At 44.9% G+C, this 96409-nt stretch carries 83 protein-coding genes, 6 tRNA genes, 3 rRNA genes and 1 riboswitch (1 of these 93 running past the window's edge); of the genes, 20 read left to right on the forward strand and 72 right to left on the reverse strand.

Features of this window, described 5'->3' with window-relative positions; all coding sequences use genetic code 11:
- The 3 genes from polA to hemB all read right to left on the reverse strand — a co-directional run.
- On the reverse strand, nucleotides 1–1807 hold the 5' portion of the coding sequence (gene polA / locus G5S32_RS14425) for a DNA polymerase I (RefSeq protein WP_165312611.1). The gene continues 992 nt to the left of window position 1, outside the view; the window shows 1807 of its 2799 coding nt (coding positions 1–1807); the start codon lies at nucleotides 1805–1807; the stop codon falls past the left edge of the window.
- Nucleotides 1808–2634: 827 nt separating this feature from the next.
- Entirely contained in the window at nucleotides 2635–3072 is a 438-nt protein-coding gene (locus tag G5S32_RS14430; RefSeq protein ID WP_165312612.1) for a GNAT family N-acetyltransferase, read from the reverse strand.
- Nucleotides 3073–3374: 302 nt separating this feature from the next.
- The gene (hemB, locus tag G5S32_RS14435) at nucleotides 3375–4412 is read right to left on the reverse strand and encodes a porphobilinogen synthase (protein WP_165312613.1); all 1038 of its coding nucleotides are present in this window, start codon (nucleotides 4410–4412) and stop codon (nucleotides 3375–3377) included.
- Between the two features lie 237 nt (nucleotides 4413–4649).
- Here hemB and G5S32_RS14440 point away from each other — a divergent pair, with 237 nt between their 5' ends.
- Nucleotides 4650–5411: a TatD family hydrolase gene (locus G5S32_RS14440; RefSeq protein WP_165312817.1), complete on the forward strand. Its 762-nt coding sequence runs from the start codon at nucleotides 4650–4652 to the stop codon at nucleotides 5409–5411.
- Between the two features lie 172 nt (nucleotides 5412–5583).
- Here G5S32_RS14440 and G5S32_RS14445 read toward each other — a convergent pair whose 3' ends face one another.
- The 9 genes from G5S32_RS14445 to rmuC all read right to left on the reverse strand — a co-directional run bounded on the left by G5S32_RS14445 (nucleotide 5584) and on the right by rmuC (nucleotide 14386).
- The gene (locus tag G5S32_RS14445) at nucleotides 5584–6162 is read right to left on the reverse strand and encodes a cytochrome b/b6 domain-containing protein (RefSeq protein ID WP_165312614.1); all 579 of its coding nucleotides are present in this window, start codon (nucleotides 6160–6162) and stop codon (nucleotides 5584–5586) included.
- 3 nt (nucleotides 6163–6165) lie between these two features.
- Nucleotides 6166–7743, reverse strand: a complete 1578-nt coding sequence (locus G5S32_RS14450; RefSeq protein WP_165312615.1) for a tetrathionate reductase family octaheme c-type cytochrome — start codon at nucleotides 7741–7743, stop codon at nucleotides 6166–6168.
- Between the two features lie 318 nt (nucleotides 7744–8061).
- On the reverse strand, nucleotides 8062–8811 hold the full coding sequence (gene tatC, locus G5S32_RS14455; protein ID WP_165312616.1) for a twin-arginine translocase subunit TatC: 750 nt from the start codon (nucleotides 8809–8811) through the stop codon (nucleotides 8062–8064).
- An 80-nt stretch (nucleotides 8812–8891) separates the two neighbouring features.
- On the reverse strand, nucleotides 8892–9329 hold the full coding sequence (gene tatB, locus G5S32_RS14460) for a Sec-independent protein translocase protein TatB (protein WP_165312617.1): 438 nt from the start codon (nucleotides 9327–9329) through the stop codon (nucleotides 8892–8894).
- A 3-nt stretch (nucleotides 9330–9332) separates the two neighbouring features.
- Nucleotides 9333–9572, reverse strand: a complete 240-nt coding sequence (tatA, locus tag G5S32_RS14465; protein ID WP_165312618.1) for a Sec-independent protein translocase subunit TatA — start codon at nucleotides 9570–9572, stop codon at nucleotides 9333–9335.
- Between the two features lie 50 nt (nucleotides 9573–9622).
- The gene (gene ubiB / locus G5S32_RS14470) at nucleotides 9623–11257 is read right to left on the reverse strand and encodes a ubiquinone biosynthesis regulatory protein kinase UbiB (RefSeq protein ID WP_165312619.1); all 1635 of its coding nucleotides are present in this window, start codon (nucleotides 11255–11257) and stop codon (nucleotides 9623–9625) included.
- Between the two features lie 3 nt (nucleotides 11258–11260).
- The gene (locus tag G5S32_RS14475; protein ID WP_165312620.1) at nucleotides 11261–11893 is read right to left on the reverse strand and encodes a ubiquinone biosynthesis accessory factor UbiJ; all 633 of its coding nucleotides are present in this window, start codon (nucleotides 11891–11893) and stop codon (nucleotides 11261–11263) included.
- Between the two features lie 9 nt (nucleotides 11894–11902).
- Entirely contained in the window at nucleotides 11903–12688 is a 786-nt protein-coding gene (gene ubiE / locus G5S32_RS14480; protein WP_165312621.1) for a bifunctional demethylmenaquinone methyltransferase/2-methoxy-6-polyprenyl-1,4-benzoquinol methylase UbiE, read from the reverse strand.
- A 144-nt stretch (nucleotides 12689–12832) separates the two neighbouring features.
- Nucleotides 12833–14386 carry a DNA recombination protein RmuC gene (rmuC, locus tag G5S32_RS14485; RefSeq protein ID WP_165312818.1) on the reverse strand — a complete coding sequence of 518 codons (1554 nt, stop codon included), beginning with the start codon at nucleotides 14384–14386 and terminating at the stop codon, nucleotides 12833–12835.
- A gap of 142 nt (nucleotides 14387–14528) precedes the next feature.
- On the opposite strand from rmuC, the gene G5S32_RS14490 reads away from it, so the two are divergent.
- Nucleotides 14529–15437, forward strand: a complete 909-nt coding sequence (locus G5S32_RS14490) for a DMT family transporter (RefSeq protein WP_165312622.1) — start codon at nucleotides 14529–14531, stop codon at nucleotides 15435–15437.
- Between the two features lie 225 nt (nucleotides 15438–15662).
- Here G5S32_RS14490 and G5S32_RS14495 read toward each other — a convergent pair whose 3' ends face one another.
- The 6 genes from G5S32_RS14495 to G5S32_RS14520 all read right to left on the reverse strand — a co-directional run bounded on the left by G5S32_RS14495 (nucleotide 15663) and on the right by G5S32_RS14520 (nucleotide 22345).
- Nucleotides 15663–16487: an HDOD domain-containing protein gene (locus G5S32_RS14495; protein WP_165312623.1), complete on the reverse strand. Its 825-nt coding sequence runs from the start codon at nucleotides 16485–16487 to the stop codon at nucleotides 15663–15665.
- 388 nt (nucleotides 16488–16875) lie between these two features.
- Complete coding sequence (araC, locus tag G5S32_RS14500) at nucleotides 16876–17715, reverse strand: arabinose operon transcriptional regulator AraC (RefSeq protein ID WP_165312624.1); 840 nt, start codon at nucleotides 17713–17715, stop codon at nucleotides 16876–16878.
- A 65-nt stretch (nucleotides 17716–17780) separates the two neighbouring features.
- Nucleotides 17781–18350: a hypothetical protein gene (locus G5S32_RS14505; RefSeq protein ID WP_246201023.1), complete on the reverse strand. Its 570-nt coding sequence runs from the start codon at nucleotides 18348–18350 to the stop codon at nucleotides 17781–17783.
- Between the two features lie 46 nt (nucleotides 18351–18396).
- Nucleotides 18397–19899 (reverse strand): L-arabinose isomerase, encoded by a 1503-nt coding sequence (gene araA / locus G5S32_RS14510; RefSeq protein WP_165312625.1) that lies wholly within the window; start codon nucleotides 19897–19899, stop codon nucleotides 18397–18399.
- A gap of 3 nt (nucleotides 19900–19902) precedes the next feature.
- Entirely contained in the window at nucleotides 19903–20655 is a 753-nt protein-coding gene (locus G5S32_RS14515) for an L-ribulose-5-phosphate 4-epimerase (RefSeq protein ID WP_281347257.1), read from the reverse strand.
- Nucleotides 20648–22345 carry a ribulokinase gene (locus G5S32_RS14520; protein ID WP_165312626.1) on the reverse strand — a complete coding sequence of 566 codons (1698 nt, stop codon included), beginning with the start codon at nucleotides 22343–22345 and terminating at the stop codon, nucleotides 20648–20650. The genes G5S32_RS14515 and G5S32_RS14520 overlap by 8 nt, the downstream gene beginning before the upstream one ends.
- A gap of 375 nt (nucleotides 22346–22720) precedes the next feature.
- Here G5S32_RS14520 and G5S32_RS14525 point away from each other — a divergent pair, with 375 nt between their 5' ends.
- The 7 genes from G5S32_RS14525 to yjfF all read left to right on the forward strand — a co-directional run bounded on the left by G5S32_RS14525 (nucleotide 22721) and on the right by yjfF (nucleotide 31688).
- Complete coding sequence (locus G5S32_RS14525) at nucleotides 22721–23719, forward strand: arabinose ABC transporter substrate-binding protein (RefSeq protein WP_165312627.1); 999 nt, start codon at nucleotides 22721–22723, stop codon at nucleotides 23717–23719.
- A 76-nt stretch (nucleotides 23720–23795) separates the two neighbouring features.
- Nucleotides 23796–25310, forward strand: a complete 1515-nt coding sequence (gene araG, locus G5S32_RS14530; protein WP_165312628.1) for an L-arabinose ABC transporter ATP-binding protein AraG — start codon at nucleotides 23796–23798, stop codon at nucleotides 25308–25310.
- A gap of 17 nt (nucleotides 25311–25327) precedes the next feature.
- Nucleotides 25328–26314, forward strand: a complete 987-nt coding sequence (gene araH / locus G5S32_RS14535) for an L-arabinose ABC transporter permease AraH (RefSeq protein ID WP_165312629.1) — start codon at nucleotides 25328–25330, stop codon at nucleotides 26312–26314.
- Nucleotides 26315–26860: 546 nt separating this feature from the next.
- Nucleotides 26861–27820: a galactofuranose ABC transporter, galactofuranose-binding protein YtfQ gene (ytfQ, locus tag G5S32_RS14540; protein ID WP_165312630.1), complete on the forward strand. Its 960-nt coding sequence runs from the start codon at nucleotides 26861–26863 to the stop codon at nucleotides 27818–27820.
- Nucleotides 27821–28075: 255 nt separating this feature from the next.
- On the forward strand, nucleotides 28076–29581 hold the full coding sequence (ytfR, locus tag G5S32_RS14545; protein ID WP_165312631.1) for a galactofuranose ABC transporter, ATP-binding protein YtfR: 1506 nt from the start codon (nucleotides 28076–28078) through the stop codon (nucleotides 29579–29581).
- A 7-nt stretch (nucleotides 29582–29588) separates the two neighbouring features.
- A complete protein-coding gene (ytfT, locus tag G5S32_RS14550) occupies nucleotides 29589–30680 on the forward strand; it encodes a galactofuranose ABC transporter, ATP-binding protein YtfT (RefSeq protein ID WP_246201025.1) in 1092 nt (363 codons plus the stop codon).
- A 3-nt stretch (nucleotides 30681–30683) separates the two neighbouring features.
- On the forward strand, nucleotides 30684–31688 hold the full coding sequence (gene yjfF / locus G5S32_RS14555) for a galactofuranose ABC transporter, permease protein YjfF (protein WP_165312632.1): 1005 nt from the start codon (nucleotides 30684–30686) through the stop codon (nucleotides 31686–31688).
- 119 nt (nucleotides 31689–31807) lie between these two features.
- On the opposite strand, the gene G5S32_RS14560 is transcribed toward yjfF, so the two are convergent.
- Entirely contained in the window at nucleotides 31808–34165 is a 2358-nt protein-coding gene (locus G5S32_RS14560) for a fatty acid cis/trans isomerase (protein ID WP_165312633.1), read from the reverse strand.
- A gap of 312 nt (nucleotides 34166–34477) precedes the next feature.
- Here G5S32_RS14560 and G5S32_RS14565 point away from each other — a divergent pair, with 312 nt between their 5' ends.
- Nucleotides 34478–34849, forward strand: coding sequence for a PilZ domain-containing protein (locus tag G5S32_RS14565; protein ID WP_165312634.1), 372 nt, complete (start codon nucleotides 34478–34480; stop codon nucleotides 34847–34849).
- A 257-nt stretch (nucleotides 34850–35106) separates the two neighbouring features.
- Here the strand turns inward: G5S32_RS14565 and G5S32_RS14570 are convergent, their stop codons facing one another.
- The 5 genes from G5S32_RS14570 to G5S32_RS14590 all read right to left on the reverse strand — a co-directional run bounded on the left by G5S32_RS14570 (nucleotide 35107) and on the right by G5S32_RS14590 (nucleotide 40150).
- Nucleotides 35107–35913 (reverse strand): helix-turn-helix domain-containing protein, encoded by an 807-nt coding sequence (locus G5S32_RS14570; RefSeq protein ID WP_165312635.1) that lies wholly within the window; start codon nucleotides 35911–35913, stop codon nucleotides 35107–35109.
- A 194-nt stretch (nucleotides 35914–36107) separates the two neighbouring features.
- Nucleotides 36108–37250, reverse strand: coding sequence for a beta-galactosidase BglB (bglB, locus tag G5S32_RS14575; RefSeq protein ID WP_165312636.1), 1143 nt, complete (start codon nucleotides 37248–37250; stop codon nucleotides 36108–36110).
- Nucleotides 37251–37274: 24 nt separating this feature from the next.
- On the reverse strand, nucleotides 37275–38582 hold the full coding sequence (locus G5S32_RS14580; protein ID WP_165312637.1) for a TRAP transporter large permease: 1308 nt from the start codon (nucleotides 38580–38582) through the stop codon (nucleotides 37275–37277).
- Nucleotides 38575–39099 (reverse strand): TRAP transporter small permease, encoded by a 525-nt coding sequence (locus tag G5S32_RS14585; RefSeq protein WP_165312638.1) that lies wholly within the window; start codon nucleotides 39097–39099, stop codon nucleotides 38575–38577. Before G5S32_RS14585 ends, G5S32_RS14580 begins: the two co-directional genes overlap by 8 nt.
- 58 nt (nucleotides 39100–39157) lie before the next feature.
- Nucleotides 39158–40150 carry a TRAP transporter substrate-binding protein gene (locus G5S32_RS14590; protein ID WP_165312639.1) on the reverse strand — a complete coding sequence of 331 codons (993 nt, stop codon included), beginning with the start codon at nucleotides 40148–40150 and terminating at the stop codon, nucleotides 39158–39160.
- Nucleotides 40151–40584: 434 nt separating this feature from the next.
- Here G5S32_RS14590 and rhaB point away from each other — a divergent pair, with 434 nt between their 5' ends.
- From rhaB to rhaD, 3 genes are all read left to right on the forward strand, one after another.
- On the forward strand, nucleotides 40585–42027 hold the full coding sequence (gene rhaB / locus G5S32_RS14595; protein ID WP_246201027.1) for a rhamnulokinase: 1443 nt from the start codon (nucleotides 40585–40587) through the stop codon (nucleotides 42025–42027).
- Nucleotides 42028–42037: 10 nt separating this feature from the next.
- Nucleotides 42038–43297 carry an L-rhamnose isomerase gene (locus G5S32_RS14600; protein WP_165312640.1) on the forward strand — a complete coding sequence of 420 codons (1260 nt, stop codon included), beginning with the start codon at nucleotides 42038–42040 and terminating at the stop codon, nucleotides 43295–43297.
- Nucleotides 43298–43494: 197 nt separating this feature from the next.
- The gene (rhaD, locus tag G5S32_RS14605) at nucleotides 43495–44295 is read left to right on the forward strand and encodes a rhamnulose-1-phosphate aldolase (RefSeq protein ID WP_165312641.1); all 801 of its coding nucleotides are present in this window, start codon (nucleotides 43495–43497) and stop codon (nucleotides 44293–44295) included.
- Nucleotides 44296–44471: 176 nt separating this feature from the next.
- On the opposite strand, the gene G5S32_RS14610 is transcribed toward rhaD, so the two are convergent.
- From G5S32_RS14610 to ftnA, 3 genes are all read right to left on the reverse strand, one after another.
- Nucleotides 44472–45659 (reverse strand): BaiN/RdsA family NAD(P)/FAD-dependent oxidoreductase, encoded by a 1188-nt coding sequence (locus tag G5S32_RS14610; RefSeq protein WP_165312642.1) that lies wholly within the window; start codon nucleotides 45657–45659, stop codon nucleotides 44472–44474.
- Nucleotides 45660–46028: 369 nt separating this feature from the next.
- On the reverse strand, nucleotides 46029–46352 hold the full coding sequence (gene uspB, locus G5S32_RS14615; RefSeq protein WP_165312643.1) for a universal stress protein UspB: 324 nt from the start codon (nucleotides 46350–46352) through the stop codon (nucleotides 46029–46031).
- Nucleotides 46353–46428: 76 nt separating this feature from the next.
- Entirely contained in the window at nucleotides 46429–46956 is a 528-nt protein-coding gene (gene ftnA, locus G5S32_RS14620) for a non-heme ferritin (RefSeq protein ID WP_165312644.1), read from the reverse strand.
- 178 nt (nucleotides 46957–47134) lie between these two features.
- Between ftnA and uspA the strand changes: the two genes are divergently transcribed.
- Entirely contained in the window at nucleotides 47135–47560 is a 426-nt protein-coding gene (uspA, locus tag G5S32_RS14625; RefSeq protein WP_165312645.1) for a universal stress protein UspA, read from the forward strand.
- Nucleotides 47561–47627: 67 nt separating this feature from the next.
- On the forward strand, nucleotides 47628–48515 hold the full coding sequence (locus tag G5S32_RS14630; protein WP_165312646.1) for a carboxylate/amino acid/amine transporter: 888 nt from the start codon (nucleotides 47628–47630) through the stop codon (nucleotides 48513–48515).
- A 128-nt stretch (nucleotides 48516–48643) separates the two neighbouring features.
- On the opposite strand, the gene G5S32_RS14635 is transcribed toward G5S32_RS14630, so the two are convergent.
- Together G5S32_RS14635 and G5S32_RS14640 are read right to left on the reverse strand one after the other, a co-directional pair.
- Nucleotides 48644–49042, reverse strand: a complete 399-nt coding sequence (locus G5S32_RS14635) for a hypothetical protein (protein ID WP_165312647.1) — start codon at nucleotides 49040–49042, stop codon at nucleotides 48644–48646.
- A 98-nt stretch (nucleotides 49043–49140) separates the two neighbouring features.
- Complete coding sequence (locus tag G5S32_RS14640; RefSeq protein WP_165312823.1) at nucleotides 49141–49929, reverse strand: class I SAM-dependent methyltransferase; 789 nt, start codon at nucleotides 49927–49929, stop codon at nucleotides 49141–49143.
- 124 nt (nucleotides 49930–50053) lie between these two features.
- On the opposite strand from G5S32_RS14640, the gene asnC reads away from it, so the two are divergent.
- Nucleotides 50054–50518, forward strand: a complete 465-nt coding sequence (asnC, locus tag G5S32_RS14645; RefSeq protein WP_042490084.1) for a transcriptional regulator AsnC — start codon at nucleotides 50054–50056, stop codon at nucleotides 50516–50518.
- A 53-nt stretch (nucleotides 50519–50571) separates the two neighbouring features.
- On the opposite strand, the gene tsrA is transcribed toward asnC, so the two are convergent.
- Together tsrA and G5S32_RS14655 are read right to left on the reverse strand one after the other, a co-directional pair.
- Nucleotides 50572–50853, reverse strand: coding sequence for an H-NS-like global regulator TsrA (gene tsrA, locus G5S32_RS14650; RefSeq protein ID WP_165312648.1), 282 nt, complete (start codon nucleotides 50851–50853; stop codon nucleotides 50572–50574).
- Nucleotides 50854–51005: 152 nt separating this feature from the next.
- The gene (locus G5S32_RS14655; RefSeq protein ID WP_165312649.1) at nucleotides 51006–52211 is read right to left on the reverse strand and encodes a multidrug effflux MFS transporter; all 1206 of its coding nucleotides are present in this window, start codon (nucleotides 52209–52211) and stop codon (nucleotides 51006–51008) included.
- Between the two features lie 110 nt (nucleotides 52212–52321).
- On the opposite strand from G5S32_RS14655, the gene G5S32_RS14660 reads away from it, so the two are divergent.
- Both G5S32_RS14660 and G5S32_RS14665 read left to right on the forward strand, forming a co-directional pair.
- Nucleotides 52322–53263: a LysR substrate-binding domain-containing protein gene (locus G5S32_RS14660; protein ID WP_165312650.1), complete on the forward strand. Its 942-nt coding sequence runs from the start codon at nucleotides 52322–52324 to the stop codon at nucleotides 53261–53263.
- A 178-nt stretch (nucleotides 53264–53441) separates the two neighbouring features.
- A complete protein-coding gene (locus tag G5S32_RS14665) occupies nucleotides 53442–55232 on the forward strand; it encodes an aminopeptidase P family protein (RefSeq protein WP_165312651.1) in 1791 nt (596 codons plus the stop codon).
- A 298-nt stretch (nucleotides 55233–55530) separates the two neighbouring features.
- On the opposite strand, the gene thiH is transcribed toward G5S32_RS14665, so the two are convergent.
- From thiH to G5S32_RS14770, 21 genes are all read right to left on the reverse strand, one after another.
- Complete coding sequence (gene thiH / locus G5S32_RS14670; protein ID WP_165312652.1) at nucleotides 55531–56649, reverse strand: 2-iminoacetate synthase ThiH; 1119 nt, start codon at nucleotides 56647–56649, stop codon at nucleotides 55531–55533.
- Nucleotides 56649–57416, reverse strand: a complete 768-nt coding sequence (locus G5S32_RS14675; RefSeq protein WP_165312824.1) for a thiazole synthase — start codon at nucleotides 57414–57416, stop codon at nucleotides 56649–56651. Before G5S32_RS14675 ends, thiH begins: the two co-directional genes overlap by 1 nt.
- A 34-nt stretch (nucleotides 57417–57450) precedes the next feature.
- Nucleotides 57451–57657, reverse strand: coding sequence for a sulfur carrier protein ThiS (gene thiS / locus G5S32_RS14680; RefSeq protein WP_165312653.1), 207 nt, complete (start codon nucleotides 57655–57657; stop codon nucleotides 57451–57453).
- Entirely contained in the window at nucleotides 57651–58454 is an 804-nt protein-coding gene (locus G5S32_RS14685) for a HesA/MoeB/ThiF family protein (RefSeq protein WP_165312654.1), read from the reverse strand. Before G5S32_RS14685 ends, thiS begins: the two co-directional genes overlap by 7 nt.
- On the reverse strand, nucleotides 58441–59664 hold the full coding sequence (locus G5S32_RS14690) for a thiamine phosphate synthase (RefSeq protein WP_165312655.1): 1224 nt from the start codon (nucleotides 59662–59664) through the stop codon (nucleotides 58441–58443). Before G5S32_RS14690 ends, G5S32_RS14685 begins: the two co-directional genes overlap by 14 nt.
- Before the next feature lie 3 nt (nucleotides 59665–59667).
- On the reverse strand, nucleotides 59668–61635 hold the full coding sequence (gene thiC, locus G5S32_RS14695) for a phosphomethylpyrimidine synthase ThiC (RefSeq protein ID WP_165312656.1): 1968 nt from the start codon (nucleotides 61633–61635) through the stop codon (nucleotides 59668–59670).
- 109 nt (nucleotides 61636–61744) lie between these two features.
- Nucleotides 61745–61843: riboswitch (TPP riboswitch) on the reverse strand.
- 52 nt (nucleotides 61844–61895) lie between these two features.
- Nucleotides 61896–62279, reverse strand: a complete 384-nt coding sequence (gene crcB / locus G5S32_RS14700; RefSeq protein WP_165312657.1) for a fluoride efflux transporter CrcB — start codon at nucleotides 62277–62279, stop codon at nucleotides 61896–61898.
- Nucleotides 62280–62415: 136 nt separating this feature from the next.
- On the reverse strand, nucleotides 62416–63792 hold the full coding sequence (locus G5S32_RS14705; protein ID WP_165312658.1) for a multicopper oxidase family protein: 1377 nt from the start codon (nucleotides 63790–63792) through the stop codon (nucleotides 62416–62418).
- An 82-nt stretch (nucleotides 63793–63874) separates the two neighbouring features.
- Nucleotides 63875–64546, reverse strand: a complete 672-nt coding sequence (locus G5S32_RS21520; protein WP_246201028.1) for a GGDEF domain-containing protein — start codon at nucleotides 64544–64546, stop codon at nucleotides 63875–63877.
- A 993-nt stretch (nucleotides 64547–65539) separates the two neighbouring features.
- Nucleotides 65540–65616, reverse strand: a tRNA-Trp gene (locus G5S32_RS14715).
- A gap of 71 nt (nucleotides 65617–65687) precedes the next feature.
- A tRNA-Asp gene (locus tag G5S32_RS14720) sits at nucleotides 65688–65764 on the reverse strand.
- Between the two features lie 70 nt (nucleotides 65765–65834).
- Nucleotides 65835–65950 (reverse strand): 5S ribosomal RNA (gene rrf / locus G5S32_RS14725).
- Nucleotides 65951–66040: 90 nt separating this feature from the next.
- Nucleotides 66041–68931: ribosomal RNA gene (locus tag G5S32_RS14730) — 23S ribosomal RNA — on the reverse strand.
- Between the two features lie 323 nt (nucleotides 68932–69254).
- Nucleotides 69255–69330, reverse strand: a tRNA-Val gene (locus G5S32_RS14735).
- Between the two features lie 18 nt (nucleotides 69331–69348).
- Nucleotides 69349–69424: transfer RNA gene (locus G5S32_RS14740), tRNA-Ala, on the reverse strand.
- Nucleotides 69425–69441: 17 nt separating this feature from the next.
- Nucleotides 69442–69517, reverse strand: a tRNA-Lys gene (locus G5S32_RS14745).
- 37 nt (nucleotides 69518–69554) lie between these two features.
- Nucleotides 69555–69630, reverse strand: a tRNA-Glu gene (locus G5S32_RS14750).
- A gap of 66 nt (nucleotides 69631–69696) precedes the next feature.
- Nucleotides 69697–71239: ribosomal RNA gene (locus G5S32_RS14755) — 16S ribosomal RNA — on the reverse strand.
- The 16S, 23S and 5S rRNA genes sit together here with 6 tRNA genes alongside, the layout of an rRNA operon.
- Before the next feature lie 453 nt (nucleotides 71240–71692).
- On the reverse strand, nucleotides 71693–72217 hold the full coding sequence (gene hemG, locus G5S32_RS14760) for a menaquinone-dependent protoporphyrinogen IX dehydrogenase (RefSeq protein ID WP_165312660.1): 525 nt from the start codon (nucleotides 72215–72217) through the stop codon (nucleotides 71693–71695).
- Between the two features lie 23 nt (nucleotides 72218–72240).
- Nucleotides 72241–73698 (reverse strand): TrkH family potassium uptake protein, encoded by a 1458-nt coding sequence (locus tag G5S32_RS14765; protein ID WP_165312661.1) that lies wholly within the window; start codon nucleotides 73696–73698, stop codon nucleotides 72241–72243.
- 33 nt (nucleotides 73699–73731) lie between these two features.
- The gene (locus G5S32_RS14770) at nucleotides 73732–74355 is read right to left on the reverse strand and encodes a YigZ family protein (RefSeq protein ID WP_165312662.1); all 624 of its coding nucleotides are present in this window, start codon (nucleotides 74353–74355) and stop codon (nucleotides 73732–73734) included.
- A gap of 215 nt (nucleotides 74356–74570) precedes the next feature.
- On the opposite strand from G5S32_RS14770, the gene fadB reads away from it, so the two are divergent.
- Both fadB and fadA read left to right on the forward strand, forming a co-directional pair.
- A complete protein-coding gene (fadB, locus tag G5S32_RS14775; RefSeq protein ID WP_165312663.1) occupies nucleotides 74571–76760 on the forward strand; it encodes a fatty acid oxidation complex subunit alpha FadB in 2190 nt (729 codons plus the stop codon).
- Nucleotides 76761–76784: 24 nt separating this feature from the next.
- Nucleotides 76785–77948: an acetyl-CoA C-acyltransferase FadA gene (gene fadA / locus G5S32_RS14780; protein WP_165312664.1), complete on the forward strand. Its 1164-nt coding sequence runs from the start codon at nucleotides 76785–76787 to the stop codon at nucleotides 77946–77948.
- Between the two features lie 63 nt (nucleotides 77949–78011).
- On the opposite strand, the gene glmU is transcribed toward fadA, so the two are convergent.
- From glmU to rpmH, 20 genes are all read right to left on the reverse strand, one after another.
- Nucleotides 78012–79373, reverse strand: coding sequence for a bifunctional UDP-N-acetylglucosamine diphosphorylase/glucosamine-1-phosphate N-acetyltransferase GlmU (gene glmU, locus G5S32_RS14785; protein WP_165312665.1), 1362 nt, complete (start codon nucleotides 79371–79373; stop codon nucleotides 78012–78014).
- Between the two features lie 141 nt (nucleotides 79374–79514).
- A complete protein-coding gene (locus tag G5S32_RS14790; protein WP_042489563.1) occupies nucleotides 79515–79937 on the reverse strand; it encodes a F0F1 ATP synthase subunit epsilon in 423 nt (140 codons plus the stop codon).
- Nucleotides 79938–79955: 18 nt separating this feature from the next.
- Nucleotides 79956–81359, reverse strand: a complete 1404-nt coding sequence (gene atpD / locus G5S32_RS14795) for a F0F1 ATP synthase subunit beta (RefSeq protein ID WP_165312666.1) — start codon at nucleotides 81357–81359, stop codon at nucleotides 79956–79958.
- A gap of 34 nt (nucleotides 81360–81393) precedes the next feature.
- Nucleotides 81394–82260, reverse strand: coding sequence for a F0F1 ATP synthase subunit gamma (gene atpG, locus G5S32_RS14800; protein WP_165312667.1), 867 nt, complete (start codon nucleotides 82258–82260; stop codon nucleotides 81394–81396).
- Between the two features lie 43 nt (nucleotides 82261–82303).
- Nucleotides 82304–83845, reverse strand: coding sequence for a F0F1 ATP synthase subunit alpha (gene atpA / locus G5S32_RS14805; protein WP_165312668.1), 1542 nt, complete (start codon nucleotides 83843–83845; stop codon nucleotides 82304–82306).
- Nucleotides 83846–83858: 13 nt separating this feature from the next.
- Nucleotides 83859–84392, reverse strand: coding sequence for a F0F1 ATP synthase subunit delta (gene atpH, locus G5S32_RS14810; protein ID WP_165312669.1), 534 nt, complete (start codon nucleotides 84390–84392; stop codon nucleotides 83859–83861).
- Between the two features lie 14 nt (nucleotides 84393–84406).
- Entirely contained in the window at nucleotides 84407–84877 is a 471-nt protein-coding gene (gene atpF, locus G5S32_RS14815; RefSeq protein ID WP_165312670.1) for a F0F1 ATP synthase subunit B, read from the reverse strand.
- A 75-nt stretch (nucleotides 84878–84952) separates the two neighbouring features.
- Entirely contained in the window at nucleotides 84953–85207 is a 255-nt protein-coding gene (gene atpE, locus G5S32_RS14820; protein WP_002540812.1) for a F0F1 ATP synthase subunit C, read from the reverse strand.
- A 54-nt stretch (nucleotides 85208–85261) separates the two neighbouring features.
- Nucleotides 85262–86074, reverse strand: a complete 813-nt coding sequence (gene atpB, locus G5S32_RS14825; protein WP_165312671.1) for a F0F1 ATP synthase subunit A — start codon at nucleotides 86072–86074, stop codon at nucleotides 85262–85264.
- Between the two features lie 8 nt (nucleotides 86075–86082).
- Nucleotides 86083–86472 carry a F0F1 ATP synthase subunit I gene (locus tag G5S32_RS14830; RefSeq protein ID WP_165312672.1) on the reverse strand — a complete coding sequence of 130 codons (390 nt, stop codon included), beginning with the start codon at nucleotides 86470–86472 and terminating at the stop codon, nucleotides 86083–86085.
- A 191-nt stretch (nucleotides 86473–86663) separates the two neighbouring features.
- Nucleotides 86664–87548 (reverse strand): ParB/RepB/Spo0J family partition protein, encoded by an 885-nt coding sequence (locus tag G5S32_RS14835; protein WP_165312673.1) that lies wholly within the window; start codon nucleotides 87546–87548, stop codon nucleotides 86664–86666.
- Nucleotides 87549–87572: 24 nt separating this feature from the next.
- Nucleotides 87573–88346, reverse strand: coding sequence for a ParA family protein (locus G5S32_RS14840; RefSeq protein WP_165312674.1), 774 nt, complete (start codon nucleotides 88344–88346; stop codon nucleotides 87573–87575).
- A 14-nt stretch (nucleotides 88347–88360) separates the two neighbouring features.
- Nucleotides 88361–88990 (reverse strand): 16S rRNA (guanine(527)-N(7))-methyltransferase RsmG, encoded by a 630-nt coding sequence (rsmG, locus tag G5S32_RS14845; RefSeq protein WP_165312675.1) that lies wholly within the window; start codon nucleotides 88988–88990, stop codon nucleotides 88361–88363.
- On the reverse strand, nucleotides 88990–90885 hold the full coding sequence (gene mnmG / locus G5S32_RS14850; protein WP_165312676.1) for a tRNA uridine-5-carboxymethylaminomethyl(34) synthesis enzyme MnmG: 1896 nt from the start codon (nucleotides 90883–90885) through the stop codon (nucleotides 88990–88992). The genes rsmG and mnmG overlap by 1 nt, the downstream gene beginning before the upstream one ends.
- Before the next feature lie 488 nt (nucleotides 90886–91373).
- Nucleotides 91374–91808 carry an FMN-binding protein MioC gene (mioC, locus tag G5S32_RS14855; RefSeq protein WP_165312677.1) on the reverse strand — a complete coding sequence of 145 codons (435 nt, stop codon included), beginning with the start codon at nucleotides 91806–91808 and terminating at the stop codon, nucleotides 91374–91376.
- A gap of 28 nt (nucleotides 91809–91836) precedes the next feature.
- The gene (mnmE, locus tag G5S32_RS14860) at nucleotides 91837–93234 is read right to left on the reverse strand and encodes a tRNA uridine-5-carboxymethylaminomethyl(34) synthesis GTPase MnmE (protein WP_165312678.1); all 1398 of its coding nucleotides are present in this window, start codon (nucleotides 93232–93234) and stop codon (nucleotides 91837–91839) included.
- Nucleotides 93235–93333: 99 nt separating this feature from the next.
- Nucleotides 93334–94956, reverse strand: coding sequence for a membrane protein insertase YidC (yidC, locus tag G5S32_RS14865; protein WP_165312679.1), 1623 nt, complete (start codon nucleotides 94954–94956; stop codon nucleotides 93334–93336).
- 2 nt (nucleotides 94957–94958) lie between these two features.
- Nucleotides 94959–95216, reverse strand: a complete 258-nt coding sequence (gene yidD, locus G5S32_RS14870) for a membrane protein insertion efficiency factor YidD (RefSeq protein WP_165312680.1) — start codon at nucleotides 95214–95216, stop codon at nucleotides 94959–94961.
- On the reverse strand, nucleotides 95183–95506 hold the full coding sequence (gene rnpA / locus G5S32_RS14875) for a ribonuclease P protein component (RefSeq protein WP_246201029.1): 324 nt from the start codon (nucleotides 95504–95506) through the stop codon (nucleotides 95183–95185). Before rnpA ends, yidD begins: the two co-directional genes overlap by 34 nt.
- A 46-nt stretch (nucleotides 95507–95552) precedes the next feature.
- Nucleotides 95553–95690, reverse strand: coding sequence for a 50S ribosomal protein L34 (gene rpmH / locus G5S32_RS14880; protein WP_004728723.1), 138 nt, complete (start codon nucleotides 95688–95690; stop codon nucleotides 95553–95555).
- Nucleotides 95691–96409 lie beyond the last annotated feature (719 nt).

Below are 96409 nucleotides of genomic sequence, written 5' to 3' on the forward strand. Positions count from 1 at the left end.
TCACAACCGGCAATTTCATTTGCTCGAAAAAAATAGTTTGTAGCTGTTTTGGCGAACTGAGGTTGAACTCTTGACCTGCAATTTCAAACGCTTTCTTCTCTAGCTCATCAAGGCGTAGAGCGATTTCTTGTGACTGAGAACCAAGCAGCATGTCATTAATCAACACGCCCGTACGTTCAATACGTGAAATCACAGGCACCAGTGGCATCTCGATATCACGGTAGATAGGAAGCAGCTTTTCATCTTGCTCAATCAGTTTCCATAAACGATTGTGTAGACGCAGAGTGACATCCGCATCTTCAGCGGCATAGGGTGCCGCTTGCTCTAAATCGATCTGGTTGAACGTTAGTTGATTTTTGCCTTTGCCCGCCACTTGTTCAAACGAGATACAGCTATGCTGCATAAAGCGCAGTGCCAGGCTGTCCATATCGTGCTTTCCGCCCACGCTGTTATAAACGTAAGACGCCAGCATAGTGTCATGCGCAATTCCGCGCATTTCAATACCATAACGAGCAAGTACGCTCGCATCGTATTTTAGGTTCTGGCCAACTTTATGTTTCGACTCATCTTCTAAAATCGGTTTTAGTTGTTCTAGTACCCAGTCACGGCTTAGCTGCTGTGGTGCATCCAGATAATCGTGAGCAACAGGAACATATGCCGCCTCGCCTTCTGCTACCGCAAAAGAGACGCCGACTAAGTTTGCCACCATGTAATCTAGGCTGTCGGTTTCTGTATCAAAAGCAAACAGCTCTGAAGATTGCAGCTTATCCAGCCACACATTGAAAGTGTCTTGGTCAAGAATGGTTTGATATTGGCTACGGTCGATTTTCACCGCAGAGGTATCAGCTTCAGGAGCAGAAGCAGTTGCAGAACCAACAGATGCGGTATCACCGCTTTTCTCTACCGCTTCAACGACACCTGTACCACCTTCTAGCAGCTCAGATAACCAAGATTTGAATGCCATTTTGCCGTACAGTTCAATCAGAGCATCGCGATCTGGAGTTTGCTTGTGTAGCGATTCAGGTGTGTTTTCTAACTCAACATCGAGCTTAATGGTTGCCAGCTTATAAGACATATACGCATTGTCGCGGTTGTCTTCGAGTTTTTGTGCCATGGTCTTAGAGCCACGGAAACCCAAGTCTGCAATCTTATCTAAGTTCTCATAGAGAGCATCCAGACCACCGATGCCTTGCAACAACGCCGTCGCCGTTTTATCACCGACACCCGGTACACCCGGAATGTTATCGACTTTATCGCCCATCAGCGCGAGGTAGTCGATAATCAGTTCCGGCGGAATACCAAACTTTTCAATCACGCCATCTCTGTCCATCACCACATTAGTCATGGTGTTGATGAGCGTAACGTTATCATCCACCAACTGAGCCATATCTTTATCACCAGTACTAATAAGTACCGGCATGCCTGCTTGTGAAGCCTGATACGCCAATGTGCCGATAACGTCATCCGCTTCTACACCTTCAATAGAAAGAAGTGGTAAACCCATCGCTCGGATAATGTTGTGTAGTGGTTCAATCTGGCAGCGCAAATCATCCGGCATTGGCGGACGATGCGCTTTATATTCAGGGAACATTTCATCACGGAACGTTTTGCCTTTGGCATCAAAAATAACGGCAATACGATCAGAAGCAAATTGACGCATCATAGAACGAACCATATTCACTACGCCGTAAACAGCGTTAGTTGGAATATCTCCATTACTCATGGTGCCTGGATAAGCGTGGAATGCGCGATATAAATAAGAAGAACCGTCGATCAAAATTAACGGGTTATCAGGAATGCGAGCCATAGTGTTGCTAGTCCAATGAGAAACAATTGGCGACTAGGATGCCACGACTGTGTTCAGGATTCTATGCTACCTTGCAAGCTCAACTTCACTCTTTCGTTTAATTACTCATCAACATGCAAATAATTCTGTGGATAACTCTGTTCATAGATTTTATCCACTGGTTATTAACCATTAAAAAACAGTTACCAAACAACAATTAACATATTGTTTTATAATTAAAAAATAAAAGATCTAACTTTTAAAACACGATCATTCCCCGATCATCAATTGTGGAAAAGACACTCGGTGTCCTTTTAGTCACCTTGGGATCTAGATCCAAAATGAATGATGAATTTTCATACACTGACACAGAAATCTTACATTTGAGGATTTTTCTGACGGTGGAAAATCTCGTTCATTACCGGATTGAAAAACTTGTCGCTATACATCATCAGCAAAACAGAAAAATATAGGATCGCAAAGCCACCCGTGAATAACGGTGGATAACACCAGCCTAGATAAAAATATGGTCAGACTGAGCATCGGCATCGGTAGAACAGCGAATGGGCATAAAAAAAGCGACATCGTTTGATGTCGCCTAGCGATATAAGGTCAGCCTGAATTACAACGTTCAGCACTACCATAAAGCTTAAAAATTACACTGGAAGCAATGTGAGCAATGTCGTGTCAAAAAGAACAGGTTCGTTCGTTTGGTTGCTCATTCACTGCTTATCCAAAAATTCAAAAAAGCAGGTCGTTCACATCCTTATGAAATTCACTCATTCCCTAAGACAAAGTTAATAATAATGATTCTCATTTAACTGTCAACACCCAAATGAGAAAAAATCTCATTTATTTTTTAACTGCTTCACAAAGTGAATACGACTTTCCAATAAAGGCTCATAGGGTTCAAAGCTTTCAATCAGGTAATGATTTCTCAATAGCAGCCTCAACATAGCAGGAAACTGATTACGAGATTTCACTTTAAGCTGTTGATATTTCTTATCAATCACCCACTTTTCCTGTTCGTCGAGTAACTTTTGAGCCAATCCCATATTGCGTGCTTTAGGGGAAACGCCACCAAACCAGCTGTAGAAGGTCTCAGAATCCAACTCATAGCCGATTTTAAATCCCAAAATTTTGCCTTGCTGCTCCGCGACCAAAATTAAATGACGCTTACCATCCAATCGCTGTGCCAAACTTTGTTCGTTTTCCTTAACAATGAACTCTTCAATTTCAGTCACAACCTTAACGACTTCAGACAAACTGCCTTCGCGTATCTTCATTAATGTTTCCTTAAATTGAGTTCAAAAAGAAAAGGCTGGTCAAATGCCAGCCTTTAGTCACAAATCTTTACAGCTTCCCTTTTGAACGGGAAATATTCTCCTCCCCTTTTCAAGGGGAGGCTGGGTGGGGTTGCTTTCACCGCACTTAATTAACACTGCAATGATGAATAAGTTCAGTGGACTTCAACCCCCTCTAACTCCCCCTCATCTGAGGGGGAGAACCAAAAGAACAATGCTTTATCTATTTGTGGCGAAGAGACAGGGTTAATGGTCCACCTTTAGTGACTTGTTCGTCTTCTGGTTTATTTTAGAAACTGAGCGGCTTGCGCATTTTCTTCTGCTAACCACTGAGCTACATCTTTTGCAAAGTAAGTCAAAATACCGTCTGCTCCTGCGCGCTTGAAGCACAGTAGTGATTCCATCACTGTGTCTTTCTCTGATAACCAGCCATTGAGAATCGCGGCTTTGTGCATCGCGTATTCGCCAGATACTTGGTAAGCAAAAGTCGGAACTTGCAGCTCGGTCTTCACGCGGCGAACGATATCCAAATATGGCATACCCGGTTTAACCATCACCATATCTGCGCCTTCATTAACGTCCATCGCCACTTCGTGAATCGCTTCATCGCTATTAGCTGGGTCCATTTGGTAGTTTTTCTTGTTGCCACCTTTTAGGTTGCTCGCAGAGCCGACCGCATCACGGAAAGGACCGTAGTAACAAGAAGCGTATTTCGCAGAGTACGCCATGATTTGAGTATGGATGTAACCCGCTTCTTCCAGAGCTTCGCGAATTTTGCCAATTCGGCCGTCCATCATATCTGATGGCGCAACCACATCCGCGCCCGCTTGTGCGTGTGATAGAGCTTGCTTGATAAGAACTTCAGTAGTCTCATCGTTCATCACATAACCAGTGTCATCAATAATGCCGTCTTGACCGTGAGTGGTATATGGGTCGAGCGCCACATCAGTGATCACACCCATTTGCGGAACGTGTTCTTTGAGCAAGCGAACCGCACGCTGCACTAAACCGTCAGGATTGTATGCTTCCGCTGCGTCTAAACTTTTTGCATCTTGGTTAACCACTGGGAACAGAGCGATAGCAGGAACCCCAAGGTTTGCTAGATACTGTGCCTCTTCCAATAATAGATCGATAGACAGACGTTCAATTCCCGGCATAGATTCAATCGCTTCACGACGATCTTTGCCCATCAAAACAAACATTGGGTAAATCAGGTCATTTACCGAAAGCTTGTTTTCTGCCACTAGGCGACGAGAAAAATCGTGTTTACGTAAGCGGCGTAGACGACGACCAGGGAACTGGCCTTGGATGGATACTGACACTCTACTCTCCTTCTTGGTCTGTCTGATTCATAGGTTCAGACTTTATTTAATGTGTAGATGCCCCATTCACTAACATAGAAGGCGCTTATAAAAAAAGCACTGCGAGTGGAACAGGTTCTGGCGAAATCATATCACTCTCAAACTCTGGTGCTAGAGCCTTTAAGTAAAAATACAAAAAATGACCCGATGCTCACACTCACGTATACTGCCGACAAACAGAATTTACGAGACAACACCATGATTGATACCCATGCCCATATCTATGCCAGCGAATTTGACCAAGACAGAGATGACGTCGTTCAACGCGCTTTAGCACAAGGTATCAAGCAAATTTTGCTGCCAAACATCGATTTGGAATCCATTGAGCCTATGCTGGCAACAGAAGCCGCCTATCCTGAGATTTGCCGTTCTATGATGGGGCTTCATCCGTGCTATGTGGACGCCAACGTAAATCAGACTCTGGAAACCATTCGTGCATGGTTCGATAAACACAATTTCATCGCGGTTGGTGAAATAGGTATCGATCTTTACTGGGATAAAACCTACCGAGCAGAGCAAGAGATGGCATTTGTCACTCAGCTGAACTGGGCAAAAGAGATGGATCTACCAGTAGTGATTCATACTCGCGATTCAATTGAAGAAACCTTAACTCTGTTGCGTCAGGAGCAAGATGGTTCTCTGCGCGGCGTATTCCACTGTTTCGGTGGCAGTGTAGAAGAAGCCAAAGCGATCAACGATTTGGGCTTTCATCTTGGTTTAGGTGGTGTTTCTACCTTTAAAAACGGTGGTATGGATAAGGTAATTCCTTATTTGGATCTCAACTACGCAATTTTGGAAACCGACTGTCCTTACCTAGCACCGGCTCCCCATCGTGGTAAACGCAATGAACCTGCGTATACCCAACTCGTTGCTAAACGAGTCGCAGAACTTCGCGATATGACAATTGAAGAAGTCGACACTCTCACCACATTGAACGCCCAAAAGCTGTTCAATCTTTAGATAAAAATATGATCAGACTGAGCATAGGTAGAACAACGAATAGGCGTCAAACGCAAACGCGCTTTCATTCGTCCCTGAAGTTCCGCCGAGCCATCCATGGCTCGGAGGGTTTGCTTATCGACGCCTATTCACTGATCAGGAAATTATCCAGAATGGTATTAATCACCTTAAATTAATGTTCCTCCTCATAGCCGGTAATCATGGTTTTGATATGACTGGTGGGGGTTGGGCCTGTGGTAGTCATATAGACATGCCCAATCAGGAACACCACAAATAAGAACGCCACCAACAAATGCAATCCAGACAAAGCGCCCAATGGAATAACTTCAATTCCAAATGGATGAAGTAATAACAGCGCACCAGTTACCCAAATCAACGGTGCTAATATCAGCTTAAAGCCCAGATAGAAAAAGCGCTGCAATGGGTTGTGTTTACGTTCTGGGGTTGCTCTATACGGATGAGTTTGCCCGAGAAAAATACCGCGAATATAAAAACTGACCACGTCTGAAAGCTTGTCAGTGGTTGGAATATACTGCCGCCATTCACCCGTTGTGAAATGCCAGAAAATGGCAAACAACCACAGTACGATCAGTGTGACGGCGCACCATTCATGCCAGAACAACGCATCTTCGAAACCTAACCACTGGTAAGAGCCATGAATCTCAAATCCGGTCGCTATCATCGCGATAATGAGTAAGCTTTGCGCCCAATGCCAGAAGCGTTCGAAGCGTTTATAGACCATATGACGCATAACCTACTCCTTACCTTGTGGACGAGCAAAGAACCTTAGCAAACCGTGTAACGCAACACCGAGCACAGTCAAGGCGACCAACCACCACAAATACTGGCTGTTACCACCAAGAGCATCATCACGTCCGGGAATATAGAAACCAGCAATCTTCGCCATTCGTCCATCTTTACTGTGGCAGTCTTGGCACTCTAGTGCTTTTTCTGCAGGTGCAACCATATGGGTGATCGGGAAATGGTAGTCAGTGTCAACGAACGCCATCTCTCCACCAAACTCTAATCCTGTTGCTGCCATACCCGCCGTAGCAGCGGCTACCCAGTCATAAGACTTCCAATAAGCTGCGTCATCTTTGCCAAACAAGTGCGGCGTTATCATGAGCTGATTTTTCACATCGTAAGGCTGTTTACCTTTCATCACTTTAAACGGCCAAATACGTGTGCCCTCCTCACCACAAACGCCTTGTACTTTAGTCAGCTCAATTACACCATCAGCATTAGGCACAACCTTTTCACCGACAGTGGTGTAATCAATTTCGCCATTAAAGCAGGCATACTCAGGAATGACGTTTTTTTGCCAGACAAAGTCGCCTTTTTTCGGATCATAAAGTGGATTACCCCATTCATCCTTGGTCATTGGACGTTTCTTATCGCCCGCCGTTGACCAGTCCCAGAAGGTTTTCGTCGCTTTCTCACGGGCAAACTCAGGTATATGGCAAGTCTGGCAAGCGACATTTTCTGCATGCTGATTGAGGCGAACGGCTTCACGTGAACCTTGGTGAGGCGCTGCACTATGACAAGACTCACAAGTGGCACGGCTCATGTCAGTATGTCCGGGAATGTCGATACCAGAGGTATCTTTTGCATTCATCGAGTAGCGAGAACCCTGAGTAATGTGCGCACTGGTGGTATGGCAATCCTGACATTTCAAGTTTGCGCCATCTTTGGCGAGGTGGACATCGAGTTCAGGTGAAGCAGTGTTCAGGCTTGAATCCATATCGCCATGTTTTACGGCATCGCCACCACCACCGAAGAAATGGCAGCTACCACAGTTTTTCACCTCTGGCGTCGCCACGCTTTGGGCTGATTTCGCTAAATCCACCGCAGGTAATATTTTTCCAGAGCCCACAGGCCATTCAGTGTCGACGTAATTGGGATGACCCGCTGCAGTGGGAAACTTACGGTATTGACCAGATTGATCGTGGCAAACCAAACAGTCGATACTCTCTTGTTTAGTGAAGTCAAATTGATTGTCTTTCCAACCATACCCCGTGTGGCAACTGGTACAGCGAGGCTCGTTGGAAGCGGTTGAAATACAGAAGTTATTGACGACGTTTTTCTTGCCGTAAATCTCATCAGAACTGGTTTGTTTGTGCTCCCAAGTCCAATGCGTAGAAGCTTGAATTTGCTCACCCGCCTGAGTGTGGCATTCCAAACACGCTTTGGTGACTTCCTGAGCCTTGTGGAAAGGCCCATTCAACTGCTCAAAGGTTTTGTGATCTGCCGTTGACGCATGAACAAGTGATGTCATTGCCGCCAACAGCAGCAATAACCAATTCGAGAGGTGTCTAATATTTATAGTTTTCATTCCGAACATACCTTCCTGGTAGATTAGGATTCGCTTATATAATTAGACGAAAGTAATTTAATTGCGAAGGCAGATCGCAGCACAATTGTTTTAAATCAACTTATTGTTCAAAAAACAACCGACAAGCAACAAGATCGTAAAACTGTGATATTCACTGACTTTTGCTCAGACAAGGCTTATACCATCCTAGATAAAAATATGATCAGACTGAGCATCGGCGAGCAGCGAATGGTATTACAAAGGCAGAAAGCAGAAAGCAGAAAGCAGAAAAGGAGCCTAAGCTCCTTTTTTAAAATCATATCGAGAATGGATTGAAGGCTACTCTTCCAGCTCCTCTTCTTCCGCTTCTTTCTTGGTATAGAAACGAGCAAAGACCAATCCTACTTCAAACAGCAAGCACATAGGTACTGCCAGCAATGTCTGAGAAATCATATCTGGCGGTGTCAGTAGCATACCAACGATAAACGCTGCCACTATGATATACGGGCGCTTAGCTGCCAGAGACTTAGGAGTGGTTGCCCCCGTCCAACAAAGCAAACAAATAGCAACCGGCACTTCAAACGCGATACCAAACGCTAAAAACAGCGCTAAGACGAAATCAAGATAGCTGGCAATGTCGGTTGCAATTTCCACCCCACCTAATGCGATAGCGGTAAAGAAGCCAAATACCAGTGGGAAAACCACGAAATAAGCAAAGGCAACACCGCAATAAAACAGTAGCGAGCTAGAAAAGAGCAAAGGGAAAATTAAACGACGCTCGTGTTTATATAAGCCCGGAGCGACAAACGCCCATACCTGATACAGGATATAAGGGACAGACAGAAACACAGCAACAATCAACGTCAGCTTTAACGGCGTAAAGAATGGCGATGCAACATCCGTTGCGATCATCGTCGCACCTTCCGGCAGGCGATCGACCAATGGTTTGGAGACAAATTCGTAAATGTCACCGGAGAAATAGATCAAAGCGAGAAACACAACCAGTACGCCCGCAATGCTGTGCAATAAGCGGTTACGTAGCTCAAGAAGGTGGCTAATTAAAGGCTGTGTCTGTTCGACAGAAGACATTGGAACCTCATGTGACAGCTCATATAACTGAGATCATATAACAGAAAGTGAAGAGCCACAGGTGCTCTTCACTTGATCATTTACTCGGCTTTGTTGTCTGCCGATTTACGCTCTTCCTCAGTTGGCAGAGGCTGAGCTTGCGCAGTAGCATTGATTGATTGCGATGTATCTACCGCTTCTGCGACCGTTGCGGCTGGATTATCCGCTGTTTGCGTATGGTTCGATGCAGCATAAGGACGCTGAACATCTTGCGCCGCCTGCTTTAGCTTGTTGACGGATTCTTGCAACTCCGGGGAAAGATTCTTCATGCCCATTTGCTCTGCTTTGCGCAAGTTGTCTTGTAACTCTTGCACTTTCAGCTCATGAGCCAGTTCATCTTTCACACTGTTTGCCATGCTTTTCGCTGCACCAATAAACTTGGTCACACTACGAATAGCATGTGGCAAACGTTCAGGACCCAATACAACTAAAGCAACAACAGAAATTAATACCAGCTCCCAAAAACCGATATCGAACACTCTTTACGCCTGCTCTTTGTCTTTTTTGGTTTCAGTTGAAGCAGTTGTTTTTTGTTGCTCCAAGTTCTTTGGTTCAAAGTCAGCGTCTTTCTCTTCTGGCTTTTCATCTTCAGCCATCGCCTTTTTGAAACCTTTTACTGCACCACCTAAATCACCACCGATGCCACGTAATTTCTTTGTACCAAACAACAGAATTACGATCACAGCAATGATAAGAAGTTGCCAAATACTGATACCACCCATTATTTATCCCTCGGGGTTATTTACTAATAATGCTTTCAATAGTTTAACGTCTATTGACGATAAGCCCGCCAACTAAACAGCCAAAATGTGAAGCCTGCTATCGCACTCCCCACCGCTAGCTGCTCTAAGTGACTGGCGACCAGTATTGCCGAGCATACGACTAATGTGGCGCCAATACCAAATAAAAACTTGCCTGTAGACTGCTGACGCTTAGTTTCTCTATAGCCTTGGTAAAGCTTTTCAATGCGCTGATTCATCACTTTACCTTGACGCAAGCTATCGTAAAGCAGCTCTGGTAGTTCTGGCAATTTTTCTGCCCAAAATGGCGCTCGCTCTTTGACGGCGTTAATCACCGCCTGCGGTCCCACTTGGTTCATCATCCATTTTTCTAAGAATGGCTTCGCTGTCTGCCACAGGTCAAGCTGTGGATAAAGTTGGCGACCCAGCCCTTCAACATAAAGCAGGGTTTTCTGCAGCAATACTAACTGTGGCTGCACTTCCATATTAAATCGACGCGCGGTGTTGAACAGGTTCAACAGTACATGACCAAAAGAAATTTCGCACAGCGGTTTGGCAAAAATTGGCTCACAGACAATACGAATCGCAACTTCAAACTCGTCAATATTAGTGTCGTGAGGAACCCAGCCAGAATCAACATGTAGCTCAGCAACCTTGCGGTAGTCTCGGTTAAAGAAAGCCAAGAAGTTTTCCGCTAAGTAACGTTTATCTTCGCTGTTAAGCGTGCCGACGATGCCACAGTCCAAGCCAATCCACTGTGGATTTTCTGGATGTTCAGGGTTCACAAACACGTTGCCCGGATGCATGTCAGCATGGAAGAAGCTGTCGCGAAATACCTGAGTAAAAAATACGCTTACACCACGCTCAGCCAGCAACTTCATATTGGTGCCGTTGTCTCGCAGACGTTCTACATCAGAAACCTGAATGCCGTATATTCGCTCAGAAACCATGACAGTTTCATTACTCAAATCGCTAATAATTTCAGGAACGTACAGTTCATCACTGCCTTCAAAATTGCGACGCAGACGAATCGCGTTAGCCGCTTCTCTGCGCAGATCTAATTCATCAATCAGTGTTTTTTCGTATTCGCGCACCACTTCAACAGGCTTAAGACGCTTAGTCTCTGGAGTGGCTTTAGCAACAATACGCGCCATGCGATACATCAGCTTCAGATCGGCATCAATCACAGGGCGAATATCAGGGCGAATCACTTTTAGAACGATATCACGACCGTTCTCTTTCAGTTTGGCGGTATGCACCTGCGCAATCGAAGCCGATGCGAGCGGTTCGATAGCAAAATCGTCAAACCAAGTATCTAAACTTCCGCCTAACGCTTTTTCCATTTGCTGCTTAGCAAGATTGCCATCAAATGGCGCGACCTTATCTTGTAACAGCGCAAGTTGATCGGCGATATGTGGCGGGAACAGATCACGACGGGTCGACATCATCTGACCGAATTTAATCCACACTGGCCCTAGCTCTTGCAGCGCAAGACGCAGACGTTCACCTAGCGGTTTATCGCTATGCTTATTGCGAAGCCAAAACAGAGATTTGCGTAGCAGACGCGGCACTTTGGTAAGCTGATGATCAGGTAAAAATTCATCCAGCCCGTATTCGAGCTGAACTTTGATAATTCGATATAGGCGCTTAATTTCTGAAGGCGTCATACGTTATTTGGCAACCTCAGCATTTTTCTGACTCACTTTGTCAAGCAGAGCGGATAGCTTAGCTTCTAAGCGTGAAGCGTGACTTTTCACCTCATCCACTTGGTCACAGAAATACGCGATTTCTAACGGTGCAGGTGCAATACGCCACTCTTCCGTCAACACCTGTGCAAGATGATTCTGATGCTTGGTAAACTGAGAGGTCAACAGCGAACCCACATTTTTTGCGCCCTGCACTACGGTGTGAGCCACCACATCACCAGTGACGCGCGACAACCACTCTTCAATATCAGGCTTACAGTCTGTCATCAGTTGAGAAAACTTTTGCGCCAGTTGGATGTCACCCTCTAGCACTAACTTGTCTTGCTTGATGAGCTTAGTGATATTGGCTTGTTCACGTAGTTCAGGCAGTACCGAAAGATGCAGTGACAAGTAGCAGTCTGGTTTACCTTCATAATTTGCCAACACGTCGATCTGTTGGCTGAAGACGAACGTCAGTGTCTTGTTCAGTTCTTTGAGGTGTACCTGAATAACCTGCCCTTTAAGCCGAGCAAGACGACGCCCCAAGTTAGGGTCGTCTTTAATCAGAGTATTGAGAGAGGTTTCAATCACCGCAGTGACAAGAGGTTCAAACGGCATAGGCGGTCCTTAGAATTTGTAACCGCGGTGCAGTGCGACGATGCCACCAGTCAGGTTGTAGTAGCTCGCTTGCTCGAAACCTGCGTCAACCATCATACCTTTTAACGTTTCTTGGTCTGGGTGCATACGGATCGATTCTGCTAAATAACGATAGCTGTCTGCATCGTTGGCAATCAGTTCACCCATTTTTGGCAAAATATGGAAAGAGTACGCGTCATAGATTTTTGAAAGTGGTTCGATGATCGGCTTAGAAAACTCCAAAACTAACAGACGGCCACCTGGTTTTAATACGCGGTACATAGAACGCAGTGCTTTATCTTTGTCTGTTACGTTACGCAGACAGAAACTGATGGTGATGCAGTCAAAATGGTTATCTGGGAATGGCAGCTCTTCCGCGTTCGCTTGAACAAAGTCGATGTTACCCACAATGCCACGGTCACGCAGTTTGTCACGACCGACGTTAAGCATTGAGTTATTGATGTCTGCCAGAATAACGTGACCTTTATCGCCAACAATGCGAGAGAACTTCGCCGCTAAGTCCCCCGTACCACCGCCAAGATCGAGAATATTTTGTCCCGGACGAGCGCCAGAGCAATCAATCGTAAATCGTTTCCATAGTCGATGGACACCACCCGACATTAAGTCGTTCATGATGTCGTATTTCGCTGCTACTGAGTGAAATACCTGAGCAACTTTGGTTGCTTTTTCTTCTTTACGAACGGTTTCGAAACCGAAATGCGTTGTTTCTTGGTCTGTCATTGCTGTATTCGTTTGCACGCTACTACTGTCCGTCATCGTTACTATCCGTCATCAAGGTCGCTATTGCGCCCGCCATCATTCGTTTTTTTCATTTCGTTGCTGTACAGCGCACTTTTTTGTGGCGAACTTTTCTGTTGAGAAAACAGGTGTTCAAAAAGGTGTCTAAACTGCTGCGGGCAATCAGTTTACTTTATCCTCTCCTTGATGTCTTTCTACTTCTCCCTGATGTGTTTCAACCGGAGGAGCAATTTCATAATCTTCGCCAATTTGCGCCTTTTCAGCCCACTGCGAATGAATGGAACGTTTTACTTCAACACCAAGCTGTTTAAAGCTTTCCGCCTGACTGATTGCATTACCTCGACCAGAAACAAGTTTGTTCATCGCCCCCTGATAATTTTGGTTTGCTCTGTCTAACGCTGAGCCTAACCCTTCCATATCATCAACAAATAGACGTAGCTTGTCGTAGAGTTTGCTGGCTCGCTCGGCGATTAGTCGTGCGTTCTGGTTCTGGCGGTCATTACGCCATAGGTTATCAATGGTGCGCAGTGCCACCAGCAACGTGGTTGGACTCACCAGAATAATGTTTTGCTCCATCGCATCTTTCACCAAGCTAGGATCCGCTTGAATAGCGACTTGGAAGGCAGGCTCAACCGGAATAAACATCAGCACATAATCTAAGCTCTCAATACCACGCAACTGATGGTAATCTTTTTGGCTTAACCCTTTGATGTGGTTGCGTAATGCAAGCAAGTGATCACGCAGTGCGATATCGCGCTCTTCATCAGTTTCGGCATGGAAGTAGCGTTCATAAGCCACCAGAGCCATTTTCGAATCCACTACCACTTGTTTATCTTGTGGCAGATGCACAATCACATCTGGCTGATAACGTTTGCCCATGTCATTTTGCAAGCTGACCTGAGTTTCGTACTCGTGACCTTCACGCAAACCCGATTCTGCCAGCACACGAGCCAGTACGACTTCTCCCCAATTACCTTGCTGCTTGTTGTCGCCTTTTAGTGCCTGAGTAAGGTTCAACGCCTCTTTGGCCATCTGCTCATTGAGGTTTTGCAGATTGCGTAGCTCGTGAACTAAGGTGTGACGTTCTTTGGCTTCGTTATTGAAGTTGTCGTTCACTTGTTTACGGAAACCTTCTAACTGCTCTTTAAGCGGACTTAGCAAACCATCCAAACTCTGTTTGTTTTGCTGATCCACTTTTGCCGCTTTCTCTTCAAATACTTGGTTCGCCAAATGTTCAAATTGCTGTTTCAAGCGCTCTTCTGCACTTTCAAGCAGACGCAATTTTTCTGCACTGGATTCTAGTTGCTGCTGATGACGCACTTCCTGTTCACGCAATTGCACATCCAGCTGCGCCTTTTGCTCGCGCAACTGGTTGAGATCTTCATTGTACTGGTCACGCTCAAGCTTTACGGCATCGAAATAGCGAAGCTTTTCCATCGCTGCCATAAGTTTGCCGTGCAGTTGCTTGAGTTCGTACTCGGCTTTGTCACGATCTTGATCGAGCTCTTCCAGCTCCCCTAAACTGTTGTTCAACGATACTTTTAACTGCTCAATTTGCTGTTGATACCAGCGAGCATCATTGATAATTTGCTGATCAAGCAGTTGGGTTCTGACCGCCATTCTTTGCTTCACCCAAAGGCCAATCACGCTCCCCGATATAATCGCACTGGCAAGTGCAGGAGCCCAAAGCAGTATGTTGTTGATAATCCATTGCATCATAAAGGTGTACTTCGTCTAGTCATGACTTAAGTCTGTTGACAAAAATGGTATTTCTATACTGGATAAATGTCCAGTTTGTGGCGCATTTATTCCACCGTTAGACTAGCCAAATAACATTAAGTAAAGTTAGGAAAAACAAATGAACGAGCGTCGTGCATTAGCGCTGGGACTGTCCGCAGTTCTGTTTTGGTCCACCGTTGCTACAGCTTTCAAAATCACGTTGGCAGAGTTCACGCCAATTCAAATGCTCACTATTGCAAGTATTGTCTCTGCACTGGCTTTATTCATTATTTGTGCCCTTCGGGGTCATTTAAATCTGATCACCAGCACTTTTTTTGCCAATCCTTGGTATTACTTGCTGTTAGGGCTAATTAACCCTCTGGCTTACTATCTCATTATATTTAAAGCGTACTCCTTGCTCCCAGCCTCGCAAGCTCAATCCATTAATTATAGCTGGGCAATCACCTTAACGTTTATGGCTGCCATTTTCTTGGGTCAGACTATCAGAAAACAAGATTGGTTAGCCTGTGTACTCAGTTACTTAGGCGTGATTGTGATAGCCACCAAAGGCGATGTTCTCAGTTTGAAATTCGACAGCCCTTTGGGTGTCGGTTTAGCGCTGCTTTCTACCTTACTATGGGCGGGATACTGGATACTCAACACCAAAAACCAAGCCGAACCGGTTGTAGTGGTATTGTTAGGCTTTCTTGTTGCAATACCATTTGCTATCGGATTGAACGTTTATGAAGGTGCGCCATGGGGTCAAATCAGTTTTAAAGGCTGGGCCGCAGTGACCTACGTCGGATTGTTTGAAATGGGGATAACCTTTGTGCTGTGGCTGAGCGCGCTGAAAAACACCAACAATACCGCACGCATCAGTAACCTGATCTTTGCTGCGCCCTTTATCTCACTGATTTTACTTGCCACCATCATAGGTGAAGATATTCACCCTTCGACCTTAGTTGGCCTGGTGATGATCATTATTGGTCTAGTGGTGCAGCAACTGAAATTTTCAAGCAAGCAAACACGCTCAGTTTCATCTTCATGACTATGTTTTAGCATTTGTCTTTTGGTTCTCCCCCTCAGATGAGGGGGAGTTAGAGGGGGTTGAAGTCCACTGAACTTATTATATTGCAATCTTAATTCAGTGTGGTGAAAGCAACCCCACCCAGCCTCCCCTTCGAAAGGGGAGGAGTAAAGACTTGTGACTAAGAGACAGTCTCCTGAGGGGGAGAAACCAAGAGCGAGATGCGGGAAGGTTCTTACTGTGGATTTAAAACAGCTGATGAGCTAACACCACGCCTTGGCCACGTACTTTGTCGATTTCCACATACACATCCGCTGATAACGACAACGCTTTTGCGGCGGGATGACGAGTGAGAAACGTGCGTTTTTCTCGTTCATCGAACAATGAATCCCAGCGCTTATGGATTTCTCGAGCCAGAAATAAAACGCACGCTAAGCGCTTAGCTTCTGTCGCCCTTCCCGGATGGTTCACATTTTCTATCGCGTCCGCCATATCCGAGGGAAATTGCCACTCACGAGCCAATCTTGCTCCAAGCTCCTGAGCATCGGTATCGAGCAGCTCTTTTTGCACCGCAACCAACTCTTCACCATGCTCTACCCGATATTTAATTTTCGCAGCAATTTCTGGCTCTAAGGCGTGAATCATCAGTTCGCCAATGTTGTGCAGTACACCTGTGGTAAAGGCTTCGTTCGGGTCTATACGCGCTGCTCTTGCGAGCTTGCTGGCGATCATGGCGATTTCGAAAGTGTTCGCCCAATAGTCTTTGATATTGAGCGTCTCCAGTTTCGGAAAAACACCGGAGACGACAGAGGAAGCAACAAGCGTTCGTACCGCACCACTGCCAACACGAATAATGGCTTCGTTGATGGTTGATACGCCTTGCGTACCGCCAAACTGTGCTGAGTTCGCCATCCGCAAAACACGAGCACTGAGCACTTGATCCATCGACATCTTGCGCGACAACTCGCTAAAGTTAAGGTTGTCGCTGTTCACCATATTCAGTAACTCTTGTTGGATACTTTCAATTCGAGGTAATTCATTAAAACGAGAGAGCAAGGCTTCTTGATTCATTCAGGCTACTCCTTTTGCCAACTAACCCTTTTACCAACTAATACCATCCTAGATAAAAAGATGACCAGACTGAGCATCGGTAGAACAGAGAATGGACGTCAAATGCAAACTCGCATTCAATCGTCCCTGAAGCTCCGCCGATCCATCCATGGCTCGGAGGGTTTGCTTATCGACACCATTCACTAATCAGGAAATTTTCCAGAATGGTATAACTCTTTTACTAACTAACAACTCAACTATAGTTTAGAAATGTTGATAGTTGAAAAGCCCATTCGTTTTGCGATTGCCTTTGCAACCAAAGCTGGAATCTAGCTCAAGATACTCACATTTATTGGCAAAAATTGTTAACGGATAAAGAAAAACCGGAGCTGTGCTCCGGCTTCATTTATCAGGTGATTTTCTCTCGATACAGTTTCGGGCTAACACCCGCTTTGCGCTTGAATACGCGAGAGAAATAAAGAGGATCGGAGTAGCCAACTATTCGTCCAATGTGGTTAACCGAATAGTGAGTCGTTACCAACAACTGCTTGGCTCGGCTAATACGCTGGTCATCCCGCCATTGAGTAATAGTCATCTTCATCTCGTCACGGAACAGATGACCCAAACGAGAGGGCGATAAACAAGTATGCGCAGCAATATCTTCCAGAGTGAAATCCTGATTGAGGTTTTGCGTCATGTAGTTAATCGCTTGAATGATTCGAGGATCAAGCGGCTTACTGACCACGTCTGGTTGCACCGATTTACAACGAATCAGCAGTTGCTCCAGCAAGTTGATCGCTAAATCGTCGCGGTATGGCAGATCGGATTTGGCGGTGTATTCAATATCGACAAATAAGCTTTCAATGTGCTCAATATCCTGCGTCGACAAACCACTGGTCACATAAACGCCGTTGCGCTCTTCCTGCCAACTTAACCAATCGTTCCAGAAAGCACGTGGACGGAAATAGACCCAACGGTGAAACCATGAAGCATTGTCGTCTTTGCGACGGTAATAATGAGCTGCACTGGGCGGGAATAAGAGCAAGTCTCCAGCTTTAACATGAAACTCATGTTCACCGGAGAAAATGGTACCTTCACCTTTGCTAGTGATATTGATGATGTACCCTTTCATACCGTTTTGACGGTCGATGGTATAGTCGAGCTCATCACCTTCGATGATTGGTGTAAGGCCCGCGACTAAATGCGCATCAAAGTCATACCCTGGCTTGAGTGGATCAGTATTCTGCATAGACCAACAATCATTAGAATTTTGTCTAGTGTATGTTGAGCCCGGAAGTATTGCGATTTTCGACATCACATTTTATCTAAAACGATCCATTGAGTGGCGGAAAAAGCCTCACGAAACAGATCCGGTTTAATCGAGTGACGAATGGAATCACTGGGAAGATCATGACGACTCAGCTGCCAATCGGGCTGTTCGGATTGTGGCGGCTCACTCTTATTATCATGGGTTTCGACGGGAACAATCGCATGTCGGATATCCAATCGTGTAGGAATACTATTGCGCGCCAAATACTCAATCACCACCGCTTTCTCATGGAAGTAGTAGTTCATATTGACCGATAGCTTGTCAGAATGGTGCAACTGACACCACTGCTCAATACGATCATGGCGATGACGAAACTTCCACTGAGCCTGCGAGACATCCAGCAATTCACCATTATTGATAAGTTCGAGCTTGCCTTGGTACAGCACTTTGTCAGCATACAGAAGCTCAAACTTAGTTGCACACTGACCAGCAACTCGCAACGTCCAACGGTTATAGTGAATATCAAATCCCTGCTCTAGTTTTGATTCGTCAATCGCCATAATTACCTCTACAACTTTTTCTGATCTGACTCTTAGCCATGCGTTCTTTTTCATCTCCCCCCTCCGTAGAGGGAGAGAACGAAGAACATGGCTAAGGCGATTAAACGCCTGACGCTAGACGGTAGTACAAGCTGTTGGTTTTCAGCTCTTGCTTGAACGTACGAGTCTCAGTGTTTTCGTCGATAACAACCATTTCCATACCTAGGATATCAGCGTAATCCGCTAGGGTATCAACACTCACCTGTTGGCTGTATGCACTATGGTGTGCGCCGCCCGCATGAATCCAACTTGCCGCAGCAATTTGTAGGTTTGGCATTGGCTCCCAAAGTGCATGTGCCACAGGTAGGTGTGGCATACCTTGCGGTGGAGCCACAGTCTTCACTGTGTTCACGACCATGCGGAAGCGGTTACCAAGGTCAATGACAGACACGTTTAGTGCATCACCCTCTTTACCGCTAAATAGCAGACGAGGAACATCGCACTTCAGACCAATCGTATGACGGTGAATTTCTAGACGTGGTTTTGCCGCAGCAATCGATGGACACACTTCAAGCATGTGCGCACCTAAAGCTTGGTCAGTTGCGCCGAAGTTATAGGTGTAATCTTCCATGAATGAAGTACCACCTTGGCGACCTTTACCCATCTGCTTCATGATGTGAACCATAGCCGATGTTTTCCAGTCACCTTCACCGCCGTAACCGAAACCTTTCGCCATCAAACGTTGAGTTGCAAGACCTGGCAGAGAACCTAAACCGGTTAAGTTTTCAAAAGTGTTGGTAAATGCATTAGCACCAACATCGGTTAAGAAACGTTCCATACCCATTTCTAGGCGTGCTTCGTGTTGCATCAATGTAAGTAGAGAAGCATCGGTTAGCAACTCTGATTTCATTTCATAAGTTGATGCGTATTCATCCAGCATGCGAGCCACATCAGCATCCGATACGGATTGAACCGCTTCAGTCAGTTCACCCAAGCCGTAAGCGTTCACTTCATAGCCGAACTGGATTTGCGCAGAAACTTTGTTACCTTCGGTTACTGCTACTTGACGCATGTTGTCACCAAAACGCGCCACTCTTAGGTTTTGACCTGCGTGGATACCCACAGCCGCACGGCACCAGTCATCCATTTCTTTATGAACTTGTGGGTTTTGCCAGTGACCAACCACCACTTTACGGTCGATACCCATACGAGTGCCGATAAAACCAAACTCACGACAACCATGAGCACTTTGGTGTGTGTTCATGTAGTTCATGTCGATGCTGTCCCAAGGAAGCGCTGCATTGAACTGGGTGTGAAGATGCATGAATGGTTTGTTGAGCTGAGACAGACCAGCAATCCACATTTTGGCTGGAGAGAAGGTATGCATCCAAAGCACCAAACCGATACAGTCAGGATCGTTGTTCGCTGCGCGACATACGTTAAGAATCTCTTCAGGAGACTTCACTGTACCTTTGTCGACCATAGGTACAGAGATTGCGCTGCTTTCGTTAAAACTCGCTACCATCTGACCGCTTTCAAGCGCAACTTGCTCAAGCACTTTTGGTCCGTATAGCGTTTGTGAACCAGTGACAAACCAAACTTGTTTTTCATTAAATACTTTCATGACTTACCCTTTATTCTTAGCTGACTGACCGTAATAAGCATTGGCTCCGTGTTTACGTAGGTAGTGCTTATCGAGCAACGCTTGATTGATATATTCCACCGCAGGATTGATCTGTAGAGTTTGCAGCGCCATTCCGGCAACAACCTCTGTCACTACTGCGTTGTGCACCGCTTGATGAGCATCTTTGCCCCAGCAGAACGGTGCATGTTCTTTGACTAAAATTCCGGGAATCGCAATTGGGTCGTTATCGCCAATGGTTTCTACGATCACCAGACCAGTATTCAATTCGTAATCGGTGGCGATCTCTTTATTTGAGAGAGCACGAGTACATGGAATGCTGCCGTAGAAGTAATCCGCATGAGTGGTACCCAAAGCTGGGATCGCTTTACCTGCTTGCGCCCAAGCCGTTGCTTGAGGTGAATGGGTGTGAACCACGCCACCAATTTTGGCGTAGGTGCGGTACAACACTAGGTGAGTCGCAGTATCCGAAGACGGGTTCAAATCACCTTCTACGATGTTGCCTTCCAGATCGACCACCACCATGTTTTCAGCGCTTAAATCTTCGTAAGCAACACCGCTTGGTTTAATGACAACCAAGCCAGATTCACGGTCGATAGCCGACACGTTGCCCCAAGTGAACGTCACTAGCTTGTGACGTTCGAGATCTAAATTAGCTTGCCACACATCATGACGAAGCTTTTTCAGGCGCTCGGCTTGATCAACCGTTCTTTGATCAACCATTCTTTGATCAACCATGGTGGTGCTCCCGTTCCATCTCAGAAATCTGCTCTAGATGTTGACCAAGCTCGCGATAGTCTGCGTAACGCTGTTCTCGCAGTACTTTCGCTGCTGCATTCGGCTGGTAAACTTGGCTGATTGGGCTGGCCATCGCTTTTTGTGCTTGTTGAGCATCTTCATACACACCGGCTGCAACCGCCGCGAAAATAGCAGCACCCAAAGCACAACATTGCTCAGAGCTAGCAACGGCAATATCACGACCGATTACGTCTGCACACATCTGCATCACGTAAGGGGATTTTTGCGAGATACCGCCGATGGCGATAACGCGTTCAACATCCATACCTTGGTCAACAAAGCAATCGACAATCGCTTTTGCGCCGTGAGCGGTTGACTCAACCAGAGCTGCAAACATTGCAGGCGCAGTCGAACCCAAATTCAGATCGGTAACCGCGCCTTTGAGGCGTTGGTTGGCGTAAGGAGTACGGCGACCGTTATGCCAGTCCATCGCCAGTGGTGAGTTATCGTTGAAAGCGTATTGCTGCGCAGCCTCGGCAAGCATTGGCACAATCGACTTATCCAATTGCTCCATCACTTTTGCCGCGTCGGTATTGGTTTTCGCTAGAGCTTGAATTGGCCACATCAGTACGCGCTTATACCAAGCATAAACATCACCGAATGCCGACTGACCCGCTTCCAAAGCCATCAAGCTTGGCAGCGCGCTGCCTTTCACCTGACCACAAATGCCGTGAATGGTGCGATCGCCCACTTTGTCTGCGTCCACCATCAGGATGTCACAGGTCGACGTGCCGATAACTTTGACGAGATCATGCTCGCCTGCCCCTGCGCCAACAGCGCCCATGTGACAGTCGAACTCACCCACAGCAACCGCTAAACCCGCTGGTAAACCGAGTTTTTCTGCCCACTCTTGCGTTAGGAAACCCGCAACATCTTCAGAGGTATAAACCTCATCAAACATACGTTCACGAATACCATCAAGAGTTGGCGAAATCGCAGAAAGGAATTTTTGATCCGGCAAGCCGCCCCAGCTGTCATGCCACATCGCTTTATGGCCAGCCGCACAGATGCCGTGACGGAATTTGCTTGGGTGCTCATTGCCAGACAATAACGCAGGGATCCAGTCACACAGTTCCACCCAACTATGAGCTGCTTTCGCTACTTGATCGTCTTGCTCACTCACCCAAGCCGCTTTTGCCCAGAACCATTCTGATGAGTAAATACCACCAATGTACTTGGTGTAGTCGATGAACTCGCCGCCATGGGCCAGTTCATTAATCAATTCTGCTTTGGATACTGATGTGTGGTCTTTCCACAAAATGAACATCGCGTTCGGGTTTTGTGCAAATTCTGGTAACAGTGCTAATACATTACCTTGTGCATCAACCGGAGCTGGCGTCGAACCCGTAGTGTCAACTCCAATACCCACTACCGATTGGGCGATTTCCACAGGCACTTGCTCAAGCGCCTCGCGAACAGCTTGAGTCATCGCATCAATGTAGTCTTGTGGGTGGTGACGAAACTGAGATTGTTCAGGCTCGTTGTACAGGCCTTCCATCCAACGCGGGTAGTAAGTGACGCCGGATGCCACTTCCTCACCACTAACAGCGTTAACCAATAATGCACGTACCGAATCTGAACCAAAATCCAGACCGATGACATGTGCAGGGTGTGTCGCTAAATGATTCATAACAACTCCGTATAGGGGGTCCATGTAGGGTGATATTTTTTTGTTGTTATACCCCTGCATGGATGATTCAGCCATGACATTGCCTGCTAGATGTATGGACAAATTCGCCATAAGCATATTTCTGTGCATTTGATTAAAAAACACTCACAGCCTTGGTGTATAAGGCTAAAAGCACTATTAAAACCATTTCACATGCACCACAAACTGTCAGAAATGCACTAAAACGTAACATTTGAGATCCGCTTCATGTTCAGCCTCGCTAAATGAATGGACAAAATTGCTACATTTTTTTGATGTGATTTTCATCACTTCAACTTGAAATGAAATCTTCAAATATGTCCGTGAAACAACCCCTACCCAGCGGATGGAATAACAATGAAACTAAAAAAATTATTAGTAGCAACTGCCTTAACCGGGGCAACAATGTTAAGCGCTTCTGCCAATGCGTTCTTTGGTTCAAGTGATGACATGCGACTAGGCTACCTAGTTAAACAGCCAGAAGAGCCTTGGTTCCAAACTGAATGGTCATTTGCAGAAAAAGCCGGTAAAGACCTTGGCTTTGAAGTAGTAAAAATGGCTGTGCCAGATGGTGAAAAAACTCTGAATGCTATCGATACCTTAGCAGCTCAAGGCGCGAAAGGTTTCGTTATCTGTACTCCGGACCCTAAATTAGGTCCAGCAATCATGGCGAAAGCAAAAAGCTATGATCTCAAAGTTGTGACCGTAGATGACCAGTTCCTAAATGCTAAAGGCGAACCTATGGTTGACGTACCTCTGGTCATGATGGCAGCAACCGCTATCGGTGAACGCCAAGGTTCAGAACTTTATAAAGAAATGACTAAACGTAAATGGGACGTAGCAACAACAGGTGTTATGGCAATCACTGCTGACGAGCTAGACACAGCACGTCGTCGTGTTGACGGTTCGATCTCAGCTCTAAAACAAGCGGGTTTCCCATCGGGTCAAATCTACCGTGTACCAACCAAAACTAACGACATCCCAGGAGCATTGGACGCGGCAAACTCACTGCTTGTTCAATACCCAAATGTTAAACAATGGCTTGTTGTTGGCATGAACGACAACACCGTTCTTGGTGGTATCCGTGCGACTGAAGGTCAAGGCTTCGGCGCTGGCAACGTCATCGGTATCGGTATCAACGGCGTAGACGCAGTGAACGAGCTTGCGAAAGCTAACGCAACTGGCTTCTACGGTTCTCTACTTCCAAGCCCAGACGTACACGGCTACAGAAGTATCGAATCTCTTTACAAATGGGTTAAAGAAGACGTTGAACCAAACAAATTCGTTGAAGTTACTGACGTCGTTCTTATCACTCGTGACAACTTCAAAGACGAACTAGCGAAGAAAGGGCTATAAGCTCAATTTTGGTGACGGCTACCTTGGCCGTCACCCTCTTGATTTTACGGTTACCTTGAACCAACGGAGAGAAGTTATGGCGAAGTCCCCTTCTTACATAGAGTTTTGTAATATTTCCAAGCACTTCCCTGGGGTAAAAGCACTCAACAACGTTAGCTTTCGCGCAAGCGCAGGCAGCATTCACGCTTTGATGGGAGAAAACGGTGCAGGTAAATCAACTCTGCTTAAAACCTTGAGTGGGTTCCACCAGCCAACAGACGGTCATATCGCGATTGATGGTAAAGAGATCACTCTTACTTCAACCAACGATGCACTTGATCACGGTATCGCTATCATCTACCAAGAACTGAACTTGGTTCCTGAGCTCACCGTTGCTGAAAACATTTATCTTGGGCAACTTCCAACCAAAGGTGGTCGAGTTGATACTGAAATGCTAAACAAAAATGCCCGTGTGCAGTTAGAGCGTCTCGGCGAAACGTTTGACCCAGCTTGCCAGTTAAAAGAATTATCTATCGGCCAATGGCAAATGGTGGAAATTGCCAAAGCCCTTAGTCGCAACGCACAGATCATCGCTTTTGATGAACCAACCAGTAGCTTGTCTCAACGTGAGATTCAAAACCTGTTCAAGGTTATTCGTGAGCTTAGAGATGCTGGCAAAATCATCATGTATGTCTCTCACCGTATGGAAGAGATTTTCAATCTGTGTGACGCCATTACTATCTTCAAAGATGGTCAACACGTTCAGTCTTTTGAAGACATGTCTGAACTGACCAACGACCGCCTAGTGGAATTGATGGTGGGGCGTGAAATTAACGACATCTACAACTACCGCTCGCGCGAATTAGGTACAAGCGGCTTACGCCTAGAGAACATTCAAGGGCCTGGGCTTAGCGCTCCTGTTTCACTGGATATCCAACAGGGTGAAATTCTCGGATTGTTTGGTCTGGTTGGCGCAGGTCGAACAGAGCTAACTCGTTTAGTGTTTGGCGCTGAACGTAAAACCGGCGGTGATATTTACCTTCACGATGTAAAAATCGGCATTAAAACCCCACAAGATGCGATTCGCGCAGGCATTACCCTCTGTTCTGAAGACCGTAAAGCGCATGGCATAGTGCCAATCATGTCGGTGCAAGAAAACACCAACATCAGTGCGCGACCATGGCATCTCAAATTTAACAGTCTGATCGACTTCGTGTGGGAAAAAGACAACGCAACTAAGCAAAAACAAGCACTCAACGTTAAAGCGTCTTCACTTGAACAGCCTATAGGTAAGCTCTCTGGTGGTAACCAACAAAAAGTGATTCTCGGTCGTTGGTTGTCGACAGCAATGAGCGTGATCTTACTGGATGAACCTACTCGCGGTATCGACGTAGGTGCGAAATCTGAAATTTACGAATTAATTTTTAAGCTGGCGGAAAACGGAGTCACCGTATTGGTCGTTTCCAGCGATTTACCAGAAGTGTTGGGTATCTCTGACCGCGTTCTTGTGATGAAAGACGGCGCGGTAACAGGTGAACTTCAACGCGATGAATTTAACGAACAAACTGCTCTTCGTCTTGCGATGCTCGACAAAGAGTCAGCAGCAGCTTAAACCTGAGGAATATCATTATGTCTTTATCTAGCCCTACTAAAGCGATGACGTCTGAGGCGAAATCCGGCGGATTTAACTTCTCTAAAATTTGGGACAAGTTTGGAATGCTCATGGTGTTTGCGGGTCTGTTTATACTCTGCTGCCTGTTCGTTCCTTACTTCGCGACCTTCATCAACATGAAAGGTTTGGGTCTTGCCATTTCAATGAGCGGAATGGTGGCGTGTGCCATGTTGTTCTGTCTGGCTTGTGGTGACTTAGACCTTTCTGTTGCATCTATCATTGCCTGTTCAGGTGTGGTGACTGCAGTGGCAATTAACGCCACCAGCAGCGTAGTACTAGGCATCGGAGCTGGCTTGCTTTCCGGTGTGGTGTTTGGCCTACTCAATGGATTTGTTATCGCAAAACTGCAAATCAACGCTCTGATCACAACGCTAGCAACCATGCAGATTGCTCGCGGTCTTGGCTACATTATCTCTGATGGTAAAGCGGTCGGTATCACTGAAGAGAGCTTCTTCACTTTGGGTAACTCTTCAATTCTCGGTATCCCTACTCCAATTTGGTTAACGCTAATCACCTTCGCTGTATTTGCTTTCCTGCTCAACCGTACCGTTTACGGCCGCAATACTCTAGCAATCGGTGGTAACGAAGAAGCCGCACGTCTTGCGGGTGTAAATGTAGTCAAAACCAAGATGATGATCTTCACCATTTCTGGTTTTATCTCCGCACTGGCTGGCGTTATCCTAGCGGCGCGTATGACATCAGGTCAGCCAATGACCTCTGTGGGGTTCGAACTGGTGGTTATCTCTGCGTGTGTACTGGGTGGTGTGTCACTGAAAGGTGGTATTGGTAAAGTTTCTTATGTAATCGCCGGTGTGCTTATCCTTGGTACAGTAGAAAACGCAATGAACCTATTGAACATGTCTCCGTTTGCTCAATATGTGGTACGTGGTGCCATCCTACTCGCAGCCGTTATTTTTGACCGCTACAAACAGAAAACCCAATAAGTTATACACCCCCGCATATATTTCTCATGTTGATATTTGCTCCTCTTTTCAGGGGAGCTTTTTTATTATCGATAACGCAAACTCGCACCTCTGCATTTTATAAGAAAGCGTCCGTAAAACTCCGCCGAGCCCTCCTTGGATTGGAAGGTTTACTTACCAATATCCAATCACTGAACACTACATTTTTCAGACACTCTATATTCCAATCAGCGATAACCGTTCTCGTTTACAACAATAACTTTAGAACCCATTCCACTTTATTGATAAAACCGCAATAAGTTTAAATCGAGAGCAAATTTACTTATCACTTAAGTATTAGTTCGTTGGGAGTAAGTTGCTAATAAAATGGATTATTTAGCTACCAAAAATTTTATGTGATTAAAATCGAACCAATATTTCATTTCGAGACTTACTATTTTACTGCTCATCAATATTTCTATAAATTTTAATAATGAGCATCACAGTGAAACAAAATAAACTTAAGTATCAAGATATTGCTTAGGTAAAGGTGAAATAAAAGGTTTAAAACAAGATAGGGATTTAATCATGTTAAAAAAACTTACTTTAGCTACCGCTGTCAGTACCATTTTAATGTCTGGTTCACTCATGGCTGCCTCATTAACGGTTGGTTTCTCTCAAATTGGATCAGAATCAGGCTGGCGAGCAGCTGAAACTGCGGTATCCAAAGTTGAAGCAGAAAAACGCGGTGTGACACTGAAAATTTCTGATGCACAACAAAAGCAAGAGAACCAAATCAAAGCTGTACGCTCGTTCATTGCTCAGGGTGTAGACGCCATCTTTATCGCGCCTGTGGTACAAACTGGCTGGGGGCCTGTGCTTGAAGAAGCCAAAGACTACGGCATCCCGGTATTCCTACTCGACCGTGGTATCACAGTAGAAGACGACTCACTTTATATGACCGCGGTTACCGCTGATAACGTACTGGAAGGCGCTGTAGCTGGTAAATGGTTGATCGACAAAGTGGGCAGCAAAAAATGTAACGTTGTAGAGCTACAAGGAACTGTCGGTGCGAGTGTGGCTATCGACCGTAAAAAAGGCTTTAGCGACGCTGTAGACAAAGTCGACAATATTCAAATTGTTCGTACTCAGTCAGGCGAATTCACCCGTAGTAAAGGTAAAGAAGTTATGGAAAGCTTTATTAAAGCTGAAAATAACGGCAAGAATATCTGTGCGGTATTCGCACATAACGATGATATGGCCATCGGTGCTATTCAAGCAATTAAAGAAGCAGGTTTAAAACCAGGCAGCGATATTTTAATTGTCTCTATTGATGCGGTTCCAGACATATTTAAAGCGATGATGAGTGGTGAAGCAAACGCGACCGTTGAGCTGACTCCAAATATGGCTGGCCCTGCTCTTGACGCGCTTATTGCTTATAAAAATAAAGGCACAACTCCACCGAAGAAAATTGTTACTGAGTCTAATTTATATTTACCCGCTGATGCCAAAGCTCAGTTAGAAATGAAAAAAGACTTAGGTTACTAATTTTATTGTCATCACCCCTCCCGCAAGGGCTGTCTCTTAGTCACAAATTATGGAGTATTGTTCTTTTGGTTCTCCCCCTCAGATGAGGGGGAGTTAGAGGGGGTTGAAGTCCACTGAACTTATTGATAATTGAAATCTTTATTAAGTTCTGAGGAAGTAACCCCACCCAGCCTCCCCTTGAAAAGGGGAGGAGTAAAGACTTATGACGAAGAGATAACCCTAACGGGAAGGATCGTTTCGGTTGTTGGAGTTATTATGCCGTTAAACAATCAGCAAGATATCGTGTTAAATGCCACGGGGATATGCAAATACTTTCCTGGTGTTAAAGCGCTAGAAAATGTTGATTTCAGCCTGAGAAAAGGCGAGATCATGGCGCTATTGGGCGAAAATGGCGCGGGAAAATCGACGCTAGTCAAAACCTTAACCGGCGTGTATCAACGTGATGGTGGTGAAATCACTCTCGATGGCCAGTCTATCTCTCCGCAAAATACCGCCCACGCACAACAGCTTGGTATTGGTACGGTTTACCAAGAAGTCAATTTGCTGCCGAATATGTCTGTCATGGATAACCTTTTTATCGGTAATGAACCGAAGAAATGGGGGTTTGTTGACCGAAAAACCATGGCTGAAAAAGCACGTAAAATTGTGACCAGTTATGGACTGAACATTGATGTCACAGAACCTCTTAACCACTTTTCCGTAGCAATTCAACAAGTGATTGCTATCGCCAGAGCCATCTCACTATCGGCAAAAATACTGATTCTCGATGAACCCACCGCCAGTTTGGATAGCAACGAAGTGAAGATGTTATTTAACATTATGCTCGGGTTAAAAAAACAAGGGGTGAGCCTGATATTTATCACCCACTTCCTTGACCAAGTGTATGAAGTGAGTGATCGCATTACCGTGCTACGCAACGGTCAGTTGGTTGGCACCAAAGAAACCCGAGAGCTGCCACAAATTGAGTTGGTGAAAATGATGCTCGGCCGCGAGCTAGAAGATACGGCTCTTAGACGCGCAGGAAAAACCCGCAAACACAACGAACCCATGGTGGCGTTTTCCAATTTTGGTAAAAAAGGCACCATCCACCCCTTCAATCTTGAAGTTCACGCCGGTGAAATTGTCGGTCTAGCGGGCCTGCTGGGGTCCGGTCGTACTGAAACTGCCAAAGTAATTTTCGGTATTGAACCGAGCGATTCTGGTAGCTGCACTTTGCGAGGTAAGCCGATACAAGTCCGCTCTGCTCGTCAGGCTTCCCACTTAGGTTTTGGATACTGCCCTGAAGACCGTAAAACCGACGGCATCATTGGCGCAGCATCGGTACGTGAAAACATCATCTTGGCTTTGCAGGCACAACGCGGTTGGTTTAAACCCATTTCTCGCAAAGAGCAGGACGCCGTTGCTCAGCGTTACATTGACCAACTGGCAATCAAAACGCCTAGCCTTGAACAGCCGATTGAGTTTTTGTCTGGCGGTAACCAACAAAAGGTGCTGCTCGCTCGCTGGCTGCTCACTAAGCCTAAGTTCCTAATCCTAGATGAACCGACCCGAGGTATCGACGTGGGTGCTCACGCTGAAATCATTCGTTTAATTGAAAGTCTTTGTGCTAACGGGCTCGCTCTGTTGGTTATCTCTTCTGAGCTTGAAGAGCTGGTTGGCTATGCCGATCGCGTGGTGGTTTTACGTGACAGAAAACCTGTTGCGGAGATTCCAACTGAAGAACTTTCCGTGCCAGCCATAATGCAAGCAATTGCGAGTTGAGGTGATTATGAATTCGCTCAATCCCCTGTCACCTATAGAGAAGGCATCTATAGAGAAAGCATCGATGGAGAAAGCCTCGATGGATAACGCGTCACTGCAAAAGGCGCCATCGAAAGCTCCGCAGCCGCGCAATAAGTTTACCTTGCCGAAAGGTGCACCACAGTTTGCAGCTTTAATCCTGCTGTTCATTATTAACAGCTTGATTGCGGATAATTTTTTCTCGATTCACATTCAAGATGATCGCCTCTTTGGGAGTGTCATTGATATCTTTAACCGTGGCGCGCCTGTTGCGCTGCTGACCATAGGCATGACGCTGGTTATCGCAACCGGTGGTATTGACCTGTCGGTTGGTGCGGTAATGGCGATCAGCGGTGCCGTGCTTGCCAGTATGGCGGAGCAAGGTTACGCACCATCCACCATTTTGCTCTGTTCAGTGTTAGCGGGTGTGGTATGTGGTTTATGGAACGGCTTCCTTGTCGCGGTGTGTAAAATCCAGCCGATTGTCGCTACCTTGATTCTTATGGTGGCAGGTCGCGGTGTGGCTCAGCTCATTACTGAAGGGCAAATAATCACCTTCAACAACGAGACTCTATCTTGGTTTGGTAGTGGTTCGCTGTTCTATTTCCCTACCCCAATCCTGTTGTTAGTGTGTGCGTTACTGATTGTTTGGGCACTGACCAAGAAAACCGCATTAGGGTTGTTTATCGAGTCAGTGGGAATCAACATCAAAGCCGCCAAAAATGCAGGCATTAACACCCCTGCGATTGTGATGTCGGTCTATGTCATCAGTGGTGTGATGGCATCTATCGCAGGGATTATTGTTGCGGCTGATATCAAAGGCGCTGACGCTAACAACGCCGGTTTATGGTTGGAAATGGACGCCATTTTAGCCGTGGTTATCGGTGGCACATCTCTGATGGGTGGTCGTTTTAACCTTATGCTGGCTCTGGTTGGCGCTTTCATCATTCAAAGTATTAACACCGGTATTTTGCTCTCTGGATACCAGCCACAGTGGAACCACATAGTGAAATCTCTGGTGGTGTTAACGGTGTTGATACTGCAATCCCCGACTGTCATTCAGCTAATTAAGAGGAAATAGACCATGATAAAGCGTAATTTTCCTCTGTTTATCACCATCGCTGTGTTCCTGATTGGTTATGCGTTTTGTATGGTGGAATTCCCTGCATTTATGAGCACGCGAGTGATCTGCAACATTCTCACGGACAACGCGTTCTTGGGCATTCTTGCAGTTGGTATGACGTTCGTAATCCTCTCAGGCGGTATCGACCTATCGGTAGGCTCAGTGGTTGCATTTACTGGGATTTTCCTCGCGACGGTAATTGGTGAATGGGGTATCCATCCTTTTACGGCGATTGTGATGGTACTGGTGATGGGCGCACTGTTTGGCGGTTTGATGGGCTGGATTATTGACACCTTAAAAATCCCAGCATTTATCGTCACTTTGGCAGGTATGTTCTTCCTGCGTGGTGTGAGCTTTTTGATTTCTGAACAATCGATTCCAATTGAGCATCCTGTCTATCGTGAGATGTCGCGTTTTTCATGGCACATTGTGGGTGGTGGTCGCTTGAGCCTGTTGGCGGTGGTGATGTTGTGTATCGTAGCAATTGGCATGCTGGTGGCTCATCGTACTCGTTTTGGTAACAACGTGTACGCGATTGGGGGCAACGCCACTTCTGCTGGCTTGATGGGTATTCCAGTAAAACGCACCACCATTGGTATCTACATGCTTTCCACGTTCTTAGCAACCTGCGCAGGAATTGTGTTTTCTATCTACACCTCAGCAGGCTATCCGTTGGCAGCTGTGGGTGTTGAACTGGATGCGATTGCAGCCGTGGTTATCGGTGGCACCTTGCTATCGGGTGGTGTCGGAACAGTATTTGGTTCGCTGTTTGGTGTGCTTATCCAAGGGCTAATTCAAACCTACATTACGTTCGACGGCACCTTGAGTTCTTGGTGGACTAAAATCATCGTTGGTATTTTGCTGTTCAGCTTTATCGCACTGCAACGTCTGCTCATCATCATGAGCGAACGCAGAAAAGTAGTGAACACCAGCCGGATTGGTTCACTGGTGACAGGCGATTCATAGCTATTTTGTTATTAAGAAACACTGATATTAAGAAACTTCGCTGTTAAAAAGCTTTGTCATCAAAAAAAGCCAGTCGTAAGACTGGCTTTTTTCTAAACGATGTAAAAATAGTCACGAACTTATCGGTTCTCAAAGCGGTTGTAATCCAATAATCCTGCTTCAACTGGCTGATCTTGCTTGTACCACTGATGAACCTTGTCGCTGAAAGACCAAAAGTCCGGCGAGCTACGACGCACAGCAAACCGATCCAACAATTGAACATAGCTTTCTTCACCATCAAGGGTTCTTAAACGCTCCACCAGCTCAGGAATTTCGGTTTCTTTTAGTGATAGGTATGCCGCTGGATAGCTTCCTAGCACACCTCTCACTAAAGTTAAGCTGTCGTTTTCAGGAACACGGTTATTCTCTTCATCAAACAAGCTGGAAATGTTGCTGTGAGCATTGTTGTGGATAAGCGTAAACAGCTGAGACTGTCCCGCTTTAGACTCAATCATCAGCATCATCAGTTGAGGAATCGGTAAGATACCCTCGCCTTTAATCTCATTGACACTGTTCAGCTCGCGCTCATGATTGTCAGTAAATCCGGTATCAACAATGTCATAACGCGGACTGAGCACAGGCTTAACTCGTGCAATGAGCATATCAAACAGCTCTGATTTCGGATCATCAGTGGTGTATTCCACGTTGCTTGGCTCATCAAACGGCTTCACGTTACGTAGCAGAAACTCGGTGAAATACGCCGTTTGGTCTTGATACCAACTCGACAATTCCTGATGTCGCATGTTCTGTGGTAGTAGAGTCACGAAGTTACTTTCACCCTCTAAACGCAAGAAATCCATAAACATACGAGTGACTAGCTGATGACCAAAGTTGCCATAAACATCAAAGCCCGCCACCAAAAGATAATGAACTCGTTCAAGCAAAGAGTAATCAAATACCCAAGCGGTTTTTGGCTTATTGCCCACTAAACCTTGTGCTACCGAAGCACTGTCAAAATGCCTAAATACGGTTAATGCTGCATTCGGATTGGTACCATCACCAGACCAAACTAAATCAGTGGTGACATAACGACCATCTTTGAATTGCTTATGTGTGAATGCTGATTTCTCTTCCAAATAACGTGCTTGCTGCTTGGCATAGCTAATCCATGTAGCAATTGGGTTGATGGTGTCCTCTCGCTCAGCCGGCAGTTTTAGGTTATCCGCTTGCGAACGATAGAACTCGTTTACTTCTGGGATATCCGCTTTATCCGGGTCTAAGAAGAACACCCAAAAATCATCATTGATAACGTTAAGCGCAAGCTGACCACGGCAAACCGGACCTTTGATAAAACCCATTATGGTGTTCTGAGCGTTATCCAATAAGAAGCGATAGCGAGCATTGACTGGCAGGTCAATAAAGGCAGTCATTGGGTTGGCAGCCACAGAAGGCTCATAGCTTGGCAATTGGTCAATCTTGTAGTCAGCATCAATAAACCATGTTTTCCAATCGTTGATACGCTTGTTATTTAGCGCATAAGGCATATGGGTTTTATCAACGATGGTGCCTTGCTCGGCAATAATACGATAATAAACACGTTCAACCTTTGGATCATCATAAGGGCGACGAGTCGCAATACGTTTCACAGGCTCACCCGGAGGCGTGACAGAACGAACTAGCATGAAGAAACGTGGTGTTTTCTCTTTTAAATCAGAAAAATAGAGATGAGAAAGGAACAAATGCTCATAAATATAACGAGCCGCCAGCTGGTTCTTTTTGCCCTCTGCATTTAACAGTGTTTCGTAGTTATCAACCAACTCTTGCTGAGCTGACGTCAGTGGGATGTGCTCGTTCATCTGAGCGCCGTTTTCCAACCACGCCATTAGCTTGTTGTATTCGCTTTTGTTCAGGTTTGGCATCCCAAAAGGCATCCCCCAATCAGGATACTCTTGCTGATAGGCTTCATGCTCTTCTAACGTTGGGCACTGTTGCTCGCGATAAATCGAGAAATCAAACCCTTCTAACTGATCTTGCTGCTGTTGCGGGTGTAGCTCTTTCTGTTGCAGCAGTCTTGCGACTAATCCAGCTTCTAAATTGGCACGGGTTGTTTGGTCTCGTTCATTAAGCACAGGGTGAAAACCGAAGTCTCGCCACTCTTGGGTGGTTTGAGCATCTTCAAATAGACGCGTAGGCGTGGCCGCCGCCAGACGAGTTCCTTCGTAGACCTGTGTTTTGCTACCACCACGATCAATTCCTTCAACCGAAGAGAGTTTTAACTGGCAAGGAGCATCGTAGCAGGCATGACAAACCACACAACGGTTGTCGATGATGGGTTTCACCTCTTGCATAAAATACTTTGCTTGAGGCGAGTCTAAAGCTACCTGACGTTCTCGTACTTCAGGTGTACCAAACAGTTCATCGTAGTTAAGCCCGGCATAAGTCGCACAACCAGAGAACACCAAGACTAAACAGATTAAAAATAGTTTACGTAAATTCATATAGTTATAGTTTTTCAGTTAACCAAGGTTAATTAAAGTAAAGACTACTACATTTTCAACATATAAAAGAAAATACCTTTTGAAATCTATCTTTACGGCCAAAGTGTTCAAGATGTCTGATAGCCTCAATCATTGCTATATCGAGCCACTGGATAAAATTACCACTCAGAATGTTCCGAAACATGGTCAATAAAAACTGATTAAGCGATAGTTCGCTTAGAAATGCTCGGAAAAGCAGTTAAACTTAAGCTGAACAGGTACCTTTTTATCCAAAAGCCTAAAATATAGAGCAGGAAATAGCCAGTAACTAAAATGAAGAATCACACTGAGCAAAGACAATATTTTCGTCTGCGTTACAACATAAAAGAAGTCATGCCAACGCTTCGAGTACAAAGCCGAGAATTTAACATCAGCGAGATCTCGGAAAAAGGCATACGTGTGATAGTGCGTGATTCTTCGCTATTCAGAATAGATGATTCGCTTACAGGTGAAGTTCTGCTGAATTCGCTAGAGACCAATATCCCCGTAACTGGCAAAGTGCTGCGAAAAATCGGCAATGAAGTGATATTTCTACTCTCAGATGGTCTGTCATTCAAACAGATGATCGCCGAGCAAAGATATATGCGAAAAAACCATCCGAAAGTGTTTCCGAAAAACTCTCAATTGGTCAGTGAAGAAGAATAGCTAGCCTATCCCGCTCGCAATAGCGCTGAAGTGCGGTTCTCAACATGCTTATACCATTATCCTAGATAAAAATATGCTCAGACTGAGCATCGGTAGAACAGCGAATAGGCGTCAAACGCAAACGCGCATTCATTCGTCCCTGAAGCTCCGCCGAGCCATCCATGGCTCTGAGGGTTTGCTTATCGACGCCCATTCACTGATCAGGAAATTTTCCAGAATGGTATTAGTACATAACTAAGCACGTTTTTGACAACAGATTAACGATACTGCGACGGCGTTTTCTTAGTAAAACGTTTGAACTTAGTGCTGAAATAGTTGCTGTCTTTATAACCCACTTCAAACGCGATATCGGTAATCGACTTGTCGGTACTTTGCAGTAAATCCATCGCATTGTTAATCCGCACACGATGCACATAGTTGTTAAATGAAAGGTTGGTCACTTGCTTAATTTTTCGGCTCAGGGAACGCGAAGAAATCTTAAACTTGTCTGAAATTTCGTTAATACAGACCTCTTCACTGTAATTTCTTTGCAACCAATCAATCACTTTAAGAATGATGTTGTCGTTCACATCATTGGATTGTGAGGTCAGACGCCCACGCGAAATTTCAACCACCAAGTGTTGAAATAGCACTTCCATCATCAAACGTGACTCTACAGTATTCGAGCGAGACTCATGATCCAGTTGCTGAAGTATTTGCTCAACTTTGGACATGGTCTGGTTGGTGATAAACCAGCTCTTCGAGTCGGAACTTTCATTCGGTAAAAAGTTCTTCAATATTGGACTATAAGAAAGGCGATTCTTCTTAAACAAGATATTAGTCAGATGGAGGTTCTCCACCTGCTCATACATATGACGATCACCTGGAGTAATGTAACAAATGTAGTTCTGCGCTAAGTTGGTCGGTGAATCATTAAGGATATGTTGCCCGGCACCTTTGGTGACAATGATTAGCTCATGAAAGTCGTGGGAGTGTTCTGGGTAATCGGGTTGCGGCGCACGAGTTTCAGTACAGACGGCTGAATCTGTGTGTTTGAAAAACTCTTCACCACTAAGTTGAAACATCGTTTTATCTCCGCTGAACACCGAATTCATAGTGCGACAACATTCAAGCAGGCACAATGACACCAAAGTGAATATGTGATTCTGATACCAGTGCGCCAACCCAAGTGTGGGAGGGCTCACAGATTAAAAAAGCCCCATTTAACTAATGGGGCAAACTTCCACTACCAATTGAAACAAAGGTATGAATAGATGAATTATAAGTAGGTGCGCAAATATTCAGACAGAAGCAAAATCGCCATAGACTGACCATAAGGCATTGATGTTAGAGGTATATTTCGGTAGTAATCCAAATCTGACCCCATAGCTGTACCAAAAGATACATTCACTAATTCTCCAGATTCATTGATGTAATCCGTAATTAACGCATCAACCGCTTTGTACGCCATATCCGCATATTTAGGATCGATATAACGCTTACGTATCGCTTTCAAAATACCGTAGGCAAAACCTGCTGTTGCTGATGCTTCAACGTAAGATGATTCATCATCCAGCAATGTGCACCACAAGCCATTGCCTTGTTGGTATTTCGCTAGCATTTCAATTTGACGCTCTAAAATATGCACCAGATGACGACGGAACGCGTCGTGCTCAGGCAAGTCTAGAAGCTCTAGGAAATCAGGAATAACAATGGTTACCCAGCTGTTGCCACGTGCCCAACGTGCATTAGCAAAGTTGTGGTTACCGTCGAATGTCCAGCCGTGGAACCATGCACCCGTCTCGCGATCCGTTAAGTATTGAATGTGAGTCAGGAACTGGTATTTCGCTTCTTCAACGTATTCAGGACGATTGAGCAACAAACCAATTTTAGTCAGTGGCATCACACTCATCATTAGCGTGTCATCCCACATTTGCTCATGGTTTTCGCTGTTATACACAATGTGCTGAATACCACCGCTCTTAGTCTTAGGCATGTGGTACATCACATAGTCTGCCCAAGTCTCTAAGTAAGGTACCAACGAGGGATCTTTGGTTTCTTCGTAACGGTAAGCCAAAGTTAAGAACGGACATACTGTATTAACGTTCTTCGTTGCCTGCTCTTCAGAGAAGCGGTCTTCAAACCATTCATCAATGATGTTGACCACACTTTGGTCATTGGTTTGTTGGTAGTACTTGTACATACCGTACAGACCAATACCGTGTGTCCATTCCCAGCCAGCCCAGCCTTTAGTATCAATAGTACGACCATCATCAAGGTGAAGAAGAAACTCACCGGTTTCATCGTGAATGTTGATCAGGTTATTGATTAGGCTTTCAATTTTATCGACCACAACGTTGCGCGGGTGTGTGCGTTCTACGCGACGAAGCAAAGCGCTATGTTTTACAGGAAAGATTTTCATAATAATAAGAGTCCTTAAATTCGATTACATAACACCAAGTAGTCTTGGTAAAAATAGAGTCAGTTCTGGGATATAAGTAATTAATAACAATACAAAAATAATAGCGATATAGAACGGAATCAGCGGTTTAATCACATCTTCCACCTTCACTTGCCCTACACTCGCCCCCACGTAAAGACCACTGCCTACAGGTGGCGTAATGGTACCAATCGCTAGGTTGAACACGATTAAGATGCCGAAGTGCACAGGGTCCACACCAATTTTCTGCACAATAGGAAGAAGGATTGGTGTAAAAATCAAAATTGCCGGGCCGATATCCATGAAGGCACCAACAATCAAAATAAACAGCGTGATTACCAACATGATGACCGCAGGGCTATCAGAGATACCAAGAATCAACTTACTCAGTGCCGCTGGAATACCTGTCATCGACATCGCAAATGACATAGCTGACGACGTTGCCAGTAGGAACATAATCACACCAGTCATAACAAATGTCTGAATGATGATTTTTGGCATATCACGTACAGAGATTGTTTTGTAGAGAATAAGTGTCAAGTACGCGGTGTACACAACCGCAATAGCTGATGCTTCAATCGCCGTGAAAATACCTTTAACGATACCGCCCACGATAATCACTACCAGTAGCAAACTTGGCAGAGCTTCGCGAGTCACTTTTAACGCCATGCCTTTTTGCAGCGTAAAGAAGTTGGTGTAGTTGTTACGCTTAGCGACGATGTAGGTAATAACCATACAGCCTACGCCCCACAAGCTACCCGCGACCAAACCACCAGCAAACAGTGCCGCAATGGATGTACCGCCACTCGCCAGAGCATAAAGAATGAATGCCGTCGTTGGTGGAATCAACATCCCCGTCGGCGCAGAAGCAATGTTTACCGCTGAAGCGAAACTGCGGTTGTAACCTTCTTTGGCACTCATTGGGATCATCACACCACCGATAGAGGTTGACGCTGCAATTGCAGAACCCGAAACCGCGCCGAAAAGCATATTGCCCGCGATGTTAGTGTAAGAAAGGGAGCCTGGAATACGTCCAGTAAACAGCTTGGCGAAGTTGACCAAACGGGTCGCTATGCCACCATTATTCATTATCACACCTGAGAGAACGAAGAACGGTACCGCAAGCAGTGCAAAGCTATCTAAACTTGAAAACATTTTCTGAGCGGTTGTGAACATCGCAATGTCAAATGGCAGCACCAACATGACTGTTGCGCCTGATGCGATAACGATACACAAACCAATTGGGGTACCTAAAACCAGTAAAAGTACGAACACCCCGATCATGATACTGGCAGCAGTAATTGGATCAGTCATACTGTTTATCTCCTACTAAAGAACCTTTCTCGTTGTCACTGGCTTTAACCGGTTGCGCTTTAAACAGATCAACGATGTTCATTACGCTGTAGACAATAATGAGCACGCCAGACAGAGGCAGTGCGTAGTAAACCTTGCCCATGGACAGTTGTAGAACTGGGGAAACTTGCATCATGGCGTTGCTTGAAACCTTCCAGCCACCAATGATCATGATGTAGATGGCAAAAAGGATGAATACGACCTGGATTAACATATTCCAGTATTTCACTAAGTTTTTAGGAAACTTATCTAAGAACAGTGTGAGGGCGATGTGTTCTGTTTTACCGGCTACATAAGCCAAGCCAATCACAGACAACCATACTAACGAAAATCGAAGTAGCTCTTCAGAGAAGGTACTCGGGTCGTTAAAAACATAGCGGCTAATTACCTGCCAGCAAGCCACCAATACCATCATCGTCGTTACCGTGCAGGCAAACACTTCAATGGTTCTATCAAGCCACTTTCTTATAATTTTCATGGGAACCTCGACCAATCAATCGAGATAGAAGCCCGAGGGCTTCTATCCTTTGTTACTACTATTTTGCTTGTTCAACTTTATTGATTTGCTCATACAGTGCGTACACTTGAGGTTTGCCTTTCAGCTTTTCATAAATGGGTTGAACCGCAGCTTTGAACGGTGCTTGGTCAATCTCGAAAAACTCAACACCAAAAGATTTTTGTGCCAGTTCACGAGTTTTTGCCATCTCTTCTTTCCATAGCGTCTTCTCAAGCTCGATTGACTCATCAATCGCTTCTTGCAGTGCAGCGAGTTGATCTGGCGTTAACTTACTCTTAGTCACGTTACTCATGATCACTACATCTGGAATACGAGTGTGCATGTCGTAGCTGTAGAATTTCGCTACTTCACCGTGACGCGCGATAGTGATAGCGAATTCATTGTTTTCTGCGCCATCAAGAATGCCTTGTTGAAGTGAGGTATACACTTCTGCTTGGCTCATTGCGATTGGAGAAGCACCGAGCAGTTTCATGGTTTCAATCGACGTTTCACTCTGCATTACACGAATTTTCTTACCTTTAAGGTCAGCCAAAGTTTTTACCGGACCTTTACTCATGTAGAAGCTACGCGCACCTGAATCGTACCAACCCACACCAGCGAAGCCTTGAGCTTCTGTCGATTGGTATACGGTTTTCATGATGTCTTTGTTGTCCATCACACGGTAGAAACTGTCTTGGTTTTCGAAAAGGTAAGGTAGTGAGAACACACCGTAAAGTGGAGAGAAGCTTTCTAGCAGACCAGAAGACACTTTGGTCATATCAATTGCGCCAACTTGAGTCATTTCAACCAACTCACGTTCGCCACCTAGTTGACTATCAGGGAAGTACATAATCGTCACTTCACCATTGGTTTTCTTAGCCACAGCCTCACCGATATACTGAAGTGCATCTTTTACTGGCTGGCTGTTATCTGCATAAGCCATTTTTAGTACAGTTGCAGCATGTGCACCGAAGGGTAGTAACATAGCAGAAGCGAGCAGCGCTTTCGTAATCGGGTTGTAGAGTCGGGACATAATATCCTCCAAGTTGATTGTTATGCTTGTTATTGGTTTATGGAAAACACCATACAAATAGTGCTGTTTATTTATGTGGCTATCATGGCGCTTTCAAACTTCAGTCACCTTTGAAATTTCGCCACCTTTAATTTTTGACCGTCTAATTCGTCATACCAATAAAGTGAAGGGTCACACTTTTTACTTTTTAATCCGTTTTCATTTCCTCTCGTTCATTACCCCCTTCTATATAAGGATTGGAGCCTTAACCACACCTATATAAGGCAGGCTCAAACTAACGGTTCGCTATTTTCAACCAAGTTTAATTTTTTTGAATTGAAGCTTTCTTTTCTTTGCAAAAACTCCTTGCCCCATTTTTCACTGGCTGAATTTTGAAGTTTTTTTAATTTGAAACCCGCTTTAATACTCCTAAATATTCAGAGGTATTAAGCATTATGAAAGCAGTAATCGCGATCGACCTTGGCGCATCAAGTGGACGCGTCATGGTTGGATATCTAGAGAGTGGAAAGATTCGTTTGGAAGAGTTCCACCGTTTCCAAAATCAACAGGTGGTTCATGGCAATGAGTCATGCTGGGATCTGTACTCAATCTTAGAAGAGATCAAGGTCGGGATTAATAAGGTTATTGCAACGGGTATCGAAGTCTGTTCGTTAGGTATTGATACCTGGGGCGTGGACTTCGTTCTACTAGACAAATTCGGCAAACACCTAGGTGAATTTGTGAGTTACCGCGATGCTCGCACAGAAGGCGTACAAGATAAACTGCTGGCAGATAGCCAGTTGTCACTGCAAGACATTTACCGCGCTACTGGTATTCAGTTCTTATCGTTCAACACCATTAACCAGTTAAAAGCGATTGCAGATCAGCAACCAGAATGGTTCGGTGATATTGATACCCTGCTGTTCATTCCTGATTACCTCAACTACAAACTCTCTGGCGTTAAGCATTGCGAGTATACCAATGCTTCCACCAGCCAACTTTTGGACTGCAAAGAGAAAGTTTGGAGCAGCGAACTTATCAAAGCATGTGGCGCGAAAATAGACTGGTTCCTGCCGCCGACAATGCCAAACCGCATTGTCGGTCAATACCACGTTGGTGAAGTACAGATTCCAGTTTGTTCAGTCGCCAGCCACGATACCGCGTCAGCGGTTGCTGCAACCCCTATTGCCCATGAAAACATGGCTTACCTAAGTTCAGGTACTTGGTCACTGGTCGGCATTGAAAGCTTAGAACCCTACACAGGTGATCTGGCTTACCAATACAACCTCACTAATGAAGGTGGTGTGGATGGACGTTATCGCGTGCTGAAAAACATCATGGGATTGTGGTTAATCCAACGCATTAAAGCGGAAAACCCATCTCTGACGTTCCCAGACATCGCTGCATTGGCGCGCCAAGCACAGCCGTTTAAGTACATTGTTAACCCAAATGACAACGATTTCTTAAACCCAGCGTCAATGACACAAGCGATTAAAAACTGGTTCAAAAAACGCGATCTCGACGCGCCGGAAAGCTTGTCTGAAGTGATTCGCTGTATCTACGACAGCTTAGTTTTGGCTTACGACAAAGTGCTTTTTGAACTGGCAGAAGTGACAGGTAAAGAGATCAAAGAACTGCGCATTGTCGGAGGCGGTACTCAGGATAATTTCCTTAACCAGCTATGCGCTGACGTATGCCGAATCCCCGTTTCAACAGAACCAACCGAAGCATCCGCATTGGGTAATGTTATTAACCAATTTATCGCCTGTGACGTTATTCGCTCTTTGGAAGAAGGTCGCCAAATTATTGATGCCTCTTCTGATGTGAAACATTTTTCGGCCAACCCAATTGAGGGATTAGAGCAAATCAAATCCCAGTTCCAACAGATTATTAAATAAGGTAAACACGATGAGCAAAGAGCAAATCATTGCAGCTTACGAGCAAGCAAAGTCAGTTTTCAAAAAATACGGTGTAGATGCAGATAAAGCACTCGAGCAGCTAAACCAAACGCCTATTTCTATGCACTGCTGGCAAGGTGATGATGTGCGTGGGTTTGAATCGCCAGAGACCACGCTAAGTGGCGGCATCCAAGCAACGGGTAACTACCCTGGTGCGGCAAAAACGCCAGCACAACTGCGTGCCGATATGGAAAAAGCCTTCTCACTGATCCCAGGTAAGAAACGCGTAAACCTACATGCGATTTACATTGATGCTGATGAATTCGTAGAACGTGACCAAATCAAACCTGAGCACTTTGCTCGTTGGGTTGAATGGGCAAAAGAGAAAAACCTTGGTTTAGATTTTAACCCTACGTTGTTTTCACACCCGAAAGCCAATGATGGCTTGACGCTTTCTCATCCAAATGAAGAGATCCGTCAGTTCTGGATTGAGCACGTAAAAGCAAGCCGTAAGATTTCTGAATACTTCGGTCGTGAGCTTGGTACAACATCATTTATGAACATCTGGATCCCAGATGGTATGAAAGACCAACCAGTAGACCGCCTATCTCCACGTGCTCGCCTAGCCGACTCTCTTGATAAAGCATTGGCTGAGAAAATCGATCCTGCATTCCACAAAGATGCGGTTGAAAGCAAAGTATTCGGTATCGGTGTAGAAGCTTACACAGTGGGTAGCAACGAGTTTTACCTAGCCTACGCAGCCACTCGTGGTACGGCACTATGTCTGGATGCAGGTCACTTCCACCCAACAGAAGTAATCAGTGACAAGATCAGTGCATGTTCACTATACGTGAACGACCTGCAACTACACGTTACTCGCCCAGTTCGTTGGGACTCAGACCATGTAGTGTCTTTCGATGATGAAACTCAAGCCATTATGCGTGAAATCGTGCGTAACAAGCTTCTTGATCGCGTAGCGATTGGTCTGGACTTCTTCGATGCCTCTATCAACCGCATTGCGGCATGGGTTATCGGTACTCGTAATGCACAAAAAGCACTGCTGAAAGCCCTACTAGAACCTGTTGACCAATTAAAAGCAGCCGAGCAAGCGTTCGACTACACCACACGCCTAGGTCTGATTGAGGAAGCTCACTCTCTACCTTGGGCAGCGGTTTGGGATTACCACTGCTTACAAAACGAAGTACCTGTTGGCTTTGATTGGATCAATGACGTCAAAGACTACGAAGCCACCATTTTGGCTACTCGTTAATACAATTGCTCAATAACAGACAAGTCAGATTTTAGATACTCAAACTACTTGGAGTTGCAGGTAGGCGGCAAGTGAGTGAATCCCCATGAGCATAGATAGCTATGTGATTGGGGTGAACGAGCGTAGACAACACAACTGCGGCTTCAAGTAGGAAGAGTATATCTGGCTTGTTTGGTTAAACACATAAGGTACAAAAAATGATTCAACTAAACGACGCAGTAATGTGCGAAATCGAAAAAGTCAGCGAAGTTTCTCAATACCTATGGCAACGCGAGTGGGCTGAACGTAACGGCGGTAACATCTCGGTTGATGTCACTGATCTCTTTGACGAAATTCCATCCGTTGATGCGCCAGTAAAAGCGCTACCGCTACAACTACCGATGGAAAGCGCAGGGCGTATTTATTACGTAAAAGGGACTGGTCAACGTATTCGCGAACTGCGCGACCCACAATACGCTGGTTGTGTTCTGCAAATCAATGCAGCAGCCAACGGCTACCAAATTCTTTGGGGCGGTAAAGCAAGTGCAGATTTTGCTCCAACCTCTGAATTCATCAGCCACATTAAAATCCTGGTTGAGAAGAGAAAAGCGGGCTCTGACCACAGATCCGTGGTTCATACTCACCCACTAGAGCTGATTGCGCTATCTCATCATCCTGATATCTCAAAAAGCAGTGAGCTATTTACTCATACTTGCTGGAAAATGTTGCCAGAAGTTCGTGCATTCGTACCTCGCGGTATCGGTATGATTCCTTACTGCCTACCTTCATCGGAAGAGTTAGCAGACGGCACTACAGCAGCACTATTAGTTAATGACGTAGCGATTTGGGAAAAACACGGTGCAACCGCATCTGGCGCCGACGTGCTGCAAGCATTCGACTATATCGATGTAGCGAACAAAGGGGCAAAACTGTACCTGATGTGTACTGCGGCAGGCTATGAACCAGAAGGCGTGACCAAAGAAAATATGGACATTTTGAAGCGCGAATTCAATCTGTAATTATTTGGTAAACATATCCGGATAAAATGACATTCTCGTCCTAAGAGCGACTGGGCTTCATACACCCCGTCGCTCTTTTTTATCTAATACCATTCTGGAAAATTTCCTGATCAGTGAATGGGTGTCGATAAGCAAACCCTACGAGCCATGGATGGTATAAGAAGAGACGATAAAGTTTAAACGTTCTGCCCTGCCACAAAACCGGACGACCAAGCCCATTGGAAGTTGTACCCCCCCAGCCAGCCAGTTACATCCATCACTTCGCCGACAAAATATAAACCTTTAATGTCTTTGCATTCCATGGTTTTTGACGACAGTACATCAGTGTCCACGCCACCAAGAGTCACCTCCGCAGTTCGATACCCTTCGGTGCCATTTGGCGCAACTCGCCACCGTTCCAAAGTCTCTCTGATCGCTTCAAGCTCTTTAGGGTTAAACTGCTTGAGAGGCTTGTCCACCAGCAGTTTGCGCTCAATAAATACTTCTACTAAACGTTTAGGCAATACACGAGCTAAGGTGTTCTTGAGCGTCTGGTTTGGATGTTTTTCGCGAGAACGAGTCAGTAGCTCATCCACATCCACTTCCGGCACTAGGTTAATCGTGACCGCCTGCCCTGGTCTCCAGTATGAGGAGATCTGCAACACAGAAGGACCAGACAAACCTCGGTGAGTAAACAGCAATGCTTCTTTAAAGCTTTTGCCACATTCAGCCTGAATTTCAGCGGGAACAGCGATACCGGAAAGCTCCGCTAATGCGTCTTTATCTTCAACATGCAGCGTGAAAGGCACTAAGCCTGCGGTCGTTGAAATCACAGGCAGATCAAACTGTTCTGCAATCTTATAACCAAAAGGTGTGGCACCGAGTTTTGGCATTGAGAGACCACCCGTCGCCACGACTAAGGATTCACACTCGATATCACCCTGTGTAGTGTGTAGATGAAAGCCCTGCTCGATTTGCTTAATATCCAGCGTTTCCACTTGATAACGCTGAGTAATATTTGGCAACTCGCATTCTTTGAGCAGCATGTTAACAATGTCTTTTGCCGAATCTAGACAGAAAAGCTGACCGTGAGATCGCTCTTCAAACTCAATGCCGTATTTACCCACCATTGATATGAAATCCCAGTTGGTATATTGCGAAAGCGCCGACTTCACAAAATGCGGATTGCGACATAGGTAGTTTTGAGCCGAAACATCGTAGTTAGTGAAGTTGCAGCGACCACCGCCTGAAATCAGGATTTTACGACCTGGTTTTTTCGCATGGTCAATCACCATCACTCGGCGTCCACGTTTTCCAGCTTGGGCAGCGCACATTAATCCCGCAGCTCCTGCGCCTATGATGACAACATCTACTTTTTCACTCATTACTCACCAATGCCAATATTTATACCATTCTGGATAATTTCCTGATCAGTGAATGGACGTCGATAAGCAAACCCTCCGAGCCATGGATGGCTCGGCGGAGCTTCAGGGACGAATGAATGCGCGTTTGCGTTTGACGCCCATTCGCTGTTCTGCCGATGCTCAATCTGATCATATTTTTATCTAGGATGGTATTAGAACTTTGCCTCTTCAAACTACGACCACAAGTACTTAGTCAGAAGAACTGGCAATAAAAAAGGACGTACAGCGGGTACGTCCTCACTCACTTGAAGCGGCATTTTAACGGTAAACGTTCACTGTTACCAATGCGTTTATCGAGACTCCCACTCTTCTTTTAAAGCAAAAAGTCATCTATAGCATAAACGCTACCACTGAGGTAAATACCACCAAAGACGAAGAGAGAATGAAAAGCTCGCGCACACGATCGCACTTACCAGTAAAGACTTCATCATGGTGATGAAGGTACTCTTTACTTTTTAAGTAATGGTAGAGGCGAACCTGTTTAGACATGTTGCCATGTGTGGTGAAAAATCCCCGTCCATCGACTTGCTGATAAAGCAACGGGTGAGCTTCTCGCATAATATAAATCAGAGCTCGCAGCGCGGTAAAATATCTTGCTACGTTAATACCAGTAACAATCATTAGCGCTAATAGAATGGTATCTCCACTGATCATCTTTTCCTCCCTACATCCAAAGTAAGAGGGCTGCCCGGAGAAAAAGACGACAGTGTTTACAGTCTTTTCACTGCAACTAAGCAGCAGGGGCATCCATTACAGAAGATGAGCCTTTTTGTGCCAATGCAGCTAGATCCTTATCGATAAAGAACAACGCTTTACCATCTTCACCAACCAGTTCTAGCTTGTCTAAAATCCCTTTAAACAACTTCTCTTCTTCATGTTGCTCCGCAACGTACCACTGAAGGAAGTTAAATGTTGAGTAATCCTGTGATGTGAATGCCGCATGAGCTAATTTATTGATTCTTTGTGTAATCATTTGCTCATGTTCATAAGTCTCACGAAACACGTCACCCAAGCTTGCAAAATCGTGTCGAGGAGCTTCAATCGCGCCTAAAATTGGCAGAGAACCTGTCTCACTGACGTAGGTAAATAGTCTCTGCATGTGTTGCATTTCTTCAGCTGCGTGAACTCTTAAAAACTCAGCTGCTCCTTCGAATCCTTTATCTTCACACCAAGCACTCATTTGTAAGTATAGATTGGATGAGAAAAATTCGAGATTAATTTGATCATTCAATTGATCTACCATCGCTTTTGAAAGCATAGGACGCTCCTAAATAATTGTGCAAACTAGAGTCACTATAACATGATCATTACTATTTGATAGTTAGAGCAACCACATCATTCAGCATGGATATGAGATCATCATGGCAAAAATATTTCTCACTAGGTGCTAGAGTTTAATTAACCTGACATCAGGACAATTAAATGGAGAAGGCATCATGAGTTATAAACATATCTTAGTTGCTGTTGACCTATCTGAAGACAGCAAATTATTAGTAGAAAAAGCCGTCGCTCTGGCAAAACCTCTCGATGCTGTGGTTTCGTTTATTCATATCGATGTTAACTACGCTGAGCTTTATACTGGCTTAATTGACATTAATTTGGCTGAGACGCAACACCACGCGATGGAAGCGTCACAAACCCAGTTAAAAGAGTTGGCGGATCATGCCAATTACCCTATCAACCATACTTTGGTGGGTAGCGGTGACTTGAGTAACGAGCTTTGTGACACCATCAAAGAGTTCAATATTGATCTTGTGGTTTGTGGTCATCACCAAGACTTCTGGAGTAAGTTGCTCTCCTCAACAAGACAGCTCATAAATTGCTCACCTGTCGACATGTTGGTAGTACCACTTAATGACTGACGAACAATAATAAATCAGATAGACTGCGGATAATTTTGAACATCCACTTATAAAATTGTCAGGGACTATGTTTTATTTATCTGCAGTTACCCTTCTTTGGGCATTTTCATTTAGCCTGATCGGCGTTTATCTAGCGGGTCAGGTTGACTCTTGGTTCTCAGTGTTGATGCGTGTGGCACTGGCTAGCGTTGTCTTCTTGCCATTTTTGAAATTCAAGCAAGTACCGAAAAAACTGATTGTCCAACTTATGGCGATCGGTGGTATCCAACTAGGATTGATGTACTGCTTCTACTATCAATCGTTTTTACTGCTCTCTGTTCCAGAAGTATTGCTGTTTACCGTATTCACACCGATCTACGTCACTTTGATTTACGATTTGCTTAAAGCTCGTTTCTCTCCGTGGTATCTGGTTACCGCTGCGATTGCCGTTGCAGGTGCGGTATTTATTAAATTTGCGGGCATCAACGAGAACTTCGTTATCGGTTTCCTAGTGGTGCAAGGTGCTAACCTCTGTTTTGCTATTGGCCAGGTCGCTTATAAATACGTAATGGAAAACCAAAGCGTACAGCTTCCACAACGCACTGTATTTGGTTATTTCTACTTAGGCGCACTGGTTGTTGCAACCATAGCCTTCGCCCTTTTAGGTAACCCATCGAAGCTACCTACCACTTCACTTCAATGGGGCATTCTGATTTACCTTGGTGTGATTGCATCCGGTGTGGGTTATTTCGTTTGGAACAAAGGTGCTTGTTTGGTGAACGCAGGCGCGTTAGCGATCATGAACAACGCTTTGGTACCAGCAGGTTTAATCGTCAATATCGTGATTTGGAACCGCGATGTGGATATCGCTCGCCTTTCAATTGGTGGCATCATCATCCTGTTGTCTTTGTGGATCAACGAAACGTGGGTGAAGCGTAAAGTAGCTCAAAGCTACAAAGAGGCTGAAAACGCTTAATACAATCCTAGATAAAAATATGATCAGATTGAGTATCGGTGTAACAGCGAATGGGCACCGAGAACTTAAATAGCAAAACGCCCATCAGGTTTAATTGATGGGCGTTTTTGTATCTGAGGATAATGCGATTAATGATACTGAGAAGTAAGTGAATACTCACCGTTTGACGATGGATTTAACTTAGAAAACTTCAACTGCAATGCTTGCTGTTTCTTGGCAAGCTTGCGCTGTTTCTTCAGCACTTTTTCCAATTTTTTGTGATATTTTTTCTGAGCTTTGAGGGTCTTCTTAGCCATTTTTAACGCAGCTTTACTGCTCTTATCGGCCTTCACGCTTTCTTTACTCACAGAGCTTTTCGCAACTAATGCTTTGACAGAGAACGCTTGCGGCTTACACAATCTATTTTTGTCAGAGGAAGAACGAGCGCATGAGCGACACAAGTACTTGGGCGCAGCAACAATTCGATGAATATCTGACAGTGAAGCAGTAATATCGTGACGACTTAATTTACACAGACGCTGAGCCATAAATACAACCAAACAAAAATGATAATGATTCTTGGTTATATATAACCTTCTGCTAATAAAAAGGCAAGCCCAACGGTGAGTTGGTCATATCTCCTCTGTCATTTCTCTCCTGCCATTGCAGCAATCACATAAACATCAAAGCGGTTCTTTTTGGTCTCAATCGCCATACTTGGCTTTTGCTCTGCTAACCAATTGGAATAGTCAGGGCGTTTTACCACAACACGCTTCGTTGCCAATTTTAGCGCAGGCGCGAGTAGCGCATCGGCGTCATTATCGGCGCCAACAAGAGACTGGAAAACGCGCATCTCTTTCTTAACCAAAGCGCTTTTCTTTTTGTTTTCAGGGTGTGGGTACATAGGATCCAAATACACCACATCAGGACGAACAAAACTGGAATCACTAACTAAATTATCTAAAGCATCGTGACTCGATGCATGTAGTAAGGTCACTCGCTGTGTAACCCAAGCGCCAATCTCAGCGTCCTGTTTGGCACGATTTAATCCGTCATCCAACAATGCAGCGACTACTGGATGACGTTCAACCATTTGTACTTTACAGCCTAAAGATGCCAATACAAAGGCATCTCGGCCTAAGCCTGCGGTGCCATCAAGCACTGTCGGTGTCACCCCTTTGTTTAACCCTGCCGCTTTCGCAATAGATTGACCTTTTCCACCGCCAAACTTGCGTCTATGCGCGACCGCACCAGTCACCCAATCGACAAAGATAGCGCCTAGCTTAGGCTCATCAACTTTACGCAGTTCCAATCTCTCGTGGGTCAATACCAACGCAAATACGCTCTCATCACTGTGAGTGAGCTTCCAGCGTGTTGCTATGTCATTAAGCTCAGAAGCGCGTTCAGGTGCTTCACAAATCAGTTGTAGCTGCAAAGTGTCATTCCATAATGAGTTTCTAAAATCGTTGCCAGTGTAGCGGATTTTCATCAGAAACCTAAGGTTTCAGTGTGATAAGATGTGGAACAATGTTCGTTGAACAATTGAACTAGGAACCTGTATGCAAGTTGCTTCTACCAAGCTCGACGAGCTTGATCGCGCTATTCTAAAAATCTTAATGGACGATGCACGCACGCCTTATGCAGAGATGGCGAAGCAATTTAATGTCAGCCCTGCCACGATTCACGTACGCATAGAAAAAATGAAAGCCGCCGATATCATTCAAGGTACTGAAGTGGTCGTCAACACTAAGAAACTCGGCTATGACGTTTGCTGCTTTATCGGTATCAACTTAAAAGCTGCGCGCGATTACCATTCCGCACTGGAAAAGCTTAACGCTCTTGATGAGGTGGTAGAAGCTTACTACACCACTGGGGCTTACAGTATTTTCGTTAAGTTGATGTGTCGTTCAATTGAAGAGCTGCAGTTTGTGTTGATTGATAAACTGCAAGCGATTGATGAAGTGCAATCGACTGAGACTCTGATCTCACTGCAGAACCCAATCAACCGTAATGTCATTCCTTAGGTTTTAAACACAAAAAACCCAAGCGTCAGGCTTGGGTTTCTCTGTAAAACTGATTATTTGTTTAGGTAATTCTTTAGCTCTTCAGCCGAAATACCTTGCGCAGCTAACTGCTTAGCTAACAAATCAACTTGCTCACCTTTGCGAGAGTCAATCACTTGTTGAAATTGGTAAACCAAATCACGCAGCACTGGTAGTGGAACTTGTTTTGCTGCACTGCGCACACGCTCACTACTTTGATTACCTAACTCATTAAGTAACTTACCAAACATCACTTTTTCTGGTGATTCTTCTAACTGCTCGAGGATTCGAGCCATTTCATAGGTAGTTAGGGACACTGTATTACGATTCCAATACGCTAATTCTAAACACGATGAGCGGCACAATATACACCTGTTCTTTTGATTAGAAAATAGCACATTGCAGTATTTGCCAAACCATGTTTCACAATTTGCATATTCTTTTCAACAACGTTTCAGTCTCTCAAACTCTACGATTGAAATACTAGGCGATGCCACTCTTTGCCTGCTTTAGAAAGCAGTATAATAAGTGCAGGTGCGATTATCCACATTTGCAGTGCAATCATCATCTGAGGCTCAAGCTCTAAGCGTTGTAACGTGCCGACAACAAGTCCAGCACCACTCATTTGGAACAGACCCAGCAGTGCCGCTGCCGTTCCTGCTTTATCACCAAACGGCGCTAATGCTTTACCCGCAGCGGAGCCTAGAATCCAAGCAAAACCTACGGATGAAAAGAAGATAGGCAACATAAAGGCCAAAGCCGTAGCTTGAGATCTCATTCCAATCATCAAGCCACCAGCAATCAGCAACATCACTATTCCTGACATTAGGATTTTGTGCGTGCCCAGCTTATCCATTAGCTTAGGCGCAGATAAACACGCAGTGATGTTCACAACAGCATTAATACCAAACCAGAAGGTAAACTCATTCATGGTTAAGCCTAAGTTTTCCATCAGGACAACAGGTGCTGAGGTAACGTAAGCCAAAATAACGGCCATTGCTAACATACAAAGCGAAGCATGGAACAAAAACGAAGGCACTTTTAATACCGACCAGTAACGCGATAGCTTAAACACCGCTTGCTTCTCTGTAGTCGGGTTGGTCTCCTTCATACGGATCATAAGCCACAGTCCAACGATAACACCGAAGCCCGCCATAAAACTAAAATTGGAACGCCAACCGAATTGCTGTGTTAACCAGCTACCGAGGATTGGAGCTAAAGCAGGAATAAAGCAGATAGCACCATTAAGATAGCTAATCATCTTGCCACTGCGTTCTGGACCAAAGATATCGCGAACCGTCGCAAAGGCTGCTACAGACGTTGCACACGCACCCAATCCTTGTAGCAGACGAGACATTAGCATCCACTCAATACTCTGAGCACCCCACGCCAATAAAGCGCTCACGATATAAATGCTAACACCTGCCAATGCAACAGTTCGACGTCCGAGTTTATCTGCTAAAGGACCAGCAAACAGCTGACCAACACCCATAGCAAATAAGAACCAAGTAATCGTATCTTGCGCTAATGCATGTTCCACGTGAAACGCTTGCGAAATCTGTGGCAACGCAGGCAGATAAATATCGATTGCCAGCGGGCTAAACAGCACTAATAGCGTTAGTAAAATCATTTGCTGTTTACTTTGCACAATTGAAGAGTTTGCAGATGTAGACATGCTTTAAATAGGTTCCAAGATAGATAATAAAGAGCACGCATAATAGAAGAATGCTGTTATTCGAACAAATGGCTTATAATCATCACTAATATTCCTTTATGGAAAATCATATGAAAATTGATAAATTGGCTCGAATAGACCTGAACTTGCTTGTTTGCTTACAAGTTTTGAGTGAAGAACTGAGTGTTACACGTGCATCAAGCCGACTCCATCTCAGCCAATCAGCCGTTAGTAAATCGCTAGCAAAGTTGCGCGAACAATTTGATGATCCCCTCTTTATTCGCACCTCTCATGGCTTAAAGCCAACACCGAAAATGTTGTTCTTAAAACCTAAGCTCGAAACGCTAGTGGATCAATTAGAGCTGATTACTCAGCCTGAACAATTTTCACCTCAGTCAAGTGAATACCGATTCCATATCGCAGCTGTCGAAAGTGTTTACCCATTAATTCTTCCCCACTTCCTGCCAGCAATATTTATGCAAGGCCCGAATCTAAATATCAGCACCCACTCTTGGACGGATCAAACGTTTAAGAAACTCCAGATGGGAGAGCTAGATATCGGCATTACTGGTAAAGATATCGACATTAACGATGCTAAGTTAACTATGCTTCCGCCTAGGGATATTTGTGAACAAGAGATCTACCGAGACTCACAAATGTGTGTGGTTCGTAGAGATCACCCTGTACTCAAACAGAACTGGAACCTGGAACAATATCTCGCTCTTCGCCATGTACAGGTGCGTTGTGATGGCAGTGACCGCTGGTTATTGGATTATCGTTTAGCAGACTTGGGTTTTGAGCGTGACATTGCGATTACCGTCCCCGACTTTAACAGTGCTGCCAGCTTGTGTAGTTACACCGACTTTGTGTTTACTGCCCCAAGCCACTTCACCCATCTGGTTGCCAAACATCTAGATTTGGTCGTGCTACCATTACCGCTTGAGTTTCCACCGATGGCTTATACTTTGTTCTGGCATAGAGACCGAGAAAACGACCCAGCACTAACTTGGTTAAGGCAAATCATTCAGACGAAAACCTTACATTTACGTTAGACAAGTGCCCAATAACACTATTGATAATATTAAGCACAGCAGATTTGCACACTCACAACAAAACGAGTAGCTTATCGGTTCACGTCCTGCATTACATAGATAGGCATAGCGGGTATATCAACATGAGGATATATCGACAGCGGCTGAACAAAAGGACAATTATTAGGAGAATAGCAAGATGTACCAATCCATCTCCGAGCGTGTTACTGAGCTCAGAAACTGGTTAACACGCAACGGTTTAGACGCACTCATCATCCCTCATGAAGATGAGTACCTTGGCGAATACGTTCCAGAACACAATGAAAGATTACATTGGCTAACCGGATTTACCGGCTCTGCGGGTGCAGCCGTAATCACGCAAAACGCAGCTGCAATTTTTGTCGATGGTCGTTATACCGTTCAAGTTCGTAAGCAAGTTCCACAAGAGCTGTTCGAATACCGTCATCTGATTGAAGAACCGTATTTAGATTGGTTACAAAGCAATTTGCCTACCGATAGCAAAGTCGGCTACGACCCAAGAATGCACCGTGCCAGTTGGTTAACAGCCACTCAAACAAAGCTAGCAGGTGAACTTCAGTTAGTCGCAACTGAAGGCAATGCTATCGATCAGCTTTGGCATGATCGCCCTGCTGCTGTTGTCTCTGATATGCGCTTGATGAGTGACGAACTTGTTGGTGTTAACAGCGCGACTAAACGTCAACGTATTGCGGACATCCTAATTGGTAAAAAAGCCGATTGTGCGGTACTTACTGAGCTTGATTCAATTTGCTGGCTGTTAAACATTCGTGGCTTAGATGTGTCACGCCTGCCAGTATTGCTATCTCACGCGATCATCCACGCTGATGCAACGGTCGATTTCTTCCTTGACCCAGCACGATTAGCTGAAGGTTTTGAAGAGCATGTCGGTACAGGTGTTCGAGTGCATCACCCTGATACACTGCAATGTGAGTTAGAAAAACTCTCAGGTAAAAAAGTCATCGTTGACCCTGCCACCAGTAATGCTTGGTTTACGCTAACACTGCAAAACGTCAATGCCGAACTTATCCAACAAGCCGACCCTTGTTTGTTGCCAAAAGCTGCTAAAAATGCGACTGAAATTGGCGGCATGAAGTCATGTCATGTTCGTGATGGCGCAGCAATGGCGAAGTTCCTATCGTGGCTTGATAGCGAAGTAGCAGCCGGCAAACTTCATAATGAAGCAGAATTGGCTGATAAACTTCAAACCTTCCGTGAGCTTGACCCAACGCTCGCAGATTTAAGCTTTGATACCATTTCGGCAGCAACCACCAATGCCGCTATGTGCCACTACAACCACATGAACCAACCAGAGCCAGGTAAGCTTGAAATGAACACGCTCTACCTTGTTGACTCAGGTGGTCAGTATACCGATGGTACCACCGACATTACTCGTACCATTGCAATTGGTGAAGTAAGTGACGAAATGAAACAGCAATTTACCTTAGTGCTAAAAGGTCATATTGCGCTCGCTAAAGCTCGTTTCCCGAAAGGCACTTGCGGTCACCAACTTGACATTCTTGCTCGCCAACATTTATGGGCAAATGGCTACGATTATGACCACGGTACTGGTCATGGTGTTGGCCATTTCCTAAGTGTGCATGAAGGTCCACAACGTATCAGTAAAGTATTTAATAACGTACCTTTATTGCCAGGTATGGTGTTATCTAACGAACCTGGTTATTACCGTGCCGACGGTTTTGGTATTCGTATCGAAAACTTAGAATTGGTAGTAGAAGTGCAGACTCAAGGTGATTTCCATGTGCATGGTTTTGAGTCTCTTACTCGATGCCCGATTGATGTTCGAGCAATCAATGTCAACATGCTGACTAAGCCCGAACTGACTTGGTTAAACGACTATCATCAGAAAGTTTGGAACGAAGTAAGCCCGTTAGTTGAAGGCGAAGTAAAAGCTTGGTTGCAGCAAGCAACTCAACCTGTCGCGCATGCTTAATCCCACGCTCTAATAAAAATCCCTTAGTGTCATATCTAAGGGATTTTTTGCTTTTTGGGCTAAATCTATTTCCTTTACAAAACTCACTTATACCATACTAGATAAAAATATGATCAGACTGAGCATCGGCGAGCAGCGAATGGGCGTCAAACGCAAACCCGCATTCATTCGTCCTTGAAGCTCCGCCGAGCCATCCATGGCTCGGAGGGTTTGCTTATCGACGCCCATTCACTGATCAGGAAATTTTCCAGAATGGTATTAATCAAAAAGAATGTTTCACGTGAAACATCTGTCCCAATCAATAGCTTCCTGAGTATGCGAAGTGCCAATCCTGCCAGACTGCTTCTAATCCACGGTTCTTCATGGCTGCTGCAACATCATTTGCAGAACGCTCGTCGCTGATAGCAAACTGCTCCAACTCGACATTGGAATTTGCATAGCCACCGGGTTGCGTTTTCGATGCAGCAGAGATGCTTGTGATCCCTAGAACCGAAACATTGTCTCTAAACTCAGCTGATTCTCGAGTTGAAAGAGATAACTCAACTTCCCCATTCCACAATCGGTAGGCACAAATCAATTGCACCAGTTGTTTGTCCGTCATCACCGATTTAGGCTCAAGTGCTCCTGCGCAAGGTCTCAAGCGTGGAAATGATATTGAGTAGCGACTTTGCCAATAAGTCTTCTCCAAATAATCGATATGAGCAGCAACATGGAAACAATCCGTTCGCCAATCTTCCAACCCAATCAGCGCACCCAAACCTATCTTATCAATCCCCGCTTTTGCCAATCGTTCGGGCGTATCCAAGCGATAGAAGAAGTCACGCTTTTTACCACGCAAATGGTGCAAGCTATAAGTCGACGGATGATACGTTTCTTGGTAGACCATCACCGCATCCAAACCCAGAGTTTTGAGTTCTGAATACTGATGTAGATCGAGTGGTTGTACTTCCATCGCTAAATAGTTGAAGGAACGTTTAATCAAAGGGACCGTGCGCCTAAAGTAATCCATACCGACTTTGGTCTCGTGCTCACCTGTTACTAACAGAACGCTGTCGAAGCCCATTTTTTTAATCGCTGATACTTCTTGTTCTATCTCACTATCACTCAACGTTTTGCGTTTAATACGATTGCCCATAGAGAATCCGCAATAAGTGCAATCATTAGAGCAAAGATTTGACAGATATAACGGCACGTAAAATGACATTGTATTACCAAACCGTTGGCGAGTTATTACATAAGACTGTTGCGCCATTTGCTCTAAATAAGGTTCTGCCGCTGGAGAAATAAGCGCTTTAAAATCTTCTAAGTTACGTTTTGATTTAGCTAAAGCCTGTTCAACGTCTTTAGCGGTTTTTGCATATATCGAAAGCTTAATATCATCCCATTCAAGCTCTTTGAATCTTTCTAAAAAACTCATTAGATGCCTCCGAGAAAATCAGTAAACGGGCTTGAAGCGACAGCATGTTTAACCTGGCTGGCTAACCCACACTCATAGGCAATTCTTCCTGCTTTAACTGCGAGTTTAAATGCTTCGGCCATAGCGATAGGATCACCAGCCGTCGCAATCGCGGTATTCACCAACACTGCATCAGCCCCCATTTCCATTGCTAAGGCAGCATCAGAAGGAGCACCTATACCAGCATCGACAATGACTGGTACTTTGGCTTGATCGATAATGATTTCCAAGAAATCTCGTGAAACGATACCTTTGTTAGTCCCTATTGGTGCACCCAATGGCATCACAGCAGCGCAACCCACCTCTTCTAACCTCTTACACAGCACGGGGTCAGCATGACAATAAGGCAATACGATAAATCCCTCTTTTACAAGTTGCTCAGCGGCCTTTAATGTTTCAATGGGATCGGGCATCAAGTATTTTGGGTCAGGGTGAATTTCTAACTTTAACCATCGCGTTGCTAGTGCTTCTCTTGCTAAATGAGCAGCAAAAATAGCATCTTTGGCAGTCTTAGCGCCCGACGTATTAGGCAGTAGATTAATACCCGCTTCGATTAACGGAGTTAAAATGTCGTCATCTCGATTTGCCAAGTTAACTCTCTTCAATGCCATGGTAACCAATTCGGATTCACAGGCTTGTATCGACGCGGCCATGGTATGACGATTGGAAAATTTACCTGTGCCAGTAAGCAATCTCGAGTGAAATGTCTTGTCCGCAATTTTGAAAATACTTGGCTGTTTAATAGTTCTATTCGACATGCTGTTAGCCTCCTGCTATCGCTTGAAACAGTGAAATTTGGTCGCCTTCACAGAGCTGTTGTGTTTTCCATAAACCTTTAGGAATAATTTGGTCGTTGATGGCAAAAACACATCCTACGGTTGGTAAATCAAATTCATGTTGCAAACTAGTTAGTGTGCTTTGCGACTTAATTTGCTGAGTTACACCGTTAACGCTGACCGTAATTAACATGATTCCACCTCACTGTTGCTGTATGCACACCCTTTTTCTTCAGGCTGCTCACCACACACAGGACAATCGGGATCTCGAACTAAGTTCCATGTTTGCCATATCATCGATTTGCCATCGAACTTGTGCAAACGATGTGTCTTTAACTCTTTCAAACCAATCAAATACTGAATGGCAAGCAATGCTTGTAAATTGCCTATCACTCCAACAACCGGTCCAATCACACCAAGCTCGCTGCACTTACTCAATTTATTGTGGCTGTCGATAGGCACTAAACAGGCATAACAAACAGATGTACTGGCCTGCGTAAAATCAAACACGATAACTTGACCATCCCAACCAATTGCAGCCCCGGAAATCAGCGGTACTTTAGATTCAAAACAGACTCTATTGATAAGGTGTCGCGTCTCTAAGTTATCTGAACAATCCAATACTAAATCCGCCATTTCTACTTCCAATGGCAAAACCGAACTGTCTACTCGCCTAGCAACCGTTCGAATGTGACAATCAGGGTTTAAAGATTTTAATTGCTTAGATAGTGAATCAACTTTAGACGTTGATATGTGTTCAGTTCGAAACGCTATTTGACGAGATAAGTTGGAGATATCAACGTCATCATCATCGCAAATCACTAGTTTTCCGATACCTGCGCCAGCCAAATACAAAGCGGCAGCATTGCCTAAACCACCACAGCCAATGATTAATACAGAAGAATCGCAAAGTCTTTTCTGACCTTCTTCGCCTACTTCTGGTAAGCAGATTTGTCGCTGATACCTAATAAAGGCATTATCCGATAACATCAAACGCCTCCTTCTTATTTAAACTAGACTGATTAAGTTTGGTCGTAAGTTCCGACACCGCCTTTGTAACATTAGTAGCTTGTGTAATGGCTCTTACCACTGCGATGCTATTGACACCTTGCTTAGCCACTTGTTCTATGTTGCTTAAATCGATACCGCCTATAGCAACACTTGGAACTCCTATAGCATCACCATAAGGCATGCTATCTAGCAGCTTTTGATACAAACCTAGCCTGACCAAACCTTGAGGTTTAGATGGCATCTGTTTAGTGGTTGTCGGGAATATATGACCAAGAGCGATATAGCTAGGTGATAATTGATGAATACGCAGCAATTCGAAATAGCCGTGCGTCGAGAGACCTAACGCCAATCCGCTGTCTGCTATCTCATCTAAATCTGCTTCTAACACGTCTTCTTGACCCAGATGCACACCGAATGCTTTATGCTTTAACGCTAACTGCCAATAGTCGTTGATAAAGACTTGTGCTTTGAACTGTTTGCCTAGCTCGATAGCCTTAGCAATCTGCTTCTCCAAGTCATTTTGCGTTGGGTCTTTTATACGAATTTGGAGAGTTGTAATACCAAGATTGAGTAGACGTTCAACCCACTCAACGCTATCAACCACAGGGTAAAGTCCAAGTGATTGCTTATTCAATCTAGCAAATTGTATGCTTTGTACCGGAACAGATTGTTGCTCTATGGTTGGGAAATTTTCAAATTGTGTTGGCCATGTTTCACGTGAAACATTCATGGCTGCGCGGCTTAAAACAAGCGCATCTTCCAATGGAAAATCTAGAGCCAGACAGCTAACAACCCAAGCGAAATGGCGCCAAGACTCAACATCTGAATAAGCAGTCTTAGAGGATGCATACTGATCAACTAAATGCGTGTCTACACCTAAGTGCTGCCAGCAATCAACCAATCTACCTGACTGAATAACACCAATAGAAACTGAACTAGAGGAAATACTAGCGTTGGGCTCCACACCATATGAGAGATCCAAAAACGATTTTTGGGGTTCTTCATTATCTAGGTTGAAGAGATTGCTAAATATACGAGAAGTTTGCCTATCAACAAGTTCAATAAATTGAGTCGGGCTTACACCCAACTCAATATCGCTGATATAAAAGCCCTGCATTTGAGCGAGCAATAATACTTGTTGAACCTCTCCCGTGAACTCAAGGCAATGAGATGGGATAAGTATTTTCACAAGTTACTCCTCAGTCACAACAGCATTCTGTTTCACCGCAGGATGGTATAACTCCGAACCTGACTGCAGAAACTCAGCAGACTTCTGACGCATACCCTCAACTCTTTCGTCAGAAAGTGAAGAGTCATCAAGCATTTTGATTTCTATCGCGTGATCCGCCGCGACTTGTTCTTTGTTATTGGCGTACTCCCTCACTTCTTGTGAGATCTTCATTGAACAGAACTTAGGACCACACATAGAACAGAAATGAGCGACCTTTCCAGACTCTTGAGGAAGAGTCTCATCGTGAAAAGCACGAGCAGTTACTGGATCGAGAGAAAGATTAAATTGGTCTTCCCAACGGAACTCAAAACGAGCCTTAGATAAAGCATTGTCACGGACTTGAGCACCCGGATGTCCCTTGGCAAGATCCGCAGCATGTGCAGCCAATTTATAGGTGATAAGCCCTGTTTTCACATCTTCCTTATTGGGTAAACCGAGATGCTCTTTAGGTGTTACATAACAAAGCATGGCACAGCCATACCAACCAATCATCGCCGCACCGATACCGGAAGTAATGTGGTCATAGCCAGGTGCAATATCCGTTGTCAGTGGACCAAGCGTATAGAAAGGCGCTTCATGGCAGTGCTTCAACTGTTCATCCATGTTCTCTCTAATCATGTGCATTGGTACATGCCCAGGGCCTTCGATAAACACCTGAACATCATAATCCCATGCAATTTTGCATAGCTCGCCGAGTGTTCTAAGCTCTGCAAACTGCGCTTCATCATTTGCATCAGCAACCGAACCCGGACGCAAGCCATCGCCTAAAGAAAGCGAGACATCATACTTAGCACAGATCTCACAAATCTCGCGAAAATGGGTATAGAGGAAGTTTTCCTGATGATGAGCTAAGCACCATTTTGCGATGATAGAGCCACCTCGCGACACAATGCCCGTAACACGCTTGGCTGTCATAGGTACGTAGCGAAGCAATAAGCCAGCGTGAATAGTGAAGTAATCAACACCCTGTTCAGCTTGTTCAAGTAAGGTATCTCGCATTACTTCCCATGTGAGGTTCTCAGCTACACCATTCACTTTTTCTAACGCCTGATACATAGGAACTGTACCAATTGGCACCGGACTATTACGCAGTATCCACTCGCGTGTTTCGTGAATGTTTCTGCCTGTAGAGAGATCCATTACCGTATCTGCACCCCAACGAGTTGCCCAAACAAGCTTTTCTACTTCTTCTTCAATAGAAGAACTCACTGATGAGTTACCTATATTGGCGTTCACTTTGACAAGAAAGTTACGACCAATAATCATAGGCTCAGCTTCAGGGTGGTTAATATTGCACGGAATAACCGCTCGCCCTTCAGCCACTTCTTTTCTCACGAACTCTGGCGTTATATCTTTTGGCAAGTTTGCATCAAAGCTCTGACCTGGATGCTGCTGATTAAGTTGTTCATCCTGATAACGGCGATTACCCATGTTTTCTCGTAGGGCAATAAACTCCATCTCTGGAGTAATAATTCCCTGACGAGCATAGTGTAGCTGAGTGACTCGTTTGCCCTCTTTAGCACGACGAATCAAAGGTAAGTTGCCATAACGCAACTCATCGAGTGTATGGTCATCCAAGCGTTGTTGAGCGTATTCAGAGCTCATAGAATGTAAAATCTCAGTATCGTTTCGCTCTTCCACCCAATGAGATCTTAACTTAGGCAGGCCACTATAGAGGTCGATCTGATGTTCTGGATCGGTATAAACACCAGAGGTATCGTAAACAGAGATGGGCTCGTTAGGCTCAAAAATCGGCGCGTCTTTACTGCCACCGACTAAGCTATCGGCTAGCGCAATTTCTCGCATCGGTACTCTAAGATCAGGTCTAGAGCCAGTAACATAAGTCTTAGTGGAATTTGGGTAAGGTTGAACAGAAAGAGTTTCAATAAACTGTTTTGCTTCCAGTCTCGCTTGTTTGCGATTCGACATAGCATTTTCCTTGTATTGTTTTAGGGATAAATGCTTGGCGGAAAGTTGTGTCAATAAGAGATGAGTAGACGGATCTTAGGTATGGGGCTGAAAGCCGACCAATCTAGAAAGAGGGTCTTCTCTTGTTCCCTTCGCTGGTACTAACCAGATCAGGTTCAACGGATCCCGAATAAACGGTCTCAGCCTTATGGCACTCCGACAAGTGAAACAATTATAGAGAAAGAATTTTAGTTAACCAAGTACAAAAATAGAGCTTTTGATCAACCTTTTATTAACCACTGGTATGCAAGCCACGCGGCGGAGATGCTGAGCAATACGTTTAGTAGCACGTTAAATCCCATTTTAACGAATGCGCCCTGCTGCATCATTAGCACGTTGTCCATCGAAAAAGTTGAAAAGGTCGTCAGTGCACCAAGGAAGCCCAGACCAATAATTTGTCTCCACGGGTATGGTGCGAGCCACTCGTTCTCGACTGCCGCAATCAACAATCCCATGATAAAGGAGCCGACCACGTTAACGGTTAGCGTACCGTATGGAAAAGAGCGACCAAATAGAGTGATACACATTTCTGATACGAGATATCGAGAACACGCACCTATCGCACCACCGACAGCGATAAGCCCCAAAATAGAAAATTGCCCCATGAAGCCTCCAAAAAACGTTTTGCTTATTGTACTGATTTATTGAGCACAAAAGAGCCAAAAATGATGAAAATTAATATCTCAAAATAAGCAAATACCACACAACAACTTGATACTTTTAAAAAGTTACATGAGTCACTTATACTACTTCAACGTATCCCATTAAGCCTGTTTTCATATGTTCAATCACATGACAGTGATACATCCATCGACCAGGGTTATCAGCAACAAACGCGGCTTTTGCCGAGCCGTTTTTTCCGAGTAGCACAGTATCGGTATGGAATAGTTCATCAACGGGTTTACCGTCGAGTTCCAAAACCGTAAAAGTATGTCCGTGTAAGTGGATCGGATGATGATACTGGGTGACATTCTTTAGATTGAAAATGTAGGTTTTGCCTAACTGCAACTTTGCCAGAGGCGCAGGAATGTGATTAGCACTCATCCCTTCCCACGCTCGCTTATTCATTAGCCAAAAGTTAGGTACTGCATGACCATCGCTGTTTGCTGGCGTCACAGCTCCTTCCCACTCAAAGACAAAGTCGATCAACTCAGCATTCTCTAAATCTATCTTTTGAATTGGATTAAGAGGCAGTGCAGGAATCGAAGTACTCTCGCTCAACTGTGATGGCTGACATTTAAATTCACACAGAGGGAACGGGAACTTACCTTTCATCTGGCGGACATAAACAGTATTTCCAGCCTTCGGAGCGATGAATGCAACATCAACCCGCATTCCTGGGCCAATCTTGTGCTGAGTAAGCTTGTAAGGCGTTTTTACTGGATTGCCATCAATGGCTACAATCCAAGCTTCGACACCTTCAATAGCAATGGGATAAGTAATAGTGTTGTCGACATTCGCTATTCGCAATCTAACGCTAGCGTTCTGTCTTATTTGGTAGCTAGGATTAGGCACACCATTAACTGTACCCCACTCTCCCGGTGTTCCCATTCGAGCACTGTAGCGCGGAATCATCAGATCTTTCCACTGACCACTTTTATCAAGATGCCAATGTTTAAGCGCTAGCTCATGCTCTTCATCGAAAGATACTGGATTGGCCTCTTCCACAACAATCAAACCAACCAACCCCATACCTAACTGTTTGACGCTATTCATATGCGGGTGATACCAGAAGGTACCAGCATCTGGTGGAGTGAACTCATAAACAAAGGTCTCACCAGGCATGATTGGCTTTTGGCTAAGAAACGGAACCCCATCCATGCCGATAGGTATCCGAAGACCATGCCAATGAATTGTTGTCGGCTCATCAAGCTTGTTAGTAAAGCGAATCGTCACTTTTTCACCCTGACGACAACGGATAGTTGGCGCAGGTATTGAGCCGTTAAAACCTAAAACAGACGTTTCATATCCGGGAACAACCTCAGCATGAGCAGGCTCAGCGGTAAGGTCATAAATAAATTGTTCATGATCGATCTTAACCAAAGAACACGCTGGTAACATGCTGGATAAACCGATAGCAGAGCTAATAGAGAGAAAGCGACGACGGGTAAGATCCATTCTTGCCTCAGGTATAACAATAGAAGAAAGAGTTAATAAAACGTATTCTCATCACAATGTAAACCAATGTGATAACTTTATCCTATCTAACACTCTCTTTCTTAACGATGCAGTTTCTACCATTGCGTTTAGCCATATATAAAGCTGAATCCGCTTTACTAAATAGGCTAGGAAGCGTGTCGCCAATCTCGACAACACAGTATCCGACACTAATAGTAACAGGGCTAGGAAGCACGGAGGACGACTTGATTTCAACAGACTGCCTCATACCCTCTAACAGAAGTTCTACGCTATCTGAATCGCTCTGAGAAAGAAAAATGACGAACTCTTCGCCACCATAACGACCGATGAGATCATTTGGTCCAATAAATGAAGCAAGAATATTAGACACTGCAATGAGAGTATTATCACCAACGTCATGCCCAAACAAATCATTCACTTTCTTAAAATGATCGATATCGATAACAGCAATAAAACCTTTTGCTCGTTGCTTAGCTAACGATTGAGAAATGCAATCGTTGATATAACGCCTATTGTATAGCCCTGTGAGCTCATCGCGAATCGAACGCTCATAGTGCCAATCGATTTGGTTAAACAAAAACAGAGATAGCAACGAACCGAGTAAAAAGAAACAGACAATATTTTGAGTGATAACGACAGCGACTCGATAGTAATCCGCTCTATCGCTTATCGCTAAAGCAAGGGTAGGAAAACATGCAGCTACCATACAGACAATAGCGGAAAGAGCGAGCATGCGCTCTCCTCGCCCATTTGTCGCCCTATGTTTATTGCAGACTAAATAGGTGGCTAGATAGACAAAAACAAAGTTAAAGAAAGCAAACTGAACTCTCAATTGAAGAGTATCTGGCCAGTAGTGGTACACATAGTTCTGAATTGCTGTGTATAAAAAAACATGAATAACAGCCAACTTCCATAGCCATCTATTTATAGGCTTCTTATACCAACTTAACGCTCCAAATAAGAGCAGATAAGCAACACTCATATAAAGAATATTATTAAGTAATACAGAGTAACTAAGAGGAAGCCAAGTTCGAATGGCCATAGCAGAAAAAGCTAAGCCAAAGAGCAAGAAAAAGAGAAGGAAATACGATGCTGAACGCCTTTGATAACCCGTCAAACCACTACGGATTTTGTACAAAAACAAACATCCGACAACGCTACAAACGATATTGTTTAAAACACTGGCAAAGTTAATAAGATCGGAAGCTGAATTAATCACGGTATAGCGTTTATAGAAATAATTCTCCGGATAATATCACCGAAATTGATGATAAAAAAGAAACCAATTTGATGAGCTTATTTCCACATTTTTAATCAGTAATAGACTCAGTAGCTAATACTTTGATAACCCAGATTAACGTTATGTTTCGACTGAAATTGCTCGGTTATCATTTTAGGTAATACCAGCCTAGATAAAAATATGATCAGACTGAGCATCGGCGAACAGCGAATGGGCGTCAAATGCAAACGTGCATTCATTCGTCCCTGAAGCTCCCCCGATTGGAAGATAGAAAGTAAAAACCGCGAAATTTCAGATGTTAAAAAACCCCAGTCTTTCAACTGAGGCTTCTAATAATGGCAGGGGTGGAGAGATTCAAACTCCCAACACGCGCTGATTTTCGGTATTGGCGGAATCCGCTGCTCCGCCGATTGAAAGATAGAAAGTAAAAACCGTGAAATTGCAGATGTAAAAAAGCCCCAGTCTTACGACTGAGGCTTCTAATAATGGCAGGGGTGGAGAGATTCGAACTCCCAACACGCGGATTTGGAATCCGCTGCTCTGCCAATTGGAGCTACACCCCTGCAACAGGAATCTAAATTTTACAGCTTTAGATTCGAAAAAACCTCGCTAAGAGCGAGGTTTTCGAAATAAGTGGCGGAGCGGACGGGACTCGAACCCGCGACCCCCGGCGTGACAGGCCGGTATTCTAACCAACTGAACTACCGCTCCGCATTGGTCAGACTATTAAGTCTTTTCTTTGTTTGCCTTCAGATTTATCAATCTGAACACAAGTAATAAAGCCTGGCGATGTCCTACTCTCACATGGGGAGACCCCACACTACCATCGGCGCTAATTCGTTTCACTTCTGAGTTCGGCATGGAATCAGGTGGGTCCAAATCGCTATGGTCGCCAAGCAAATTCTTTAATTCGGAAAGCTGTTTAGTGTTCTCTACACATTCAATTCTGCTCTTGCTTTGAGTCCATCAAAACCCCTTGGGTGTTGTATGGTTAAGCCTCACGGGCAATTAGTACAGGTTAGCTCAATGCCTCACAGCACTTACACACCCTGCCTATCAACGTTCTAGTCTCGAACAACCCTTTAGGACACTTAAAGTGCCAGGGAGAACTCATCTCAGGGCTTGCTTCCCGCTTAGATGCTTTCAGCGGTTATCAATTCCGAACTTAGCTACCGGGCAATGCTACTGGCGTAACAACCCGAACACCAGAGGTTCGTCCACTCCGGTCCTCTCGTACTAGGAGCAGCCCCCTTCAATTCTCCAACGCCCACGGCAGATAGGGACCGAACTGTCTCACGACGTTCTAAACCCAGCTCGCGTACCACTTTAAATGGCGAACAGCCATACCCTTGGGACCGACTTCAGCCCCAGGATGTGATGAGCCGACATCGAGGTGCCAAACACCGCCGTCGATATGAACTCTTGGGCGGTATCAGCCTGTTATCCCCGGAGTACCTTTTATCCGTTGAGCGATGGCCCTTCCATTCAGAACCACCGGATCACTATGACCTGCTTTCGCACCTGCTCGAATTGTCATTCTCGCAGTCAAGCGGGCTTATGCCATTGCACTAACCACACGATGTCCAACCGTGTTTAGCCCACCTTCGTGCTCCTCCGTTACTCTTTGGGAGGAGACCGCCCCAGTCAAACTACCCACCAGGCACTGTCCTCGACCCGGATAACGGGTCTGAGTTAGAACATCAAACATACAAGGGTGGTATTTCAAGGACGGCTCCACACAAACTAGCGTCTGCGCTTCAAAGCCTCCCACCTATCCTACACATGTAGGTTCAATGTTCAGTGCCAAGCTGTAGTAAAGGTTCACGGGGTCTTTCCGTCTAGCCGCGGGTACACTGCATCTTCACAGCGATTTCAATTTCACTGAGTCTCGGGTGGAGACAGCGTGGCCATCATTACGCCATTCGTGCAGGTCGGAACTTACCCGACAAGGAATTTCGCTACCTTAGGACCGTTATAGTTACGGCCGCCGTTTACCGGGGCTTCGATCAAGAGCTTCGCGTTACCGCTAACCCCATCAATTAACCTTCCGGCACCGGGCAGGCGTCACACCGTATACGTCATCTTACGATTTTGCACAGTGCTGTGTTTTTAATAAACAGTTGCAGCCACCTGGTATCTGCGACTCTCATCAGCTCCATCCGCGAGGGACTTCACCGTCAAGAGCGTACCTTCTCCCGAAGTTACGGTACCATTTTGCCTAGTTCCTTCACCCGAGTTCTCTCAAGCGCCTTGGTATTCTCTACCCGACCACCTGTGTCGGTTTGGGGTACGATTCCTTACAATCTGAAGCTTAGAGGCTTTTCCTGGAAGCATGGCATCAATGACTTCACTACCGTAGTAGCTCGACATCGTGTCTCAGCCTTAAAGAGAGCCGGATTTACCTAACCCTCAAGCCTACGCACTTGAACCTGGACAACCGTCGCCAGGCCCACCTAGCCTTCTCCGTCCCCCCATCGCAATTGTAAGAAGTACGGGAATATTAACCCGTTTCCCATCGACTACGCCTTTCGGCCTCGCCTTAGGGGTCGACTCACCCTGCCCCGATTAACGTTGGACAGGAACCCTTGGTCTTCCGGCGAGGAGGTTTTTCACCCCCTTTATCGTTACTCATGTCAGCATTCGCACTTCTGATACCTCCAGCATGCTTTACAACACACCTTCAACGGCTTACAGAACGCTCCCCTACCCAATATCCTAAAGGATATTGCCGCAGCTTCGGTTTACTACTTAGCCCCGTTACATCTTCCGCGCAGGCCGACTCGACTAGTGAGCTATTACGCTTTCTTTAAATGATGGCTGCTTCTAAGCCAACATCCTAGCTGTCTGAGCCTTCCCACATCGTTTCCCACTTAGTAGTAATTTGGGACCTTAGCTGGCGGTCTGGGTTGTTTCCCTCTCCACGACGGACGTTAGCACCCGCCGTGTGTCTCCCGGATAGTACTTACTGGTATTCGGAGTTTGCAAAGGGTTGGTAAGTCGGGATGACCCCCTAGCCTTAACAGTGCTCTACCCCCAGTAGTATTCGTCCGAGGCGCTACCTAAATAGCTTTCGGGGAGAACCAGCTATCTCCGAGTTTGATTGGCCTTTCACCCCTAGCCACAAGTCATCCGCTAATTTTTCAACATTAGTCGGTTCGGTCCTCCAGTTGATGTTACTCAACCTTCAACCTGCCCATGGCTAGATCACTCGGTTTCGGGTCTATATCCAGAGACTAAACGCCCAGTTAAGACTCGGTTTCCCTACGGCTCCCCTATACGGTTAACCTTGCCACTGAATATAAGTCGCTGACCCATTATACAAAAGGTACGCAGTCACAGGACAAAGCCTGCTCCTACTGCTTGTACGTACACGGTTTCAGGTTCTATTTCACTCCCCTCACAGGGGTTCTTTTCGCCTTTCCCTCACGGTACTGGTTCACTATCGGTCAGTCAGGAGTATTTAGCCTTGGAGGATGGTCCCCCCATATTCAAACAGGATATCACGTGTCCCGCCTTACTCGTTTTCACTTAAAATGACATGTCGGTTACGGGGCTATCACCCTGTATCGCGGCACTTTCCAGAGCCTTCACCTGTGTCATTAAAAGCTTAAGGGCTAATCCAATTTCGCTCGCCGCTACTTTCGGAATCTCAATTGATTTCTTTTCCTCGGGGTACTTAGATGTTTCAGTTCTCCCGGTTCGCCTCATTAACCTATGTATTCAGTTAATGATACGTGCTTATGCACGTGGGTTTCCCCATTCGGAAATCGTAGACTCAAGTGGCTTTTACTGCCTAATCTACGCTTATCGCAAGTTAATACGTCCTTCATCGCCTCTGACTGCCAAGGCATCCACCGTGTACGCTTAGTCACTTAACCATACAACCCCAAGAGGTCTTATATGGCAAACAACCAAGGTTTAGTTGTCTCTCATTATTTGAATGAGCGAGAGACATTTCGATTTTGCCGGACTCAAATATGAATAACTTTCGTTATTCCCAAGAACACTTGAATGTGTATTGGTACCTACATCTCTAAGAGATATAGGATTTGAGAACTTTTAATAAATAACGATACTTTCTATAAAAAGAACAAAATCGTTATTTGTCAGCTTTCCAAATTGTTAAAGAGCAAGAGTTTTTATAAACAAAGAGTTTACGAAAACCATTTTTAAAGATTCTTTTTTCAAAAACACTTAAAAATGGTGGGCGATACCGGGTTCGAACCAGTGACCCCCTGCTTGTAAGGCAGGTGCTCTCCCAACTGAGCTAATCGCCCATTATTTCACTTTCAAGATGGTGGAGCTATGCGGGATCGAACCGCAGACCTCCTGCGTGCAAGGCAGGCGCTCTCCCAGCTGAGCTATAACCCCATAACTTGAAGCAATAATGGTGGGTCGTGCAGGATTCGAACCTGCGACCAATTGATTAAAAGTCAACTGCTCTACCAACTGAGCTAACGACCCCCTTTTATTCCCTTTCTTTACGAAAAAGAAGTGGAATTGGTATCCCGTAGGGGAGTCGAACCCCTGTTACCGCCGTGAAAGGGCGGTGTCCTAGGCCTCTAGACGAACGGGACACTAAGATACTCTTACTTTCTAAACCTAATCAATCTGTGTGGACACTCATCAAGAGAATCTTTACGTAAGGAGGTGATCCAGCGCCAGGTTCCCCTAGCGCTACCTTGTTACGACTTCACCCCAGTCATGAACCACAAAGTGGCAAGCGTCCTCCCGAAGGTTAAACTACCTGCTTCTTTTGCAGCCCACTCCCATGGTGTGACGGGCGGTGTGTACAAGGCCCGGGAACGTATTCACCGTGACATTCTGATTCACGATTACTAGCGATTCCGACTTCATGGAGTCGAGTTGCAGACTCCAATCCGGACTACGACGCACTTTTTGGGATTCGCTTACTCTCGCAAGTTCGCTGCCCTCTGTATGCGCCATTGTAGCACGTGTGTAGCCCTACTCGTAAGGGCCATGATGACTTGACGTCGTCCCCACCTTCCTCCGGTTTATCACCGGCAGTCTCCCTGGAGTTCCCGACATTACTCGCTGGCAAACAAGGATAAGGGTTGCGCTCGTTGCGGGACTTAACCCAACATTTCACAACACGAGCTGACGACAGCCATGCAGCACCTGTCTCAGAGTTCCCGAAGGCACATCAACGTCTCCGTCGACTTCTCTGGATGTCAAGAGTAGGTAAGGTTCTTCGCGTTGCATCGAATTAAACCACATGCTCCACCGCTTGTGCGGGCCCCCGTCAATTCATTTGAGTTTTAATCTTGCGACCGTACTCCCCAGGCGGTCTACTTAACGCGTTAGCTCCGAAAGCCACGGCTCAAGGCCACAACCTCCAAGTAGACATCGTTTACGGCGTGGACTACCAGGGTATCTAATCCTGTTTGCTCCCCACGCTTTCGCATCTGAGTGTCAGTATCTGTCCAGGGGGCCGCCTTCGCCACCGGTATTCCTTCAGATCTCTACGCATTTCACCGCTACACCTGAAATTCTACCCCCCTCTACAGTACTCTAGCTTGACAGTTTCAAATGCTATTCCGAGGTTGAGCCCCGGGCTTTCACATCTGACTTAACAAACCACCTGCATGCGCTTTACGCCCAGTAATTCCGATTAACGCTCGCACCCTCCGTATTACCGCGGCTGCTGGCACGGAGTTAGCCGGTGCTTCTTCTGTAAGTAACGTCAAACAATGCCGCTATTAACGACACTGCCTTCCTCCCTACTGAAAGTGCTTTACAACCCGAAGGCCTTCTTCACACACGCGGCATGGCTGCATCAGGCTTGCGCCCATTGTGCAATATTCCCCACTGCTGCCTCCCGTAGGAGTCTGGACCGTGTCTCAGTTCCAGTGTGGCTGATCATCCTCTCAGACCAGCTAGGGATCGTCGCCTTGGTGAGCCCTTACCTCACCAACTAGCTAATCCCACCTAGGCATATCCTGACGCGAGAGGCCCGAAGGTCCCCCTCTTTGGCCCGTAGGCATCATGCGGTATTAGCTATCGTTTCCAATAGTTATCCCCCACATCAGGGCAATTTCCTAGGCATTACTCACCCGTCCGCCGCTCGCCACCCAAGGAACAAGTTCCTCTGTGCTGCCGCTCGACTTGCATGTGTTAGGCCTGCCGCCAGCGTTCAATCTGAGCCATGATCAAACTCTTCAATTTAAGATTTTGTCGACTCAACGAATACTGATTCTATCTTTCGATAGTGAATTGACTGTGCTCGATACCGAAGTATCAAATTGGTCACTCAGTTCATTGAAATCTAAATTTGATTCCGAAGAATCTAATTGATTTTCATCAACGAGTGCCCACACAGATTGATAGGTTTAAATTGTTAAAGAGCTACGTTTTCAAAGGCATTCCTCTCAAAACGGACGGCTATTTTAGCTAGTTAAGTTTCAGTGTCAAACACTTTTTTAAAACTTTTTCATCGTTAATTGATGCTAGTTAACAAACCGGCTAACTGGTTGCATTTCTTACGAACTGTTCCCGTGTCAGCGAGGCGGCATTATAGGGAGATGATCAGAATTGGCAATAGTTTTTTTGCAAACTTTTTGAAGTTTTTTATCGTTCGAACAAAAAAGAGCCATCACAGCTCTTAATTGATTATTTTCTTTACAATTTTTCAAACTTTTTAGCGAATAAGGACACTTTTCCCCAGTCGGTATACTCAATTTCTTTGCTTGTATCCGTTTCACCACCTGTGAGTTTCATAATGAAACGAATCATCATTCTGTCTAGAGGACGATAACGAGGATAATAAAGCGCTCCAGCGAAAACCCCGATTAGTGAAGGTTGCCAAGGTGACTTCTTCAAAAACGTCTTTATATAAACACTCCCTTCTGGCGTATCTTTACCTTGGTCAGCTTTACGAGCCGTCAAATTGACGCAGTAAAAGGCTGCCTTAACATTTTTGAGCTGCTGTTGATGGGCATTGATGAACTGATACAACTTTGTGTTCAATTTGCCATAGCGAATAGAAGCACCAATCAATACTTTGTCATATTGCGTTAAGTCCATTACCTGACATTCATGCAAATTGACAAATTGGCAATCATAACCATTTAACTGCTGAGCGATGTTGTGCATGATTTTTTTTGTCTGACCTTCACGGGTCGAATATAAAAGAAGTGCTTTCACGCTATCTCCCAATGTGAGTAACCCTAGCTACGCCAGAACGTAGGTGTTAACAAAATTAATAAAGTGAATATTTCTAAACGGCCAAACAACATGGAGACAATCAGCACCCACTTGGCACTATCGTTAATGTCAGCAAAATGGACAGCAACCTCTCCTAACCCCGGACCTAAGTTATTCAGCGTGGCAGCAACAGCAGCGAAAGCACTGAGCTCATCCATACCTGTCGCAATAACTGCAAGCATACAAACCACAAACACCAAAGCGTATGCAGAGAAAAATCCCCATACCGCGTCAACAACACGTTGTGATAGAGCGCTATCCCCCAGCTTAATTGAGTAGATTGCTCTTGGGTGGACAAGACGTTTCATTTCACGTGCACCTTGCAATGTAAGCAATAGCACGCGAATCACTTTCATCCCACCGCCTGTTGAACCAGCGCAACCACCGATAAAAGATGAAAATAGCAGAAGAACAGGTAAAAACAGCGGCCACTCGGAAAACCCAGTAGTGGTAAATCCGGCTGTTGTTGATATAGACACCGTTTGGAATATCGCCTGATCAAACGCGTCATAAATGGAATCATACGTATGGTGTTTAAGCAGCATTAAGAAGCAAACCACAAATAGGATTACTTGAATCACCATGAAGGCACGAAACTCAGGGTCTCTCCAATAATACTTAGGATGAACACCACCTGTAGCCCACGCAGCATAATGCAACGTGTAGTTACAAGCCGAGATTAATAGGAAAACAACCGTGATCAGGTTAATTGCATAACTATCGAAATAGCCCATGCTGGCATCATGAGTAGAGAAACCGCCAATAGCGATAGTAGAGAAACTATGACAGATAGCATCAAACACCGTCATTCCCGCCAGCCAGAATGCTGCGGCACAAGCGATGGTTAAGCTCAGATAGATATACCAAAGCGCTTTCGCTGTCTCTGCGATGCGAGGGGTAACCTTGGTATCTTTTACTGGCCCTGGCACTTCAGCACGATAGAGCTGCATACCACCGATTCCAAGTACAGGTAAGATAGCAACCGCTAAAACAATGATACCCATACCACCAAACCACTGTAAGAACTGGCGGTAAAATAAAATAGCCTTAGGTAATTCATCAAGGCCAACAATAACGGTTGCCCCTGTAGTAGTTAATGCAGAAAAAGATTCAAAAAAAGCATTGGTCACTGATACGCTCGGGTTATCAGAGAGTAAAAAAGGCATTGCCCCAGCACTACCGATTACCGTCCAAAACAAAACAACGATCAGAAAGCCATCTCTTGACTTTAGTTCATGTTTATAACGTCGGTTTGGAAACCAAAGCACCGCCCCAAAAAACAACAATGCAAAGAAAGTAGAAACGAAAGGTACACCAGCACCATCACGATAGATCAAAGCGACCAGCGCTGGAGCTAGCATCGAAAAGCTAAATATCGCGAGCAACAGCCCGACAATTCGGATAATTGAACGAAATTGCATTGATAGACAAAATGAAGCCGGGCTTCTTAGTTCCTATGTATTGTTTAAATCGGTAACAATAATCTTTGCACCGCTTCGGTTAATGATAGTTTGAGTGAAATCTTCAACATGAAGAACTTCTAGCTCCACATCCAATTCCACGTTTGAACCGTATTGAGCGTCGACTTCTGTTCCGTCGAATTGTTTGATAATAGACTGAGCGAGCGGAACCAGACCGTAGTCTAAACTTAGGTGCAAATTTGTGGTGATTTTTTTCTCAATAGTTTGAAGCAGCTTAAGCGCTTGTTGCACACCACCACCGTATGCTTTCACTAACCCGCCAGTTCCCAGACGAATACCACCATAATAACGAGTGACAACCGCTGTAATTTCGCCAACCCCAGAACCAGACAACTGAGATAATATAGGCTTACCTGCTGTACCTGATGGTTCTCCGTCGTCACTGAACCCCCAAAGCATAGAATCTTCAGGCCTGCCTGCAACAAAGCCCCAGCAGTTATGTCTAGCATCCGAATGCTTCTGCTTTATCTGTTCCACAAACGCCTTAGCCGCTTCACTCGTTGGAGTATGGGCAAGATAAGTAATAAACAGGCTCTTTTTTATCTCTTCTTCAAAGATAACCGGTTCGTTGGGAATCAAATAAGGTCGAACGTTCATAACTTTCACAAAATCATAAGGGTGACTAAGTGTATCACGAGCCCTAAAAATGTGCTCAGGATTGGTATTAGCACACAATGTTAAACAGTTGTTTAAAAAATGTATTGAAAATATAGATTCTGCCGTTCAAACTGAAACTACTGGTCACACCAGAAACTAAATACAACAAAAACTCTCACACACAATCCTTCGGTTGTATGTCAAGGAGATAGACAATGATTTACCAAGCCGAAACCCTACAGGTAAAGGAACTAGAGAACGGTATCGTAGAAATAAGCTTCTGCTCTCCGCACTCTGTAAATAAGCTCGACCTCAGCACTTTGAACTCGCTAAACGAGGCTCTTGATGCTCTCCAAACTCATCAAGGTTTAAAAGGTGTTGTACTCACCACGGATAAAGACTCATTTATTGTCGGTGCCGACATTACAGAGTTTTTAGGACTATTTGCAAAGCCAGAAGCTGAACTTGATACGTGGCTTGTTTTTGCAAACAACATATTTAACAAGTTGGAAGACTTACCAGTACCAACACTCTCCGCATTAAAGGGCTTCACCCTTGGCGGCGGATGTGAGTGCGTACTCGCTACAGACTTCCGCATTGGTGACAACACCACCAGCATTGGTTTACCAGAAACCAAATTAGGCATAATGCCAGGCTTCGGTGGCACGGTTCGCCTACCAAGAATCATCGGCGCTGACAGCGCAATGGAAATCATTACTCAAGGCAAAGCGTGTAAAGCAGACGAAGCACTAAAATTGGGCTTACTCGACGCAGTTGTAGAAAGCGACAAGCTAGCAGAATCTGCGATCGTAACATTGACGCAAGCCATCAATGAAAAGATTAACTGGCAAGCTCGCCGCAGACAAAAAACGTCAGCGCTAACATTAAGCAAAGTTGAAGCGATGATGAGCTTTACGATAGCTAAAGGTGTCGTTGCCCAAGTAGCAGGTACTCACTACCCAGCGCCAATGACGGCGGTTAAAACCATCGAACAAGCAGCCAACTGCGAACGGGGGCCGGCTCTAGACATTGAGCGTAAGCATTTTATTACTCTTGCGAAATCTCAAGAGGCGCAAGCTCTTGTAGGTATTTTCCTTAATGACCAATACATTAAAGGACTTGCGAAAAAATCATCTAAGTCAGCATCAAAAGAGACCCAACGAGCGGCTGTTTTAGGCGCAGGAATTATGGGTGGCGGTATCGCTTATCAATCGGCGTCGAAAGGCGTACCAGTAACGATGAAAGATATCGCTCAATCTTCCCTTGATTTGGGTATGACAGAGGCCTCTAAGCTACTCAACAAACAGCTTGAACGCGGCAAGATCGATGGTTTTAAGATGGCATCTGTCATCGCCTCTATTTCACCAACGCTACATTACGCTGGTATTGAACAATCCGATGTTGTTGTTGAAGCTGTGGTTGAAAACCCAAAAGTAAAAGCGGCAGTGCTGAGTGAGGTGGAACAACAAGTTTCTGCAGACACAGTGATCACGTCAAATACCTCAACCATTCCAATTAACTTATTGGCGAAATCGCTTAAACGCCCAGAAAATTTCTGTGGTATGCACTTCTTTAACCCAGTACACCGCATGCCTCTGGTTGAAATCATTCGAGGTGAACATACCTCTGAAGACACCATTAACCGCGTTGTCGCTTACGCGGCAAAAATGGGTAAATCGCCAATTGTGGTTAATGACTGCCCGGGATTTTTCGTCAACCGCGTCCTATTCCCATACTTTGCAGGTTTTAGCCTATTGATGCGTGATGGTGGCGACTTCACACAAATCGATAAAGTCATGGAACGTCAATTCGGTTGGCCAATGGGACCTGCTTACTTGTTAGATGTGGTTGGTCTAGATACTGCCCATCATGCCCAAGAAGTGATGGCACAAGGCTTCCCTTCTCGTATGGCTAAACAAGGGCCAGATGCGATAAGTGCGCTATTTGAAGCGCAGAAATACGGACAGAAAAACGGTAGTGGTTTCTACCAATACACCGTCGATAAAAAAGGTAAGCCGAAGAAAGCCTTCGATAGCAGCGTTGTTGCACTGCTACAAACAGTATGTGGTGTTGGTACTGAGTTTGATGATCAAACCATCATCGAGCGCATGATGATTCCAATGATCAATGAAGTGGTGCTTTGTCTAGAAGAAAACATCATTGCTTCTCCGCAAGAAGCCGATATGGCACTGGTTTATGGTTTAGGTTTCCCTCCATTCCGTGGTGGTGTGTTCCGTTACCTAGATAGTATTGGTCTAAGTACTTACCTAGAAATGGCGAAAAAACATCAGCATTTAGGTGCGGTTTATCAAGTACCTCAACGCCTAATAGATATGGCTGAGAAAAGTGAAACCTTCTTTTATAGTTCGCAACAAAAAGGCTCACAGCAGGCTAGCTCACTGTAACCACTTTGGAAAAGGAATAACAAAATGAATAACGTAGTGATTGTTGATTGCCTTCGCACCCCTATGGGACGTTCCAAAGGCGGAGCATTTCGCCACCAGCGAGCTGAAGATCTCTCTGCTCATCTGATGAAAGGGCTGCTAGCAAGAAACCCACAAGTTAACCCAAGTGAAATAGAAGACATCTACTGGGGTTGTGTGCAACAAACCCTAGAGCAAGGTTTTAACGTTGCGCGCAACGCTGCGCTGTTAGCAGGTTTGCCAATCGAAATTGGTGCTGTGACAGTTAACCGCTTATGTGGTTCATCGATGCAAGCACTGCATGACGCCGCTCGCTCTATCATGGTAGGTGACGCTGAGATCTGCTTAGTGGGCGGTGTAGAGCACATGGGCCATGTACCGATGAACCATGGAGTGGATTTCCACCCAGGACTATCAAAGAACGTAGCAAAAGCAGCGGGTATGATGGGTTTAACCGCTGAAATGCTGGGTAAAGTGCACGGTATTAGCCGCGAACAACAAGATGCATTTGCTGCTCGTTCACATCAAAGAGCTTATGCCGCGACCGTTGAAGGAAGATTCAAAAATGAAATTCTACCAACAGAGGCACACGCTGAAGATGGTACGCTGTTTACCCTTGATTACGATGAAGTGATTCGTCCTGAAACGACCGCTGAAGGCTTATCAGCCCTTCGCCCAGCCTTTGACCCAGTTAATGGTACAGTAACCGCGGGATCTTCTTCTGCACTTTCTGATGGCGCTTCAGCAATGCTGATCATGAGTGAAGCAAAAGCGCTGGAGTTAGGACTGACTATTCGCGCCAAAGTGAAATCAATGGCTATTGCAGGTTGCGATCCATCTATCATGGGTTATGGTCCGGTACCAGCAACCCACAAAGCACTAAAACGCGCAGGCCTGTCAATGGAAGACATTGATGTGATTGAACTGAACGAAGCTTTTGCAGCTCAGTCTCTGCCTTGTGCCAAAGACTTAGGTTTGTTGGATAAAATGGATGAGAAGGTAAACCTTAATGGCGGCGCAATAGCGCTAGGCCACCCATTAGGCTGTTCCGGTACTCGCATTTCAACCACGCTGATTAACCTGATGGAAGCGAAGCAGGCGAAATACGGTCTAGCGACGATGTGTATTGGCTTAGGGCAAGGTATCGCCACAATTTTCGAGCGTCCATAACATCCAATCATGTTTCGTCTTTAAATAGCATTAAAAAAGCCAGCATTTAGCTGGCTTTTCTTTTTATTTTTTCTTGGTCGGACGTTGCCAACCTGAAATTTTCTTCTCTTTAGCGCGAGTGATCACTAACTCACCTTCCGCGACATTTTTAGTTAATGTGGTACCGGCACCGATTGTCGCTCCGTTAGCGATAGTGACAGGAGCCACCAGCTGGCAATCCGAGCCTACAAATACATCATCGCCAATGATAGTCTTAAACTTATTTGCACCATCATAGTTACAGGTAATCACACCAGCACCCACGTTAACACGCTGACCAATTTCAGCATCACCAATGTAAGTTAAATGGTTGGCTTTAGAACCTTCACCAATGCGTGCATTTTTCACTTCAACAAAGTTACCAACGTGGGCATCGTTACGCAGATCTGCGCCAGGACGAAGACGAGTAAATGGACCAACGGTACAATCTTCACCGACACTCGCTCCTTCAATGACGCTGTAAGGGCGAATCACTGTATTGTCGTCGATTTCACAGTCTTTAAGAATACAACCCGCACCGATGATAACGTTATCGCCAATCGATACTGTACCTTCAATAACAACGTTAACGTCAATCTCGACATCCATGCCACATTGCAGTTCGCCACGTAGATCAAAACGAGATGGATCGCGCAGCATCACACCTTGCTCTAATAGACGATTTGCCTGACGAGTTTGGAAAGCACGCTCTAGACGAGCCAGTTGAATACGATCGTTAACCCCTTCCACTTCAATAGCACTTGAAGGATGTACTGCTTCAACTGCTCGACCTTCTTCGTGAGCCGCAGCGATAACGTCAGTCAGATAGTACTCACCTTGGGCATTATTATTATTTAAACCTGACAACCAACGTTTTAGGTCACGCCCTGTCGCCACCATTACACCTGTATTCACTTCTTTGATGAGTTTCTGCTCTTCAGTAGCATCTTTCTGCTCAACAATCGCGACCACAGGACCATGTTTACGTACGATACGTCCATAGCCTGTTGGATTTTTCAGTATTACGGTTAACAGAGCAATGCCGTCATTTGGTTGAGCATCCAATAGACTTTCAATGGTTTCCTCAGAGATCAATGGAACATCACCGTATAAAACGAGGATCTTCTCATCATCCTGAAATTGTGGAGAAGCCTGATCAACCGCATGACCTGTCCCCAATTGCTCCGCTTGCAACACCCAATTGACGTTTTCTTCTGCCAAAGCTTGCTTCATTTGATCGCCGCCATGGCCGTAAACCAAGTGGATATTTTGTGCACCTAAGCTGTTACACGTATCAATCACGTGTTTCACCATCGGCTTTCCGGCAAGAGTATGAAGAACTTTTGGCATATTAGAATGCATGCGAGTACCTTTACCCGCAGCGAGAATTACAGCGCTAAATTTCATTTTAAGCCTATATATTGATAACCAACTGATTGTATTTTAGCGGCTTAGAACAAGGGTGTTAATCGTTTGAGATGAGTTTCGCAAAAATAAAGCAAAAAAGGCGACCAATGGTCGCCTTTTCATAAAACGTGTTAATAAAAATTAACGACGTTTCTTAGTCAGCTCAATTACTCGTAGCTGAGCAATGGCTTTAGCCAGTTCACTGGCCGCTTGTGCGAAGTCCATATCGCCATGCTGATTCTGGATTTTCTCCTCAGCGCGACGTTTGGCTTCTTGAGCCTTGGCTGTATCTAGATCTTCACCACGAATTGCTGTATCAGCCAGTACAGTCGCTGTACCAGGTTGAATTTCAACAATACCACCAGAAACATAAATAATTTCTTCGTGGCCGTGTTGTTTCACTATACGCACCATACCAGGCTTAATAGCGGTCAGCAGCGGTGTGTGACCATGGAAAATACCAAGTTCACCTTCGCTACCGGTCACCTGAAACGTTTCAACACGACCTGAGAAGATTTTCTTCTCTGCGCTTACAACGTCTAGATGAAAGGTTATTGCTGCCATATCGCCTCCTAGTTAGCCTTATAGCTTCTTCGCATTCTCGATAGCTTCGTCGATAGTACCGCAGTACATAAACGCTTGCTCTGGAATGTCGTCGTAGTCACCAGCTAGTAGACCTTTAAAGCCACGTAGTGTTTCTTTAAGAGGAACGTATACACCAGGGTCACCAGTAAATACTTCCGCTACGTGGTAAGGTTGAGTTAGGAAACGCTCAATCTTACGTGCACGAGATACAACTTGCTTATCGCCTTCAGAAAGCTCGTCCATACCTAGGATCGCAATGATGTCTTTCAGCTCTTTATAACGCTGAAGCGTTTGCTGAACACCACGTGCAACATCATAGTGCTCTTGACCAACAACCAATGGATCTAGCTGACGTGAAGTCGAATCTAGTGGGTCGATCGCTGGGTATAGACCCATAGCTGCGATGTTACGGTTAAGTACAACTGTTGCGTCCAAGTGTGCGAACGTTGTTGCTGGAGATGGGTCAGTCAAGTCATCCGCAGGTACGTATACCGCCTGTACAGACGTGATAGAACCTTGACGAGTTGAAGTGATACGTTCTTGAAGAACACCCATTTCTTCAGCAAGAGTAGGTTGGTAACCTACTGCAGAAGGCATACGACCTAGCAGTGCTGAAACCTCTGTCCCTGCAAGTGTGTAACGATAGATGTTATCGATAAACAGCAGTACGTCACGGCCTTCATCACGGAATTTCTCAGCCATAGTCAAACCAGTCAGTGCAACACGTAGACGGTTACCTGGTGGCTCGTTCATTTGGCCGTAAACCATTGCTACTTTCGATTTCTCAGGTTCGTTGATGTTTACAACACCCGCTTCCTGCATCTCGTAGTAGAAGTCGTTACCTTCACGAGTACGTTCACCAACACCCGCGAATACTGATAGACCAGAGTGTTGTAGTGCGATGTTGTTGATAAGTTCCATCATGTTAACGGTCTTACCTACACCTGCACCACCGAATAGACCGATCTTACCACCCTTAGCGAATGGACAAATCAAGTCGATTACTTTTACACCTGTTTCTAGAAGAGCTGTCTCGTTTGATTGCTCTTCGTAGCTTGGCGCTGCACGGTGGATAGAGTAAAGCTCTTCCGCACCGATTTCACCACGCTCGTCAATCGCATCACCAAGTACGTTCATGATACGACCTAGTGTCTTAGTACCTACTGGTACTGAGATTGGAGCGCCAGTGTTTTCAACTGCCAAACCGCGACGTAAACCATCAGAGCTACCCATAACGATTGCGCGAATTACGCCACCGCCAAGCTGTTGCTGAACTTCAAGAACTAGACGCTCTTTAGAATCCACAACGTTCAGAGCATCGTAAACACTAGGTACTTCGCTCTGTGGGAACTCTACGTCGACTACCGCACCAATGATCTGTACGATCTTACCTGTAGCCATCGTTAATCCTCTAAACTGTTTGTTTTACCTAAGCTTAAACCGCTGCCGCACCAGAAACGATTTCCGATAGTTCTTGTGTGATCGCAGCCTGACGGGCTTTGTTATACACAAGTTCTAAATCTTCAATCAAGTTAGTTGCGTTATCAGTTGCAGCCTTCATCGCAATCATTCGAGCCGCTTGCTCACAAGCAAGGTTCTCAACTACACCTTGATAAACCTGAGACTCTACGTAACGCACAAGAAGCGTATCCAGTAGAGGTTTTGGTTCAGGCTCGTAGATGTAGTCCCATGAATGCGGACGCTGCATCTCTTCGCTTTCCGATTTAGGCAAAGGTAGCAATTGATCGATCGTTGGTTGCTGAACCATGGTGTTTACAAACTCGTTGTAAACCACATATAGACGGTCCAATTCACCTTCATCGTATTTTTTCAACATTACGCCAACAGAACCGATCAGGTCTTCCAAGCTTGGTGAGTCACCAAGACCAGAAACCTGAGCGACGACTTTTGCGCCACTGTTGTTAAAGAAAGCCGTTGCTTTAGAGCCGATTACCGCTAGCTCAATGTCAGCACCTTTTGCTTTCCAAGCTTGCATATCTGTTACAGCTTTTTTGAACACGTTAATGTTCAAGCCGCCACACAAGCCACGATCTGTAGAAACGATGATATAACCAACACGTTTAGCTTCACGCTCAGCTAGGTACGGATGACGGTACTCTAGATTTGCGTTAGCCACATGACCGATCACTTTACGCATTGTTTCAGCGTATGGACGAGAAGCTTCCATTGCGTCTTGAGAGCGACGCATTTTTGAAGCTGCTACCATTTCCATCGCTTTCGTAATTTTCTGCGTGCTTTTAACACTACCGATTTTATTACGTATCTCTTTTGCGCCGGCCATCGTTACTCTCCATTAGTTGGTGGCAGAGACTGCCACCGACTTATTACCAAGTTTGGGTTGCTTTAAAATCGTCTGCTAGCTTCTTAAGCTGAGCTTCGATCTCATCGTTGTAAGCACCCGTCTTGTCGATCTCAGCTGCAAAATCTGCGTACTGAGCGCGAGCATACGATAGTAGAGCCGCCTCAAAATCTAGAACTTTTGACAGTTCTACATCTTTTAGGTAGCCACGCTCTGCTGCAAAGATAGTTAGAGCTTGGTCAAACACTGACATTGGAGCATATTGTTTCTGCTTCATCAGTTCAGTAACTTTTTGACCGTGGTCTAACTGACGCTTAGTCGCTTCATCAAGATCAGAAGAGAACTGAGCGAAAGCCGCTAGTTCGCGGTATGCAGCTAGTGCTGTACGGATACCACCTGATAGTTTCTTGATGATCTTCGTTTGCGCAGAACCACCTACACGAGATACTGAGATACCTGGGTCAACCGCTGGGCGAACACCCGCGTTGAATAGCTCAGTTTGTAGGAAGATCTGACCGTCGGTAATAGAGATTACGTTTGTCGGTACGAATGCTGAAACGTCACCAGCTTGTGTTTCGATGATAGGTAGTGCAGTTAAAGAACCTGTCTTACCTTTCACTTCACCGTTAGTGAAACGTTCTACGTATTCTTCGTTTACACGAGCAGCACGCTCTAGTAGACGAGAGTGGAGGTAGAAAACGTCACCCGGGAATGCTTCACGGCCTGGTGGGCGTTTTAGTAGTAGAGAGATCTGACGGTAAGCTACCGCTTGTTTAGATAGATCATCATAAACAATTAGTGCGTCTTCACCGCGATCACGGAAGTATTCACCCATCGCACAACCTGCGTATGGCGCTAGGTATTGTAGCGCTGCAGATTCAGAAGCAGATGCAACCACAACGATAGTGTTCGATAGTGCGCCATGCTCTTCTAGTTTGCGAACTACGTTTGCGATAGTCGATGCTTTCTGACCGATTGCTACGTAGATAGAGAAAATACCAGAGTTTTTCTGGTTGATGATTGCATCGATCGCCATCGCTGTTTTACCAGTTTGACGGTCACCGATGATAAGCTCACGCTGACCACGACCGATTGGGATCATTGAGTCAACTGACTTATAACCAGTTTGTACAGGTTGATCTACCGATTTACGGTCGATTACGCCTGGTGCAATCACTTCTACAGGTGAAGTTAATTTAGCTTCGATTGGGCCTTTACCATCGATAGGCTCACCTAGTGTATTCACTACGCGACCTAGTAGTTCTGGACCAACTGGTACTTCAAGAATGCGACCAGTACCTGTAACTTTCATGCCTTCCTTAAGGTCAGCATATGGGCCCATTACAACCGCACCCACTGAGTCACGCTCAAGGTTAAGTGCTAGTGCATAACGACCGCCCGGTAATTCAATCATTTCACCTTGCATCACGTCCGCAAGGCCATGAATACGGATAATACCATCGCTTACCGATACGATAGTACCTTCATTGCGAGCTTCACTAACAACGTTGAATGATTCAATACGCTGTTTAATTAGATCGCTAATTTCCGTGGAATTAAGTTGCATGCTCCAATCCCCATCAAGATTGCAAGGCATCGCTCAGGCGGTTCAAACGACCACGCGCTGAGTTATCGATGACAAGATCTCCGGCTCGAATTACGACCCCACCAAGTAAGGTCTCATCTACACTGCAATTCAGCTGAACTTTACGTTCTAGACGCTGCTCCAGTTTGTTACTGATATCTGAAAGTTGTTGTTCAGAAAGTTCGGTTGCTGAAATAACTTCAACATCGATATTCTTCTCATACTCTTTCTTAAGAGCAACGAATTGCTCAAAAACATCAGGAATAGCTCGTAAACGGCCATTCTCAGCCATTACCTTAATTAGGTTCTGACCAAATTCATCAAACTGTTCGCCACAAATTGCGATAAAAATTTCTGCAAGTTTCTCAGCAGAAGCAGAACTGGTTAACAGTTCTTTCATTTGCTCGTTATTTGTAACTTCGGCAGCGAAAGCTAACATCTCACCCCATTGAGTCAGTTGTTGCTTTTCTACCGCAAAGTCAAAAGCTGCTTTAGCGTAGGGGCGAGCAATAGTAGTCAAATCAGACATTCGCGCCCCCAGACTTAAAGTTTTGCAGTAATGTTGTCGAGAATATCTTTGTGTGCATCTTTATCGATAGCACGCTCAAGAATTTTCTCAGCACCAGCAATTGCCAGAGTTGCAACTTGTTTGCGCAGCTCATCGCGGGCACGATTACGTTCAGCTTCAACTTCTGATGCTGCTTGAGCTAGGATTTTCTGGCGTTCTGCCTGAGCTTCCTCGCGAGCTTCATCTAGAATTTGAGCTTTGCGTTTATTCGCTTGCTCGATGACCTCTGTTGCTGTGCGCTTCGCTTCTTTCAAAGAATCTGAAGCGTTGGCTTGTGCTAGATCTAAATCTTTTTTTGCACGCTCAGCGGCTTGTAGACCATCAGCAATTTTCTTCTGACGTTCTTCAATCGCTTGCATGATTGGTGGCCATACATACTTCATGCAGAACCACACAAACAGTGCGAATGACAGAGCTTGACCTAGCAGAGTTGCGTTCATATTCACAACAGCTACCCCTCTATATGGACTTAGTATTAATCAATGGCAAACCGATAAAGGCTTGCCTCTGGCAAAACGTGATTAACCTAGTTGACCAACAAATGGGTTCGCGAATGTAAATAGAAGTGCGATTACGATACCGATCATTGGAACCGCATCCAGTAGACCCGCGATGATGAACATCTTAACTTGTAGCATAGGAGCCATTTCTGGTTGACGAGCTGCACCTTCAAGGAATTTACCACCTAGAAGTGCGAAACCAATCGCTGTACCAAGAGAAGCAAGACCGACGATGATACCTACGGCGATTGCAGAAAAGCTCAGTAAAGTTTCCATTACTATCTCCAATTATAGTTGTTGGCTAATTGTGCCCAAATAAAAGCTATTATATTAATGATCACTATCTTCGTGTGCCATTGACAGATAAACGATAGTCAACATCATGAACACGAAAGATTGAATCAGAATTACCAGAATATGGAAAATTGCCCACGGTAGTGAACCCATCCATTGTAGCCACCATGGTAGCATTGCTGCGATAAGAATAAATACAACCTCACCTGCGAACATGTTACCGAATAGACGCATACCAAGTGATAGAGGTTTAGCTAATAGCGATACCACTTCAATTAGTAGGTTAAACGGAATCATCACAGGGTGATTAAATGGATGTAATGCTAATTCTTTCGCAAAACCACCCAGACCTTTTACTTTAATGCTGTAGTAAATCATTAAAGCAAATACGCCCAGTGCCATAGCCATGGTGATGTTCACATCAGCCGAAGGAACCACTTTCAAGTAAGGGATACCTAGCCAATGCTGTGCTGGATACGGCAAGAAATCAATTGGAACTAAGTCCATGATGTTCATTAGCAATACCCAACAAAAGATAGTCAGTGCCAACGGTGCTATTAATGGATTGCGTCCATGGAAGGTGTCTTTGACGTTGGTATCGACAAATTCAACCACTATTTCAACAAAACACTGTAGCTTGCCCGGTACACCCGCTGTCGCCTTCTTCGCTACAGAACGGAAAATCCAAAGGAAAATCAATCCAGTAAACAAAGAAAAAAACAGGCTATCGATATGTACGTTCCAGAAACTTGTTTCCGCCTCAACTAAACCTAACTTGTAAAGAGAAAGGTTAGATAAGTGGTGTTCAATGTATCCGGACGATGTTAGCGCTTCACCATGCGCAGCCATAACTCATCCTATTTTTTGTTGTTAATGAATAGCACTGGCGCACAGATATTAATACCTAGAGCCAGCAAATAGGTTAGTTTCAGGGGAACAAGTTCCACCTGCATATACATGTAAGCGACAGAGAATAAAACTACTGTAATGAGGATTTTAAGAGCTTCACCAGTGTAGAAAGAGACCGCGATACGCTTTGCAGCGCGAGCTCCACTAAACATAAAAGCACACAGCGCAAAAACCGCATTGGCAAAGACACAAATGCCTCCCCCAATCAGCGCTGAAATTCCCCAATCAGCATTTACAGCAATCGCCATCCCTGCTGCCACAACCATAACCGCGCCGGACTGGATCATTAACAATTGCTTTGCAAGCTCTCGTCCTGGCCTAGCCAACGCAGCTACCATGTATTCGTACCTCTAGTTACATTCTCAACACATAAATAAAACTTGGTGTTGAGAAATTGGCGAAAATTATACGAAGGCGCAAAACTAATGCAACGTAAATACAATCTTATGTTACATTTTTGTATGCTAACCAACATTTTTCACACAAAATTCTTTTTTCTCAAATATGTGACGCGAGTCGATTATGTCACTTAGGCTTGTAACTTTGCAACCAATTGCTCTAGTTTCTGGGGTTCATCGAGGCTAATAGTCACCTTAGATTTTCCATTTTTGGAACGAACAATTGACACTTTTGCCCCTAAATTTTCACTCAGTCTTTGTGACATTTGTTGTACTTCTACGTCTTCAAGCACATTTTTTTCCTCAGATACCTCTGAGAGACACTTTTTAACTAATTGCTCTGTTTGTCTGACGGTTAATTGCTTCTTAGCAATACGCTCTGCAATCTCTTCTTGCTGCTCACCTTCCAGCATTAACAGCGCACGCGCATGGCCCATCTCCAGCTGCCTAAGTGCAACCAATTGCTTAACTTTATCAGTTAACTGGTTAAGACGGAGTAAATTACTTACCGTCGTACGAGATTTACCAATAACATCTGCGACTTGTTGATGAGTAAGTTTAAATTCATCCTGCAGACGCTCTAAAGCCTGAGCTTCTTCAATCGCGTTAAGATCTTCACGTTGAATATTTTCGATCAATGCCATAGCGATCGCAGCTCGATCCTCTACAGGCTTGATCAAACAAGGTACTTGTTTTAAACCGGCTTGTTTTGCCGCTCTCCAACGACGTTCACCCGCAATAATCTCGTAACCACCGGTGTTAATTGGACGTACTACGATTGGCTGAATAATACCTTGAGACTGGATGGACGCGGACAGCTCTTCCAAAGCTTCAGGAGACATATCTTTACGGGGTTGGTAAATACCCGGTCTTAAGCTGGTAATCGCGATATCTTGTAATTCACCATCAGAAGACATCTCTTGACTGTGTGATGCGACTTGTTGCTTTTCACGAGCAAGAGAACTGGTTGCCAATAACGCATCCAATCCTTTTCCTAAACCACGTTTAGACGACATGTAAACGAATTCCTTTAATCTGTGTTAGGCGATAACTTCTTCGCGACGAAGCATTTCTCCAGCTAAAGCTAAATAAGCTTTTGAGCCAGCAGAATATTTATCGTAATACATGGCTGGTTTACCATGACTTGGCGCTTCAGCGAGACGAACATTACGAGGAATAACGGTACGATAGACTTTGTTACCAAAGTGTTTTTTCAACTGATCCGAAACTTCATTCGCTAATCTGTTACGTGGGTCGTACATAGTGCGAAGCAAGCCTTCGATTTTCAATTTGTCGTTCACTACTGCAGCGAGTTTGCTGATAGTGTCCATTAACGCTGTTAAACCTTCTAATGCGAAATACTCACATTGCATTGGCACTAACACAGAGTCTGCAGCGGCCATCGCGTTGATTGTAAGGAGGTTTAAAGAAGGAGGACAATCGATAAAGATGAAATCATAGTTATCGCGAACTGCAGCTAAAGCGTTCTTTAGACGGACTTCACGAGCAAAAACTTCCATCAATTTGATTTCTGCAGCCGTGACATCGCCATTGGCAGCGATTAAATCATAGTGACCGGCAGTATTGCGGCATACCACATCTTCAAATGGCGCTTCTTCCACCAAAAATTCGTAAGCGGTAGCGTCGACTTGGTATTTGTCTACACCACTTGCCATCGTGGCGTTCCCTTGAGGGTCAAGATCGATGACCAGTACTTTACGTTTAGTTGCCGCCATTGAGGCTGCTAAGTTAACACAAGTTGTTGTTTTACCTACGCCACCTTTCTGGTTGGCGATCGCTACGATTTTACCCACGGTATGCCTCGCTGTTATCCCTTACGGGATAAGATTACAAGATGACGCTCGCCTTCTAACTCTGGAACTTTCAAAGCTTTGACATCGGTCACAGAACACCACTCAGGTAACAGACTTATTTCTTCCTGGGGTAGTTGTCCTTTGAGGGCAAAAAACACACCTGAATTAGCACGAGGTAAGTGTTGGCACCACTCAACCATATCTGACATCGAAGCAAAAGCACGACTCAAGACAGCATCAAACCCACCTTCAGGGTCGTATTCTTCAACACGACTCTGAACAGCAGTGACGTTAGTAATGCCAAGTTCGTGAAGAACTTGCTTAATGAAGCGAATGCGCTTACCCAAGCTATCTAATAAAACAAAATTCTTATCAGGATTCATGATAGCCAGAGGAATACCTGGCAACCCAGGCCCCGTTCCAACGTCGATGAAGCGCTCACCGTTAAGGTAAGGGCTCACCACAATACTATCAAGGATATGTTTCACTAACATATCTGCTGGATCTCTTACCGATGTAAGATTATACGCTTTGTTCCACTTGTTCAGCAGTTCAACATAACCAAGCAATTGCTGACGTTGCTTATCTGAAACGTCTAAGTCTGTTTTGGCGATTAACGAATCTAATTTCGCACGTAAATCCATTAAGCCGCCTCTCCTTTCTTCAATATGCCTTGTTTTTTCAAGTGTACCAACAAGATTGAAATAGCGGCAGGAGTAATACCAGAGATACGAGATGCAATGCCTACCGTTTCCGGCTTAGCAGCATTAAGCTTCAAGACTACCTCGTTCGATAGACCTTTTACTTGCTTGTAATCAAGATCTGCTGGCAATTTAGTATTTTCATGGCGCAAAGATTTCTCGATCTCGTCTTTTTGACGCTCGATATAACCTTCGTATTTCACTTGAATTTCAACTTGCTCAGCCGCTTCAGCGTCTTCTAGCGCAGGGCCAAATTCAGGTAGAGAAACAAGTGCATCGTAATCTACTTCTGGGCGACGTAGCAGATCTTCACCGCTTGCTTCACGTGACATTGGTGTTTTAAGAAGCGCATTGAGAGCGTCGATACCTTTCGAGTTTGGATTCATCCAAGTCTCTTTTAGGCGTTGACGTTCTTTTTCCATATTGTCGATCTTCTGATTGAAACGAGCCCAACGCTCATCACAAACAAGACCTAATTCACGCGCTTTTTCCGTTAAACGAAGATCAGCATTATCTTCACGCAGCAATAAACGATATTCAGCACGAGAAGTAAACATACGGTATGGTTCTTTGGTACCCATGGTTGATAGATCATCGATCAACACGCCCATATACGCTTGATCGCGACGTGGACTCCAACCGTCTTTACCTTGGCTGTACAAACTTGCGTTCAAACCTGCCATCAAACCTTGTGCAGCCGCTTCTTCGTAACCAGTTGTACCGTTAATTTGGCCAGCAAAGAACAAACCTTGGATAAACTTAGTTTCGTAAGTCTGTTTCAAATCACGAGGGTCAAAGAAATCATACTCAATAGCATAACCAGGACGAACAATATGTGCGTTCTCGAAGCCTTTCATTGAACGGACAATCTTAACTTGCACGTCAAATGGTAGGCTGGTGGAGATACCATTTGGATAAAGTTCGGTGGTATTCAAACCTTCTGGCTCAATAAAGATCTGGTGGCTGTTTTTATCAGCAAAACGCATCACCTTATCTTCGATAGATGGGCAGTAGCGTGGACCAATCCCTTCAATCACACCAGCATACATTGGGCTGCGATCGAGATTCGAACGAATCACATCGTGAGTTTGTTCATTGGTGTGTGTGATGTAACACGGAATTTGACGCGGATGTTGTTCGCGCTTACCCATGAATGAGAAAACAGGTGTTGGATTATCACCGTGCTGAACTTCAAGCACAGAAAAATCGACACTGTTTGCATCAATACGTGGTGGTGTACCTGTTTTCAGTCGATCAACACGGAACGGTAATTCGCGTAGTCGATCGGCAAGCGCGATCGATGGTGGATCGCCTGCGCGGCCCCCAGAGAAGTTTTCCATACCAATATGGATCTTTCCGCCTAGGAAGGTACCAACGGTCAACACAACCGATTTAGAGCGGAATTTAACGCCCATTTGAGTCACAACACCCTGAACTTGATCGTTTTCAACGATAAGATCATCTGCCGCTTGTTGGAAAAGGGTCAGATTGGGTGTGTTTTCTAACGTATGACGAACATAAGCTTTGTATAAAGCTCGGTCAGCTTGCGCGCGTGTTGCACGAACTGCAGGGCCTTTCGAAGCATTCAGCGTTCTAAACTGAATACCTGCATGGTCAATAGCTTGCGCCATTAAACCACCCATTGCATCTACTTCTTTAACTAAGTGGCCTTTACCAATGCCACCGATCGCTGGGTTACAAGACATCTGTCCTAGCGTGTCAATATTGTGTGTTAGAAGTAACGTACGTTGTCCTGTACGTGCGGCTGCGAGAGCGGCTTCCGTTCCTGCGTGACCGCCACCAACCACAATGACGTCAAATGTTTCGTGATAAAGCATGAACGACCTCAGGTATTCAATGAGATTAAGAGTTAAACAAAAGAGGCGTATTCTACCTTCTTTCCTAAGTCTAGAAAATCGCTTTTCTATATTTTCCTGTCACTACGGTTAACTAAAATATATAAGATCTTTATATAGAGATCTTTTATTGTTCTTACTATTAGGATCGACGAACTCTGTGGATAAGTGGAAAATGATCAATAAGATCATGGATCTTTTACGGATCAGAACTTGTGATCTACACACGATCTAATTGCGTATTAGCTGGGATCAAAATTAGTACTTATGCACAGCACCTGAAAGTGATCAAAGTTATTATTTGGATAACTATAGGTTGATCACCGGATAAATATATACTTATCCACAGATGGTTTGGCTAAATTAGCATCAGACTTTAATAAATAATTGGTTATCTTGTCGTCTATTTTTCTAGAAAGACAAAAAAAGCAGCGTTACCGCTGCTTATTGAATGGATGTTTTACCGTGACTTAAAGCTGGTGGATGACACTGTGTAGCCACTCTTCGGCCGCATCTTCAGGAACCGGATGCTGTTGAATATCAATAGTAAAGCACTCCGATACAGGTGTTGCACCGATATCTTCAAGTAGTGCATGAGCATGTTTTCCTGCTGCACAGAAGGTGTCATAACTAGAATCACCAATCGCAATGACCGCAAATTTCAAGTTACTGGTTTTAGGTGGTGTGTCTTGTAATGCTGCGATAAATGGCTGAATGTTATCCGGATAATCACCTGCACCGTGAGTTGATGTGACAATTAACCAGGTACCTTCCGCTGGAATGTCTTCAAATGCTGGTTGATTATGGATCGTCGTTGCCAGTGACTGCTCTTGAAGCAAGTCACTCAGATGATCACCCACGTATTCTGCACCACCTAGGGTGCTACCTGTAATTATATGGATCATAGCGCTCCGCTTTATTTACTAATACCGTTTATTTACCGATACAGAAAGATGAAAAGATTCGGCCCAATAGATCGTCAGAGCTGAATTCACCCGTAATTTCATTTAAATGCTGCTGAGTAATACGCAGCTCTTCTGCTAAGATTTCACCTGCCATGTAGCCTTCTAATTGTTGCTGGCCTATGTCTAGGTGCTCTGCCGCTCTTTCAAGGGCATCTAGGTGGCGACGACGCGCCATAAAGCCGCCTTCTTGGTTGCCAGAGAAACCCATGCACTCTTTTAAGTGAGTGCGTAGTGCTTCAACACCTTCACCTGTTTTCGCTGAAAGACGGATCAAGGTTGGGGTACTCACATGGCAAATACCCAGCGTTTCACCAGTTTGATCCACTTTGTTACGAATCACCGTCATCCCCATATTGTTAGGTAGACGATCAACAAAGTCTGGCCAAATATCTTCTGGGTTGGTTGCATCTGTTGTTGTCCCATCCACCATGAAAAGCACGCGGTCAGCTTGTTTTATTTCATCCCAGGCACGTTCGATACCAATCTTTTCAACTTCATCTGAAGCATCACGAAGGCCTGCTGTATCAATGATGTGCAGTGGCATGCCATCGATATGAATGTGCTCGCGCAGCACATCACGAGTGGTACCAGCTATATCGGTAACAATCGCGGATTCCTTACCTGACAGGGCATTCAACAGGCTTGACTTACCTGCATTAGGGCGACCTGCTATCACCACTTTCATCCCTTCACGTAAAATAGCTCCTTGATTGGCTTCTTTACGTACAGCATTGAGGTTGTCGATGATCGCTTGTAGATCGGTAGCAACCTTACCATCGGCTAAGAAATCAATTTCTTCCTCTGGGAAATCAATCGCTGCCTCTACATAGATACGTAAGTGGATCAGCGATTCCACCAGCGTATTTATACGTTGTGAGAACTGTCCTTGCAGCGATTGAAGGGCTGACTTTGCTGCCTGTTCCGAACTAGCATCGATTAAGTCTGCAATCGCCTCTGCTTGGGTTAAGTCCATTTTATCATTAAGGAATGCTCGTTCTGAAAATTCTCCCGGACGCGCAGGGCGAACACCGGAGACTTTCAAAATTCGCTTAATCAGCATATCCATCACCACAGGGCCACCGTGACCTTGCAGTTCCAATACATCTTCACCGGTAAATGAGTGTGGATTAGGGAAGTACAGGGCAATACCTTGGTCCAATTCAAGACCATTTTCATCTTTGAACGGCAAGTATTCCGCGTAGCGCGGCTTTAGTGTACGTCCTGTTACTTCCAAAGCTACCTGAGCTGCAAGAGGGCCTGAGACGCGGATAATACCGACTCCGCCTCGTCCTGGCGCTGTTGCCTGAGCAACAATAGTGTCTTGAGAAGCAAGGCTACTTTGGAAAATAGTGGTATCAGTCGTCATAACGGTTGTTACCTAAATACATAAGAATTAGCGTCATTGTAATCAGCAACAAACAAAAAGGCGACCTTTTGGCCGCCTTTGCTATTCATCATCGATTACTTACTTGGAGTGTAAGCCTTTCTTCTCCAGCGCTTTGTAAATCAAAGTTTGCTGAATCAGAGTCACGATGTTCGATACCAACCAGTAAAGAACCAGACCTGAAGGGAAGAACAGGAAGAAGAATGTGAACATTACTGGCATGAAAGTCATGATCTTTTGTTGCATAGGATCAGTAACTGTCGTTGGGCTCATCTTCTGGATCATAAACATACTTGCACCCATCAGGATCGGTAGGATGTAGTATGGGTCTTGTGCAGACAAGTCATGAATCCAACCAAAGAATGGTGAATGACGTAGCTCAACAGATTCCATTAGTGCCCAGTATAGCGAGATGAAAATTGGCATCTGTAGGAAGATTGGTAAACAGCCACCAAGTGGGTTTACTTTCTCTTTCTTGTACAGTTCCATCATCTCTTGGCTCATACGTTGACGGTCGTCGCCAATACGCTCACGCATTGCTTGCAGTTTAGGTTGCAGCATGCGCATTTTCGCCATTGATGTGTATTGTGCTTTCGTCAGTGGGTACATAGCACCACGAACGATAAATGTTAGACACATGATTGCTAGACCCCAGTTCACTACGATGCCTTGAATGAACGAAAGCAGTGAGTGTAGAGGTTTTGCAATGAACCATAACCAACCGTAGTCCACTACTAGGTCAAGACTTGGCGCAACAGCTGCCATTTCGTCTTGAAGTTTTGGACCAACCCATAGTGTTGATTTGAAGGTTTCTTGAGTACCATCTGCCAATGTTTTATTTGGCATACGAATACCGATATCACCTAAGTTACCGATAATACGTGAATAGATGTTAGTACCTGCTTCATTACGTGGAATCCACGCTGTCGCGAAGTAGTGTTGGATCATCGCTGCCCAACCAGTACCGTTTGGTAGGTTGATAGACAGGTTACGATCTTGCATATCGTCGAAGCTGTACTTTTTGTAACGAGTATCTTCACTTGAGTATGCGCCGCCACGGTAAGTTGGCATTGCTAGGCTACCGCCAGAATCTTGTAGATTTTGACGTAGGTGCGCGTACATACCCATAGTTGCGTTGTTACCAGAGTGGTTGACAACGTTGAATTCAACATCAATTGCGTAGCTATCACGTTTGATGATGAAAGTTTTCGTGTACTCGATACCATTTGCTGAATAAGTCATAGGAACACGAAGTTCGTCTTGACCATCTGCCAGCGCGAAGCTGTCAGCATCAACGTGATAATTTGGACGAGTCGTGCTGCTCAAGTCGATACCTTGAGGACCGATCAAGCCACTTTGAGCAATAAATTGATGACCTTGCTCATTTTTAAGTAGTTGGAATGGAGTCTCTGAATCCAGTTCTTCTGCATACTTGTTTAGTTTTGCAGAAACAACATCACCGCCAACTGTGTCGATAGACAGAGTTAGTACATCTGAAGTAACGGTAATCGTTTTTGCAACAGCATTAGTTTGAGGTGGTGCTGGGTCAAACTCATCTGCAAATGATGGTGCAGGTACTGTATTGCCTGATTGAGCCTGTTCAACCACTTGCGGAGCTGGGTTCTTAGCTACTTGCCATTGTTGGAAGAGTAAAAAAGAAACCAGAGCCAAAGCGATTAACAGGATATTACGTTGAGAATCCATCGTTAATTATCTCTGTCGTGTTTTTGGATCGGTGGAACGGGGTCAAACCCGCCTTCATTCAAAGGGTGGCATTTTAATAGACGTTTGCCAGATAACCAACACCCTTTTACAAAACCGTGAACTCTTAGTGCTTCTACAGCATATGACGAACAGGTTGGAGTAAACCGGCAGCGAGGGCCGATAAGCGGACTAATAGTCCATTGGTAAAGTTTTACTAAACCAATGGCTATCCACGTGAAGGGCGAGATAGGCGTTGCCATAACTTTTCGAACAAAGTAAATAGTTCTTCATTGCTCAAATCTTGCGCGCTCTTTTTCGCAATTACAACAAAATCTTTGTTTGGAAGTTTGTGTTGTTGAAGGCGAAAGCTCTCTCTAGATAAACGCTTAAAGCGGTTACGACCAACGGCAGTTTTAATTTGTTTTTTGGGAACAGCTAAACCTAAACGAGGGTGAGAAAGATTATTGTTGCGGGCAATGATTGTGAAATGAGGAGAGCCAGCTCGATGAGCTTGCTGAAAGACGTTTTTATAATGCTCGGGAGTTAACAAGCGTAACTCCCGATTGAATGCGTACGTACTCAAAATAATTTAATGATTATTTTGAAAGGCGCTTACGGCCTTTTGCACGACGTGCATTAATTACTTTACGACCGTTCGCTGTCGCCATACGAGCACGGAAACCGTGAGTACGTTTGCGCTTTAGAACTGTAGGTTGAAAAGTGCGTTTGCTCATTGTAAATACCTTACTGATCAGTAGTTTTTAGGTTTGTTAAACCCGGCGTGGGCCTTGTGTCTTCTCTTTATATAAAGAAAGGACTATCCGACGCCTCTCAACAAAGAGGCGGAATTGTAATCACTGTCACAAAAGGTGTCAATGATTGGGTTTGCCGAAGTCCTGTTCAATTTCTCAAATTAATAAGAAAATGAGGCTTCGGATTTTCCGGTCGGGCGATTATACGGAGTCTCGACAAAATCTCAAGGATCACTGCTGATCGAAATTCGCGATCAGTATGTTATTTAGCTAAGAAGTTGTGGGTTAGAGCATATAACCTGTGGAAAAATGGATCTAATATCCTAGCTGTTAATCAATCGTGCATAAGAAAAGCTTAAATTGTATGCTTTATATGGTGAGTGTTTACTAACTTAATCTGGGATTGAAGTTATTTGAGTATGATTGTGAATAATTTTATGCTTGATGAGCTTGTTTTTCGCTTTTCATGATCATTCAAAGATAAACATCTCCTAGATACGCTTCCTCTATATATAGCGGTAAGTTATCACGGTTAAAGATTGAGACAATTTACGATATTGTCCGATGAAGTTCATAAATTTGGATGGGATCGTCAGTTTTAATTTCTGGGATAACTTACAAATAACTATGGATATGTGGGTAAAAGTGGGGAAGTTTCTGTAGATCTTGGCGATAGGCTAGAAAATATTGTGAATAACTTT

This window comes from Vibrio ziniensis, assembly GCF_011064285.1.
GTDB classification, from domain to species: Bacteria; Pseudomonadota; Gammaproteobacteria; order Enterobacterales; family Vibrionaceae; genus Vibrio; species Vibrio ziniensis.

Bases quoted from the DNA above. Each gene is read 5' to 3' on its own strand.
- rhaD (WP_165312641.1), top strand. From the start codon at position 43,495: ATGATTCAACTAAACGACGCAGTAATGTGCGAAATCGAAAAAGTCAGC.
- crcB (WP_165312657.1), bottom strand. From the start codon at position 62,279: ATGGGGCAATTTTCTATTTTGGGGCTTATCGCTGTCGGTGGTGCGATA.
- G5S32_RS14685 (WP_165312654.1), bottom strand. From the start codon at position 58,454: ATGTTATCGGATAATGCCTTTATTAGGTATCAGCGACAAATCTGCTTA.
- G5S32_RS14490 (WP_165312622.1), top strand. From the start codon at position 14,529: ATGAACGAGCGTCGTGCATTAGCGCTGGGACTGTCCGCAGTTCTGTTT.
- G5S32_RS14515 (WP_281347257.1), bottom strand. From the start codon at position 20,655: ATGGTTGATCAAAGAATGGTTGATCAAAGAACGGTTGATCAAGCCGAG.
- G5S32_RS14770 (WP_165312662.1), bottom strand. From the start codon at position 74,355: ATGAACGTTCGACCTTATTTGATTCCCAACGAACCGGTTATCTTTGAA.
- araH (WP_165312629.1), top strand. From the start codon at position 25,328: ATGTCTTTATCTAGCCCTACTAAAGCGATGACGTCTGAGGCGAAATCC.
- G5S32_RS14835 (WP_165312673.1), bottom strand. From the start codon at position 87,548: ATGTCGTCTAAACGTGGTTTAGGAAAAGGATTGGATGCGTTATTGGCA.
- thiC (WP_165312656.1), bottom strand. From the start codon at position 61,635: ATGTCGAATCGCAAACAAGCGAGACTGGAAGCAAAACAGTTTATTGAA.
- G5S32_RS14520 (WP_165312626.1), bottom strand. From the start codon at position 22,345: ATGAATCATTTAGCGACACACCCTGCACATGTCATCGGTCTGGATTTT.
- rsmG (WP_165312675.1), bottom strand. From the start codon at position 88,990: ATGGATTTACGTGCGAAATTAGATTCGTTAATCGCCAAAACAGACTTA.
- yjfF (WP_165312632.1), top strand. From the start codon at position 30,684: ATGATAAAGCGTAATTTTCCTCTGTTTATCACCATCGCTGTGTTCCTG.
- G5S32_RS14475 (WP_165312620.1), bottom strand. From the start codon at position 11,893: ATGCCGTTTGAACCTCTTGTCACTGCGGTGATTGAAACCTCTCTCAAT.
- tatC (WP_165312616.1), bottom strand. From the start codon at position 8,811: ATGTCTTCTGTCGAACAGACACAGCCTTTAATTAGCCACCTTCTTGAG.
- ubiB (WP_165312619.1), bottom strand. From the start codon at position 11,257: ATGACGCCTTCAGAAATTAAGCGCCTATATCGAATTATCAAAGTTCAG.
- G5S32_RS14660 (WP_165312650.1), top strand. From the start codon at position 52,322: ATGAAAATTGATAAATTGGCTCGAATAGACCTGAACTTGCTTGTTTGC.
- fadB (WP_165312663.1), top strand. From the start codon at position 74,571: ATGATTTACCAAGCCGAAACCCTACAGGTAAAGGAACTAGAGAACGGT.
- mnmE (WP_165312678.1), bottom strand. From the start codon at position 93,234: ATGACGACTGATACCACTATTTTCCAAAGTAGCCTTGCTTCTCAAGAC.
- G5S32_RS14765 (WP_165312661.1), bottom strand. From the start codon at position 73,698: ATGCAATTTCGTTCAATTATCCGAATTGTCGGGCTGTTGCTCGCGATA.
- G5S32_RS14590 (WP_165312639.1), bottom strand. From the start codon at position 40,150: ATGTCCCGACTCTACAACCCGATTACGAAAGCGCTGCTCGCTTCTGCT.
- G5S32_RS14830 (WP_165312672.1), bottom strand. From the start codon at position 86,472: ATGGTAGCTGCGTTGGCTAGGCCAGGACGAGAGCTTGCAAAGCAATTG.
- mioC (WP_165312677.1), bottom strand. From the start codon at position 91,808: ATGATCCATATAATTACAGGTAGCACCCTAGGTGGTGCAGAATACGTG.
- araA (WP_165312625.1), bottom strand. From the start codon at position 19,899: ATGAAAGTATTTAATGAAAAACAAGTTTGGTTTGTCACTGGTTCACAA.
- G5S32_RS14635 (WP_165312647.1), bottom strand. From the start codon at position 49,042: ATGGCTCAGCGTCTGTGTAAATTAAGTCGTCACGATATTACTGCTTCA.
- G5S32_RS14600 (WP_165312640.1), top strand. From the start codon at position 42,038: ATGAGCAAAGAGCAAATCATTGCAGCTTACGAGCAAGCAAAGTCAGTT.
- G5S32_RS14445 (WP_165312614.1), bottom strand. From the start codon at position 6,162: ATGCGTCATATGGTCTATAAACGCTTCGAACGCTTCTGGCATTGGGCG.
- G5S32_RS14610 (WP_165312642.1), bottom strand. From the start codon at position 45,659: ATGAGTGAAAAAGTAGATGTTGTCATCATAGGCGCAGGAGCTGCGGGA.
- yidD (WP_165312680.1), bottom strand. From the start codon at position 95,216: ATGGCAACGCCTATCTCGCCCTTCACGTGGATAGCCATTGGTTTAGTA.
- G5S32_RS14790 (WP_042489563.1), bottom strand. From the start codon at position 79,937: ATGGCAGCAATAACCTTTCATCTAGACGTTGTAAGCGCAGAGAAGAAA.
- rpmH (WP_004728723.1), bottom strand. From the start codon at position 95,690: ATGAGCAAACGCACTTTTCAACCTACAGTTCTAAAGCGCAAACGTACT.
- G5S32_RS14565 (WP_165312634.1), top strand. From the start codon at position 34,478: ATGAAGAATCACACTGAGCAAAGACAATATTTTCGTCTGCGTTACAAC.
- atpH (WP_165312669.1), bottom strand. From the start codon at position 84,392: ATGTCTGATTTGACTACTATTGCTCGCCCCTACGCTAAAGCAGCTTTT.
- thiS (WP_165312653.1), bottom strand. From the start codon at position 57,657: ATGTTAATTACGGTCAGCGTTAACGGTGTAACTCAGCAAATTAAGTCG.
- rmuC (WP_165312818.1), bottom strand. From the start codon at position 14,386: ATGCAATGGATTATCAACAACATACTGCTTTGGGCTCCTGCACTTGCC.
- glmU (WP_165312665.1), bottom strand. From the start codon at position 79,373: ATGAAATTTAGCGCTGTAATTCTCGCTGCGGGTAAAGGTACTCGCATG.
- atpG (WP_165312667.1), bottom strand. From the start codon at position 82,260: ATGGCCGGCGCAAAAGAGATACGTAATAAAATCGGTAGTGTTAAAAGC.
- G5S32_RS14560 (WP_165312633.1), bottom strand. From the start codon at position 34,165: ATGAATTTACGTAAACTATTTTTAATCTGTTTAGTCTTGGTGTTCTCT.
- tatA (WP_165312618.1), bottom strand. From the start codon at position 9,572: ATGGGTGGTATCAGTATTTGGCAACTTCTTATCATTGCTGTGATCGTA.
- thiH (WP_165312652.1), bottom strand. From the start codon at position 56,649: ATGAGTTTTTTAGAAAGATTCAAAGAGCTTGAATGGGATGATATTAAG.
- atpB (WP_165312671.1), bottom strand. From the start codon at position 86,074: ATGGCTGCGCATGGTGAAGCGCTAACATCGTCCGGATACATTGAACAC.
- G5S32_RS14440 (WP_165312817.1), top strand. From the start codon at position 4,650: ATGATTGATACCCATGCCCATATCTATGCCAGCGAATTTGACCAAGAC.
- fadA (WP_165312664.1), top strand. From the start codon at position 76,785: ATGAATAACGTAGTGATTGTTGATTGCCTTCGCACCCCTATGGGACGT.
- G5S32_RS14585 (WP_165312638.1), bottom strand. From the start codon at position 39,099: ATGAAAATTATAAGAAAGTGGCTTGATAGAACCATTGAAGTGTTTGCC.
- ubiE (WP_165312621.1), bottom strand. From the start codon at position 12,688: ATGACGGACAGTAGTAGCGTGCAAACGAATACAGCAATGACAGACCAA.
- rhaB (WP_246201027.1), top strand. From the start codon at position 40,585: ATGAAAGCAGTAATCGCGATCGACCTTGGCGCATCAAGTGGACGCGTC.
- uspA (WP_165312645.1), top strand. From the start codon at position 47,135: ATGAGTTATAAACATATCTTAGTTGCTGTTGACCTATCTGAAGACAGC.
- G5S32_RS14630 (WP_165312646.1), top strand. From the start codon at position 47,628: ATGTTTTATTTATCTGCAGTTACCCTTCTTTGGGCATTTTCATTTAGC.
- araG (WP_165312628.1), top strand. From the start codon at position 23,796: ATGGCGAAGTCCCCTTCTTACATAGAGTTTTGTAATATTTCCAAGCAC.
- bglB (WP_165312636.1), bottom strand. From the start codon at position 37,250: ATGAAAATCTTTCCTGTAAAACATAGCGCTTTGCTTCGTCGCGTAGAA.
- mnmG (WP_165312676.1), bottom strand. From the start codon at position 90,885: ATGCTTTATCACGAAACATTTGACGTCATTGTGGTTGGTGGCGGTCAC.
- ftnA (WP_165312644.1), bottom strand. From the start codon at position 46,956: ATGCTTTCAAAAGCGATGGTAGATCAATTGAATGATCAAATTAATCTC.
- G5S32_RS14430 (WP_165312612.1), bottom strand. From the start codon at position 3,072: ATGAAGATACGCGAAGGCAGTTTGTCTGAAGTCGTTAAGGTTGTGACT.
- atpE (WP_002540812.1), bottom strand. From the start codon at position 85,207: ATGGAAACTTTACTGAGCTTTTCTGCAATCGCCGTAGGTATCATCGTC.
- G5S32_RS14570 (WP_165312635.1), bottom strand. From the start codon at position 35,913: ATGTTTCAACTTAGTGGTGAAGAGTTTTTCAAACACACAGATTCAGCC.
- G5S32_RS21520 (WP_246201028.1), bottom strand. From the start codon at position 64,546: ATGCTCGCTCTTTCCGCTATTGTCTGTATGGTAGCTGCATGTTTTCCT.
- G5S32_RS14450 (WP_165312615.1), bottom strand. From the start codon at position 7,743: ATGAAAACTATAAATATTAGACACCTCTCGAATTGGTTATTGCTGCTG.
- G5S32_RS14705 (WP_165312658.1), bottom strand. From the start codon at position 63,792: ATGGATCTTACCCGTCGTCGCTTTCTCTCTATTAGCTCTGCTATCGGT.
- G5S32_RS14525 (WP_165312627.1), top strand. From the start codon at position 22,721: ATGAAACTAAAAAAATTATTAGTAGCAACTGCCTTAACCGGGGCAACA.
- araC (WP_165312624.1), bottom strand. From the start codon at position 17,715: ATGCAGAATACTGATCCACTCAAGCCAGGGTATGACTTTGATGCGCAT.
- atpD (WP_165312666.1), bottom strand. From the start codon at position 81,359: ATGGCTACAGGTAAGATCGTACAGATCATTGGTGCGGTAGTCGACGTA.
- G5S32_RS14505 (WP_246201023.1), bottom strand. From the start codon at position 18,350: ATGAAAAAGAACGCATGGCTAAGAGTCAGATCAGAAAAAGTTGTAGAG.
- G5S32_RS14495 (WP_165312623.1), bottom strand. From the start codon at position 16,487: ATGAATCAAGAAGCCTTGCTCTCTCGTTTTAATGAATTACCTCGAATT.
- ytfT (WP_246201025.1), top strand. From the start codon at position 29,589: ATGAATTCGCTCAATCCCCTGTCACCTATAGAGAAGGCATCTATAGAG.
- uspB (WP_165312643.1), bottom strand. From the start codon at position 46,352: ATGATCAGTGGAGATACCATTCTATTAGCGCTAATGATTGTTACTGGT.
- yidC (WP_165312679.1), bottom strand. From the start codon at position 94,956: ATGGATTCTCAACGTAATATCCTGTTAATCGCTTTGGCTCTGGTTTCT.
- ytfQ (WP_165312630.1), top strand. From the start codon at position 26,861: ATGTTAAAAAAACTTACTTTAGCTACCGCTGTCAGTACCATTTTAATG.
- G5S32_RS14655 (WP_165312649.1), bottom strand. From the start codon at position 52,211: ATGTCTACATCTGCAAACTCTTCAATTGTGCAAAGTAAACAGCAAATG.
- G5S32_RS14665 (WP_165312651.1), top strand. From the start codon at position 53,442: ATGTACCAATCCATCTCCGAGCGTGTTACTGAGCTCAGAAACTGGTTA.
- asnC (WP_042490084.1), top strand. From the start codon at position 50,054: ATGCAAGTTGCTTCTACCAAGCTCGACGAGCTTGATCGCGCTATTCTA.
- ytfR (WP_165312631.1), top strand. From the start codon at position 28,076: ATGCCGTTAAACAATCAGCAAGATATCGTGTTAAATGCCACGGGGATA.
- G5S32_RS14580 (WP_165312637.1), bottom strand. From the start codon at position 38,582: ATGACTGATCCAATTACTGCTGCCAGTATCATGATCGGGGTGTTCGTA.
- atpA (WP_165312668.1), bottom strand. From the start codon at position 83,845: ATGCAACTTAATTCCACGGAAATTAGCGATCTAATTAAACAGCGTATT.